Source organism: Paenibacillus foliorum (genome assembly GCF_013141765.1).
Classification (GTDB): domain Bacteria; phylum Bacillota; class Bacilli; order Paenibacillales; family NBRC-103111; genus Paenibacillus_S; species Paenibacillus_S foliorum.
Genome location: NZ_WHOD01000017.1, coordinates 1 through 90348, shown reverse-complemented (window position 1 = coordinate 90348; position 90348 = coordinate 1). Strand labels below are relative to the sequence as shown.

Below are 90348 nucleotides of genomic sequence, written 5' to 3'. Positions count from 1 at the left end.
CGATATTTTGAATCCATATCTTCTTTGTCATTTGTTGTCGCTTTTTTTAGCGGCGACTTTCTTAATATAACACATTCACCTAGTTGATTGCAAGTGTTATTTTTTTATTTATTTCAAAACCACACTTGTTTGATCTTTCCAAATCAACTTGCCTTTTTAGCGGCGAGGAGTAATATATCATGGCCTTATATATAAAGTCAAGCATAAAAGTAAATTTACTTTTTGAAAGAAGAAAAAAGAGAACCGCCTCTTCAACAAGGCTTCAGCTCTCTCCTCGATCCTCCCCTTATTATGGCAAGTAAACCTCGTCTTTATGCCCCTTTATTCGATCATACCTTCCTCTGGGCTACTTGCAGACGCATAGCGTTTTTTTGCAATACGACCAGCTAAGAAACCTTTACGACCTGCGATAACAGCAAGCTTAAACGCTTCAGCCATTAATATAGGATTCCCCGCTCCTGCAACTGCCGTATTCAACAATACTCCGTCAGCACCAAGCTCCATAGCCAAAGCAGCATCAGCAGGCCCACCAATCCCAGCATCCACAATTACAGGCACTTTGGCCTCTTCAATAATAAAACGCAGCTGATTCGGATTAGCTATACCCTGACCTGAACCAATCGGAGACGCTCCCGGCATTACAGCAGCTGCACCTGCCTCTTGAAGCTTACGGGCAAGAATCGGGTCATCCGATGTGTATGGGAGTACAATAAACCCGAGATCTACCAGGATCTTAGTAGCCTCTAAAGTACCTATCGGGTCAGGTAGCAAGGTTCTTGGATCACCAATAACCTCCACTTTAATCATATCGCATAAGCCGGTAGCTTTCGCGAGCTTGGCTATCCGTACAGCCTCTTCTACGGAATAAGCTCCAGCTGTATTTGGAAGCAAAGTAAACTTTTTCAAGTCCAAGGTCTCCAAAAAGTTAGGTGCTTCCGGGTTATCGATAGGCAAACGACGAATCGCGAAGGTCAGTACATCAGCCTCCGAAGCCTGTACCGCTTGATTTTGAATATCGAGGGATGTAAATTTTCCAGTTCCTAACAGCAGCCTAGATTTAAATTCATAAGGACCGATCTTTAAAATATCACTCATAGCCTGAAGCCTCCAATAAAATAATATAGAATAATAAATAGGGTTACAGCTCTTTAGCCTCCGCCTACAAAATGAACAATCTCGAGTCGGTCTCCTTCTTTCAGCGCCATTGCGTCATATTGCGTCCGTTCTACGATCTCACGATTAAGCTCAACTACCAGAATTTTTTGCTCCAGCTTAAACAAAACCAACAAATCCGTAATCGTTGAAACCTCCGATATTTCTCGGATCTCACCATTAATGGTCAATTGCACCTCGCACACCCCGCTTTCATAACCTCTTCTACTATTAATTCAACAAAAAAAGCCAACCCTTGTAAGGGTTGACTCTGTAAATCAGACTGGAAATCAGCTTGTTTTACTTTCGTCCACTTCCCTACGCTGGTATCATCCAGAAACATGCAGACCGCATGCCAATCAGGTTCCAAGGGTCCAGGAATAAGCTTCCTTCTCTCAGCCCCGCTTTTGAAAGGGCTCCCCTAGTGGTATTCAATTAACACGATTATATCAGAAAATAGTAGGCATGTCGCTTTATTGTGAAACTTTTATCAAGCTGACCTACATATTCATATAACGAATTTCCAATTCAGAAACATGTTTATCCGAAGTGTAGATAATTTCTTTAGCCAATGACTTTTTCACCAATCTATTGAGCAGTAAAGGAAGCTCCATCCGCACATCGGCCAATTTCTCATGCTGTTGTAGCTCATATAAGCTCCAGGCTTGCTCACGGCTTGAGAGAACATCCAGTAGCATTTTGCAGCAACGTTCCATTTTATTCATGACTGAGAACTCGCAAGCAAGCAGTACCAGTTGTACACGCTGCTTCAATGTTTCTGTACTTAATGTCAGTTCCTCATACAGCTTGTAAACCCCTGGATTGATCGACTTGATCTGACGCCAAACCGTTACTTCAGGATGAATCCCCGCTTCAATGATAACAATCCTAGCCCAATGGTGCAGCGCATCCAAGATGTTATTGTAGGCATCCAGGACGTGATCTTCCACTATGTATTCCTTACTCACCAAATATCTTCTCAAAAACTTAGAAAATTCAATGATCAACTTGTGTTCACGCAATTCTGCCGGAAACTCCAACGTACGGTGCCTCAAGCCTTCTAAATACGTTTCTCGATCCAGAAGAATCTCTCCTTTTAAGATCCAGTAGATGAGGTTTCGATGCTCCCCGTGCAAAATCAATTGCTCAAGATAAGATGGACTTATCCATCTTTCTTGTATACGGCAGTTGTCTTTTATATAATGATACTGTTGATCGGTTTTCAGGTCTTCATTTGAAATGACCAGCATAAGCAGATCAAATCCGTCCGTGATAGCGGAAACCAATGATGGATTATCCACCGCCAATATACTGATAACTGCTTCATCTTCACGGAGCCTGGCAACCAGCTGTTCCTTTATGGCATTCATCGCCTGCAGCCTCCAAAACTCACTTTTCTTGATACATCTTATTTCTACACAGTTGGTCGGTTTCCTGCATTAATTACGTGACAACTATCACAATTTATTTTGGAAGAAAGAAGTGACAGCCATGAAATTCAAATCAAGTAAAGTCAACGAGTTCCGGTTATGGGGCCTTTTGTTAACAATGGGTGGGATGCTGCTCATGATAGTTGGGCTGGCTGGAATTGTGTTTAACTGGGGAGCCGCGGGTAAAATAATGGCCGGTATCTTCATGGTCTTGGGAGCAATAGCTATGCTAGCAAGCATGGCAGTCTACTTCTGGGCCGGCATGATGTCCACAAGCACAACCGTGATCGAATGCCCAGAATGCGGCAAACCAACTAAGCTGCTAGGCAAAACAGACCGCTGTATGTTCTGCAAAACGATTCTATCCCTGGATCCCAAGCATGACCCTAACGCCAACGTTTAAGGGCTGCATCCACGGAAGTCGAGGCCAATAGCGGAAGGACTTGTTCCTTTATCGCCTGGAAAGCGCAAAAAACAGAGAGATAACGGAACTGCTAGTTCCGCTATCTCTCTGTTTTTGTATGTAATACTGCAATTCGCTCAAATTAACGGAACTTCTGCTTCCGCTATCACCTTAAGCAAGTGGCGACAAATGGAGTAGCGGAACTCTTCCTTCCGTTAAGCTCCACCGGGCGCTTGTACTATTCAACAGAAAAGAGCTTCTCTCGCTACTGCACTATGCAGCAGCGAGAGGAGCTCTTTTCCCATATTATTTGAGTGCATCATCTATGAGGCTCCAAACTTGTGGAGTTTCATATCCTCTTCTCCAAGACGCGACTCCCGCTAGTCCATACTTCTTGACTAGATCCATTCTCGCCTTTATTGAGACTTCGTCCTCAATCCAAATCTTGTTGAGCTTGTTACCCTCTTTGTACTCAACATAGTTTTGTCCTACATCCGACTTAAAAACAGGTGTCAACTTCTTCTCCTTGATAACTTTCTGAGGATTTTCCATAAAGACTGCTCTGGAGCTCACCTTGACTTTATCGTCAACGGTTTCTTCCGTCCATATCCTAGTGTAAAAGGGAATGGACAGAATTAGCTTGGACGCGGGTATACGGTCTTCCTTCATCATTCGGGTCAGACTGCTCTCCACCCACGGCAGAGAGGCAACAGAGCCTGCGACCGGGCTGCTCGCCCAATGTTCGTCGTACGCCATAAGCATCATATAATCCACAGATTCAATTAAGGCTTTGCGATCATAGAATAAGGACCAGTTTTCATTGGTTGATTTTGGCGTAACATCTATCGATACAACAAGTCCTTGTTCATGCATAAGTGGAACCATTTCGCGTACGAACTGCACAAGCTCTTCCTTGTCCTTGACATTTACATTCTCAAAATCGATATTGATACCCTGAAGTGAATATAATTGGGCAAAGCTAAGAAGCTGCTTGATCATCTTCATGCGTTTATCGTAGGTAGCCAGTGCTTCTGTCGTTCTTTTGGGTTCAAAGCCATTACTGAATAATCCCCAAACTTGAATATTTTGACTATGAGCCCATTTAACATAAGCGGGATCTGCAATATTTTTCAAATTACCCTGCCCATCTTCAAGATGAAACCAGGTGGGGCTAACTACATTCAACCCAGGCATGGGCACAAATTTTGTAGCATCTGGTGTCTTAGTTACAACTTGCTCCCATGTCAGGTTTATTTTCCCATTAATTGGCTTTACCGGGACAAAAGGAGGAGGAGTTTGCTGCTCAGGAATTATTTCTTTGCGATGTTCCTGCTGTAGATGGTCCTTCTTCATATATCCTTGGTAACCATTCGTTAACTGAACCTTGTACCATTCCTGCTCCTCAGACCAGATCATCACCTCTTCTTCCTGGCTTACATCAACCAAGATTGGAGACTTAATTGTCGGACCGGTACGCATTGGAATAGTCTTTGTCGGTTTATCCGTATACACCGCCGTCTTTGCCCACTCTATCGAATCACCTTCTTTAACCAAAATAACGGCCCCTGTATCCTTCGATTCTCTAAGCTCAAAGGAATACAGCTGCTTAAGCGGCTCCATCGGTAAATATAAAGCGCCTTCCACTTTCTCAAGCGGGAATTTTAGATTAAAAGGCTTCTCATTAAGCATGCCAGTCAATTGACTTGTCCGTAAACGGATGACTTTATCCTGTGTTGTAATAATAGTCGATTCGCTTGCTTCCTCATAAATCATGGTCGGATCGAGCAGTTCCTTAACGGTTGCAAAGGGTAGCTTTAATCCTTCCTCTTTACCTTCAGCAGGCTTATCGAGCATTGCTCCCTTATAAAAGACCGGTTTAACATTGCCATTAAATGTTGGCGCCTCATGATCGTTGGACGGGATAAATTGGCTGAAATAAAGTACAGCTCCAGCCCCGAAAATAATAGCAACTAGCGATAAAAGGTAAAACCACTTTCTCGATTTCTTTCTTACTGGTAATTTCATCGGATATTCCGGCTCCATCTTTTCACTCCCATGATGATGGTTTTTAGATCTTAACATTATACGTTAATTCCTGCGGATAAGTTGCAAGAACTTGCAAGAACTTGCAAGAATCCCCTCGAATGTTGTCGCAAGTCTCTGCTGCGCACTGATTACTTTTGACCTAAAGCACCCGAACTGCCTCTGAACAAAACATGCTTGAGACCTTGTCTACAAGGATCCCAAGCACGTTTGGCAACTTTATTAAACGGTTATTGATCTTACTTTTAACGAGTCAGCCGTACAGATGAGCATTCAGCACAAAGGCCGTACACTTCAACGCGGTGGCTTTTAACTAAAAAACCTGTTTCAATACCAGCTGTTCTTTCTAAATCATCAAGTGGCTTATAAGCAAAATCAACCAGCTTTCCACACTCCTCGCAAAGAGCATGATAATGGTCCGACATGTCGGCATCAAAGCGGCTGGAATGATCGCCATAGGTCATTTCCCTGACAAGATGGACTTCAATAAAAACCTTGAGATTATTATAAACCGTAGCCACACTCATACTAGGAAAGCGGGGTGCCAAGGCCTTATATATCTCATCTGCAGTAGGATGTGTCATCGTCTTTAATAAATAGGCAAGGATCGCATGTCTTTGCGGTGTCATGCGCACGCCTGTCATCTTTAGTTTGGTTAACGCTTGCTCCATCCTGGAATCCATGCTGCCTCACCGCCTAATATTCATAAAAAAGGGTTTGATTAATTGTAAGCGGCATTGTTTCCATTTGTCAATCAAGTTGCAGCCCGTTTCCCAAATCCGCTTGAAAATTAATCTGCGGTTTGGATGGAAAGGGAGCCATTCGTTTCGATACGTATGCCATGTCTTCCGTTTCCTATGGTTCCATCAATCTTATTTTTGCGGATTTGGAAAGGCAAGCTTGAATGGATATCGCCATTCTGCCCTTCGCCCTTTATTTTATAATCACCGTTTGCTGGGAGCTTTAGCGTAACTTTACCGTGACTTGTTTCCACATCCCAGTCACCATTTACAATACGGCTGGTTACTTCAACGGAACCGTTCGTTGTATGAGCTTTCAACCCTTGAGGAGCATCGGTGACGATTATGCCTCCGTTTGTCGTCTCCGCTTCTATGGAACCTGTAACACCCGCAGTCCTCAATCGTCCGTTCGTAGAAATAATCCGTGCATTCCCTTGATGATCCTCTATCTCTATCGAACCATTTGTCGTTTCAAGCTGCGCATTCCCTTTTATTTTCACCGCTTTGATGGGTGCATTCGTTGACTCTAAATCCAAATTTCCATTAATGGAAGCAACCTGAATTTCACCATTGGTTGTGCGAACCTTTAGTTCATTTCGGAATGTGAGCTGCTCTGCTTTAAACTTACCGTTAGACATATCAAAGTCCATGCTGACCTGTACTCTCGACGGCACCGTAATTACCAAATCTATGCCTGGTCTTTGAGTCATCCACGGCAGCCCTTCGCCAAACTCCTTGCCTTCAGCAATAAGCTTAAGTTTATCACCATCTAGGATATGCTCCAGCTTAGTTTGATCAGCTATAGAAGCAGCCTCTTTCTCATCGCCAAGCGTGACATATACCGTCATATCAATCAGCAGTTGGTCCGAGGTACCGGATTTAACTGTTACATTACCATTGCTATGATTGTTGACAGATATACGCTCAAGTCCGGCAGGGATTGGTATTGAGACCGTTTCTTTCTCAAACTTGTGGCCTTCTCCGCTCATGGCCGATCCGATATGATTTGCGAGATTAATATTACCAAACCAACTACGAATCGTCTCGGTAGACTGCGTACTGCCTATAACGACTGCTGAAATAAGTACTGCAAATATTACTCCGCCAACATCCAGCCTCAGCTGCTTATCACTTTCCCCATACTTCATATTGAATGCTATATACTCCAAGCCAAGAGTAATAAACAAGACCGGCCACCAGTCAATAAGCAAACTCGTCCAATGAGTTCCCGAATATTGGTCTGTCATGACTGCAGCACCGACAGCCACCAATAATAACGCTGCTGTATAGCGCCCTGCTTTGCGCATAATCTTTGCGCTCCTTTCTCTTATTGAGTAAGCTTGCTCGCATTTATTATTTTTTGGTCGATTCTCTTAAAAACATAACAACGCCTATAACAATTAAAATAATCGCGCCAATCGAAGATCCAAGCAAATCGAAAATACGGTTGAGCCACGCAGGCTTACTGCTGACAAGAAACAAGACAATTCCACCTATTACGAGTAAATAGCCAAGACCGCTTCCTTTTGAAAGCTTCTTGAAGGAATTGTTGACCGAGGACTCTGCTTCATCCAAAGGATCCGTATATGACCCACTCCACTGTCCATTTACTTTGTCCGTTTGCTGAAGCGCATCGAATATGTTGTAAAAATAAATGACAGGGACAAACAGCGAGAATAAAACAATCAACGGAATACTCGTACTGGCATTGGTTGCAAAAAACACAATAGCAAAAATATTTAAGATCAGCAGCAGCATGATCGTCATCCCCCGCTGCATTAAACCTAAATAAAGCTGACCGGTACCTGGCACTAGGAAAGAAAGAATTCCCGAAACCACTTTACTTTTTCGAGGTCGAGTCCCAAACGGATCAAATGCACCTTGCTGCTTAGAGGAATTGGAATTCCAACGTTCCATTCTTTCCCGTATAAATGCGTCTTCTTGGTCTTCATCCATCTGAGGCGGTTTTTTGTTTTGCTCTTCCATGTAGGATAAACCTCCGATCTTGGGCGTAGTTTATTAAGATAATAATTGTATAGAAATTCGTGTAACGACAGATTCGATAGCAGCAACCCGATTTTGAACGTCTGCTCCCCAACTATCCGCATTAATTGAAATAATTTTCCCAATTATACCCGAATTGATAAATAGATAGGTTGCAGCTACCGCAATAAACCCATTCACAAGCTCGGAGCGATAGCGATTTACAGCGCCTGCCCCCCGTTTCTGAATAACCGATGATATCGCCTGCTTACCTATGTCCGCACCGGCGTCAGCATAAATAGACTTCATAATGCGATCTTCAAGTTTTGGCGGAGCGGCAAGCAGCGGCATTTGATCAAGCAGTAGCTCCATTTCGAGAAGGGAATGCAGGCGAGTACGGCAGCTAGTGCATCCATGAATGTGCTTTCCCATTTTATTAAATTCAAGCTCTGTGCACATTCTATTTAGATACCGCTGCAGCTGACGTTCGTTCAGATGTGTGTTGTTCATTGTTGCGTACCTCCTGCCATTTTTGTTTAAGCAAAGCCTTACCGCGGTATAGACGAGTCTCGATGGTTTTCAAAGGAAGCTGGGTCGCCTCTGCAATCTCTTGGTACGATAGCTGCTTGAAATGGTACAAATACAAAATAAGTCTATATTTATCAGGAAGCTCTGCAAGAAGCCTCTGCACCGTCTGTTGTTCTTCTTTTTGCAGTGCCATAGCTTCAGGCTCCTCTTGCCGCTTGCCCATCCATCCCTTTACTTTATCCAAAATAGCCTCGTACGGCTTGCGCCGCTGTGATCGCCGGTAGTCTGTAACCAGGTTAACGGTTAATCGGTACAACCATGTTGTGAATTTGGCATCTCCCCGAAATTGCCCTAATGACCTGTACAGTTTAATAAAAGTATCCTGAGTCAAATCTTCAGCGGTTTCGCGATGCTCAACCATGCGATAGACGAGCGTATAAATGTACTGGCTATGTCGCTCTATCAAGTAGCGGTAAGCTTCCTCATCGCCTTGACGGATCTGGTCAACCAGTTGTTCATCCGTCAATTGTTCCATCGTTTCACCGCCTTTATTTTTTCATTCTGTTCATTTAGACGATGCCGTTCGAAGAAACCCTTCAAAATAATTTAAGAAAAATATGAAGTTAGAAGTTTATTTTACCACGCTTGCGCGTATCCGTTAAAAGATGTTTTTGATAAAAAGAACGGTTGACTTCCTTTTCAGCTCCGTTACACTAATATAATGAACGCAAGGTTAAATCCTGCAATGTAGAGGTAAGAAGGACAAGATATCAGGAGGAACTGTAATGATTGGTCAAACACATACTGCAACTGAACGAAGAAATGCGATTCGCAAATTGGCCGCCAATAAGGCTATTGAACTTCCTTTACTACCAAGTGGATTCTGGTTTAAGAGCGATATTCGCGATAATTTCTACTACGCCACCCACCTCTTCGCTTCATGCGTTGAACGGAATTCGGAAGATAATAGGACCGAGGAACAGCACAATGCGGCTATGCAATTAGCTGTAGATATGATAGGGAATGTATTGAAGCTTCAGGTTCAAGATTCAGACCATCCAATGTATGGGCATTGGCCATTAGGGCTTGGAGACAATCCAGCGGCTGCAAAGGCACATCCTTTGCCGGTTGAGCTTATGGGCTGCCTCATTATTTTATTCTACAACAAATACCAACACACATTGCCAATTGAACTAAAAAGCGATATGAGCCTTGCCATACTTCATATCTATCAAAGTGATGTGTACCGTCACCCGATCCAGCACGTCCACCATCATGAGGCTAAACATACAGCTTTAAAGCTGCTCCTGGCACATCAATTTGACGATAAGGAGCTGTTGGAGCAGGGACTGGGGTTTCTTAAGCAGCAGCTGCAGCATGTAAGGGAATTTGGGTTTAAAGAATATGGTTGTTTGCCATGGCACTGGCATTGGATTCAAGCCTTTACCTGCGTATGGGAGTTAGTGGACAACCCTGATGTGCAGCAGGTCGTTAGTGAAATGCTGGACTTGTTGTGGCGTTTACGCGCGGATTATTATTTGAAGGGTACTTGGGTAGGAGCACAATCACGCCAATGGCCTCACGATGCTCCGCTAGACAACAACACCCTGCTGGATTACATTGCTTTCGGTGATTTCCCGGAACCGGTCGCTATTACCCGGCTGGAGGGTGCCTCATTTTATACCTATGAGGTTGCTGAGGATATTGTAAAAAAGGCTGTGGACCGTAGCTCGCCGCAAGAGGTTAAGCGTAACATCCGTTTTGCAGGCTTGGATGGTAAGGTGACTGAAGAGGCTCATACGTATGTGTATATCACACCTGACTACGCAGTTGGAGGTGTCTGGGAACGTCGGGATGAGTTTGATAATGAGCAGCAAAGATGGGATATCACGCTTCCCTTAACATCTCAAGCCTTTACAGACGGCAACCATGTCAATCAAGCTTTGTTCTTCCATCCGGGGGCGAAATATAAAAGCGGAGATGATCGTCACGCCAGTCCTTACGGCGAAGTGCTGTTTCATATGGATAGCCTAATTCAACTATGGGCGCTTCCTTCCAGCTTACCTAGCTTAGATGCAAATGAAGCTAATAAGGAGGAGCTTGTGGGCTGCTTACCCAAAGGCGAGTGGCGATTTGAAAAGCAGAGTGGGTATGGGCGTATTGGCGATGTATATATGGCATTTCATTTGATGAATGATTTTACCTACCTAGAAAAAACAGACCGAATTTCCATTTCAAGTACATTTGAAGACGGTTTGAACGGGGTTGTTATGGAGGTTGTAGCTTGTAAAGAGGTGGCTGCTCTTGGTATAGACAGTCTGAATAGTTGGGCTGAAAGCATGAATAACCAGAGAGCAGCTTATACGGTAATTCCTTCGGCGGCAGAGACGGGGGATAAGCTAAGCGTTGTTTACAAGACAAGAAGGAACGACGTGCTTTCCTTAACCTTTGGGACAAATGATTATGAAAGAACGATTAATGGACAGCCAATTACCTTTACAGATTATCAGACTGGGGAGCTACCTTCGTAAATATCGTGAGCGTTATCCCTTTTGCAATATCCATGGTTTGATCGGGCTGATAGCCGTATTTGCGGTACAAGTTAACTGCCGGCTCGTTCTTAGTTCCTGTCGATACTTTAATCAGCATTCCCGGAATGGCTAGAGCTTCAGCAAATTTGAGCAAGCTGCTTGCTACACCGCGGCGAAAGTACGATGAGTGGACCATCATCCGGCAAATGGTCAATTCCTTGGGCGATTGCTTAACGGATACGCTACCAGCCAATCGGTCATCCTCATAATAGCCGAAAAACAATTCCCCAGAATCGCGCAGCGTCTTGGGCGAATCCCATAATGGCGGAATTTCCTTGAAGCCTATTAGCTTAGCCTCAATGCGGTAGGACAGCTGCTGCAGCATAAGCAAGTCCAGCACTTGAGAGTTATCGTTTAAATCAATTTGGCGAATCATAGAGGTCCCCCTCATGCGCATTAGCTAGAAGCCGATTAGCCAAAGTATACAACAGCGTTCTATCACAATCTACTCCCTGTTTCAAATTTATCCCAAAATAGATTCTTCATGAAATATTTCGTTCATTTCTTTTGGGAGAACCGCATAACAAACAGCCTTCCACGTATTCGGTAGAAGGCTGTTTGTTATGCTGCTCTGCTGCTATTGATTCAAGCAGTCCATGATTAACTTGTTAACCAATCCAGGATTGGCTTTACCTTTAGTCTCTTTCATGACTTGGCCTACCAAGAAGCCTACAGCTTTGTCTTTACCAGCTTTGAAGTCAACGACAGACTGCGGGTTATTGGCAACAATCTGCTCAACTACAGCCTTAATCGCTCCCTCATCACTAATTTGTACAAGCCCTTGCTCTTCAACGATCGTTAGCGGTCCCTTACCGGTTTCGAGCATTGCTTTGAACACGGTTTTGGCAATTTTGCTGCTGATAGTACCTTTCTCAATTAAACCGATCATTTCGCCAAGGCCTTTTCCTGTAATCTGAACCTGCTCCAGCTCCTGGTTGTTAGCGTTCAAGAAACCCAGCAAATCGCCCATAATCCAGTTGGATACAGCTTTGGCATCCTTAGTATAGTTCAAGCTCTCCTCGAAGAAGTCAGCCAACTTGATCGAAGACGTAATGACTTCGGCATCATACCCTGGCAGACTGTATTCAGCTACATAACGTTTCTTACGCGCATCCGGAAGCTCAGGGATACTTGCTTTCACACGCACCTTCCACTCGTCGTCAATGTATAGACGCACCAGATCCGGGTCCGGGAAATAACGATAATCATGCGCCTCTTCCTTACTACGCATCATGATCGTCTTTCCTTGGGCTTCATCCCAACGCCGAGTTTCTTGCACGACCTTACCGCCGTTGTCCAGTACATCGGCTTGACGCCATTCCTCATATTCAAGTCCCTTTTGCACACCGCGGAAGGAGTTCATGTTCTTCAGCTCAGCACGGGTACCGAATTCCTTCTGTCCGTATGGGCGGATACTGACGTTGGCGTCGCAGCGCAGCGAGCCTTCCTCCATCTTCACATCGGATACATCACAATACTGCATGATCGCCTTGAGCTTCTCCAAGTATGCGCGTGCTTCCTCTGGGGAGCGCAAATCCGGTTCGGAAACGATCTCAATTAGAGGAGTACCTACACGGTTATAGTCAGCAAGAGTTGCATAGCCTCCATCAACATGAGTCAGCTTACCAGCATCCTCTTCAAGATGCACACGAGTAACACCGATACGTTTGGTTTCGCCGTTCACTTCAATTTCAATCCAGCCATGCTCACCAACCGGCTTGTCATACTGGGAAATTTGATAAGCTTTCGGTGAATCCGGATAAAAATAATTTTTCCGATCAAACTTGCTGTCCGTTGCAATCTTGCAGTTAAGCGCCATTGCCGCTTTCATCGCGTATTCAACCGCCTGCTTGTTAAGCACTGGGAGTACGCCCGGATGGCCGAGGCAAACCGGACATGTATGGGTATTAGGCGGTGCTCCGAACTGTGTGGAGCAGCCGCAAAAAATTTTGGATTGGGTGTGCAGTTCAACGTGAACCTCCAGCCCAATAACCGTTTCGTATTTTGTTTCTGTTACCGACATAGGGGATTTGCTCCTTTCCAGCTCTTCTAATCTAATGCAGGGCGCTGCTTATGGAAATCCGTGTTCTGCTCAAAAGCATGGGCAACACGTAAAATGGTTGATTCATCAAGAGCCTTGCCTATGATTTGTAAACCGACCGGCAAGCCTTCCACAAAACCGCATGGAATACTGATAGCCGGAACACCTGCAAGGTTCACAGGAATGGTCATAATATCGTTTAAATACATCGTTAATGGATTGTCCACTTGAGAGCCTACCTTGAAAGCAGTAGTAGGAGCCGTTGGCCCGATGATGACGTCATACTTTTCAAATACGTTATCAAAGTCCTGCTTGATCAAGGTACGCACCTTTTGTGCTTTCAAATAGTATGCATCGTAATAGCCCGAGCTTAACGCATAAGTTCCAAGCATAATACGGCGCTTCACTTCCGGACCAAAGCCTTCACTGCGTGACTTGTGATACAACTCCAAAAGGTTTCTCGGGTTCTCTGCGCGGACACCATAACGGACGCCGTCAAAGCGAGCCAAATTGGAGGAAGCCTCCGAGGATGCAAGCAAATAATAGGTGGCAACCGCATACTCAGAATGCGGCAGGGACACCTCTTCAACCACTGCTCCCAGACCTTCAAACACTTTGAGTGCAGACTGTACCGCCTCACGGACCTGAGGATCGATACCTTCGCCCATGTATTCCTTAGGCAAAGCGATCCGCAAGCCTTTGACATCGCCGCTTAACGCGCTTAGGTAGTCTGGAATGTCCACTTTAGCCGAGGTGGAATCTTTAGGATCGTAACCAGCTATAGCTTGCAGCAAATAAGCGCTATCCTCGACATTCTTGGTCAATGGACCGATTTGATCCAAGGAGGAAGCAAAAGCAACCAAGCCAAAGCGTGATACAAGGCCGTACGTCGGCTTCAAGCCCACGATGCCGCAATAGGCTGCAGGTTGACGAATGGAACCACCAGTGTCAGAGCCAAGCGAGAAATAGACTTCTCCCGCAGCAACAGCTGCAGCGGAGCCTCCGCTTGAGCCTCCCGGAACATGCTCCAAATTCCACGGATTGTACGTGGTATGAAAGCTGGAGTTCTCATTGGAGCCCCCCATCGCAAACTCGTCCATATTTAATTTGCCAATGGAAACGGCTTGCGCTTCTTTCAGTTTGGTTACGACAGTAGCATCGTATACGGGGTTAAAGTTGCGCAGAAACTGGCTCGCGCATGTTGTTGTAACGCCTTCGGTCACGATGTTGTCCTTGATCCCGATTGGCAAACCGAACAGCAGCCCATTCGAATCACTTAATCCAAGCTTCTCATCCAGCAATTTGGCTGCCGCGCGGGCATTTTCCTCATCAAGCGTCAGGAACGCTTTAACTTTGCCGTCGACCTGACCGATTCGTCCATAGGATTCACTCACCAAGTCGGAGACGGTAATTTCTTTGGCCTTCAGCCGGTTATGTATTTCTTGTAATTTCAGATCAAATAAAGACAAAACAGCGTCCTCCCTTCAAATATCGTACAGTGCTGTGCAGTACCGCTAAGTCCACGTATTTATTCCAGAACAGCCGGCACCTTGATTTGTCCATCCTCTTCGTCCGGTGCGTTCAACATTACTTGTTCAATTGACAAGGATGGTTTGGTTACATCCTCGCGCATTACGTTAACAAGAGGCACCGGGTGACTTGTCGGCTCCACATGGTCTGTGTCCAGCTCGTTCAGTTTCTCCGCATATTTTAAAATAGCATTCATCTGTTCGGTGAACTTATGCTTCTCCTGTTCACTTAGTTCAAGTCTGGCCAAATTGGCTACATGCTCTACGTCCTTAATTGTAATACTCATCGACTGCCCCCCGCCTTCATAACTATCTTTAGCATACTTCGACATCATAGCCGAAAATTCATCTTCTTATTATAGACCAGATAGAATTTGAACTCAATGATTTCAAGGGTGCAACCTGTTTCATCTATTTGGAGAGAGCACCGATAAACGAAATATTTACGAGGAAAAAATTGAAAAATAATTAGAACTACTATCAGTGCCTTGCCTTAAACTTTATTCTTTTAATAAACAAATTTTGGTATAATAGTACAAGCAATAACTAAATATCTGAGGTGAGCGGCTTTGTTAAATAACCATAACATTCTGTCAGATGAAGAACTTAAGATGCTTCTCTCCAATGAGGATACCACGGACAATATGGTCGATTCAAAAAAACCGCTTAACACTGCTTACCCACCTCGTTCAATGCGCCACAGAAAAAAGAAAGGATGGTTTAAAGGCTTATTTAACAAATAAAGGCATCGTACCGTTGTTTCTGGTCAACGCACAAAAAAACAGCGTTTCTGCGGGGTTCAATTACCCACCCGCCTAAAGCTGCTGCAGCATTCGCTTCAATTATATCCACGCTTTAAGATTGACCTGCTTAATAAAATCAGCCTGGGACTGCGTTTCCTTGACGGTTTCTACGCTCTCAGCTTCCGTTTCTTCCCCATTCATAATTCGGCGGAATAACTCCTCGTTACGAGTAGCCAACGCAAAATCTATCAACGACTCGCGCTCCAGTCTGTCTACTTCCTGCTGAACCAGCACTTCCTCTAGTTCAATATCCAATGTAGGTACAAAAAAATGCTTATTTATCTTAGGAACTCTAACAACATAATCAAATACATTATCCGAATTGCGGTCGTAAGCGATTATATAACCATAATCACCGACGGGCAAATTTTGCTCGAAGCTATCTGCTACGATATATACCTTTTGTCCCAAACGCAGCATATACCATTCCTCCTCAATACTAACGCACAGAGTTTGACTCCTGCACGAATTTGATTATTATGAACTTAGCAATGACAATAAGTAACAACATGCAGAGGTGGCTAATGAACAGAGCTATGAGAGTCTGCTCTCAAATAAAATGGGTTATAATTCTACTAATTCTAGCATCTTTTTTAGCCTTAAGCAATGATAGACAAGCCGCTTATGCTCATCCTTTAAATAACGGTTATTCACAGCTGACAGTGATGCCAAATAGCGTTGAATATGAGCTGTTTATCCCTGAGTTCAGCCTACAGAAGTATGATGAAAATCATGATGGTTCCCTTTCTTTAGAAGAAATCGACTTACATAAAGCAGATCTGGAAAATGATATTAGAACTAAAATTCGCCTCCTGCAGGATCTCGAGCCCATGGATTTCAGCTTCCGTTCCTTGAAGAAAACCGATAAGGAGTCCATTAACGGCATTACCTTTCTGCTTAATTATACAAGCAAAAAGTCTATTTCCGGATTTACTATTGAGTATGGAATGCTTTTTGACAATGAGGATCCGAATCATCTCAACTTTGCCCTCATTTTGGACGGCAAGGATGTGGACCAGACGATCTTTGACAGCATGCACCGCTCGTATCACTACGAAGCGCTACAGCCCTCTTCGCAGGCTGCGGTTCTGTGGAAATATTTCCTGCTTGGCGTAGAGCATATCTTACTCGGCTTTGATCATTTATTATTTTTATTATCGCTAATTTTGGTAGCCGCAGGGTATCGGGATATTGTGAAGATCATAACGGCATTTACCGTGGCGCACAGTATCACTCTTCTGCTCGCTTCCCTTGGATATGTAAGCCTAAATCCGGTCTGGATTGAATCTGCTATTGCCTTGTCGATCTGCTATGTGGCTGTGGAAAATATCATATCTGGCAAATACGCTATGCGTTGGGTGCTGACATTTGTTTTTGGGCTTGTCCATGGACTGGGCTTTGCCGGCGCATTGGAGGAAATCGGGCTGCCTAAATCCTATTTCGTCAGTTCGCTGCTGACATTTAATCTTGGAGTTGAGATCGGTCAGTTAGCAGTGGTATTTGCGGTGCTTCCCTTGTTGTTATGGCTGCAAAGAGGAAGGTGGCGCCGAACCATTGTTATAGTAGGCTCCGTGCTCATTTTTATCCGCGCCTTTTGGTGGCTGCTTGAAAGAGTAGGAATCATTCCTGAAGGAGGTTGATGGGGAAAGAAGGCAAGCATTGTGGACGAGGCAAATCATAGTTACAGTTGCACTTCAAATCCCCTAACACGAAGCAAGGCACCGGCTTTTCTGCCGATGCCCGCAAATTCGATTTATTAAATTATTTACCGCCTAATTCAAGCTTAACAATAGAAGCACCAATTCCCGGAGCATTCGGATTATTCGCCCCCCGCTGCACATCAAAGTTGCTGATGTATAGGGTATTTCCTACAAAGTGCAGGCTTGCCGGAAACTCAAGTATTCCTTTATTGTCATTCGCTGCTACCTCAGTTACCTTACCATTTATCGTTACTTTAACAATCGCGTTGCGCTCATTGGCACAAACATAAAGGTCTCCATCCGGACCAAACATAATACCATCCGCTCCATACAACAATGGGTCCTTGGCGACCCTCTCCACCTTACCGAACGAACCGTCAGCATTTACTTTAACCCGGTGGATCTCGCCTGAGCTAGTATTGGCAATGTACAGAAGTCCATCTTTACCAAAGTCTAGTCCATTCACTGTAATTAGCTGCTCCTTACGCTCTGCTGCAATGCCGCTGGCCCATACCTTGCTTTCACCATTAGGCTTCACGACATAAACATTGCCGGTTGCACCACCGCTGACGTACAGATTCCCTGATGCATCAAATACCAGACCATTAGCGCCATTAGTGCCGCTAACGAATGTTTCTACCAAGCTTGAATCAAAAGCTCCACCCTCTAATGCTTTTGCCGGCACACGCAATACGACACCATCTACACCTTGACCACCACCGCTTGCCATATATAAATTACCTTTACTATCGAAAACCATACCTGTGGCCGATCGAGGTAAAACCGTCAACACTTCCGCTTTTCCTGTTTCAGGAGCGATGCGAAATAATTGTTTGGAATCCATGTCTATGGTGTACAATCTGCCTTGCTTGTCCCCCGTCACCCCTTCGATCCGCATCCCTGTCCCTTTCTCAGGGTCTAGGTCCGTCAGAATAGACGCACCTACCGATCGGAACTTGATAGCTTGCTTCACTTCAGGCTGAATCGCCTTGTGATCATTTCCTACCAATTGGACATTCAGGGTGTGCTCTCCTGGCTTCAGGTTTTTAAATATAACAGGCTCGCCCTTAGTTATTTGTAACGCCGACTCTCCAAGAGGATCTGCATCCAGTGCTGCATGAATATGACCTTCACCTTTCTTGGGTTCTTTATTCTGCGTATAATCCTTTAAGCTTTGATTCAATGTAACGACAGAAGCTCGAAGCTCGCTGCCGGTCACATATTGCTGCTCCCCAACGCCAAAAACTTTAAAACCGGGCTGTGCGTAGGTAGCTAGGCTTACTGTTCTTATTTGGGAATCATAGCTTATCTGATTGCCGAAAGTTTCATATACAAGGCGGACTGGGACATAGGCGTTGCCATTAATGACCTGGAGTGGTGTTCCTGTGACCACAGCTAGCCCATTGACTTTCTGCTCAGCAGTATCAGCCGTAAGCTGAATAGTATTACCATCCTTGCTCAAGGTAAGTGTCTTGGTCATCGCATCCCATTTGGCTTCAGCTCCCACAGCTTTTGCAATTAGTTCATATGGGGCATACAAGCTGTTGTCTACCAAGTATGCATGATCCGAGAAATCTGCCGCTTTACCACTCAGCAATACTTTTAAGTCCGATTTAACTGCATCAGCCGCCATTGCGGATGAGGTTAACGAACCTAGATAAGCCAATGCCACCGCTAATGAAACCACTACTTTTTTCCGCATACCATGCCATCCCCCTCGTAAATGTTATTCATGAAATCAATTCGATAAAACGCTTACAAATACCTTCAAGTTTTTGGGAAATGAAATAATTATTTAACCGTGAAACTAAGATTGTAATATAAATGAAATGTTGTACACATCTTATCTTAATGAAAGACGGTTATACTAATTATGACCCCTTTTTTGATATATATATATTGAAGACCCACTCAGCCCGTTGCTGGTGGGTCTCTTTTTGTCTTTTTCTACGCAGACTATTTGTAATTTTTCCAGTCCATCCCACTTTTTTCAAGCAGATGCCCGAAATCATTATCCAGACGCTTCTGTTCCGCCTTGCGAAGTTCAGCAGCTTGATTACGTATTTCCTCCTTGCGTTTTTCCTCAGCTGCCTTCATCTCATCAGCCTGCATCTTTAGCTTGCTCAGGATTTCAGGATTTAACAGATCCTTCAAAGTGGTTGGTTTGTCCTCAGCTGCAGGTTTGGAACTCGGTTGCACTCTTTTCTTAGCCATTGCTTTTCACCTCTGATCCTTTTAGATGTTGTGCAAAACTCTCGCTATTAGTTGAATTATAACCTTTTTTTACTGACGCTATCACTCATAAAAGCAGCCTTTTATAGACGAATCAGACCTTCACGAGTCACAGTAAGCTTTTCAAAACCATTCTCTGTTATCACGTAGCTGTTTTCGATCCCTACAACGCCGCGACCTGGAAATGTGAACTTAGGCTCTATCGCGATAACCATACCCGGTTGAAGCGGGTAGCTAAAGCCTTTGGCAAGCACAGGCAGTTCATCAATTTCTAGACCTATGCCGTGCCCAAGAAATTTAACTTGATCATCGCCGTAACCCATGAAATGCTCGCTTAGTTCTGCTTCATGAGCCATTTGGAGCGAATGCATGTACAGCTGCTCGCAGACAACGCCTGGCTGCAGCCGTCCTTCTATGCTGCGGATGATCTGCTCCGACGTATCGTAAGCTCGGACAAGGTCATCTGGCAAATTGCCGATGACAGCCGTTCGCGTCTGATCGATAACGTAGCCTTCTATACAGCAGCCGATATCGATTAGAATCGGCTCATTGGGTTGGATCGGCCTACGGCCGGCGCTTTGCGGGCTTGCAGCGCTAAGCCCTTGGCCTCCAGCCGGACCATCGAAGTAAGTCGGTATCGCAGCGGCTTCGCCCGCTCCCACCATGCCGGTAATGACCTCCTGATTATATCCGCGCATGCGCATAATCCCAAGATGCCCTTGCCGCCTGATGAACAGCTCAATGCGGCTCATCAGTTCAAGCTCTGTAGTGCCCGGGCGAAGAGTCTGCACCGCATCCTCGAAGGCCAGATCGATTACGCGAGCAGCTTCTCGAATGCACGCAAGCTCTGCTGCGGACTTAATCATCCGCAGCTCGCGTATGATCATGGAGCCGTCCACCCATTCGGCTCCAGGCAGAACCGCCTCCAGCCGCTGAAGCTGCTGCACCGGCAGCACGTCAAACTCAGCGGCGAGCCGAAGCCTGCGCGATGATGAGGCCGCATCCTCGAATAGAGCGCGGTAAACCTCCGCCAGCCGATCACCGAAGCTGCGGAACGAGCCTAACGGCTCTACCCTCACCGCAGCCTCTCCTTGCGCCCTCACGACACTGCGACGCACAAAAAACAACGCTTCCCCCGCAGACGGAACAAATAAGTATCCTGTCTGCATGGAGCCTGTAAAATAATAAATATCAACATTTTGCGTAATCATACAGCCATCGATCCGCTTCTCCTGCAGCCGATCTTGCAGCCGCTGAATACGCTTAGCAAATTCGTTCATCATGCAAAGTCCCTCCTGATGCCTGTCTATTAACGAATCGGCAGCCAATTCAGTACAGATTGAATTTTCCGGTCCCAATAGCCCCATTCATGAGTGCCTGGCTCCTCCTCGTAGGTCAATTCCAAGTTCTTAGCGCGGCAATGTTCTCGAAACCGCACATTGTCCTCATACAGAAAGTCCTCTGTGCCGCAGCACTGGTACAGCTTAGGACGGGGTCCTTCCAACCGCACCAGCTCTTCGGCCAAATGGAACAAGTCATTCCGACTGCCTTTGATTTGGTCCAGGTCCCCAAACATATTGCCAAACTCAACTGCATCCCGCTTATAAACTAAGCTTACCACATCTACTGCACCGGATAGGCTAGCGCCTGCTGCAAACTGGTCCGGACAAGATAAAGCCAGCTTGATAGCTCCATATCCGCCCATAGACAGACCTGCAGCGAACGTATCCTCCCGCTCTTCCGACAATGGAAAGAAGGATCTGGCCAAAGCAGGCAGCTCTTCGCTTATAAAAGTCCAGTATTTGTATCCATGAGCCATGTCGGTATAAAAGCTCCTATTCACCGCAGGCATAACTACCGCCAATCCATATTCCGAAGCATACCGTTCAATCGAGGTTCTACGCATCCAGATCGTATGGTCGTCTGATAAACCATGCAACAAATATAAGGTAGGGTGCTTCTCCTTGACAGCCCGGGACTCCATGCCGATCTGCCCGGTCGTTGGTTGTGGCAGAATTACATGCATGGATGCTGAGACACCAAGGGACTCTGAGAAAAAGTGGCAATCGAAAAAAGCCATGCGCTAGCCTCCTCTTATTCAATTTATTTAAAATAAGAGTAACCCATCTAATACACGCTTTCAACATTACCTTAATTTAATAATGACTAGACTCCCTGAGTCCAAGCAAATTCTGCAGTCTCTGAAGCATAATAACGGCCTCAGCCCGTGTTGCTGTTGATTCCAGTGAATCTGAAGCCTGTCCTTCTTGATCGTTTTCAAGCAGCCCTGCGGCTTGAGCTTTTTTCTTAATCTCCTCCGGTTGCCCAGGAGCCGCTTCCGGCTCCAAAGCACTTACGCCTAGCTTCATCATTTCCGAACGCAGCAACCCTTGATCTATCCCTTCTGCAGGTAAATCGCCTTCCTGTATTATGCCTGCATCCTTAAGAGACTGCGGATAAGGATCATCATCTGCCACCTTTTCCATATTTGATGCAATAACAAGTGGAATCTGCAGGCTGGACGCAAGCATAGCAGTAAATTCCCGACGGCTCACTGCCCGATCCGGCTTAAAAGTCCCATCCTCGTACCCCGATGCAATACCGCTAAATACCGCTTCTACAATGGACTCCTCAGCCCAGTGCCCCTCTACATCGCTAAAATGTATTTCATCGTGCTTAGCAGCAGCCCATACTGGACTTCCTGCGGGCAACAAAACAACCGGTAGAGAAAGCATAGTTGTTAAAAAGATAATTCTACGCATTAAAACAATGGAAGAAGCAGCAAACAGCAGCTTCAGCCGATTTCTCTGCATTCGAATTTTGGATTTACTCATATTCATCGTCCGTCCCTTTGATTATATTTTTACTCAGCTTCGTATAGCTTCATTGTTCGACTGCTCTCACGTTTTCCACTTGAGGTGAGACTGACATAAATTGCGCCTCCCTTAGGCTCAAGCTTCAATCGGTTTATCGTTACTGACGACTCCCCATATCCAACCGTACCCTCAGCTATGCCTGTGTCATCCATCTGAATAGGCAAGGTTGCTGCCGCATCGGCGTACAATCGCACCCTATCTCCCTCTTTAAGCCCCAAGACGCTTACTTCATCACCAGCAGAACCCAGCATGTTGTTAATGACGCGGATTTGGTTGGGGGAGACAGGAATCGTGACGGGTTCAGCGGGGTAAATCTTAGATATCCGAACGCTTTCTTCCTCGTATGAATGGGTTACTGTAATATACAATACGCCATAACCTGTAAGAGGAAGAGTTGTTTGTAAAACGACTGAAGATTCGCCAGCCGTTACTGTCGCACTGCTTATGGGGACCCTAGATGCCTCTTCTGAATACAGCTTTACTACATCTCCTGACTGAAGTCCATTTATCGTGACTACATCGTTAGGACCAACAGCATTTTGAATTTTTATATCCGATCTATCCAGTGCTTTGCTGGCATCTTCCGCGGCAAATGTTTTGACTACACGTGGGCTCTCTCCTTTTGAAGTCGAAGTCACTGTAAGATAAACAGTACCCCCTTGCCTGCCTAACTGGGGTATTGCTACAACAGCTCTCACCGAATTCGATACAGCTGCTGATGTGCCCAGAACAGTAGTTGTAGTCGCGTCTGGATACACTTTAACTATGTCGCCAGCTGACAAGCCGTATACTTCTACCCTATCATCTGTATTTTCTTTCTCATTAGTAACAACTATCATGCCTGGTGCAGGAGCAGCTGTGATAGGTTCTTGATGATACCGCTTGGATACACGTGGACTTTCCTGTAGGGGGGCTCGAGTCACCGAAATATAAACAGCACCCTCTCCTGCTCCTAGTTGTGGCAAAAAAACATTCACTCTGTCTGCTCCTGAAGCCACAGTTGCTTGAGCTATTGGAGTAGCAGCCCTATCAGATGCATATACCTTTACCACATCTCCGGCGTTTATTCGAATAACCTCAACACGATCTCCCGCACCACCATACTCATTGATAACACGGATATCTCCCAAAGCCGGTTTAGCTGTCAGCAGTTCTCCTGAATAACCTTTCTCTACGACCCTGCTCTCTCCTTGAGAGGGCATCGTAACGGTAACAAAAATAACTCCCTCATTAGCCCCAAGCTGCCCTACCAAAACAGTAGTTTCATCCGTAGTTCCTGCTGCTGAAGTGACACTTCCGAGCAGTTGGGTTCTCTGCGCATCGCGATAAACTTTAACGATATCACCAACATGCAGTCCCCTCACTATGACCTGATCCGATGTTCCGCTCGCATTGATTACGCGGATCGAAGATGCTGACGGTGCAACCGATAATGGCTCGGCAGCATATAATTTAACGATACGTCTACTCTCCGAATAAGGAGGCTGCGTTACTGTGACATAAATATGTCCGGCTGTTACTCCCAGCTGGCCAACAGTCACACTTGCTCCTGTTGAACCATTGCTCACAGCTGCACTGCCAAGTGGAGAAGACGCGCCTGCATCGGCATACACTTTAACTATGTCCCCGACAGATAGGCCGGTAACAGTGACGACATCCTGTGTCCCCGTCAATCGGTTTTCTACCCGTATCATTCCGGGTGAGGGTGGGGCCGAAGCAGCTGCCAAAGCCGCCGTTTCAGGGAATGCCAACCAGACGAGGCAAAAAACACTCAATATTCTCAAGCCATAATAGCTACTGCAATAGTTATAGAATTTGGAGAACGAGCTTAATCCCAACTGAGCACCTCCTTTTAAGTTTCCATACCTGTATCTTAAGCGCGAGTGATCAAAAGCGAACCTTTTGATCACCCTCCATTAATCGAATCGGTATTCATAGATAACTGTCTTGTACACGTCACCTTCGTAAGAAAGTGCATGATGGCGCGGGAGCTTTACTTTCACCTTATAAATGACGGCCGGCCCTTTTAACACCTTTAGGATCTGCTCGCTTTCATGGACATAACTAAACGGAAAGCTTACACCAGGAGTGCTGTCATCAATGTAATCCTCAAATACGACGACAGGAGCACCGCTCAGCAAGCTTCCTGCTAACGGGGTTCCGTCCGACCCAAGCTGCAAATTATTTTGTAACGCCATCTCAAAAGCCCGCCTGGCAGACACCTTTGTAAAGACGATCTCCCCTTCCGCAAGCAGCTCTTTATTAATTTGCAGCGAAGCGTCATGCCCTCCACGATTTAATGCAAACTTGAGTCGATTGTGCGTAGTGACGGTTATATACCGGTCAGCTTCAAATCCTGTCGTATACAAAAATAGAAGCACAACAAACATCAACAGCAGTGTACGATTCACAATTCATTCACCGCACCATCGCCTCGCTCATCTGCTTGGCATAACGAATAATTTCAGGTGGTTCCCTGTCAGCACTGCCAAACATAGTACGCAGCAGCCATCTTGGAGTGCTTTTGACAGACAAGGTTCCTTCAATATATTCGCCCCTTGGCGTTAGCACTGTAGTTCCAGTGAAGTGGATATCCGTGCCGTCCAATAAAAAAGTATGCTCCAGCGTACTGCGCATTTCATCAATAATTTCTGGTGTGAAATGACCGTTGTCGGCATTGGCCGCTTTCTGGATTGCACTGTCCAGTACCATTTCCACCGCACTCGCTCTTGTCGAATAAATATCATGCAGGACCGGTTGAAAGAGCAGCAGCAGTAAAATGTAAACGGTCAGCATCTCCACCAAAGCGGTTTTCATACAACTAAACTGTGAGCAGGCTGTCTGGAAGAATTAATTTCTTCAGCCCCCTGGCTTGGAGAATATATAGATAACGATAGCGCGACTTGAGGATCAAATGTCTCCAAAGGCTCATAATAAAAACTTGAAGGAACATTTGTATTATTAAAAAGATCATCCATTTGCGTCTTCTTTTCCTTAATAGAGCTCCACATCGCAATAAAAACAAACAGACCAATAGCAGCCAAAGTAGCTGCAATTAACAGAAATTTTTCCAATGCCGGTTTCATGATTCATTCGCTCCTTCTATTTATCATCCAAAATGATTCGTGCTTTTAGCCAAATCCGTAACATATTGCTGAGCAATATTAAGTGCATTCCACAAATAGATTAGCAGCGGACTGAAGGCAACGGCGTAAGCAATATTCCCGAAAAATTTGCGCCTGCGGCGGCGATTCTCCCTCAGCATCTGTGTATAGCTCTCCTCCCTTGCCTCTACCAATGCGGAAATCTCCTCAGGAGGAGTAAGCTCCAAATCGGCCAGCAGCTTGCACAGCTCCTTGGCTTCCCTCGTACCTATATCCTCTGCTATCACATGCAAAGCAACCTGCGCCCCCTCATCAAACAAACGCAATCCTTTGTTCAGCGATGGCTTAATTCGTAGCGTATAATCACGCAGCTTGGTCAGCAAAGTATGCAAGTTAAGTCTGCGCCTTCCAATCCCTTTGAGCTCGTCGGCAATCATACTGTAGATCATGAAGAGCTCGCGGTTTTTTTCGCCGTCATCGACCTCCTTCCATTTGCTCAAAAAATAAGTGAGTAAGGAAGCCTTCGTATTGGTGAGCAAAAGTAATACAATCGGCCCCCATACTTGCATTAGAATCGTTGGCACAGATTGTGTCTCCCAGCGGACTGACATATCATACAAGCTGTTTAGCAGCCATAGTAGGGCCATACCATAACGAATCGCCTGGATTTTCAATGCGTTGAGCTTTAAGGGATATCCTATATGCTCCAATCGGCGCTCCAGCTCGGAGTGATGCAGCCAGTTTTTAAGGCGCATATATTGGAGACGCGACATATATTTGATTGATACCGGTGTTCGAAGCCTGCGATGTACCAAATAAGCAGCCCCTACATACAGCAAACAGATGATTACGTTTAATCCCACGTTGGAGATCATGTACAGATTCAGCCGCAATTCCATAAGAGTTGGTTCACCTCCACTTTCTGTAGGAAAGTAAAGCCTCCTTCGTTAGCGTTACGATATGTTCATTGATAAAGCCTTCCTAGTCATCATCGATTCAATAAAATTCAATAATCATTAGGCGGCCGACGGAACCATACTGCAAGCAGCAGCGACCCCACTATAAAACAAACGGTCACTGTCAGCCAAAACCTCCCTTGCTCCGTTCCCAGTTGATAATAAACCGTACTGTTATAACCCATAAACACAACCATCATTAGCAAAAGCAGCGGAAACAAAAGAACATGGAGCCAGCTTAGCTGTATCACTTCAGAGCTGGAATCGCCTTCGTCGCACAGCATATCGATCTGCTTATGAATGTTTTTATCAATCGCCATAAGGGTGCTTTCTACATTCTCACTGCGCAGCAGCCCCTTCAGCACTGTTAAGCCCAGTTGTTTGGCAAAGGATGTCTGAATGCTGTAAATAAATTCTTCAACCGCCTTCTCCATTTCACTCGATTCCACATAATTTAATTCCTCCCTTAGTAAATTCATAAAATGACGACGGATGGGTCCTGACTCGATTTCGAGACATGAAAGCTGAAGAGCTGTGCGCATATTACCTCGCGTAACCTTATATTTACTTGTTAAAATACCGACAACCTCAGCGAGATCATAACCGCTTTGAATCTGCATGCTGCGAAGCTTTAAGCGATAGTACACCACAGGCAGGGCAATTGTTATCACCATTGTAAATAGGCTAAACCTGATATCATAAGCTGTGAAATAGCTGATGAGCCCTGCAGATAATGCACAGGAAATGGTGCGTAATAAAAAACCTTGAACAGACGAATCGTTAAACCGTTCTTTTTGCGTGACTTTTAAGAGCAGCTCCAGCTCTCGAATTAGCCTTCTGTAAAACACGATAAGCCCAACCAGCTTCACTTGACGATGACGTTGTTCATGCAGCAGCTTCATTCTTGAGCTATGTCTGCGCTCCGTGCGAAGCAGCGCGCTCATGTAACGGAGCAGAGGATACAGCAGCAGGTAGAGCCCCCACGTAAAAAGAAGGGCTGCTGCTCCAAGTAAAGTGATATAGATTACGGAATACGCTGGTGGCAATAAGCCTGCCTCCCTTACTGTTCGTTGTAGCATCAGAACAATCGATGTATAACAGTTAACCGATCACAGGCTTCTGAAAGGTAGCCAAGGTAGTGGCTCATTCTTCCACAACGGATACCCTCTGCCCCATGAAGGAGGCGGCAGCCATCCGTTGCAATGAACTGTCTATTCGGGAAAGTGGATTGGCCGCTGAAGGGTTATAGATAACGATGCCCTCCTCTGCCGGGATCGGCGAAGCTATGGACAATCGGTGAAGCAGTTCGACCGTTAGGTCGGCCCACTCGGGATGGACTTCGCGCATCTCCTTAATCAGCCGTTCACTAATATCATCACAATAGCTCCACGTGTCATTAGATTCATCCCAACGCATCCATTCATGTGTACTGATTTCACCATTGTAACGATCGTATCGAAGCTCCATGATGCTCTTGATTCTTTTGCGTGTACGGCTTGCGTCCTGAGTCTGAACAATTAATAGGTCAATATTTTCAGCTACACGCTTTTCCTCCTCCACAAACCTCACGCCTGGATTTAAGCTGCACAGCAGCCTTGCAAACTGTGAGGGCACCGTCTCCGGCTTCCAGGTATGATAGGTGCTGCCAAAGCCCTTGAGCAATCTTTCGCAGGCGAGCATCGCTCCCTCCGCCTCCACACGCCGAACCTCACCGATGATTGCATAATCGACGTCAAAGCGGAGCACTTGATCCATCGCATGATGAAAAGTACCTTCATGTGTTATGCGTTCGATCAGCTTTTTTTCCGGAAAATCACGTCCCGCTGCTAGCTCATAATGCTTTTCAATGATTGCACCTGTGTAATGATCGGCCCTTTCTGCCAGCAGCGCCTTCAGTGTTGTAGACTTGCCAGTGCCTGGCGGTCCTACGACTATGAAATTGCAATGCGTCTTGGAAATTCCCTTCAGCAGCATAGCCGCTTCCGGAGGAATCGTTCTGCGGTGTTCATCCGCTAAATCATCGACGGTCACACGTCCGATCAGAAAACGACGAAAGGTGATGATATCGTGTCGAACATCCGGCTTGACCGTGAGTGTGACACGTTCACCCGTATACAAATCGATCTCCAGCGTCGTATTGTACAAATTAACGATAGCATCCTCTTTTTGGCGTGTTAGGGCTCGGACAATCTTCTCCACCTCTTGGGTAGAAGCAAATTGAAACGGCATCCTCTCATGCCGACCATTATGATGAATCCAAATTGCAGTTCCAATCACTTGTGCCGCATAGCTGTCCGGGTACTTTTGCCAGCAAGCCAGAGCCTTGAATCCGTAAATCTCATGAAACATCGCATGTGTGATTTCGGAGTAGCATTGCTGTTCCGCGCGAGCGAACGCTCTAAGGCCACGGTAATAGTCAGGCAGTTCCATTGGATGCAAGCCATGCTGATCGACATAAGACTGAATCTGTTCCATAATCGTGGTTACCGTTTCGGGAACTCCGATAATAGCTTTATTTTCCAACTCAACAAAGGCTTCCGCTTCATCAACCGATCTACGGTCTGATTGCATTCTAGCCGCATCTCCCCGCTTAACCGCACTGCTAAAACGGACTCCGGCCATTTCTTTAAACGCCAGACAAGCCAGCTCAAAGGCCGCTTTCCTGGACGCGGCAGCGCCAATCTCCGGCGGTTGCTGAACTGCAGAGGGCGCAGATGCAAATTCGGATGTAGGATCACTTGCCATATCCGGGCGTTACTGACCAATTTGAAAACGTGTTGAGGATACCCTTTTGGGTAAAGGCTCGCCGTCCATCTAATTATGCCTCCCTTGCCGACTTCATCCAGCTAAACCATGATGCTTTTCGGTCTCTGACCTGCATACCCTGCAACTTTTGCGAATAGCCACAGTTCACTTCCTTTTCACTAGCTGCTAGCGGTAGACCGTAATAATGCATAATCGCCCGGGCTACCTTCTGCAGCTCCTTATCATAATCCGGCCAGTGCAGGTTTAGCAGACTGCTCTCCAGCTCACTCCGATGAAACGATGCTACATAAGGAAGACTCCCTATATAAGGCATATCCATCTGACGTGAAAGCTGCTTTTCATTCTCGAAATTAGGGGAGTGATGCATTTTGTTAAAAAGCAGCATCTTCTGCCTCTCATTCCACCGAAACACAGGCTGCAAAATATGCTCATGCATTCGGCACCATTGCGCCTTCGCTTGCTGGCCTTGATGCATCTGGACCAACAGCAGATCGGAGACATGGATGCTTTGCGCTGCCAGAGCATGATCCACATAGCTGCCTGCGTCAATCAGGACAACATCGAAGCATTCCCGTGCCTTCTCGATGAGCCAGGACACTCCGTCAGTCTGGTAGTAGTAAAGCTTCTTTAAATCCCTATTGCCTGCAAGGTAATGAACTTTCGGTGCTAACTGCTGCATCTTGCCGCGAAGCTCTTCAGCTTGAAGCTGCTTTCCCTGCAAGCTCCCCCACAGCTCATCTAAATATTTGGCCGTGTAGCGTAAGCCGCTATCTCCAGGATTCCAGCCATTCATCCCCAATATGCCGATACGTACTTCGCTCATGCGCGAGAGCATAACGCCCAAGCCAATCAGGCTTGACGTTAATCCTATCTGAGGTAGCGCTCCGATGACCGTTATCACTTTGCTAACTGTTCTTTCCTTACCCGAGCATATCTCGGCAGTTTCATCTGCCACCTGCTCAGGTGTCCGATACGGAAGCACATACTTCATGCCGTGTGCAGCACAAAGGGTTTGCACAGCTTTTAGCGCGGGTGGATCATCGCCATTGCTCAGCATGTAGATGAACTTATTGTCAGGGTACCGTCTGCGCAAGGCTACGGCCTCGTGGATATCCAACCGGGTATCACTTACTAGCCATACATCTCCATGTACGATAATAGTTTCACTGCTTAGCTCTCCCACACCCCATCCTTGTTGGTAATCTGCATTTGCATCCATCAGCAGGACGGTCACCATTTCTTTAGTAACAGAGGTCACAGCCTCATATTCCCTAGACAAACGCAGTGCTTCAAGGAGCCTTCGATCTGCTGACACAACATATATTTTCAAATATTACTTGCCTCCTTTATGCTATCAACGATAAACAACCAGAAATCGATATCCCTTGGTACCGTATTTACGAATCAGCTCCTTTTGTTCGTCATTCACTATCAGCTCTATAGTACTTACAGCTCCAGTAGGCTTTTTACGGTCATCCGAAGCAGCAATTTCCTGATTATTCGTTCCTTTGGCAAAGCTCACAACAATTTCCTGCAGCTTCCTCTCCTCCTAGAACGGCACATCTAATTGCAGAAGCTTCTCTCTGGAGAGCGACTGCTCTGCCGTTTGATCTCCCGCACGCTTGGCGTCCTCCTTCTGTACAGGCAAGAGGGAAATTCGATCGCCCCGCAGCAGACTCCCGGGAGGCTTACCAAACACCCACTCCGTAGGAAGCGGCATATTCCACTCATTCGGTGCAGGGAGCAAATGACCCGTATTGAGCATCGCATCGGTTATTTGCTCATTAGGCCGAATCGCACGTGCCGTCTCTTGTTTAAGTGCGGAAGGCAGCCTAACGACTGCACCTTCGACAAGCTGATCTTTTTTTACTTTCACCATCTTCAAATCTGCTTCCGATAAACGAACCCCGCGCTCGACTGAACGTGCCGCCTTTATAACATCAACAGTTCCCCAATTCGGCTCTATCACCCATTTCCAACCAATTAATAAAGCAGGACCTGATAAGCACAACCCAATAACTAAAATGTAATAAAGGAATCTATACCCAATGCTCATTGCGCCCTTCCTCCTGCTCTATCCATTGTTCAGAAATTTATTTAGCATCCGTTTAGTGATGGGCCTAGCCTGCCCTCCGATCTGCGGCAGCCAGCTCCGCAGCCACGGGTGCAGAGCCCTGTTTAGCGGCTGTTTGACGCCGGGCCGCTCCTGCACCAAGACACCCAGCCAGCTTGCTTCGGCAAGCTTGGCCTGATTAATGGCAGGCATCAAGCACACTGGCTGCTCCGGCAGAACGCGCAGCCAGTGTGCGGTATGGCTCGATGCAACGGCTTTGTTGGCGATGCCGTAAACAGGCTTACCCGATTGCCGCAGCTCACCCAGCAGCCGCAGATTACGCCGTGCAGATGCCAACTCCAGCTTATGCAGCAGCGGATCGGCTACATAAACCAAGTCAGTAGCTATCCCTAACAGTTCTCTCGCAGCAGGCTCATGCCAGTCGGAGCCAATATCGATCAGAATGATAGGGCGTTCCAAGTCCTCAAACATGGCCATCCAGTAATCACGGGCTCCGCGAAGACCGCTTCCTGAACTGGCATTGTCATGGTTATGCAAGCCAGGACCTACGCTAGGAGCATAAAGACCATCACCCATGATGGGCCCTCCATAGGTTTGCAAATAGTAAGCAGGCGAGGCCGGGGCGTCCGCAACCCTTCCTGCTCTATGGGCAAGCGATGCACCTACTCCCGTGAGGTCAGTGCCACGACCTCCAGGCTCGGTGTTCGGAGGATCGGCTGAGTCGGCGCGCTGCTGTGCGTACGGAAGCGCTTTGGCTGGCAGCCAAAGCGTGCAGCCGTGCTCCCACGCCGAGGCTGCCGACAGCGGCTCTTCGCGGCCCGCTTCGTTGTAGCAGCGATAACCCGCGGGCGCGTGCCTCTCGCCGTACAGCAGCGCGTACAGCTCCGGCTGCCGCCCCGGCGGCTCGAGCAGCGCGTGCGGCACGCCGAGCTCGTGCAGCGCGCGGGCTATCGCCAGCGCCGCGAACGTCGCGCCCGCGCCGGCGTACAGCGCGCCTACCGCGACTATGCGTGGCGGCTGCGCCATGCCCGCTGCGCCAGCGGCAGCCGCTGCTTCCGCCCGCGCGTATCCGCGGGCTGTTGCTCCGCTTCCCGGCGCCTGGCGCTCCGCGCCTGCGGCTGTGCCGTCGTGCGCACGCTGCTCGGCCAGCGCGCGCTGAAGCTCGCTGCGTACCTCCGCCGCGCTCTGGCATCGCTCGCCGGGTTCCGCTCGCAGCAGCTTCTCTACGAGCGCTGTGAGGCTCGCGGAGAGTCCAGCATCATGCTCGCGGAGCCGCTTATAAGCGGCGCAGTAATATTGACCGCCGCTCAGCAAAAAGTACAACAGCGCACCAAGCCCGTATAAATCGGTGCGCGAATCCGTCTGCCGCCCCTCGAACTGCTCTGGGGCGGCAAAGCCTATTGTACCGATGCTCACCGTATCGCCGGCCTGCCCCGCTTTGAAGCTGCGAGCTATGCCGAAGTCAATGAGTCTTACCCGTTCCTCCACATCGATCATCAAGTTAGCCGGCTTCAAGTCGCGATAAATAATCGGATCCGGCCTACGTGTATGCAGATAGTGAAACAAATCGCACAGTTGCAAAGCATATCCGATAACTTGACCTTCCGTCATCCGTCTCGCCTGCCGCTCAAACCGTTGAAGCAACGTCTCCCCTTCAATGTAATCCATTACCAGATAGCTAAAACCCTGGCTATCAGCTGGGTAAAAGTCGACAATTTTCGGTAAATTCGGATGATTCAGCCGAATCAGCATATCCGCCTCAGCCAAACAAGTATGAGCCTCCTCTTTCGTCGGCCTTGTTTCCTTCACCGCCCAACGCTTTCCAGCGAGGCGTAAGTCCTCAGCCAAATAAACCGTACTCATCCCACCACTTCCCAATATGGACACAATCCTGTAGCGATCCCCCAATACATCGCCGGTACCCTTACCAAGCAGCTGATTAGTCATGTTCATCCCCCCATTCTATTTAGTTGAACCTTTGGTGAATATGCAAAAAAAACCGCCCCTCACCATGCCGTTAAGCATGGGAGAGACGGTTCTTCCGCTCTATTTACCAATATTCACTATAAATTACCACATATTTCATGTTATTGCAACACGATTCGAGTAATATTTATTGGCTAAAGGAGAATAATGCAGAAAAAAAAGTGAACAGTATCATTAAGATAACACAGCACAAACCAGACTCAGATGTAATACGAAAATAAAAACACATCAAAATTGGATTTCCCTCCAAAAAATCATGTATAATTTTAGCTATAAAGCAGCTTACTATTATAGAGTTATTTACTTAATGTTTAAAAGTATCCCTAATTGTACAAATAGGATGGAGGCAGAGAAGCTATGAAATTATTTTCACCAATTACGATAAATGGGATGACCCTCAAAAACCGCATTGTTATGTCGCCTATGTGCATGTATTCGTGCGTGGACCAATCCGGCAAGGTACAGGATTGGCACAAAATCCACTATCCAGCAAGAGCAGTTGGTCAAGTTGGACTTATTATCGTAGAAGCATCAGCAGTAACAGCGCAGGGTCGTATCTCGCCTCAAGATCTTGGTATTTGGAGTGATGAACATATAACAGGCTTGAAGGAGCTGGTTGGACTGGTGCATGGCCAAGGCTCCAAAATCGCCATCCAATTGGCTCATGCAGGCCGTAAAGCAGTCCTTGAAGGCCCAATCATCGCACCTTCAGCGATCCCCTTCAATGACAGCTCGAAAACACCCGAAGCCATGAGTCTGGAGCAGGTGAGAGCCACCCAACAGGCTTTCGTCCAAGCAGCACAAAGAGCAAAAGCGGCCGGATTTGATGCCTTGGAACTCCATGGGGCGCATGGCTATTTAATTAACGAGTTTCTATCTCCGTTAACCAATCACCGTACAGATGTATATGGCGGAGATCGGGATAACCGATACCGCTTCCTTAGAGAAATAATTGATGGAATCCGTGCCTCTTGGACAGGTCCTTTGTTTGTCCGCATCTCAGCCAATGAATATCATCCTGAAGGTAATCAGATCGAGGATTTCATTTATTTTGCTGAACAAATGAAATCGCAAGGAATCGATCTGATCGATTGCAGTTCAGGTAGCGTTGTACCCGCCAGCATCCATGCTTATCCTGGTTACCAAGTCCCTCTCGCTCACACTATTAAAGCATCTGCTGGCATCGCCACAGGGGCTGTCGGGATGATCACAACGCCAGAGCAAGCGGAGGAAATAATATCCAATGATCGTGCCGATCTTGTACTGTTAGGTAGAGAACTGCTGCGCGATCCTTATTGGCCGCGAACCGCAGCTAAACAATTAAACGCAGAGCTTGCTGCACCCAAACAATATCAAAGAGGCTGGTAAGCAAACCAATCCCCCTTGCCTCTTACTATAATTAAAGAACGCTCCTTTTCGGGAAAATGGATTCTAAACCACCAATTTCCCTAATAAAAGGAGCGTTTTTTATGTCGCAAAAAATCTTATCGTTCTGTTGTGCAAGACTTTCTTGTTCCCCTCACATGAGAGCTCCTCTATTTCTTCATCTTTGCTTGGTTAATAAGGTAGAAAGCGGGAAAACTATAATGCACTCACTTTCGAGGAGCTAATTCCAGCATACGCCGTTTTGCCAAGGGCTTGATCTGGGAAGGAGAATCCAACATAATGTGGAAATTTTTTGCAAAAATATTACTGCTGATGTGCTGTCTATTAATTGGTTTAAGCGGTAATTTGAGCGCTGCACAAACACCTAAGAAAAATCGCTTCTACTACGAGAAGCGGGGCGAAGTGGTATGGGAGGTGCCGACCGAAGAGAAAGTAATAGCATTGACCTTCGATGACGGTCCCGATCCGGAGGATACGCCGCAAATCTTAGAGCTTTTGAAGCAGTATGAGGCCAAAGCGACCTTTTTCATTGTAGGAAATAAAGCGGAGCTACACCCTGAGCTTGTTAGCCGCGAGGTTGCCGAAGGTCATGAGCTAGCCAATCATACATACCATCATACCTACTTCAATCGGTCCTTTCCCGAGAATAAAATTTCCGAGGAAATAAGTCGTGCGGAGAAGATCATTTACAGAACATCCGGTCAAAAGCCCCATTTATTCCGGCCGCCGGGCGGATATTATAATGAAGCCCTTGTCCTTGCAGCAAGAAAAGCCGGTTACACGGTAGTAATGTGGTCCTGGCATATTAACACAAGAGACTGGGCTACGCCAGGTGTTGCCAAGATTACGAGCACCGTATTGAATAATGCGAAAAACGGCGATATCGTGCTACTTCATGATTGGGTTGAAGGCAAGACACAAACGATTGATGCTCTAAAGCAAATTTTGCCTGAGCTCAAAAACCGCGGCTACCGTTTTGTAACCATTTCGGAGCTGCTGACCTATCGTAAGCTAAGCCCAGTGAAGCAAATGGATTAAGAGTACTACTCTATCGCGATTTCTACAATTGAGTAGATGAACAAAAGGAAACAACGGCCATCCCTGAAGGATGACCGTTGTTTTTTTTATGCAGTATGTTTAGCGAATTCCATCTTCATGGAGCATACCTTTAACCCGGTCAGCGAGTACCTGCATCATACTGCGGAGCAAGTCAATATTTTGGAAGCAGAAGGAGAATACCTGATCTTTTTGAAGCTGAAGCAGTACAGTCTGACCTATCGCTGTGCAATCAGCAGAACGAGGGCCGCTATCAATGATGGCCATCTCGCCAAAATATTCTCCTTCGCCTAAAAAGGCGAAGGTTTCACTCCCCCTATGCACACGAACGTTTCCTTCAATAATTCCAAACATGGAGTCGCCGAAATCACCTACACCGCATATAGCTTCTCCTGCTTCGTATTCAACTTCATCCACCATTTGGGCCAAACGAATGAAATCATCTTGAGTCAAATGGGAAAACAGGTCAATCTTTTGTAGAATCAGTACTCTACGTAGAATCTTGTTGTTATGCGTCGAATCAGCTAGTGAGTCAGCCTGTCTCAACTCAGCCAAAGAAGCAGTGGCCACTTCCGCCAATGAAGAGAAAGCTTCCTGTTTAGAAGTCAGATCTTGTTGAACCGACTCCTCCCTAGGTTGCGCACTGCGATCAAGCATAGTCCGCAAGCGGCGTGATAGCAATTTCATCATTTCCAATGCAATCCCCGTGCGGTCAAACATCAACTCATATAACGCAGTGGAATCAAGCCTCCACAATTGAATATCCTCTTCGACTCGGACTGTCGCCGTTCTTAATTTTTTGGTTAAAATGGCTGTTTGGCCAAAGCAATCTCCAACTCTCAATTCACTTATCTTCTCTTGATTACGGTATACGCCAGCTCTACCGCTTTGTATTAAATACAAGGAATCCCCTGGATCACGCTCTTTAAATACAGTAGCCCCACTTGTTTCACTTACCCTTTTCAATTGTGCCGCAATAAAAAACAAATCCCTGCTCGTCAATCCCTGAAACAAAGACACCTTCTTCAGCAAAAGAACCCGCTTCATCTGATCGGCCAGCCAATCTAATGAAATGTTCTTGGATGCATCCAATCGGAGTTTAAGCGCTGCGTGCTCCACTAGCCTGTTCTCCTGCATAACGTCCAACTGTATCATTTGCCGCAGCCACTCATCCCCATGCTCATAGAGCCAAATCAGCTTTTCGTCCTCCAAAGCTTCCTTCTTCAGGGCACCTGTTACTTTTTGTGGAGACGACATGATCTTAATTATTTCCATTCGAAGATTCCCGAGCAGCATTTGATCCATAACCTCTGCCGCATTCGCTTGCTGCCTTGCTTCTCCCTCAGACCAGTTAGCGTAAACCGCTTGAACGGTTTTGGATTCATAAACAAGCCCCAAGAGTCCAAAAATACGACCGGTCATCGAGGATCGGATCTGATCTACCGCTTCCGAAATGGCCGAATAGGCTTTATTTCCAGCAACTCCTGCGCTCTGCTCGGCAAATTGCCAATATAGCTGTATTTCTTGGAGGATCAATTCCTCCACAAGCTTTTCGTCCACCTGCCGGATCCCATGACGCAAGCTTCTCAGCGCTTCCAAAAGCTTATCCCGCATTTCATAATTCGAGGGGCCATAATGGATCAATAAAGTATCAAAAGCCCCTTGCGTTCCAATTCGTTCGAAAACTTTGGGCAAATGGAGCAATGATGTACCTTCCTCAATAAAGTAGGGCTCCAGCAGTCCGATGATAACTTTCTCGTCATAAGCCGCCAGCGCTTCAATAGCATGCCGCCGCGTCCGACTATCCTGAAGCATTAGCACAATATGAGGTACTAAAGCAGGTACACGAAGCAATGCTGCAGATTCCAATGCACATATTCGCACCTTTGATGAGGTATCATTCAGCATCGGAACCAACGGCTTGAAGAAGCTTTGGATTCCAATCCGACCAAATAAGACAGCCATGGCCGTCCGTTCCTCTTCATCCGTACTTTCAATCAATTGCTTGAGCGTTCCGACTGCGCGAAACATCCCCTCAATTCCATAAAATTTTATTAATCCGGCTATCGCTCCGGCTTTAATCTCTACTTCATCTGCCTCAAGGTGCAGCGTAATTTGATCCAAATACTCTTCTTTGGAATAAGCCGCTAATGCTAACAAGGCTTGGGCTTTGACCTGAGGATTGGGTGAGCTTAGTAGCTCCTGCAATTCTTGCTCCAATCCTGCCGGAGTCATTTGTTCGATATAGATGATAGCTTCTACACAAACCTCCGGATAAGGATTGCGAAGCAGCGCCGGGATATGTGGAGATAGGTCAAAGCCGTCCAGCCCGCGTAAAATCTTAAGGGCATACATAACCTGATGCCTATCAGAGCTCTCTAGTGCAGAGATCAGAATTTGTCGACTGGCAGGGTCCATTAAATCGAGTTCCGTTTCTTGAAGATCCGTCCCCCTCGTTTCCAAAGTAGACAGCAAGGTTTGCAAATAAGCTTTTTTCACCTTTATAGCGGCTACTACACAGCAGGCGAGCAAAGCGAGAATAACATAACTAAACTGCCCTGCACTAAGCAGCGGGGATAAAATAATTAGACTGATCCCCGCTATCCCCTTGGCTCCATTTCGCACGACACCGTCCAAAAAGCCTTTGGCCCTATTCCGCCATTCTGGAGAAATCGGAAACATGATCAGTTGGCTTACAGAGGAATAAATCGTATCCCCAACTACCTTATCACTTCCTTTTACGATAACGGCCAGCGCAAGAACAGGCATCAATAATACCCCTAGACTACCTGTAAACAAGGCAATAGGGAATACGAGAATCGCTGTCATAACTCCAAACCGAGTTAATAATTTACCAGCAACGAATAACTGAACGAACAAAGCAAGCAGCCCGGAAAAACCGTAGAAGCTCCCCATAAATCCGGCAAGAGCATCATTTTGCAGCGTGTTTCTAAGAATGACTTTAAATTGATAATCGACAAAAGTGAGCGAAAGCACCAAAGTGGCCGACATAATGGCGACGTATTTCAGATGGGGAACATTTTGAAACAATCCCGCCTTCTGTTCCCCCTGCCGCTTACGTTCATTGGTTGGTTTCTTCGTTCGCGCTTTCGACGTTGAGAACAATTCCTCTGGATCTCTACTCATCCCAATAACACGATATACAGCTATCAAAGCCAGCAATTGGAGTGCAGCATAGAAATAGATTAGATTGGCCGTACCCGTCAGTGGGACTAGCAGCTTTAAACCAAAGCCGCTAATAATCCCTCCAATGATCCCCCCGCTCCCAACTAAGCCTATCATCCGTTTCACCTTTCGCTGGTCCATCACAGAGGTGGCAAATTGCCAGAAGATTACGATCATTAGAAAATTAAACACATCGTAAACCACATAGATCACAGGGTAAACCCATGTGTAATTTTGCCCCACCCCAATTCTGGAGACGAGTACTAGCAACGAAACAATTGGAATCAACACTTTGATCAATCGATCCAAACGAAAACGACTGCTAAATTTCTGGAACAAAATACCGATCAAAATAAGGGATGCTGACTGCGGCAAATACATGATGGATAATTGCGATGCATCAAACCGCGAAAGAAATAGCGCGTCTGCCGAAGTCCGCCCAAGCGTGGATGCCGATACTACGCAAAATAGATAGCCAAAAAGCCATAGTACCTTCGTATATTCTTCCTTATCTTCTGTAAACCTCTGGGCTGCCTTTACCATCGTCTTACCTGTAAAAAGCTTGAGCATGAGGCTGTACTCTCCATTCTATTATTTAAATAAACGTGGCTTTCTTTTATAAATTGTACACCAAACCTAGTTCCAAGGTACTACTAATTTTTCATAATAATAGTTTTATAGACTTGTCCCCCATTCGTTTATTCCTTTTCCTTGACAGACTGTTAAGGCATCTTGTATATTTACACATATAATTTCATTGGATCGCTTACAACGGAAGCATCGGTAAGAGGAGGCTAATTGCCTTTCTTATTGGTGCTTTTTTTGTTGCAATCCTGCAGCTTACATTCTATGTGTTAAAAAGGAGGAGTACTATGAACAAAAGGACAATTTTCATAGCTTTGCTTACCGCCTCTATACTGGCTTCCGGCATTCCCACAACAGCAGCGGCTGCCCCGATTAATTTCACAACTTCCATCAAGTCCTCGCTCGATAAAACGATTGCAGCTGCTGAAAGTTCACAGGCGGATAAAATCAACTCTCTGTATGACGAACTTCTCATGCTCCAGAAACAATCACAAGACTTGGATGTAGAGATCAAAGCACTTCATACTCGTAACCAAGAGACTTCGGCCTCCCTCAGCAAAGAAATCCAACAAATAGACGCTGACAACTTGGACAAGCTTGAATCTGAAGTCACACAAACTCGTGAGCAATACAAGGCGTTATTCTCTCATTACAGCTCTTTGAATAAACAGATTGAAGCCGCCAGAATGTTGAAAAACAAAGACTTAAACAGCATGCTCCGCTTCCAAGTTAATATCTTAAAAATCCCTGTTCAATTAGCGCGTATAAACATCAGTACAAAAGAAAATGAATGGCGGGCAGCAAAAGACCTGGCAGCGAAAAAGAAGAAAGAAATTCGAGGCAGCTTGGAAGACATCGCCCCTGTTAATTTAGAAATTAAAAGTAAGCGAAGCTCGATCAAGACTATCGAAACCGATGTAACTCCAGTGTGGAATACGTTCAAACAAGCAGCTAAAAAAAGCGAACCCCTTAGCGTTCTGGACACGCTAGCCTCCCTAATATCTTTGACACATCAAATCAATGAAGAGAAGCAAGCCATCCTTAATCTTGAAAACAAGATCGGCGATATTCTTTCTATTGCGAAGGCACAAATGCCGTAAGCCAAGTAATCAACCTGCTAGATTTATTATAAAAAACACAAATGAAAGAATTATAAAAGAAATCAGCACGAAAAGCCCAAGCCCGCGCAGGACAAGCCTTCGCGATCTTGGGTGGACTGCTGATTTTTTTTAAAAAGAGATATTTATCTGCTCAATACTACCTCGGAAACCATCAGCCTCCCACTGCTTTCCCCAGGTAATCGAATGTCCAGGACACCATCCTCAGCGGATAGGACATCCACAGGGTTCCCGTTCCAGGTGACCCGGTAGTTACGCCCTGCTTGCATGCAAGCCAGAAGAGAGTGAGTGCGATCTGCCGCACCAAAATAGCGAAGTTCGGCGATAAGCTCCGAATTATCCATGCTGAACTCCTTCTGCTCCAACCAAACATCGTAACCGCAGGTAAGCGTCCCTGGTCGGTGATAGGCGGCAAACCAGCTCAGCACTGGAGCGGACAGCCCACCGAAGTGATGCCACCCTGCCCCTCTTCCGGATTGGACAATGAAATGCTCATAACAGTTGTAGGTCTCGCCTGTCTCCGTCTTCCATAGCTCCAGCGCCGTGCGGGCGATTCGGTGTGCCTGTTCGCTGTAGCCAAGACTAAGGAGCATTTTCCAATAAAACCATTGATGAGGCATCCAGACTGCGCCATTCCAATAGCCATCTTTTTTATAATAAGCAGCGCTCTGATCAACGGCTGTTAAACCGATAGGGCTCCATAAACGACTACTGTCGGATATATATTCAAGCAAACGATGCTCTTGTTCAGGATTGCAAATACCGGCTACAAGCGGATAAGCTCCATCCAGCCCCATATTATAGTTTTGCCCGCTTTCATGGCGTAGCAATCCATTAGGTTGACCCTTAGTATCGTGCAGAACATAACCGAAGTATCCGCTCCCTTCATCCCATGCATAATCCTGAATCGCTTTGCCAAAAAGAGCAATGTCCCCCTCGTATTCCTCAATGTCTCCATCAAGACCGCCTATTGCGGTTGCCGCCATTTTTAAAATTTTGGCTATACGGATGGCATGGCTCGTGTTGGACACTGGAGCTGCTTCAGCCGTCAACCGGCTGCGATGAACTTCAACCTGTGGAGCATAATCATCCCAGCCTCCGGAATTATAGAAATAATCCCATGTCTTCAGCAAGCCAGAGGATAATGCTCTTGTTGTCGAGCTCCCAAGCTTACCTGCATAGAACTGATAATATTGCCTAAGTTTGGGGTAGAAATAGTTCAGCAGTTCCTTAGATTGTGTCTTATTCCAAATTTCCAGAAACAAATAATGCTGTACAGGAACCATACTTCCGTGGTGAATGAACGCGGCATGCGGATCTCCCGGTTCAGTAACGTAAGCATTTAAGCATTCCACCGCCCGTTCCATATCAAGCTCCGCCAAGCCAATCCCGATAAAACCGGAATCCCAGGTGTACAGGCTATCCCACCAACGACCTGGAGTACTGTGACGAATATAAGAACGCTTCGTATAAACCGGATAAACGACATTAGTAGCCAGCGTGGCCTCCATCAGTTGTTGGCTAAATCGGTAAGGTTCACCGGACGGATTGTAAGTCTTCGTCCTGCCCTGCGATGACTTCTCCTTCATCGAAGTGTAGGTCGCCTCGCATTGCTCCTCATTCATCAGAAAGGAAGAAAGCTCACGCTCCACATCGTCCTTGCTTCCGCTGCATACCATTCCATATATAAGCTTGCTGGAACGCGGAGCCAAAGGAATGGGCCTCAAATACACATTGGTAAAATGGCCCCTCCCCTCTCCCTTAAAAATAGAGCTAGTATGATGATGCACATTGTGACGCATAAAACGATCGAGCTCATCACAATGGAACTCCCGCACCTCGTAGTCATCATAAACCCACAGCAACCCATAATAGTGTTCGATTCCTTCATATTTCAGCAGCAAGCTGTTCGGAACAGGTCCCGAGACCATGTGTGGATGCGCCTCGTCCGATTCAGGCATAAACCGTACTTGATCAAGCACATTCTGATCCGTAATGACAAACCCGTCAAACTCCACAGAGACGGCGAAAGCACTGCGGTTGCGGTTGTCGTTGCTGCTACCGTTATTGCTGACGTTACCACCTTCTCCTGTTGCAGCAGCTTCGCCAGCAGTAAAAATAAGCTCATGCTGCCCTGCCCCGAGCGCTCCTAAGCTAACACTCGCTTCAGCCAGCTCACCTGTCCCAGTAAGCTCAATGGGAGCATCCATCGCACCGCCAAGCCTAATACTTATACGGTGCCCTTCGTTCATTCTGAAACGCAGCAGCAGCACGGCTCGCTCCATCGGCTTGGCAATCACAACCGTGTAGGAAGCACGATCCCCCGCTTCCCTACCGAAAAGAAGCGCAGAGCCTCCCACTAATCCTTGTCCGCGTACTTCACCCCGAAAAAAGCCGTCGTATACCAGGTTGTCGCTTGGCCGGGGCGTTGCGTAGGACAACTCCGCATAGTCCAGTGCATCCGTCCACAATGCCCCCTCCGGAAGCTCCGGGCGAACTGTTCGCAGCAGCTCCCCATGACCACGCACCTGCGGAAAATGCATCGAAGCCATGTAGTGGAGCACAACATTCTGCTCAGCTTCGGTACGGTTAACGAGTTCACACCGGACAAGTCTCGCGTTCCCAGACATCTCAGCATAGGAGATATCCGTATAAACTTGATCCTTCCATTCCAGCTCATGCCTATGCGTGTACCAGCTTAGATCGGGTGACGCTTCCCACGGATGGTAGCCCGACTCCCACATCGCATTCGGTACGTCTACCTTTCTGCGATAAAACCCGGGGAATACGCTCAAATCAAATCGCAAACCTCTTTGGGCGTCTGCAATATGTGAAATGCCAATGTATTTCTTCGTATATGGCCCCCATAAGGGGAGCTGCTTTAAGTCATGCGTTCCAACCAGGTGCTCCATGTCCACCACTCCTTAACGAATTAAGGCATTGCATAAAGCAATGCCTTTACTCTAACTATTTATGTGTGCTCTTATACCAATCAGTCGCTTCTTTGATAATTTGATCTCCACCGCGTTTTTTCCAATCCTCGACAAACTTATCAAATGCATCTGGCGATTCCTTACCCGTTACGATTTTCGCAGCCATCTCCAACCAGAGGCCATCTCTCCCGAGCTCTGGGCGAGCTTGTGAAGTTGGCAGAGCAGGCATACCTAAACCATCATTTTTCCGACCTTCCTTGGCAGCCACATCCATCGCCTTCATTACAAGGTCACCGGAAGGACGGTTTTTCATAAATTCTGCATCACTCAAGTGGGAAGGTCCGACCATACGTAGCCATGTCAGATGCATTTCTTCACGATATATGTCTTCCTGCTTCTCCGGATATTTGTACTTGATCTTTCCGCCCTCTAACGTATAGTCATCTCCTTCTATCCCGTAGGTAAGGAACTTCTGGGCTTCGTCTGAGTAAAACCAATCCAAAAACTTAATGGCATTTTCCGGATTTTTCGTCGTTTTTGGGATAACCCATACGCTGCCCCCGACGGCAGAGCTGATGCCTAAGCCGCCTTTGCCGTCAGGTCCTACTGGCGCCGGAATGATTTCCAATTGAGCAGTTGGTGTTCCTGTCCTTACCTCAGCCGCCCATTTATCGGCCAATCTTGGACCGTGGATCCATAAGCCTACAATGCCCTGACCCTTAATTTTCGCATCCCAATCCTTAGGCTTTTGTACGAATACTTCATTATCCAACAGCTTTTGTTCATAGAGCTGACGGTAAACCGCTAATGCATCTTTCATCTTCGGACGGATCAGGTTAGGAATCAGCTGTCCGTTTTCAAATTTCCAGTCCGCCGGCATGACATCGTAAGCCCCGAAGAATGCCTCGGTAAAAGCAAGCTTCTCCCGTCCGGAGAATGGAATCTCATCTTGCTTTCCGTTACCGTTCGGGTCCTTTTCTTTAAACGCCTTCAGCATTTCGATATATTCCTCTACCGTTTTCGGCGGCTTTAGCCCCAGCTTATCAAGCCAATCCTTGCGGACCATCATAACGTTGCCATTAGGCGTAGCATTTACCGTTGGAACACCGTATATTTTGCCGTCTTTGCTCACGGAGGCGAAATCCCATGATTCCTTCGGGATGTTCTTTTTCAAATTAGGACCGTACTTGTCAATCAGCTCGTTCAGCGGAATTAATACGCCCGTATCGATAGCCGGAGCCACCTCAGGCTTATTAATACCATGTGTTTGCAGCAAGTCCGGCAGCTCGCCACCGGCAAACAACAGCGTCAGCTTTTGATCAAATTCACGATGCGGAATTAAATCCAGCGTCACATCCGTTTTAGAAATTTCACGCAGCTTTTTCGTATACTTGTCTTCATTAATATTCGCGGAGCCCTCAATGTATTGCAGCCCTTCGGTGCCAATTCCTACCTTCAGCTTAACCGGCTTGCTGTCTGTTTTGGTCGGTGAATTAGGTTGACCCTTAGTATCGCCACCTGATGAGCAACCAGCCAATGTTCCGGCAGCCAAAGCCGTTGATAATGCGAGCATCGTCATTTTTTTTCTCATGTGACCCTTCTCCTTTATAATTATAATGAAGTGCTATATCAACCTTTCACTGATCCCAGCATAGCGCCTTTTATAAAATGCTTCTGAATCAGCGGGTAAACCAACAAAATCGGGAGGGTAGCGACCATAATCGTTGCCATTTTTATGCCTTCCATCGATTGCAGCGTCACATTCACGCTTTGCATGAGCGCTTCGGTATCACTGTCAACGAGCAGCTGGCGCAGCTTTACTTGGAGAGGAAACAAGCTGGGATCCCGGATGTACATAATCGCACTGAAGTAGCCATTCCAATGACCAACCGCGTAAAACAGTCCAACAGTGCTTAAGGATGGAAGCGACAGCGGGAGCACAATGCTCCACCAGGTCCGATACTCATCACAGCCGTCAATACGAGCAGCCTCTACAAGTCCTTCAGGAATTTCACGGAAAAAGGAAATCATAATGATCAAATTGAAAGCGCTTATAGTTCCGGGAATAATAAGTGCCCACAGCGAATTGAGCATCCCTAAGGACTTGATGAGCAAATAACCAGGAATCAATGGCACTTGAAAAATCATCGTGAAAACAATCAGCATTAAAATGAGTGAGCGGCCCTTCAGCTCATTTTTGGACAAGCCATAAGCCATCAGTGAGGTAAAAAACAGATTGAAGACCGTCCCCCCCACTGTCAGCAGCATCGTCACACCAAAGGATTTCCATATGGCCGCGTTCTGGAGAACGGCTTCGTAATTAATCAAAGTCCACTCAACCGGAAAAATACTAACCCGACCTTGGGAAATGGCATTGCCACTGCTAAAAGAGCCTGCAAATATATGCAAAAAAGGAAGCAGCATAGCTAAACCGGTAATAGTGAGAAACAAATAGTTGCCATAGTTAAACGCACGGCGTGAAGCATTTTCCCTGATCAAAGTACCGCTCTCCTTTCTATAATCAATAAATCGAATTTCCGGTTGTTTTCTTGCTCAATTGGTTGGCTCCGACAACCAGAATGACACCAACAAGTGATTTGAATAATCCGATAGCTGTCGTATAGCTGTACTGACCACCCAAAAGACCAATCCGATAAATGTAAGTATCAATGATCTCGCCCGTCTCCGTCACCAGAGGATTCAGCAGCATATAAATCTGCTCAAAGCCGAGGTCAAGCACGTTTCCCACTCTTAGCAGCAGCAGCACCATGATGGTTGGCAGGAGCGAGGGCAGTGTAATGCTAAAAGCTTGCTTCAGCTTACCCGCTCCATCGACTTCAGCAGCTTCATACAGCTCTGGATTGATGCCCGCTAGTGCCGCAAGGTAAATGATCGTACCCCAGCCAACTTCCTTCCATATGGCGGAGATGACGACAATCGAACGGAAATAGCCGGGCTCCTGCATAAAAAATACCGGTTCCTTCCCCATCCACCTCAGTATGTCATTAACCATACCCGAGCTTGGTGACAAGAAGTTAATGACAAGCCCTCCTACAATGACCCATGACAGAAAATGCGGGAGGTAAAGAATGGTCTGCACCGTTCGTTTGAAAAACATCCGCCGCACTTCATTCATCAGCATAGCTAAAGCGATAGGGGCCGGAAACCCTAATACGATTTGGTAGATACTAATCAGCAGCGTGTTCTTCAACACTCTCAGAAATTCGGGATACGTAAACAGGTTGTAAAAATGCTTAAGCCCAACCAGCTTGCTGCCAAAAATTCCATTAAACACGTTGTAATCCTGAAATGCGATAATCACGCCTGTTAGCGGAATATATTTGAATAAAATAAAATAAATCAGCCCAGGAAGCACCATCGAATAAATTTGCCAATGTTTGTACCAATATGGCTTTCGCTTCGAGACTTCAGCCGGAATGGAGATTGCTGGTTCCGGTGCTGTGCCATTATTTCTTAACTCCATTGTATCTCTCCTTCCCCTTCTCACTGCTCAATTGTAACCGCTATCATTTCTGGCGACCATGTGTTTAAAGGTTACAAGTTGTGCTTTTTTGACATATTTACTCCCTCCATGTTCTAAAGAAATACAAAACAAAAAGACGCGCAATGCTGCCACGTCTTATTTATTTATGTATTGCTAAATCTTTTCTTGTAGTCATTGGGCGATAACCCGCAGTATTTTTTAAAGGATTTAGAAAAATGCGGGTAGTCCGTATATCCAACAGCATAGGCAACTTCGTACGTCTTACTCTCTGCAGCTTCCAACAGCTCCTTTGCTTTCTCCATTCGAAGCTTGATGACGTAATCTATGAAGCTCAGTCCGAGCTCCTCTTTGAAGCACCTGCTGAAATAAGAGTCAGACATACCCGCCTCATTAGCAGCATGGGAAAGTGACAAGTGCTCACTTATATAATGAGCTGCGATATATTCAACCGCCTTCTGAATACTCTGGTTCTGTCCCCAATTACGCATAATACGTATCTGCTCTGCATATGCGGCAATGCTCGTTCCCGCACGATGCAGCAGCTCATCTGGAGATAGCGCTGCAGGGGAGAGCAGAGGCTTCGAAAGCTCCTGCAATTTACCGCCGCTTTGGGCTACAAGCTCCGCTTCTGCCAAGATGAGCGCATCCTCCAGCTGCTCCGAGCATTGCGCGATAGTCAATCCGCGATTCAACAGCTGCTGCTGAAAATCTGCTAGGTGCCGCAGAGCTTCGAGCTCTCGAACCATCCACAGGTCATCCGCAATCGAGCCCGCAATCCCCTTGCATTCCCACAGCCTCTGTCCCCGCTCCTTCAAGCTTCTGCCTTTCTGCTCCAATCGCGCTGCCGCTTTGCCCAACAGATCCTCCAGCTGCTCCTGTCGGACCGGCTTGAGCAAATAATCCATGATTCCATAGCGCATTGCCTGCTGCGCATACTTGAAATCATCATAGCCCGATAAGATGACAATTTCTGTTGCCTGTTCCCGGCTGCGGATTTCTTCAATGAGTTCCAAGCCGTCCATAACCGGCATGCTTATATCGGTGATGATCAAATCTGGCTTCAGCCGCTCCCATAGAGCGAGCGCCTCGCTCCCATCTTCCGCCTCCCCCAAGACGCGAAATCCATGCGAGCTCCCATTAATTAGCTTGGTTAGACTACGCTTGATCATCACTTCATCATCAACAATTAATACGTTATACATCCTCTTCACCCTCTCTCCAGTTGATGATTTTCAGCCGCATCTCAATAAGAGTACCTGTCTCATCGGACTTGACGATATATAGCCCATAGGACGGTCCAAAGCTAATTCGGATGCGTTGATGCACATTCCATAAACCGATGGTATCAAAGGCTCCGCTAACATCCCCGTTCTGCGGCAGCCCCTTGCTGTCATCCGTCATAAAGGCTGCATTGTACCGTTCCATAAGCTGACTGTCCATTCCTTGTCCCCGGTCCTCAATGCACAGAACATATTGCCCCTCCTGGAGCTTGCCGGTAATACCTATGTAGCTTGGCTTTTGCTTGTTAGCTTGATAGCCATGCTTAAACGCATTCTCCACAAGCGGTTGAATCATAAGCCTCACTCCGTGTATTTGAGAAAGTAATTCATCCTCAACACAAATCTCGACTTGCAGAGTATTAAAGCGCTCCTGTTGAATTTCTAAATAGGTGCGGATATAACGGATTTCATCCATTAATGTGACCGCTTGCCCCGGATTACCAACACTGTACCGAAAAATATCAGCCAATGAAGTAGCCATCCTGCTAATCGGCTGAACATCCTCAATAATCGCATAGGAGTTAATGATCTCCAATGTATTATAAAGAAAATGAGGATTGATTTGGGATTGCATGACCTGCAGCGCTGATTCTCGCTGACGGATTTCCATCTCACGCTCCTTCCTATGGGAAGTCTGCACTTCCTCAATAAGGCGGCCAATCTGACTGACCATTCGGTTAAATCCCCGATTCAAGCCTCCTAATTCATCGTTTCTCCTCTCAGGAGCCTTGACGCTAAGATCCCCTTCTTCCGCACGCCGCATAAGCCGCTGCAGATGGGACAACGAGCGTGTTAAATAGAAAGAGAAGCCTCCCGTTATCATTAACGCCAGCCCTACCAGCAGGAGACCGACCCACAGGGTAACATTCCTAAGACCAATCATTTTCCCATTCAGTTCCTTTAAGGATACTTCAGAAACAAGCGTCCATCCCGTCATCTGAGAGCGTTCATATATAATAAGCCGATTGTCGCTCTGAGCCTTCTCCACATAGTACCCTCTCTGACTTGCCAGCAGATTTGCACTAAGCTTAGGTGTTTGAGCAGGCTCTCCCCACTTCTCCCTCTGAGGATGGTATACGATGCGCCCATCAGCATCCATAATCCATACAAAACCGCTTTCCCCCAGCTTGATCTTCTCGCAAATTTTAATGATTTCATTAAGCCTTGCATAAACGATAAGCATCCCGTTGGATTGATACGAAACCGTATCCAAAAAATTACGGGCAATCGTTAGCACAGGGGTTGATTCCATGTATTCAATGCCAACAATCCGGTAGTTCCGATCACCAAGAAGCGCATCCTTATACTGTTCATAGCTTTCTTTGGCTGCAGTAGCGCTGTAGCTTGCGGTGGCAATGCCGTTCTTGGAAACAATAGAAAGCCCATAAATATCAGGACGTCCGAAAGTAATGTTTGGAAACAGCTCATCGGATATTTTTTTGCTGACGAGAAATCTGTCATACTGATCCTCGGGTTCGAGCTTCATGAAGGATTGTATCTGTGGATGCAGCAGCAAAGGGTAGGTTATTCTCTCCAGATCAGAGAAATATCCATCCAGCTGGGAATTGATTTGACCCATAAGCTGCTCACTGTATTCAATTGCGTTATGCTCAATGCTCTCAGAAGCTCTTACATACCAAAGCGTGCCAAAGACTAGAAACGGTACACATAAAAAGAATAGGATGAGAAGTACAAGCTTCGTTTTTATTGACAGCGCTTTCTTAATTAACAAGCCTCTCCACCCCGCTGCTTCAGTTTAGTAAGATGTACTATCTAAAGTAGCATGAAATCCTGCTCGATGGAAGGTTGTTGAATTGAAACAGTATAGATAAGTTCTTTAAGCCTTCGTTGTCGGAGTTCCTCCTGTAGCAACTCCCTGCTTCCGGTTTAATGCAGGCCATTGTCCATAGGTACCGGCTCTCCAAAGCCATTCTAACGGTCCCATTCGATAATGATGAAGCCACAGCTTGCTCCAAAAGATAATAATCACAACCACTGCAACCGAATAGACCATCCCTACCCACAGCGGCAAGCGGTTAACATAGTTCCAGAAAACCTGCAGCAGCAGCATGGTAAGAATAGATTGCACTAAGTAGTTGGTTAAGGTCATTCGCCCGACCGCTGCCAGGCTGCTAAAGCGCTGAATACCATATCGATGAATCATCAGCAGCAAGGTACATATGTAAAAGATCGCCATTGTTTTACCGGTAAAATGGGTGTATGGGTAAAGCTCCATCGGCATGTAGACGGGATGAGAGCTATAATAATGGACCATCGGAATAAAGAGCAGGATGGATAGAATGAAAGCCGACATGTGCACACGGTGGACAACAGTCACATTAAGCTCCTTATGCTCGAACCAGCTCTTCTTTCCTGCATACAGCCCAAGTAGAAACAATCCCAAGATTTCAAAGCTTAATGAAGCAGCATTCCCCAAACCACTACCCAGTAAAAAATCGATCCGCTCTCCCCAATCCGGGATATGTGTAAACAACGGTTTACTTAGCTCTTTCGAAAGACCGAGGGCAAATGTAGCTAATATTATAAAAAGCCCAAACAATCCGGATAAAATAAGACTCCATACTAAAATCGTCTTGGGTGATCGCTTGTAAAATATAAGGAGTAAGAAGCCTAGGATAGCATACGTGTACAAAATATCACCGAACCATAGCAGCACAGCATGCCCAATACCCAGAACCATCAAAAGCAGAAGTCTTCTCATAAACAAAATTCGAGGGCGCTTCCCTTGACGTTCAGCGTTTTCAAAAAATAAGTAAAAGCCTACGCCAAACAAGAACGCGAAGATGGAGTAAAACTTCGTTTGGAACAGCATGTCGTAGATCAGACGAATAAAAGCGTCCAACCCTCTATAACTAGGCTCAAATGCGTTGCCAATACCGATCATTTCGGGAACATTTACGAAAAAAATTCCCAGCACCGCAAAGCCGCGGATCACATCGAGCCCTATCATCCGCTCTTTTGAAACCAACAGCTCAGAAGTCATTGACTCACCCTTTCTCTCTAGCATATTAGCACAGCTATTGTACCATATAGTTACAAATCGTTATGAACCCTTTTACAAGTTATTGCACATAAAATGGTTGGGAACCCCTTGTATAGACAGACACCCATTTGGGCTATTCCGCATATCTTATCCAATAATGAAAATATCGTGATTTTCAAATTTATTCATTACGAGGAGGGGGAACCATGCAAATTCACGTCGTGCAACAAGGCCAATCACTCTACCAGATTTCAAATGCGTATGGGGTGACGGTTAAAGAAATAGCCGATGCAAATGAAATTTCTGTAGAAAAATCGCTAGTCGTAGGACAGGCATTAGTTATTCCTATAGTCGGAAAATATTATTATGTGCTGTCTAGTGACAGTCTATATAGTATCGCTCATAAATTCGGCGTCTCAGCTCAAACGTTAGCATCAGTTAACCACTTAAGGGAGAATCAGCCTCTAACCGTGGGGATGCGGCTCTACATTCCACCGGCACCACGCCGTAAAGCAGAAATTAATGCCTATCTCGAGCCTAGAGGAAATGCAATATCTTCCGAGCTGCTGCAATCGGCAAGGGATACCGCACATTATTTGACCTACCTGGCACCCTTCAGCTTTCGAATCAACCGCGACGGATCTTTGCAAGCGCCGCCTTTGAATGGGCTTGAGGCGATTGCTCAGCAGCATAATGTCACCTTAATGATGGTTGTAACCAATTTAGAGAAGGACCAGTTCAGCCCTGAGCTGGGCTCCGTCATTTTGAATGATCAAGAGGTACAGAATCATTTATTCGATACTATAATACGAACAGCAAAGGAACTAAATTTTCAAGATATCCACTTTGATATCGAGCATCTGCGTCCGGAAGATAAAGATGCCTATAACCGTTTCCTTCGTAAGGCCTCCGGCTTGCTGCACCGCGAAGGCTTTCTGATGTCAACGGCTCTAGCTCCAAAAACAAGCTCGACTCAAACAGGAGCATGGTATACGGCTCATGATTATAAAGTGCATGGAGAAGTTGCTGACTTTGTTGTCATTATGACCTATGAGTGGGGATATAGCGGAGGACCCGCCATGGCTGTTTCGCCTATAGGTCCGGTGCGTAAGGTTTTGGAATATGCGATCAGTGAAATGCCTGCTTCCAAAATCATGATGGGGCAAAATTTATACGGGTATGATTGGACACTGCCGTTTGTACAAGGCGGTCCATTTGCCAAAGCTTTAAGTCCGCAAGCTGCCATCGATTTGGCAAGAAAACAGAATGCGCAAATTCAGTACGATTATGTAGCACAAGCTCCGCATTTTACTTATTGGGATAGCTCAGGCAAGCAGCACATCGTTTGGTTTGAGGATGCGCGTTCCATTCAAGCCAAGTTTAATTTAGTGAAGGAATTAGGTCTACGTGGGATCAGCTATTGGAAGCTTGGACTGAGCTTTCCGCAAAATTGGCTGCTTATCGAGGACAATTTCAATGTGGTTAAAAGATAGCTTTGGGCTCAAGACGCAGCAGCTTCGCTGCTTTCCGAATCGATCATCAGCGGTATCGATAGTCAAAGAATTGCACCTAAGGAACAAGCAACACGAGCACAAGCGCAGTGCTGCTAAGCAGAATGATGAAGCTTTCTGCATTAATGGACTAACTTTAACAAATCATTATGCACTAATAATCATCCGAGAGCTGCCCCAAAGTCGTAACGACGGGGCAGCCTATTTTTTTAGGAGAAATAACAAATGCAGAAAGGAGCCTGCCCCCATATGGGCCATGCTCCTTTTGTGTAGCTTAGTTAATTATTTACAGTTAATGGAATTATCCTGACTGCTCTTAATTAAGCTTCTTAACTTCGTTCGATGCCGCTTGCTCCGGCTGATCTGTATCCTCTACCATACCACGAGTGGAATTGCGGAACTCGCGGAGCGTATCGCCGAATGCTCTTCCAAGCTGAGGCAGCTTGGAAGGCCCAAATAAAATTAACGCGATGGCCAATATAAGCACCAGCCCTGAAACACCGATATTGTTAAACATAGTTTTATCCTCCTATGGGTTTCGCTTTAGCGAAACCTGCATCGTAAGCCTAACCTTCTCTTGTACGGATCAACCGTTGGCCGGGCTTTCCTGTGTCATACGCCACTGTCTGCCCGAAACGAAGACGCTAATCTCAAACAGCATAAATAAGGGAATCGTAACCGACAGATGAGAAAGCATGTCCGGCGGTGATATACATGAGCCAAGGATAGCCAGCCCTACGTAGGCGTATTTGCGCCCCGTCTTTAATCGTTCAGGCGTGAGCAAGCCGATTCGTGTCAAAAACAACATGACGACAGGAAGCTCGAATGCCGCTGACATGGGGAGCACAACATCGAACAAAAACGAAAAATATTTGTCAATGCCGTACGTTTCCACAGCTCCAATGGTACTGTTCATATTTTTCATAAAACGGAGCATCATCGGAAATACGACCAAATAGCTGAACGCAAGCCCGACTAAAAACAGCATAAATGACGCTGGAACATAAGATAGTGCGCCCTTCGCTTCCTTATCCGTTAAGCCTGGACGAACGAATGCCCATAGCTGGTAAAGTAGGACTGGCAGCGTGAACAGAAGCGCAAACAGCAAAGCACACTTCATGTATATCAGCAGCCCATCCGTGAAAGAAAACACGTTCCATTCGATGCCATCTGCTCCAGGCTGTGATTTGATAAACCGCAATATGCTAGGCGAGACGTACAAGCCTACGCACAAAGTCGCTACAAACCACCCAAATACGAGCAGCAGCCGTTTACGCACTTCCGTAAGGTGAAAAATCCAATCTTCCTGCTCCATGCTCTACCTCACACCCATTCGAAGGAATGCTCACCGTTATACAACGATTCCGCCCTGCTTCATGTATTTGGAAACCCCTTCAGCTGCCCTATATGCAAGAGCTCCTACCGTTCCCGTCGGATTATAGCCGCTGTTGTGAGGAAATGCGGAAGCCCCAACGACAAACACATTTTCAACATCCCACATTTGCAAGTAGTTGTTTACTGCTGATGTCGAAGGATCGGAGCCCATGATAGCGCCACCCGTATTATGCGTAGATTGGTAAGGGACAATGTTGTAAGGCCCTAACGTACTGTTCGATCCTATCGTTGTTGGATTCATTTCCTTCATGATCCCTGCTGCCTTCTCTGCTACAAACTTGATCATTTGTCGGTCCTGCTCTTCAAAGTCAAAAGTAATTCGCATAAGCGGCAGCCCATAAGCGTCTTTGTATGTAGGATCCAAATCCAGATAGTGATGCTTCCACGGCAGACTGCTGCCCTGTACACCCACATTCAAGACGCTGTTCGCGTACTTGATTGATTTCTGTTTAAACTCTTTTCCCCAAGTAGGAGTTCCCGCCGGTACCGAATTATTGGCAATCGGCCGCAGTCCCGGCTGCGCGAAGCGAATACCGGCTCCATGGATAAAGTTGAGATTGCTATGATCGAAGTTATCCCCGTTGAAATCGGGAATTTCCATCCCTAAAGACCCAGCTCCCGCGTAGGTGTTAAATTCCTTGTCATCAAAAAAGCCTGTCGCACTACCTCCATTCGTTTGGTAGGCATAGTTTTTACCGATAACTCCTTTCCCCGTAGCAGGATCATAGGGCTGACCCAATTTGGAAGTTAACAGCAGCCTGATGTTATTAAATACATAGCCCGTTAGAATAACAATATCGGCTGGCTGTTCGTACTCCTCACCCGTTATTGTGTTTACATAAACAACACCGCTCGCTTTTTTACCGTCATTTAAGACCTTGATAACATTCGAGTAGGTCCTCAATTCGAAATTTCCGGTTTTATGAGCTACCGGCAATACCGTTACTACAGAGTCAGCCTTCGCTCCATATTCACAGCCAAACCGCTCGCAAAACCCGCAATATTGACAGGCTGCACGAGTAATGCCGTCAGGATTTGTATACTGCTCAGATAGATTAGCCGAAGGCCACATATAAGGATGGTAACCAAGCTTCTTGGTCGCCTCCTCGAACATTTTAATAGTCGGTGTTCGAATCATCGCCTTAGTTGGAAAAGGGTTTGCTCGCTTACCAACCATCTCATTTTGTTCGGGATCACCGGAAATTCCGGCCATTTTCTCAAACTTTTCAAAATAGGGCTCCATTTCATCGTAGGTAATGCCCCAATCCTGAATTAACATCCCGTCTGGTATTTTACTTTTCCCATAACGCTCAACCGTCTTACTGTAAATTTGGAAATCATAGGGGAGAAATCGGAAGGTTTGTCCGTTCCAATGCACACTCGCTCCGCCAAGCCCCTCTCCAAGCAGGAAGGAGCCGTGCTCCCGCATCGGCACTGCCGCTACCTTCTCTGTATTACGGAAGGTTATCGTTTCCTTGGCCAGATCCTGCATCAGATCCAGCCTTTGCGCATAGCGAAGCTCATCATGCACCATGTAATAATCTTCCGTACTGCGCGGCTTTCCTCTTTCCAATCCCACAACCTTGACGCCCTGTTTGGTTAACTCAGCGGCAAGTATACCTCCTAGAAATCCCATCCCAACTATAACGACAGGAACCTTTGGCATTTTAGTAGCCATGATGCATGCCTCTCTTCTGTTTTGTTTGTCTGTAATGTTTATTCAGCAAAATTAATGAGTTGCAAAATGATCGTGGAGACTGCGAGGCTCCATGAGAACAAACTCGCTTTTTTCCATAATCTCTGTGTAAACCATCTGATTACCAGGATATTTACGCATCTTCCAGCCCATCATATTCTTGTTTCCGCCGTACACGGGATCAGAATAGACCCCTTCAAGGGTCACTCTGCGCAATAAATTAAAGAAGGTTTTACCTGTGACCTCGTTAATGACCAGAATCTCGCCTTTATCCATAGAGGTTAGGATAGCATCCTTCTCTTCGTCGGTTAGGTCGATAAACGATTTCGTATACTTCTTCTTACTCGCCTCTTCCATAGCTTGAAGCCCCATAGTAAACAACTCATTGCGCTGAATGATTTGATAATCTCCTTGGGTGACTTCCCCTTTAATAAAAGGGCCAATCCGATATTCACGGGCATTTATACCCCAAGGGCTAGCCATTTGATGGTCAATGAAAAATGCAACTCCCAGCTCTGCTGCCCCTGGTCCGATGTCATCCTTAGGATAAATTCTCTCAGCCGCCGCTTCTGTTATTTGCATCTGAAACTGATTAAAGTACATGGGTGCTTGATTGAAATCTGCCGTCTGCGTTGCCGCACCAGGAGTTGTTGGCGCTGGTGCTGGCGCAGCCGGATTTTTACGAAATCCACCGGCGATTGCCCCCCCGATTACTCCACCCACAACAGCTCCACCGATAGCAGTCCCCGAATATTTAAGAAACTTCCGACGAGAATCACTAGGCGGCTGTTCATTACGCCGTTCCGCCATATAAATACCTCCTTTAATTGTTTAGTCCAATTATTTTTTTGTAAAATTGGTATTTGTAGGGTTATTTTGAACAAAGGCTGAACATTTTATGCAACCTATTTATATAAATCGCCAAACATATTTTTCGATAGACCAAATAAAAGAAGCCCACTATTTTTACAATAGTAGACTCCTTATTTGGTATGATGAATTTAGAGATTTACCTGGCAAGGATAGAAATTCTCCAACAAAATTTACCTTGACTTTCTCTAAAACTTAAATTAAGATTTCTTGTCATATGAACTATCATCGATAATACCCAAACTGCCGTCTCCTCTTAGCGTATAAGAATGACACAAGTTTAATCTCCTACACATGAGGTGAAGTAAGCATGGCAACCGTGAAGTTTATGAATGTGAACAAAACATTTGTTTCCAAGGAAAGTACTGTCCAAGCACTCCGTGAGGTCAATCTAGAACTCAAGCCGGATGAATTTGTTGCGATCATTGGTCCAAGCGGCTGCGGAAAAAGTACGCTGTTGAAAATAGCTGCAGGGCTAGACACCAGCTTTCAAGGTTCTGTCCTTATAGACGAGCAGTCGGTTACCAAGCCAAGTATTGAAAAAGGTTTCATATTCCAAGAGCACCGGTTGTTTCCGTGGTTAACCGTTGAGAAAAATATCGCAGCTGATTTGTCTTTAAAGGATCCTGCCGTCCGCCAAAAGGTGAACGAAGTTATTGAATTGGTTAAGCTAACCGGTTTTGAGAAAGCTTTTCCTAAACAACTTTCAGGCGGGATGTCCCAACGAGTGGCAATCGCTCGCGCGCTTATGCGTCAGCCTCAGTTACTTCTTCTCGATGAACCCTTTGGAGCACTCGATGCCTTTACAAGAAACCATATGCAAGAAGCGCTGCTGGACATTTGGCGTGAAAACCGTATGACGATGCTGCTTGTAACTCATGATATTGACGAAGCTATCTTCTTAGCCGATCGAATTGTGGTTATGGAATCCAAGCCTGGAACGGTTAAGGAGATTATTTCCATCGATTTGCCTCATCCACGTGCTCGCGTCTCCACATCATTTATGGAATATCGCAAACGCGTTTTATGGGCTCTAAGTGGATATGAAGATCTAGAACCCACTTACTCTATTTAAAATAATACTAAGCTAGCTGCAATTATAAGCGCCACTTCCATCCGATTTGCCCCTGCGGCAGGTCGGATTTTTTGTTTACTTTTCCAACAGGTGAATTTCCCTCATTAAATACTTCAAAAATACTTGGTGCGTTCTAGGAAAATGCTGCTTTTTAGAGCGCGCACACCCGAAGGTTACGCTGTTGCTGTCATCATTCACGAGCGGAATCGCCACAATTTCCCCACTGGAAATAAGCGGATCCTTCTTAATGCTAAATTCTATAAATATACCTATCGCAGCGCCCTCTGCTATGGTCCTTTTAAGTACCTCTTGATTGTTGGAAGTAAAAATGATGTTGACGGGACCATACTTTTCCTTGAATTGCTTCATATAGCGATTTGAAAAGCTGCCATTAATACTAACAAAGGGTTGATTCACTAAATCCTTGCGAGTAACGCTAGCTTTGGAGGCAAGCCATGAATGTCTGCTTACGCAAACAACCACACGTGATTCAATCATCTTCGTTAACCACAGTTCATCCGTCACGCCAGGTTCATGATTTAAATAAATCAAGCCCATATCCGTCTTATTTTGTTTAATATCCTCGATAATATCGGTCGAATCCTTCTCCGTTATTTCTAAACGAACATAAGGATAGTGATTTTTAAACGAGACAATAGATTTGGGGAGTATCGCCATGAAATTGGGGCTTACCGAGAGGCGAACTTCACCTTCAATGTGGTCATTCTGCATAAGCACTGCATCTCTTACATCTTGAATTTTGATGAGCGCCTCATTCGCTTTATCAATAATAATTCTCCCGCGATCTGTTGGGACAGTTCCTGATCGGGTCCGTTCAAACAATTCAAAACCTATTTCACTTTCCAGCCTCGCTAGAGCTTTGCTTATTCCAGCCTGAGAGACATGCATGATCTCAGCCGTTGTAGAAATCGATCCGGTTCTGGCAATATTAACAATATATTCTAGCTGCTCAATATTCATATCACAACCCCTTTTAACCATAACCTTTAGTTATATAACCATAACACATAGTTACTATACTTGTTTACTCGGATATAGTAAAGTTTAGATACTTTAAGATTCGAAAAGGAGATTTATTATGAGAAAATCACAAGTATCCACTCTAGTTTTATTCCTAAGTCTTATACTTATTCTAGCAGCATGCGGCAGTAAAACAAGCGATACTAAATCCACTAGCTCTACCCCGAGTTCACCTCAAGCGCAAAAAGAAGTTGTCGTGAACATTGGCGTTCAACATGCAGTGGCTCCTCTTGTATTGGCACAGCAAAAGAAATGGTTCGAAGAAGAATTTGCTAAACATAACGCGAAGGTCAATTGGCTTGAAGTGCAAGGCGGCCCACCACAATTTGACGCCATTCTCACCAATCGCCTCGACCTAGCTGTAACGGGTAATACTCCTGTAATTACTGCTCAAATGGCGGACATACCGTTCAAAGAAATTGCTGTTGGCAGCACAGGCTCGAAGAATAATGCCCTGCTAGTACCAAAAGGCAGCTCGATTAAGGGTGTTGAACAGTTAAAAGGCAAAAAAATCGCCGTTGCAAAAGCTACTAGCGGCTACGATATGTTGTTCCGTTTGATTGATAAAGCAGGTTTAAAAGCTACTGATGTTCAGATTATTCAGCTTTCAGCAGATGAAGCGAAAGCCGCTTTCATCGGAGGTTCGGTTGACGCTTGGAGCATAGGAGAGCCTTACTTATCCACTACTGTGGTTAATGACGGAGCTACTGTATTGGCAGACGGATCGAATATTAATTATATCAGCCCGGCCTTCCATGTTGCCCGCACTAAATTCGCTGAAGAACACCCTGAGCTTGTAACCGCCTATTTGAAAGTTCTGGAAAAAACCTTGATTTGGCAAAATCAAAACCTGGATGAAGCTGTTAAGATTTATTCCGAAGGAACCAAGCTGAATGCAGATGTGGTTAAATCCGTAATCAAAAATGTCAGCTTCGCAACGCTGCCAGTATCCGATCAATTTGTGAAAGGGCAGCAAGAGCTAGCACAATTTCTACTCAATGAGAAAGCCATTAATAAGTTAGTTGATCCATCCAAGGTTGTTGACAATACATTCATTAATAAAGCATTAGAAGATATTAAAAACAATAAATAACACCTCGAGGTGAATCTATTATGAGTAATGTAACTCTTCCTATTCAAGAGCTAAGAGAACTAGGCAGACAAGTTCTGCTTAAGCATGGAGCAACCAAGCGTGAAGCCGAAATCGTAACGGAAGATTATTTGGACGCTGATTTAAGAGGCCGCTTCTCTCACGGCTTCACCTACTTTAGAAATGCGGTAGAAGCTTTCACAGACAAAGGAGTTTACCAGGTAGGCCCTTTTGATGGCTCCTATATGCATATTACCGGCAACAGCGACTTAGGGCATATCGTAGCTCGCGAAGCCATTGATCTTGCAATACCATTCTTACCTGATCGCAAGATGATATCCATTGGCCTAACTGACATTACAAGGTTCAACTGTTCAGGAATTATTGCCAGATACGGCGCTGAGCAAGGTGCTGTAACGCTAGTATTCGCTTATGGCGGGACAAGCGTTATGACTCCTCCCGGAGGCATGGCAGCAGCGGTCAACAATACACCGCTAGGGATTGCCATTCCCCATACAGATCCCTTGTTTGTTCTAGACATGGCGACCTCCGAACGTGCTTGGGGTCATGTGACTCTGGCCAAGTATAACCAGGAAACCATTCCGAACACTTGGGGCGTTGATCAACAAGGACAGCCTACAACGAACCCAGCGGAAGTGAAATATTTATCACCTGTCGGAGGTTATAAGGGCTTCGGATTAGCTCTGGCATTCGAAATGCTTGGAGGCGCTTTGGTCAATGTTCCTATCGGCTCCAAAGGGCCAGGAAAAAGCAGAGGTGCTCTCATTCAATTAATCGATCCTACCATATTTGGTCATACGGTAGAATCCTTCCGCGAGCAAGTAACCGGATTTCTTGGAGAGATCAACGCTGTACCAACTGTAGATCCAGACCAATCCATTACTTATCCAGGTCAAGCATCCGAGCAGCGATATCGTGACCAGCTAAACTCAGGCGTCATTACCGTACATGAATCTGTTATTCAATATCTTCAAAATCAACTTAAAAATGATTAAAATTAGACTACCATTGAAGAGGGCTTTCTATGAAGACTCGCGAGCATTATAAGAAATATATGTACGGAATCATATTGCCTGCCATTATCTTAACCATTTGGCAATTGGTTGGATCGCTTCATCTGGTTCCTCCTCAATTGCTTCCTACACCTGTTGAAATTGTCAAAGCTTTCATAACCTTATCCGGTGATGGTGTACTATTTGACAACCTTTCCGTTAGTATTTATCGTGCTATTGTCGGTTTTGTAATCGGAGGCGGTCTTGGCTTAATATCAGGATTACTGGTTGGTTTTTTCAGGAAGACCGAATATACTTTGGATCCTACCTTACAAATGATTAGAACCGTACCCCATTTGGCCATCATGCCACTATTCATTCTATGGTTCGGATTTGGTGAGTTTTCTAAAGTATTGCTGATTGCAAAAGGGGCTTTTTTCCCACTCTACCTTAATACTTTTCTCGGTATCCGCGGGATTGACTCCAAGCTATTCGAGGTCACACGGGTTCTTGAATTCAGCCGGTTCAAGCAAATAACCAAGCTTATACTGCCTTCAGCGATGCCAAACATCCTGCTTGGTCTTCGACTCTCCCTTGGTATGGCCTGGTTAAGCCTCATTGTTGCTGAATTGATGGGGGCCAACTCTGGAGTAGGCTATATGATCTCCGACGCGAGACAATTTGCCCAAACCGATGTTGTTTTTGTCGGCATTGTAATTTTTGCACTTGTTGGAAAACTGACGGATTCCCTTGTTCGTAAGCTCGAGGATCGATTGCTGCGTTGGAGAGACAGTTATGATGGAGCCGATAAATAATCCATAGTCCACACTTTGAACATCTTCAGATGACAAAAAGAGCTTCAACCGAATATCTCGGTTGGAGCTCTTTTAAATATTTTACTATAATTTAAATTTTTGGATCAGCAGCTCCAGCCTCTCTGACATTTCTTCCAGCTTTTCAGAGGATACGGATATTTGCTGCATAGCTTCCATTTGCCCTTCGGCCGCTCTCGCTATTCCTTGAAAATGCTCCGAGGTATTTCTTGAGAGTCGGTCCATCTCATCAGCGGATGCCATGACTTGCTCGGCCCCAGCAGCGATCTCCTCAGAGACAGCTGAAACCTCTTGAACCTGCTGCGCAACCCTCTCCACCTCAGACTGAATACGTCCAAATGCATTTCCGGCATTCCTCACGATAACAAGTCCCGACTCCACTTCATTCGTGTCCATGTTAACCCCTTTTACAACCTTGGCCGTATCCTCCAAAATGTAGCCAATCAGTTCGCCGATCCTGGCTGCCGATTCCTCGGACTGAACCGACAGCTTGCGGACTTGATCCGCTACGACGGCGAAGCCTTTTCCATGCTCACCTGCTCTTGCTGCTTCAATTGCTGCATTCAGCGCCAACAGGTTTGTTTGGGCAGATATGTCTTTTATTACATCGACAATTTGACCGACATGATCCGAACGCTCGGCCAACTGCTCGATATCCTTAGCCATTAGATGGGACGAAGCTTGTATCGATTCCATCTGTTTCAACGCCTGGTGCACAAAATCGTTGCCGATTCTGGCAGCATTCGTAGCTTCCTTGGAAGCCTCGGCAACTACGGATAACGAGTCAGCAATACGTTGAACGCCAGCACCGACTTCATCCACGGCCCGTGCAGTTTCGCCACTTCGCTGCTCCTGTGTCCTTGCAACATCTACAGCATCCGATAAATAACCCGTTATTTGCTCACTGGAGGCACTTGTTTCTCCCGAACTCTCCGCAAGCACTTGACTGGACTGCTTCATATTATGAGCACTGTTTTGGATTTCCTGAATCATATCTCTTAGAACAAAAATCATTTTTTGAAAGGCGTCAGAAAGTCGGCCAATTTCATCCTTGCCCTTCACTTCCGTCTTCGCTGTCAAATCCCCACCTTGTACCTTCTGTATTTCACGGGTTAACCGAAGTATAGGAGAAACGATCATTCGAGAAAATATGTAAATAATAACAATCGAAACTAGTAAAATAGCCCCTGTAATGATCATCGTATTTCTTTTATTATCGCGAAGCAGCTGATAAACGGTTGATGCGTCAAAATCAGCGCCGAGAACCCCCAGCAGCTCGCCCGAAGATGACTTAATAGGAACATAAGCAGAAACCAGAGCTCCGTAAGGCTCAATCTCCGTCAACTCTCCAACCTTAATTTCACGATCCGTGAACGCCTTTATCTGGACTTCACCCATGCTGGTCTCAACCTTACCCAACGGGGAAAAATCTTCTCCTTTGGCATCAAGAGGCATCCCGTCAACGATATAATAATATTCCGCAGCATCCCCTTTTTTCCGCTCAGCCATGGTATATAAATACTTCAAGTTATTGGCTTCTCGTATATCATTCAGCTTTAATCGGAGTTCTTTGTAGTATGCATTTTCACCCTTCTCCGGTTTGATATCGCGGTATTTCTCTATATCGATCTGCTTGGAGGCGTACTGCGCAATGCTTCTTGCCTGCTCTCCTAGCGATCGTGTGATTAGACTGACCGAGGATGTGTAGATCACGTAGCTTAATAATGAACCTGACAATAAAATAATAATGGAAAAAACCAGCATAATTCGTAGGTGAAGGCTTTTCAATGAATGTCTCCCCTTAACTTTATAATTTTCCTGTTTATTTTACTATAATTAGACCATTTGTACTATATAGTTCTTGTTCAATTAAGTAGCTTAAGAGAACAAAGGCATGTTCCGTCCGAGTGAATCGATTACGAGAGAGGAGCTGGCTGTGATGTTGAACCGGGCGATTTCGTATACAGGTGCTGCATTACAACCTGTCACTGCAAAGCCATGCTAGTCTTGAAGCAGAAATTCTCGTTGGCGATGAGCATGGCAATATCAGGCCTGAATCCAAGGCTACTCGTGCTACAACCGTTGAAATGCTTCAGAGATTGTTAAAAGCACTTGCTTTCATTTCATAGGAAAAAGGCCTAACCTTCGCCGGTTAGGCCTTTTTTTCTGCTAATCCATTAATCTCTGCCAAACCCCTGCTTCTCCAGAAAGCTTTTCATATGGAGCCGAGCAGGGGTTTTCAGCTTATTTGCCATGTCCTCAGTCCAAGTCGAGGTTCTCTTCCCCCCTGTACGAAGGGTCATATACTCCTTCATCGTACGGTCGTAGTCCTCGACAGGCTGCATCATGCGGTCAGGGTCGTATGTATTCTCATGCAGCACCGCATCTATCGGCAAACGAGGACGCGGGGCCGACTGCTGATCGGGGTACCCGATACACATGCCGAATACCGGGTATACATATTGCGGCAGCTTGAGCAGCTTGGATACTTCCGCGATATGATTGCGAATGCCCCCGATGTAAACAATGCCCAGGCCCATCGACTCCGCTGCAACCGCGGCATTCTGCGCGGCCAATGATGCATCTACCGTGGCAACGATCAAATTCTCCGTTGTGCCTATATAAACAGGCTCATCCTGTTCATGTTTGCCGTATGCCTCGCGGAGCCGATACATATCAGCGCACCATACGAGAAACAACGGACACTCCACGATATAAGAGTAATTAGCGGATAGGACGGACAATTGCTGCTTCATCCCTTGATCCGTTACTCGTATGATGCTGTACGCCTGCACATTGCTGGAAGTCGAGGCACTCTGTGCCGAGGATACAATGGCATGAAGCTGCTCGTCGCTGACAGGCTGCTCTGTGAATTTGCGAATGGATGTGTGTTTCTTTAAAAGTCCGATAACCTCGTTCATACTCTTCATCCCGCCCTACTTCGTAAGATGTTATCCTTTGTTAACCATTATTTAGGATTCCACCGTTGAAAGCAAGTTAGTACTTGGTTCAATTTATTCTTTTATTTTTTCAAATTTTGCGTCATACAGCCTGAACATCGTCTTATAACCGGACTCATCGACTTTTATCCCGACATCCAGTCTGCCTGTAATCTTTAAAGGACCTGTAGTGAAGCGGAGCTTATCCCCTTTGGGTAAGTACACGATCATGATTTGGTTCCAATACGTTTCATCCCCGTTGTCAAAAGGGCACTCTGCTCCTGGCTGAGGTATTAGCAGAAACCAGTTTTTCTCCATCGACAGCACTTCACCCATATAGCCTTTGATTTCCACTTGTTTGCCGCTTAAATCCCAAAACTTATTGGAGGGAGTCGTCTGCTTGTCGTTATCAAAAAATTCCGCCCACTTAATCTCGGATTGATTAGCGCTTGCAGCCTGCTTCTTCGCAGGTGCTGCTTCTTGCTTCTCTTTCTCGGTGACTTTCTTTTCCTCAGGTGCAGCTTCGTTCAGAGGTTCGCTGCTTTTTACAACTGCCGAAGTCTCTATAGCCTGCTTAACTGCCAGTTCAGCTTGTTTCACAGGCGGATCCGATTGCTTTGCTTGCTCCGGTTCTTTGGTTCGTTCCTGCTCTTTAGTTTGCTGCTGCTCTTCGGCCTTCTTCGGTTCTTTAGGTGGAACAGTCGAGGCTAATGCAACATTGTTGTTCATCGCTGGAGCATCGGCCGAAGCAGCTGGTTCAGCTTTCTTCAGTTCCGGTTTCTCGACAGCAGGCTTCTTATCTTCGGAAATAGTTGGGCTGGCAGAAGCCGTTTTTTGCGGCTGAACTAACGGCAGTGCTTCGGAGAAACTATGTGCTTCCTGCTCAGAAGCTTTATTTCCACAAGCAGACATAAGAACAGCAAGCCCTACAATCACACTTATCCACTTCATGATGTTCGCCTCCTGGTTAGCTTCTAAATAATTGAAGAGTTTCGACCTTGTACACACGATAAGCCGGACCTACGGATGCTAGAATGCCTAGCACAATTGTTCCTACTACTAAATAAAGCTCGGTGGTTTCGATAGCAAACGCATTAATATGAATACCGGAGAACTCAAACATCATATTACTGCCCAGGTAGCATCCCAAGTGTCCAATAAGAACACCTAATACCAGACCGATGCTTGTGATAAGCAGTCCTTCGCCAATTAACGTAATCCATATAAAAGCTGCCGATTTGCCGATCAATCTTAATAAGCCAACATCCTTCTGTTTCTCATGAATAGCCGCAACCAAGGACAGCGCAATAGAAATGGTCGCGAGCAAAATACATAACACGGTCACGACTGTAATTAATTCAGTCCCTCTGTCAACCATATTTACAACATCCGCAACTACTTTACTTGTATAAACCGCTTGGGTATTATTCAGCTTGTCATATTCCAGCTTAATAGCTTGAGTACCACCCAAAGACTTCGGCTTGACTAAAATGGCTGTTATTTCCTTCTGCTCTGCTTTCTCATTGTGATGAACATTCCAAGCATAGTCGAGGGTTGTAAACAGCGCCCGATCATCCGCACTATTCAGAGTGGGGAGGATACCCACTACCGTATATATAAATTGACTGTGCGCTTCTTCTTCCTCTGCCTCATGATCCGTATGCTCCATTTCTTCAGCTTCATGATGTTCAACGAGTCCGTGTCCGCCTTTGAAGGTATCTCCTATTTTCAAGCCTGCCATCTTCGCAACATGCGAGCCTATAACAACCTCTCCGAGCTGATTGTACAGCCTTCCTTTGGCCAGACTTCGTTCACCGTATCTTACTGGAAAATAGGCGGGCTCGATGCCGACAATGGGGTAGCCGTTATAATTATCTCCGGTAGTCATAGCAAAAGCTTTGTCCACCTCTTTATTACTCTGCAGCTTTTCTAGAACAGGATGAGGGATATTTCCTGTTGGTGTGCCCACATGATACAGCGAGTTTAAGACCAGCTGAGATTCACTCCCGGCCGCTCCGACAATCAATTCAAAAGGACCATATCCCTTCGTGGCACCCTCTTCAATTCCCGCTTTGGCAAGCATAAGAACAACTACGAGCGCAACCGTCAGCGACACCGAAATGATGGTCAAAAGAGACAACGTCTTGCGATATAAAATGTTTCTCCATATAAGATTCAACATGGCTAGCCTGCCTTTATTTCATTGGTTATGTTCTTCGATATATCACGCTTTACAAGCGAATTGATTTCATTAATGTGAATAGTCTTTTGAAAAAGCTCAGATAAATGCAAATCATGAGTGACAGCGACCAAAGTGCTTCCTTCTGCATCACATAAATCTATTAGTAGAGACATAATCTGGCTAGCTGTTTCAAAATCGAGGCTTCCCGTAGGCTCATCGGCTAGAATGAGAGACGGCTTGTTGATCAACGCCCTTACGATAGCTATACGCTGCTGTTGGCCTCGGGATAATTGGGCCGGTCGATGATCCTTTCTATCCAGCATGGCTACTTTCTCTAACCATTCATGAACCCTTCTTTTTCGGTCTGCTTTAGGGATATGCGTTGGAAGTACAAGCTCAATATTTTGCTCAGCGCTTAAAGAAGGGATCAGATGAAAGTCCTGAAAGATGTACCCAATTTTCTCAGCTCTGTATTGATCGCGAGCCGCTTCAGACAATTCATGCAAAAGCTTATGATCAACGCTTATGCTGCCACTATCCGGTTTAAGAATGCCGCTTAACAAATGCAGCAGCGTGCTTTTGCCACTTCCGCTTGGTCCAATAATGGCAACTCTTTGCCCCTGCTCTATTTCCCAATGCGGCACATCAAGTATCGGCAAGCTCTTGCCATTCAACAAAAAGGTTTTGATAACACGGTCCATTATGATCATTCAGCTCACCTCAAGAGTAAAACAGGAGAACTCTATTAGTTCTCCTGTTTCGGGTTTAATTAGCCGCTATCGACTTATTTTAAAATCAAACGTTCGGATAAAGCATCCCATTTCATGCTCGTGCCTGTCAGTTGGTTGAATGCATCGAGCGACAAGTAAAGCGTTCCATTATCCAAGTTAGCTGCAAGTGAGGATTCTTTGCCGTTAAGCGTCACACTGTTGTTCTCTACGTTAACGATCAAGGTTTGTGCGTCCTTAGTAACTTTTACACTGCGGGAAGCTTCGTCCCAAGCTACTGTTGCTCCCAATTTGGCAGCCAAAGCTTTTACCGGATAAAGAACAGCGCCTTCGCGAGTAATTTTAAACTTAGGATACAAGTATTTGGCTTGCATTTCAGCGGATGCGCCTGCCAGATCAAGACCAACAACTTTAGCCCCTGCGAATGCGATTTGTGTGTTATCGATGTTGCCTTTTACCATATCAGCAATCGGACCGTAAGCCCATACGCCAACATCAACCGCGGAGTGACCATGACCAGCCCAACCAACTAACAATCGTTTGGACACTACTGCATTGTATGCTCCCTCTTGCTTATAAGAGGAACCATCACCTTTAATAATAAACTCAGCTTCTTCATCGCTTAAATCAGTGATCCAAGTATTTTCAGAAACGATAGCGCGAACTTCTTCAACGGTTTTGGCTTTAGCTAGAGCCGCGTTGATAAACTCGGAGGATTTCTTTTGCTTACCCCACAAATCAATGTTCAGCTCGTAGATGTTATCACGGGACAAGGATAACCCGCCTGTTTCATGGTCAGCTGTTATAACAACGGATGTGTTGCCATCCTTCTTAGCAAAATCCATAGCAACCTTCACGGCTGCATCAAAATCCAAAGCTTCTTGTACTGCAGTAGGGAAGTCATTTGCATGGGAAGCATGGTCAATACGTCCGCCCTCGATCATCATTACAAAACCATTTTTTTGAGCAGATAGAATTTCAATAGCCTTCTCCGTCATGGCACCCAGACTTGGGATCGTATTGTCACGGTCAGGCGTATAAGCTACATGGGATCTACCGAACAATCCAAGAGCTTTTTCATTCTTAGCAGTCAAAGATTTTAAGCTGTCTGTATTTTCAACGACTTTATAGCCTTTTGCTTCAAAATCGCCAATAATTCCTTTATCTGCACGTTTACCCTTCTCTTCTTTACCTACAAAGAAATCTTTACCGCCACCAAAAAGTACGTCAACGCCACTGTCCAAATATTGAGATGCGATGGCATTTTCGTTATCACGGGAGCGTACATGGGAAGCATATACAGCCGGAGTAGCATGCGTAATTCTAGCTGTAGTTACAAGACCTGTTGCTTTGCCTTTCACTTCAGCTGCTTCAATAATTGATGCAAACGGCTTGGACACATCTTCATTCGAAATACTGATACCTGCATTGTATGTTTTGTTACCTGTTGCAAAAGCAGTTCCTGCAGAAGCCGAATCCGTTACCGCACCGGAAACGAATACTCCGCCATCTTCGCCTGGGTCTGCATATGTAGTGGCTTGGCCGACATAATAGCCATCCAAATTTAACTTATCTTTACCAAGTGCAGCTTTGGAATAGTAGCGAGCCGCCGTAACCTGTGCAGGACCCATGCCGTCTCCGATTAATACAATCAGGTTTTTGGATGCTGTTGCTGGTGCTGCTGGTGTTGCAGTTGTCGCTGGTTTTGCTGAGTCTGTATTCTTAACTTCTTCCGCAGCACTGGATAATTGAATAGGCATTATAGATAGAAGCAAGCTGGTAGCAAGTAATCCTTTAGTAAGTTTGTTCAAAACAAAATCCCCCCAGATAAATTAATGTATGTTCAACTAATATCCTAATATAAATTGGCTGCCTGATTGTCAACCGATTGTAAACTCCAGTTTAAGATTATATTAAGTTGCTAAGATAACGCCCCTGCTGAACACATAAAAATAACCGATCGCATGTAGCAATCGGCTATCTCCTTTTTAATTTCCATCCAATCCGGCTGACCATCTGAAGCTCCTAGAGCTTTCTTAAACCAAGATTCTTGTTAATAAAAGCGATCATTCTTTCGAATACCTTCACTTTAAAATGGACTCACTATACCATAACGATTCCCCACAGCCTTAAGCTCTTCCAATACCCTAACACTTAGAGGAATTCCGTTTTGTTCCCTCTCCGCCATCTTTTCATATTCAATTTCTCCGGGCAAATAAATTCTATCAAAACCGTCGGCCAAAGGAATTTGACGTATTTCCCTAATCATTTGATCGATGCGTGTTGTAAATTCAACCAACGGTTCGAACAAGTCGGCGCGCATAGCCAAAAAGAATTGGCCTACATTTTGATTTCGATCCAAATCTTTATATAAACTGCCGATATAAGGACCAAATGCCGCTCCAGTAAGAAGCCCTGATAAAATATCAACCAAAAATGCAAGACCGTATCCCTTGGGTCCCCCTACAGGAAGCACTAACCCGCCATCCAATGCCTCACCCGGATCCGTTGTAGGCTTTCCCTCTTTGGATATGGCCCAACCAAGTGGGATTTGTTGATTATTTTTGTGTGCCAACGTAATTTTCCCTCTTGCAACAACACTGGTCGCCATATCAAAAATAATATCCTGCTCTTCTCCCGCAGGTACGCCGTAAGAGAACGGGTTAGTACCAAAGAATCCCTTCTTGCCACCCCAAGGAGCCATATTAGAAGGTGCGTTCGTGGTAGCGATGGTAATACAATTATTCTGGGCCGCATATTGTGTGTAGTCTGCCAGCATACCGCAATGACCGGAGTTTTTGATTCCTACAACGGCTAGCCCTGTTTCTTGGGCCTTCTGAACCGCTATCTCGATACCTTTCGATGCCAATACAATACCTAACCCGTTTCCACCGTCAATTAACATACTTGAGGGAGATTCTTTTTCTACCTTCACTTCTGTCTTCTTTCCGTCAATGCCGCTATCTAATCTGCTGGTATAAATATCGACCCTGCTCACCCCATGGGAATCCACTCCACGCAGGTTCGCAAGCACAAGGTGCCTAGCAATCGTTGCCGATTGTTCCTTATCTAATCCGGCTTCTTGAAAAATATTATGCACATATAGTTCAAGAACTGTTTTTACAACTCTATGGCTGTTCTCTGCCATTGTTCCATTCTCCTATTCCCCATTATGCGCTTTAACGAATTATTTACATCTCAACATCTTCGGTAATGACACGTTTATTTTTTATCGAAGCCACAATGCTAAAGAGCATGGAAATGATGGCGATTGATAATATTGTGCCGGAAATCGGTCTCGTGAAGAACCCGAAAAAATCGCCTTTAAAAATAGTTAAAGACTGTAGTAAAGTTTTCTCTAAAAGAACACCCAATACATAAGTCAAAATAATTGGAGCTAATGGAATCTCCGCTTTTTTAAATAAATAGCCTATGACTCCAAACACCAGCATTGCTCCTACATCAAACATGCTATTATTCAGACTGTAAGTTCCCACAATCGTGATGATGATAATAATCGGGAAGAGAAGCTTAAAGGGAACCATCGTAATTTTTGCCCACAAATTGGCCATAGGCAGGTTCATAATTAACAGAATTGCGTTGCCGATAAACATGCTGGCGATAATCCCCCACACTAAGTCTGGGTTTTTCTGAAATAACGTAGGTCCCGGAGTCAAGCCATGCATGATAAAAGCCCCTAATAACACCGCAACGGTAGGAGAACTTGGAATCCCCAACGTAAACAATGGAATTAATGCGCCACCACAATAGGAATTGTTGGCTGTCTCAGGACCGGCAACCCCTTCTAAGGCACCTTTTCCAAACCGTGACGGATTTTTGGATAACTTCTTCTCCATGGAATAGCTAAGAATCGTAGGAATGACTGAGTTGGTTCCCGGAATTAATCCGATAATGAAGCCCAAAATGCTTCCCCTGCCAATAGCCTTCATGGAAGGGCCCCACTCCTCCTTTCTAGGAAAAAGTCCTTTCACCTTAGGAGGCGCTGCGGCTTTCCCTTTTAAGCTTTCCTCGGCATTCAGAAATAGTTCAGAAAGCCCAAACATTCCCATTGCAATCGATATAAAATCAATACCCTTCATCAATTCCGTTTGTCCGAAAGCAAATCGAATGATGCCAGAGCTTTGATCCAGGCCAATAAACGCTAAAGATAATCCGAAAAGGGCTCCAATGACGCCCTTCAGTAAAGATTTCCCCATTAATCCAATAAGCAAGGAGAGTCCCAAAATCACCAAAGCAAAAAACTCAGGAGGCCCAAATTTAAGAGCCTGCTTCGCTAGAAATGGTCCGATTAATACTAAACCTACGATGGAAACAATCCCGCCGATGAAAGAACCGATGCCCGCGATACCGAGAGCTGCCCCCGCTCGACCCTGCTTGGCTAAGGGGTGACCATCAAGACAGGTAATTAACGAGGCGGCCTCCCCTGGGGTGTTGATCAATACCGATGTGATCGTCCCGCCATACATGGATCCATAATAAATTCCAGACAACATGATAATCGCGGAAACGGGCTCAAGAGCAAATGTCAATGGTAAAAGTAGTGCCGTTCCAGCTGTAGGACCCAATCCTGGAAGGACGCCAATGAACATGCCGAATGAGACCCCCACAAGACAATACAGCAAGTTTTGCCAAGTAAGCGCTGTCTCGAACCCCTGCATTAAGTAACCTAATGATTCCATTATATTCTCCTCCTTACCAGCCTAAGTCATTTACAGGTAACGGTACCTGTAAAATAATACCGAAAACCCAAAATACGATGGAAGCTATCGATGCGGAGAGTCCTAAACTCCAATACCATTTATAACCTCGCATAAACAGGAGAAATAAGGTTATCGTACTACCAATTAAAAATCCTGCAAAAGGCACTATTATCATGAAAAGAATTAACGATCCTACACATACCAAAACATTAATGAGTCCCTCGCCTTTAGGTAGAATCTGAGAAAAAAGAATAATGTCTTTTTTGATTGCAATCACAAGATAAATGAGGGACAAAACGAAAATGAGTCCGCTCACCCACAACGGCAGTAGCCCGGGACCCGGGCCGTACTCGCTGTAATAATCCATCGATAAAGATTCATAAAACATTATTCCGCTAAAAAGTAGAAAGAAAACAGCCATGCAAACGCCTAAATTTTTCAAATGATGCACTTCCTTTGATGAGTTATAATTACGCTCCGAAGTTTACCAACCCAACAAACTCTTCAGTTCATTTACTCCTGTTTCTTCCTTCTGCAGCATTTTCTTAAAGTCAGCACCTTTGGTTGTATCAATATTAAGTCCCATATCACTCATTTTCTTAACGTGATCAGGGTTCTTCATGGCCTTTTCAAATGCCTCTTGAAGTTTTGCGACAATTTGCGGATCCATGCCTTTCGGTCCTGCTATACCCCGAATCGAATAATTTTCAATGTTCACACCGACAGCCTCATTTAATGTAGGCACATCAGGCAGTTGAGGAACACGATTCGGCATCATCACAGCCAGAACCTTTAGCTGTCCTTCTTTCATAGGTTCTACTACTTCTCCAACCTTAGCCATTAATATATCGACATGGCCTCCAAGCACACTTGTCAGCGCTTCCGATGTTCCACCAAATTGCACGGCTCTTAGTTTGGTTCCCAATTGTTTGTTCATTTGCAGTGAGGCAAAATGGTTACCGGAACCTACGCCGTTGCTGCTTGCGGAAAGCTCATTTTTCTTTGCATATTCAACCAATTCTTTCACATTCGAGAAGCGTTTATCATCGGCTTTAACTGCAATTACTCCTGCATCTAGTACATGGTTGACTATAAAATCAAAGCTGTCCAGATTCTCTTTTCTCTTGGCAGTCGGATTTACATAACCGGTAATTAGACCCGGCGTATTCACATAAGCAAGTGTGTAGCCGTCCGGTTTGGCACTTAGCAATTCTGAGTAACCAATCCATCCTCCACCACCCGGTTTATTCTCAACAACAACGGGGACTCCCAGTTCTTTCTCTAAAATTGGAGTCAAGAGACGTGCTCCCAAATCAGTTCCACCGCCTGCGGCAAAGGAAACAATCAGTGTGATTGGTTTTTTAGGATAATCTGCCTTTGTAGCGCTAGCCTGAGAACCTACTGGTTCATTACTTTTGGGTGCAATCGGAGATTTCGAGGTACATCCGATCAATGTACCCACAGCTAATACGCAAACCGCGGAAAATGCAAATAGTTTTTTCATTGTAATCCCCTTTTCTTGGAATATTTCCAATTAATGTTGTAATGCGTTAATGACATCCGACCAGTGGCTCGGCGTTTTCCCTTGAAACTTTTCTTTTAGATTGAACTTGGACAATCGTTGTAGTTTTTCTTTTGCCGCTTGTGACATGGTTGAATCGATACTTGAGGATTCCAGCATATCAATCGAGCCCTCCAGCTCAACAGCTCTTCTTACGGCATGGATGGAAGTTCCAGTTACCAATCTGTTCATCGTTTCCTCAAAGCTTTTGCCGTTCATCGTTTCGCTTAAGGAACTAATTACGAGTTCATCAACATTAAAATGGTTAGCAGCTTCCAGCATTTCAACTAATAGAGCAGCAATTCCTTTCATGTATATACTTCGAATTAATTTAACCGCAGAAGCATCTCCAGGAGTATCGCTTACTTTACTAATGTCCATTCCATATGGAGACAGAAGATCAATAAATGCGTCAGTACCATCCCCGCTTGCAAGTATAGGAACCTTATGTTTGTAAACTGGCAAAGGTCCCATCATGGCCGCGTCAACAAATGTTACCCCTTTTCCCTTAAGGTTGTCATGAATACTTCGCTTAACTTCCGGGTTGGAAGCAGATACATCCACATAGATACAGCTTTCTTCCAAATGTGGTTTTAGTGTATGGCTAACGTCATAAGCTTTGTCCGCAGGTACGGCAACAATCAAAATGTTTACCCGACTCAACACAGCCTCCGGTTCTTTCAACAAGCTTACCTGAGCTTTTTCGGCTCTTTCTTGAACTAAGGATCCGTAGGCAGGGTGGTTCCACATTGGATCATAAGCAACTATTTCCCCAAAACCTTGCTGTTTCAGCCCTATCGACAATTCAAATGCTGCCTCTCCAAATCCGATAAATCCTAGTTGCATCTCTATCTGTCCTTTCTACATGCTTGATTAAAAATGGTCACGCAAAACACCTGACATTTTTCCTACAATCCGTAAGGCTCCATTGCTGCTTTTAGCCAGATGGGCTCGATTTCTCCCCTTCTAATGGCCTGCTTGCGTTTTTCCTCTTCTTCACCTTTTTTTTCGGCCAGAGCAAGTACTTCTTCTACAATATTTCTTGGGACGATAACGACACCATCATCATCACCCACCACCAAATCTCCAGGCTGTACAGAAACGCCTCCGCAAGCTATTGATGTATTCAGCCTACCTGGACCATCTTTGTGGGGACCATTAGGATTAAAGCCTTTGCAAAAAATCGGTAAGTTTAATTCACATAGAGTTTCCTTATCACGTGCAGCTCCATCAACGACGATACCTTCAAGTCCTAATGTTTGGGCAGCTTCTGCCATTAACTCGCCAAGGTAAGCGTTTGCAGTATGCCCCTTGCCATCTGCAACCAAAACATAACCCTTTTGACCGATATTAATCGCTTTGTGTAGAAAAAGGTTATCCCCCGGTCTCAAATCTACTGTCATAGCCGTTCCGAAAACCTTCATCCCGGATGCAACAGGCTTTATAGAATGGTCCATTGCACCGGTGCGACCCATTACATCACAAAAAAGAGAGGCGCTCAGACGTCTTGCTCTACTGATGATATCTTCCGACAATAATTGCGGTTGATCTCCCGAATGGAATTTTTTCATATTATTATGACACCTCTTTTATAATATAAGTAGTAAATATAACAACAATTATAGTTTTATGTAATATTTATTACTTTCAAAATTTATAGTAACATTGATCTTTTTTTATGTAAACCCTTTTTTAAAAACTAGAATAAGTCTGTTATTAACAAGCCCTCAGTCGATCTTAACGACAAAAAAGGTATCAAGAAAAGATTCGAATTAATTGCAATTCGACTCACTTTCCTAACACCTTTTTCCGAACTAATTAAGATAAATGATAATTCGATTCCTTGAGAATGGAGTCAAGCTTATCAAGACGGTGCTTTGTTTTCTCAGAGTAGTTAATTGCTACAGCACTGATGATATAATCAGCCACAAACATGGGTGCAGTAATTGAATTATGAAATGCCACACTACTGACGTTACATGGCAAAATGACATCCGAATATTTCGCTAAAGGAGAAGAATAACTATCGGTAATAGATATAATTTGTGCGTTATTTTCTCTGGCAGCTTTAACAAAGTCAAACACTTTTCTGGCATACCTAGGGAAACTCGTCGCAATAATCAAATCGGATGAATTGAAGCTGGAGACTCTCTCTGTCCATTCAAAATGATCTGCATGCACTAAATCACAGTTGCCGAGCAGACGGTTAAGACCATAAGTCAAACATTGTGCTACAGGGAGCCCGCTTCTTACACCAGTGCAATAAATTCGATTTGCTGAAACAATCATTTCCAACGTTTTCTGTAGAGATTCCGCAGAAACCATGTCCACAGCTGCCTGAATGTTATTAATATGATTTTCGGCACATCGAATCCATAGATCACTTCTGTTAGTATCCCTTAAATTTGCGGCTAATCTGGTATTCGGATCCGCTCTATTCCGTAAAATTTCCTGAAGACCTTTTTGAAATTCTGTATACCCGGAATAACCCAAACTGAATGTTAACCTCATTATAGTAGTGGTGCTTGTTCTAACTAACCCTGCTAACTGGTCAACCGTTAAAAAAGCCACATCTACAGGGTTCTTTATTATGTAATCTGCAACCTTACGTTGGGTATTAGTTAATTCTGATATTTTATTTTTAAGTTGTATTATTGGATTATCCATTATTCGGCTCCAGTTAATATTTTTCTTTTAAGTAATTTTTATTACATTTCACTATTTGCATTGTAACATTTTTATTTTTGAAATAAAAGAAAATATTTAGATATTGCCCCCACTTAGTCCTTCACGCTTCATTTAGCACGTATTTAAGGTAACCTCCATAAAATAGTAAACAGACTTAATTTATTTGAGATGAGGAAAATCCTATGATCATTATTGCGGGCAAACCCGAATTCGTCTTTGACGATAGTACGCTGTCCGAGCTGGAACGAAGCATTTACCAGAAAAAGAAAAGCAGCACTTTCGAATATCGGTATGATTCCGTAGAGGTTCTCTTATTTGAACTGCGAGTGCGAACCCAAATTGTAGAATCCGCAAGACTCCTTAGTAAAAGCGGTGTTCGGTTTGCCGACTTTAAACATTCCAAGTGCAATGAGGCATTTTGGGATCGTAATGACAAAGGGGGATTTGAACTGAAGAAGGGGGTTGCCCCTCATGATGGGATTAAGGATATTTTCAACAATGGACGCTTGTACGCATTTGAATGCGCAACGGCTGTGGTACTAGTACTATATAAAGCCATATTGGAATCCATCGGTCCCAAGCAATTCGACGTCTTGTTTTCAGATCTTTTGTTATACGATTGGCATTATAGCAGCAACTTACATCTGAAAGAAAGGACTCATCCAGAGGATGCTGTTGCCGGGGATCTGCTCTATTTTAATAATCCCGACTTTGATCCTGCAACTCCCTGGTGGAGGGGGGAAAATGTCGTTAAGCTGGAGAAAGATCTCTATTATGGACATGGTATTGGAATCAAAACGGCCGAAGAATTCATTGCTAAGCTGAACAGCTTCCGGAAACCCAAAAGTACTCAATCGGCATCCCTTTCAGACAGGTTCGATCAACTTGACTTCTCTTCCTTATGGCAGCTGACCTCCAGCAATCAGGGTAGGTTTATTATAGCCAAAGTAGGGACTATAACTTATGTAAATCACTATCAGCCCAATTAATTGTCGATAGTCAAAGTCCCCCTATTTAATCACCCGCAACAAAAAGAGCCGTACTTTGACGACTCCGTTTGCGACCTTTGAACTGATTCTTGGATGTAATACTTTCTAACCTAATTCGTCAATAATAGAATGGTCTTCCAAGTAACCCAACCTATGTAGTTCCTTAAGTTCTATTAGAATATTATCTGTATCATCCTTAGAGACTTCCAATAAATCGCTCAATGTATTACCTTCGTGTTGTTTTAAATAGAGCAATAACCCTTTCGCAGCCCACGACAATCTGCTATCACCGTAATTTCCTACCATCTCTCGGAACACTCTAAGCGGTATGATTTTCTTCTCAACGAGATTCTGCATCGCTTGGGTAGCCTCTTTAGAACTCATTCTGCCTTTACTGGCTACTTCAGCTACTGTCGGCAGGGAGTTTCCATCATTTATTAAGTTGTTTAAAACAAAACAAACCATTTGCTCATAGACATCTAAACCGGGAACTTTCAAAATTTCTGAGATAGTAAAGGGTTGGGATTGATTTGTGCTTGTAAAGTTCACCTTGAGTCCTCCTTACAAAACGTATTACTTGTATATTCGAGTACAAATTATCTTAAGTGTCCGTCGGTTCTGAAAAAATCAAATTGGCGGTTCGAGCTTACAAAGTAAAAAGCCTGAACGATCCATATTTTTGGTATCGTACAGGCTCTCTAACTTAAAGCATTTTATTGATTCCCTCGCAGCGGACCGTCCATGTCCTATCCTGTGGAAACCCGGGAGCAGCCGTCTCGGGACCTCCAGCCAGCCACCGGCCATCATGGCAACGGCAGTCAATAGGCCGCCGTTGCCGGGCAAATAGATCGGCAGCCTGCTGGTCTGGAAATTATGGCCGTTCGGCAAATAGGTATTCTTCGTCCGATCAGTCAGGAGAAGGTCGACGGCAAGATTTCCTTCCCCAAGTCTTGCAGCTGTCATCGCCATCATCGGATAGTCCCAGCCCCATGTATCCTCCCAATGCCAGACACGTATGATACCAGTATAGTTTATCAATCACGAAATGATGAACCATTGAACTAATCTGCCCGTTAACGCAGTAAATCTGCCGATTCATGCCGGCAGCTTCGTTCTTCTGATTGCTTCTTGAACTATCGTTTTCTGTCCCTCAACCAAATTCCAGTAACGTCTATCAACGTTTTTGTTATCTTCTATATACTCTGATTCAAATCGACCATTTTTTACCATTGTCCTTTCTGATGCAATATTCCCTTTATCACAGACTCATTCTCCAGGAACTTTCTGGCCTCCTCATCATTGCTGGCCTGCACTGCCTTCTCGGCATAATTCTGCAGCTATTTGATCTCTGCTCTGCATTCATCTAATGCTTTTTTTGCCCTGCTCTCCAACACTATTATTGAAGCCGGTTCTGCTTTATGTACTCAAAAAGGAGTCTGACACTGTACATCAGTGTGCAAAGCTCCTTTTCGTTTTTGTGGATTTGCAGTATAGAGATAATGCGCCCTACTACGCTTTAAACCCTCTGACCTTGTAACAAATTTCATAGACTAAGCCACATTTGTAAATATATAATAGCTATAAATTGATTCATATGAGGGAGTTCGAGATGAAAAAAGAAATCATTGTCCATTTTAAGGTTATTAGTAAGCAAGGAACAAGGTTATCCAAGGGACTTATTTATTTAGAGGAAAATCAAAAGCCCACCTTGCAAGATTTTGAGCAATGCCTCAAAGATTGCGGTCACGATGTGCGAATTGAAAATAAAGAACAGTTCATTTTTAGAGCATACAAGCCTGAAGGAGAGTATCTCATCGATGTTCTGGAAGATTATGAGGGACATACCAGAGACCCTCATGCCGAAAGCTTGGCGAAGAGCTTCATGAGAAATTACACCAGCTTATAGTTAGCAGATGAGACACCTGGTATGTAATGCAAAAAGGAGCCTGCCACCATCTTCAGTGGCAAAGCTCCTTTTTGTTTTTGTGGATTTGCAATATGGAGACGAGCCGCGGTGTGGTAAATCCACAATTCGCCGCCGCGTAATGCTCAGGTTGTTCGGGGAAGTAGCATAGGTCTTCAACTAGCCTGGCTGCTCTCTCATCGAAACAATGACCCATCCTGCTAGCCATGAGGCTAACTCCTATTCAACTCGTGACCGGTTGGCTTTCGTGTCAATCATTAGTCTGCGCTCCCATGTTTCCATATATATTCACGTCTATGCCATATCTTCCGCCCCACGTTCGGCACTTAAGCCATTTTCCTGAACCCATGCCCACATAGCCGCAAAAATAGGCTGCAGATTCCACCCGCGCTCAGTTAGCTCATATTCGACATGCAGCGGCACACCGGGGTACTGTGTGCGCGTAATAATCCCCTTCTCCTCAAGCACCCGCAGTCGATCTGTTAACGTCTTCGGGCTAATAGGGTATAGCCTTCGCCGCAGCTCTCCAAATCGCTTGGTTCCGACAAACAACTCTAACAGAAGAGGAAGGGTCCACTTACCGTCTAAGACTTCCAGCAAAGGATCAATGGCTTCGATACAAGAGCGATCCAACATTGACGTTTCCTCCATAGTTCATTTTATGAAACTATTGCACTATATTGTAACTACTTTTCAAATATATCACAGTGTTGTAGTCTAATTGAAGAGCCGGAACACAAAATTCCACTTCATATCGATATCAATCCCTGAGTGGTGCGCGCAGCCGGGGGGCCAATCAAATTAACAGGGCATTGAACCACTGAAATAGTCTGTATATTCAGATAACTATTTCATGCGACTTAAACGCTTGCTTGAAGCAATAGGCAGATTGGAGGCACAAATGCAAAGACCGTTTGATGTAGATGCATCGGAGTATCCGTTCAAGGACCACTGGATGCCTTATGGCGATGGTATGATTCATTACGTTGACGAGGGGCAGGGGCCTGTCATTCTTCTCCTACACGGAAACCCCACCTGGTCTTATCTTTACCGGAACGTCATCAAGGATTTGAGCGGTGAATGCCGTCTGATTGCATTGGATTACCCGGGACTCGGAATGTCACAGGCTCCTTCCGATTATGGCTATTCACCTAAGGAGCATTCAGATGCTGTCACCGAATTTATCCGGAGACTGGATCTCAAAGACTTCGTACTAGTAGTCCAAGATTGGGGAGGCCCGATCGGATTCAACTACGCTGTAAGACACCATGAGAACCTGCGCGGAATTGTCGTGATGAATACCTGGGCATGGCCGGCCACGCTCCCAGCGATAAAGCTATTCTCGCTTGCCATGGGCGGATGGCCCTTCGGATATTGGCTACAGACAAGACGAAACTTCTTTGCTAAGAAGATTGTCCCCCATGGGATCTATCATACCGAGAAAATCACGGATATCTTGAGAAAGGCCTATACCGATCCATTCCCAACCCCAAAATCTCGGAAGCCGACATGGATATTCCCAAGACAGATCCGGAAGGCGCGTCCGTGGCTCGCGGAGATCGAGGCGAAACTGCCGATTCTATCCCATTTGCCAGCACAAATTCTATGGGGAATGAAGGATAGCGCGGGCTTTCCACCCGGAGAGATGGCTAAATGGCAGGGTTATTTGAAATTAAACGAAACCGAGTCGTTAGACATGCCTCCCACTACGTGCAGGAAGATCGGCCGGACCGGGTAACCGCATCCATCCGCAGAGTCCTCGAACGGACATCGCTGCAATCAAGAAAGCTTGGCTGAACAATCGCAATTCATAAAATTATTAATCCAATTTCCATCCACTATTAGGAGGCTATCCAATGAAAACAATTCTATGGGCAACACTAACAGGTAATGGCAACTACGCACAATCGAGTCCGAATAACCCCCCAAAAAAGGAAGCGCTCGGTGATTTTGCAGCACATGCTCAGGCAGCTGGTAATATGATTGTCGGAAGACGCACGTTTGAAGGGATGCAGGCGGGCAGCGGCGGTGGTACTTTTGCCGGCATGGATATCGTCGTCGTATCGGCGAGCGTGAAAGATATCCCCGGTGTGACAGTTGTCGGCTCGCCGCGCGAAGCCTTGAGCTACCTGCTGGATAAAGGCTATCAAACAGCCCTCATCTCGGGGGGCGCGGACCTTCATAATGCTTTTCTGGGTCAAGGGCTTGTTGACGAACTCATATTCAATGTCGCGCCGGTACTAGAAGGAAAGGGTCTCAATCTACTGATTGACGCGGAGAAGTACCAATACAAGGAAGTAGAATTGTTGAACTTCAAATCACTCGGAAGCGGCGTCGTACAATTGCACTATGCGATTAGTCATTAAAGGTAATGAGAAATCAACCTTATTATCCCACTGAATCTTCTTTGAGTCTCCCGCCAGATCCCCTTCGGATCAGAATGCAGATTTCTGTTGATTTTTAGTTTTCGGTTAACGCAAAATCCACAGCACTTTCAGCGTGCAGTCTTGTGGTATCATAAACCGGGATATTGCAATCATCTTGTTTTATGAGCAGTGTTATTTCAGTACAACCAAAAATAATGGCTTCTGCCCCCTCTTGATGAAGACGATTAATGATCTTTAGATAGGATTTTTTAGATTCTTTGTTGATTATTCCCAGGCAAAGTTCTTGATAGATGATGTCATGTATTACCTTTTGATCGGTTTCATTTGGAACCATAACATTAAGTCCAAACTGTTCATTGAGCCTTCCTTTATAGAAATCTTGCTGCATCGTAAATTCGGTTCCCAATAAAGCGACTTTCTTAATTCTATCCTTGAAAATCTCCTTTGCGGTTGGATCTGCGATATGAAGTAACGGAATTGATACCGATTCTTCTATTTCCTTTGCCATTTTGTGCATTGTATTCGTACATATGACTATAAAATCTGACCCTCCGGATTCCAATTTATGTGCTGCATCCATCATGACTTTAGTGGCTTTATCCCAATCTCCTTGATGCTGATATGTCTTGATTTCTTGGAAATCAACTGAATACATAAGGCACTTGGCTGAATGGTGCTCGCCCAACTTTTCTCTAACTCGTTGATTGATAATTTGGTAATAAAGCAAGGATGATTCCCAACTCATTCCACCGATAAGGCCTATTGTTTTCATATGTTATATCACTCCTTTGTAGGAACCAAAGCCACCTTAAGGTATGACGACAGCTACTACGAGTTTTGTTTTTCACGTGGGGTGAAAGCAATAAAACACCGTTCTCTAATTATAACCAACAGCTGCTTTTTTGCCAGTAACATTACTTGCCCATAACTGCCCGTTTAGCGGAATGAAGGGCTGCCACGCGGCAGCCCTTCAATTGTTCAACTATTGTTTTCCCTTAGTTAATGAAGGTAGTTTAGTTATTGAATAGGTTTAAATGAAACACTGCAAATACCATCATCATCTCTAATCAGTTCCTCTATCGGAATAGGAATTTTGGACCAGCAGTAATAATTTCTTTTTCTATATTGGAAAATTTCTCAAAATTGCGAGTAAACCGTTCAGCCAAATCCAAAGCGGCCTTCTTATACGCATCTTGATCCTGCCATGTATGACGGGGAACAAGAATATTGCTTGGAACACCCTCTACGAAATCGGGACAAAGCACACCAAAGATCGGATCGGCCGTAAATGTCGCTTGCTCGATGCTTCCATTCAAAGCAGCGGTTACCATCGCACGGGTGAAAGTTAAGTTCATCCTCTTTCCCACACCGTAGGGACCGCCGGACCACCCAGTATTAACCAAATACACTTTTACTTGGTGCTTCTCAATTTTATCTCCCAACAGCCTTGCGTACACAGTTGGATGGAGCGGAAGGAAAGGCGCCCCAAAGCAAGTGGAAAATGTCGCCTCCGGTTCCGTTACTCCTCTTTCGGTACCTGCCAACTTCGAAGTATACCCTGACAAAAAGTGATACATCGCCTGTTCCTTCGTCAGCTTCGAAATAGGAGGCAGCACGCCGAAAGCATCAGCTGTTAAGAAAATGATGACGTTCGGATGACCCGCCTTCCCTGGGATGACTGCACCAGGAATTACATCGATTGGATAAGCGGCTCGCGTATTTTCTGTCGTCCGAGTATCGTTATAATCCGCTCTGCCTGTCTCTGGATCCAGAACGACATTTTCTAAAACCGAACCATAACGAATAGCCTGCCAAATTTGAGGTTCCTTTTCTTCGGATAGATTGGCACACTTGGCATAACATCCGCCTTCAAAGTTATAGACCCCTTGATCGGTCCAACCATGTTCATCGTCCCCAATCAAGCGACGGTTTGTATCAGCGGAAAGGGTCGTTTTTCCTGTTCCGGATAATCCGAAGAATAAAGCAACATCGTCTTTCTCGCCCACATTAGCTGAACAATGCATCGGAAAAACGTCCCGGAATGGGAGCAAATAATTCAGAACGCTAAAAATCGATTTTTTCATCTCTCCTGCATACTCGGTCCCTCCGATGAGAACCAATTTCCTTTCAAAGGAAAGGCAGATAAACGTTTCAGACCGTGTACCGTCCACTTCCGGATCAGCTTTTAAGCCCGGCAGCGCGATCACGGTGAACTCCGCACTATGGGTTTGCAATTCTTCCTGTGTCGGACGAACAAAAAGCTGCCGAACAAATAAATTATGCCACGCATATTCATTCACTATGCGAATGGGTAACCGATACTCCGAATCCGCCCCGGCATAGCCGTCGAATACAAACAAATCCTTATCCGACATATAGTCTTGCGCTTTTTGGTAGAGCCGTTCGAACTGAAGCTCTGAGATAGGCTGATTCACAGCCCCCCAATCTATGTGATCCATTACGGGAGGTTCTTGGACAATGAACTTATCTCTTGGGGAACGTCCGGTATATTTCCCTGTGTTTACTTGTAAGGCTCCTGAGGAAGCAAGAACCCCTTCCTTCCGTTCTAATGCAATTTCGACCAGCTGGGATACGGGCAAATTATTACTTACCCTACCTATTTTCAAATGCTGCAACTTGGCTTCCATACTCATCAATTCCCTTCGTTGTGTTATCCAAACATTGCTGCTCTTTGCAATCCGAGTCATAAGTAGTCACGCCTAATCTACGCTAAGAGAGGTACTTGCGTTCAACAATCCGGCCAGAAGGACGACAGCCCCTCCGTGCCGGTCGTCGTAAAACAATGTTCCTCTTTAGTGTTTGCCCAATAGCTCCGCTCCTGCGATACCTGGGTTCGTCATTTCATATGGGTCGAGAATAATTTGGAGTTCCTCTTCCGTTAAAACATTATATAAAAGGCATAGCTCCCGAACTGGACGCCCCGTTAGAATCGCTTCACGCGCAATCCTTGCTACTACTTCATAGCCTAGATGCGGGTTGAGCGCGGTAATGACCCCAACACTTTTCTCCACATACTCTTTGCAGCGCTCTACGTTTGCTTCGATTTCTTCCAAACAATGTACGCGGAAAACTTTGAAGACTTGATTCATCATACTGAGCGATTGAAGCAAATTGAACACGAGCACAGGCTCCATCACATTAAGCTCGAGCTGCCCCGCTTCGGAGGCAAGACAAATCGTATGGTCATTCCCGATGACCTGGAACGCTACCTGATTGACGACCTCAGCCATGACCGGATTGACCTTGCCTGGCATAATAGACGAACCGGGCTGCCGTGCAGGCAGATTCAGCTCCCCGAGCCCAGCACGCGGTCCGGAGGCGAGCAATCGTAAGTCGTTGGCAATCTTAGACATGTTGATCATGCAAACTTTCAATGCGGCTGACACTTCGGTATAGGCATCTGTATTTTGAGTTGCGTCCACCAGGTGATCAGCATTAGTAAGCGGCAGCCCGCTGAGCTCAGCGAGCAATTCCACAACCCGCTTAATGTAGCGGGGATCGGCATTCAGGCCGGTTCCGACAGCTGTTGCACCCATGTTGACCTCGTACAGATGGCCGCGAGTTTGTTTTATCCGCTTGATATCGCGCTCGAGTACTCTGCTGTAGGCCTCAAATTCCTGCCCGAGTCGGATCGGCACGCCATCCTGAAGATGCGTCCGCCCCATTTTGATAACCCCGTCGAATTGCACGGCTTTTTTACGAAATGCTGTGAGCATCTCCTCCATCGTCACTAGCAGCTTCTCAATTAATGATAGTGTTGCAATATGAATCGCCGTTGGAAAAGCATCGTTGGTTGATTGGGCCATATTCACATGCGAATTGGGACTTACCTGAAAATAATCGCCTTTGATTCCCCCGAGAATCTCGATCGCCCGGTTGGCGATGACCTCATTGGTATTCATATTGATGGACGTACCTGCTCCGCCTTGTATCGGATCAACGATAAATTGATCATGCCATTTACCGGCCATAATTTCCTCTGCCGCTTGCACAACTGCCTGCCCAATCTGCGGATTCAACTGCCCAATTTCCATGTTCGCTGCAGCAGCCGCATGTTTAACGGTTGCCATCGCACGTATCAGTTCTTCGTGAATACGGTAGCCGGTAATTGGGAAATTTTCTACTGCACGCAGTGTTTGAATGCCATAATAGGCGTCGGATGGTACTTCCTTTGAGCCAAGAAAATCTTTTTCCACTCTTTGCCCAGCTGTTGTCATGTTTGTTTCCCCCTCGTTATTCTCTTACGCAGCCTGCTTAACGGACTCTAAATATTTCTTTCCTTTGTTCTTATCGTACTGGCCTTCCCATTTTGCCATAACCACCGCGGCCATAGAATTGCCGATGACATTGACTACTGTCCGAGCCATATCCAGAATACGATCAATACCTGCGATAAAAGCTAGACCCTCAAGCGGAATCCCGACAGATCCGAGTGTCGCAAGCAGGACGACAAACGAAGCGCCTGGCACGCCAGCAATTCCCTTTGAAGTAAGCATCAAGACAAGCACTAACATGATTTGAGAGCTAATCGACATATGGATCCCATACATTTGTGCAATAAATAATGCGGCTATCGCTTGATATAACGTGGACCCGTCCAAATTAAACGAATATCCCGTAGGGATGACAAATGACGTGATTGCCTTCGGTACGCCGAAATTCTCCATTTTTTCCATCATCTTTGGAAGTGCCGTTTCGGAGCTTGCTGTAGAGTAAGCCAGAATGAGTTCATCTTTTAATATGCGAACAATTGCCATAAGGCTGGTACCGCAAAACTTGGCAATCAAACCAAGCACGATAACTACAAACAGGAACATGCCTATATACACGGCAAGCACCAACTTCCCCAAAGGAATCAAAGAGCCGACACCGAATTTGGATACGGTTACACCAATCAATCCGAATACACCGATCGGCGCAAATTTCATAATTTGGTTCGTCACCCAGAACATCGATTCGGCAACGCCCTGGAAAAAAGATAAAACCGGCTTTCCTTTATCGCCAATCGCGGCAACGCCCAAACCAAACAATACAGAGAAGAAAATGATGGCCAGCATGTCACCTGCTACTAATGACTCAAAAATGTTCTTCGGAACGATATTGACAAATGTGTCGGCAAAGCTGTGACTGGTCACATTTTTCGTCGCTTCGACATATTTCGTAATATCTGACTTAGCTAGTCCAGCCATATTGATTCCTGCTCCAGGCTGAAAGATATTAGCTATGACCAAGCCGAAAATAATAGCAATCGTCGTCACGATTTCAAAATAAAGAAGAGTTTTCCCTCCGAGTCTTCCAAGCTTTTTAATATCTCCTACTCCCGCTACTCCGACAATAAGAGAGGAAACGACTATGGGAACGACAATCATTTTAATCAAACGAATGAAAATGTCTCCCGCGGGTTTCAAATAGCTTTCGATGGTTGGGTTACCATAAAAAATGGCCCCGACAATAACCCCTAATAGTAGTCCAAACAAGATTTGAAAAGCCAAACCAAATTTTTTCATAATCATTCCCCTTTTTTATGAATATAAAACGCTTTCTTTTATACATAAATTTATAATGTCTTGAATGAGTTTATTGTACGGGGAATCTACAGCAATCTATATGAATCTACATGTTGAGCAAAAATTATTTGGTCCATCCTTTGTCGAATTATTCATCTCGTTTTTGGAATAATGAAGAAGAAGGAGTATCTATGACCATGGAGGAATAGTATAAATGATGTCGAAAGCCTGTTAAGTTGTTAAGAAAGGAGGCTGGAAAACCGCTTTGAAAGAAAAATGGCTTCTTTTAACACTAATGGTCATTTCGGTTCCGATCGCGGGCGAATTTCATTTTTACCCGTTTCAAACTGATTTTCGTGTGAGTTTGGGCACCCCTGCTTTTTTTCTATTCCTACTCTGGCTCCGTTCTCCCTCACCGCTTATCTCCGGATTACTTGTCGGCAGCTCGGTTACGATCTTTCGCATGGGTCTTGACTTGAGACTCGAACCCCATTGGAACTGGGGAGTTGCTTTTCAGCATCATTATCCGGTATTCTTTTACTATTTGACCTATGCGATTGCCTTCGCGTTACTTCGAATGAACCGTCGCCATAACCAACCAATTCTGGTTGGAGCACTTGGTGTGGTGTGTGAAATCGCCGCGACGTTGGTAGAGCTATTGCTGCGTTATTCGATAACAGAGCAAACGACCACTTTCGCAACCTGGAATCAGATTGTTCTCATTGCTTTTTTTCGGAGTTTTTTCGTTCTTGGTTTTTTCAATTTGGTCAAATTGAGGCAGTCGAAAGCGGCAGAAGAGCAGAAGCGTAAAGAAAACGAGAAGATGCTCATGCTTATTTCTGAGCTTTATGAGGAAACCATTCAATTGAAGAAAACGCTGCACAACGCAGAAAATATCGCCCGTGACAGCTACGAGCTGTATCAGTCGTTAAATGATGAACCGTATGTTTTTCATAAAGATCTAGCACAAAAAGCTCTCCGGATCGCCGGTGAGGTTCATGAGATCAAAAAGGACAATCAACGGATATATGCGGGTCTATCCAGCCTAATTTCGCACGAAAGCGATTATATGCCGGTCGAAGAATTGGCCGATATCGTTCTGCGCTCCAATCAGAAATATGCCCAGTCTCTTGGTAAAAAGATCGAATTCACTCTGCAAACCGAAGGGATCTTTCCTTTATGTCATGTGTATACAGCTTTGTCTTTATTCAATAACTTAGTTGCCAATGCCGTAGAATCGTTTGAGGAACAGGGTATTATCCGAATAAGGGTTAAACGGGAAAAAGATGTTATAGTATTCAGTGTCGCCGATAATGGCCCAGGTATTGCACCTAAGTATCGAGAGAAAATCTTCATACCCGGCTATACGACCAAATTCGATAAAGCTGGCAATCCGTCAACGGGAATCGGTTTGGTTTATGTGAATCAGGAAACAGAGCGTTTGCTCGGAAACGTCCAAGTTCAAGACAACCCCGAAGGCGCAGGTACTGTTTTCACCATCACATTGCCGATTGGCCAAATAGGAAAGGAAGAGTAGCGCGATGCGTTTTTTTATTATCGATGACGATCCGGCTATCCGTTCCATGCTGGAACAAATTATCGAGGATGAGGATTTAGGAAGTGTGGTAGGCGAAGCTCCTGACGGGGCGCATGTTGATATCACTTTGCTCGAACTCAAGCAAGTAGACATCATGCTTATCGATTTGCTAATGCCCGTTCGTGACGGCATAGAGACCGTTCGTAAACTATCCGGGAGCTTTGAAGGGAAAATCATTATGATTTCTCAAGTGGAGTCGAAGGAAATGATAGTCAAGGCGTATGCCTGCGGAATTGAATATTACATCACCAAACCCATAAACCGTTTGGAAGTTATTTCCGTTATTAGAAAGGTTTCTGAATTGCTGCTCATCCACCAATCCTTTCGAAATATTCAAAAATCTCTCCGTGCTGTCGGCTTCAGCGGCGAATTAACGGAGAAGGAGCCTTCTACAATTGAAAAAAATATCATTACATGCGGAAACTATATGTTATCAGATCTCGGACTGATTGGGGAAGCCGGCAGCAAAGACTTATTGGAGATGCTCGATTATTTATACCGTTATGAGGCCGATCACTCACAGGAGCAGGGCTTTCCGCAGCTTCATGAAATATACCATCAAATTGCCTTGAAAAAATTAGGCCCCTCCGCTTCGACTATCAACTTGAAAAAAGAGATCAAAGCGGCCGAACAACGGGTGCGGCGAGCAGTGAATCAAGCGCTAACCCACTTGTCATCCCTTGGATTGATCGATTATTCGAATCCGAAGTTCGAGCAGTACTCTACAAAGTTTTTTGACCTGAGTGATATCCGCAAAAAAATGAAAGCACTAGAAAGTGATGAAACTTCTGCTCTCAGCTTAATCCGGCAAAATACAAAAAAGTTTATTCAGGTCCTTTATTTAGAATCAAGAAAGTTAATGAACTGATGAAATTGGACGCCATAGGGTCTCTTTGCAAGATGTAGGGAGCATAAATGTAGCTGAATGAACGTAGCGACGCGCGCTTTCTTACCATGGCAAATTCCCTCCCCTGGGTTCTACAAACTGACCCCTATTATGAAGATCGGCTGACAAAAAAGAAAATATAAATGAAATAGCCTCGAAAACGCTCGACCAGTTGATCCAAGTGCTACAACAGATGAAGCAAGACAATGGAGAGAAGCGATAAAGAAAATTAGAAAAAAATTCCAGAAACGCTGCTCGTGGCAGCACTTCTGGAATTTAACTATAGTATCCCGTTAGAGTTTAACAAACCCTTAACTATGTGACTTTTCCCTTCTGTTAAACGTTGCAGCTGGATAATAAAATCATCAACTTGGTTCAACTCTATGAGGCGCCATGGGATCCGTTACGGTACTACGGCCCTAGTCTCATCTAAGGCCTGACTGCCGCGATTCATTTACAATAGGAAGGTTTCCTTCCCTACGATCTTCAAGATGCCATTATTGCTGTGGGATCAAGCTAAAACCAGCTACTATGCCAGGCGTTGAGCGACCACTATTGCCGCCGTCGCCAAGCATGCCGTTGTTGCCATCGCCCCATGTCCATACCGTACCATCCGCCTTTAGGGCGATCGTCGTGTTTCCTCCACCTCCGGTAATCGCTAAAACATCAGTGAGTCCGTTGATGACCGCAGGAGCATTTGTATT

General features: G+C 45.4%; 81 protein-coding genes, 4 pseudogenes and 1 riboswitch. Of the genes and pseudogenes, 19 read left to right on the top strand and 66 right to left on the bottom strand.

Going from position 1 to position 90348, the window contains the following annotated elements; translation table 11 throughout:
- Positions 1-321 precede the first annotated feature (321 nt).
- The 3 genes from GC093_RS05430 to GC093_RS05420 all read right to left on the bottom strand — a co-directional run bounded on the left by GC093_RS05430 (position 322) and on the right by GC093_RS05420 (position 2522).
- Entirely contained in the window at positions 322-1095 is a 774-nt protein-coding gene (locus tag GC093_RS05430) for a thiazole synthase (protein WP_216624514.1), read from the bottom strand.
- A gap of 53 nt (positions 1096-1148) precedes the next feature.
- Entirely contained in the window at positions 1149-1349 is a 201-nt protein-coding gene (thiS, locus tag GC093_RS05425) for a sulfur carrier protein ThiS (protein WP_171650845.1), read from the bottom strand.
- Positions 1350-1450: 101 nt separating this feature from the next.
- A riboswitch (TPP riboswitch) is annotated at positions 1451-1585 on the bottom strand.
- Between the two features lie 67 nt (positions 1586-1652).
- Positions 1653-2522 carry a nucleotidyltransferase-like protein gene (locus GC093_RS05420; RefSeq protein ID WP_171650844.1) on the bottom strand — a complete coding sequence of 290 codons (870 nt, stop codon included), beginning with the start codon at positions 2520-2522 and terminating at the stop codon, positions 1653-1655.
- Between the two features lie 121 nt (positions 2523-2643).
- Between GC093_RS05420 and GC093_RS05415 the strand changes: the two genes are divergently transcribed.
- Positions 2644-2985 carry a DUF2614 family zinc ribbon-containing protein gene (locus GC093_RS05415; protein WP_171650843.1) on the top strand — a complete coding sequence of 114 codons (342 nt, stop codon included), beginning with the start codon at positions 2644-2646 and terminating at the stop codon, positions 2983-2985.
- Positions 2986-3291: 306 nt separating this feature from the next.
- Here GC093_RS05415 and GC093_RS05410 read toward each other — a convergent pair whose 3' ends face one another.
- From GC093_RS05410 to GC093_RS05385, 6 genes are all read right to left on the bottom strand, one after another.
- Complete coding sequence (locus tag GC093_RS05410) at positions 3292-5067, bottom strand: glycosyl hydrolase family 18 protein (protein WP_312886461.1); 1776 nt, start codon at positions 5065-5067, stop codon at positions 3292-3294.
- 206 nt (positions 5068-5273) lie between these two features.
- A complete protein-coding gene (perR, locus tag GC093_RS05405) occupies positions 5274-5711 on the bottom strand; it encodes a peroxide-responsive transcriptional repressor PerR (protein ID WP_171650842.1) in 438 nt (145 codons plus the stop codon).
- A gap of 107 nt (positions 5712-5818) precedes the next feature.
- Positions 5819-7075, bottom strand: coding sequence for a DUF4097 family beta strand repeat-containing protein (locus tag GC093_RS05400; RefSeq protein WP_171650841.1), 1257 nt, complete (start codon positions 7073-7075; stop codon positions 5819-5821).
- Positions 7076-7121: 46 nt separating this feature from the next.
- Positions 7122-7754, bottom strand: a complete 633-nt coding sequence (locus GC093_RS05395; protein WP_171650840.1) for a hypothetical protein — start codon at positions 7752-7754, stop codon at positions 7122-7124.
- Positions 7755-7787: 33 nt separating this feature from the next.
- Positions 7788-8261: an anti-sigma factor gene (locus GC093_RS05390; protein WP_171650839.1), complete on the bottom strand. Its 474-nt coding sequence runs from the start codon at positions 8259-8261 to the stop codon at positions 7788-7790.
- Complete coding sequence (locus GC093_RS05385; RefSeq protein ID WP_171650838.1) at positions 8212-8814, bottom strand: RNA polymerase sigma factor; 603 nt, start codon at positions 8812-8814, stop codon at positions 8212-8214. Before GC093_RS05385 ends, GC093_RS05390 begins: the two co-directional genes overlap by 50 nt.
- Positions 8815-9064: 250 nt before the next feature.
- Between GC093_RS05385 and GC093_RS05380 the strand changes: the two genes are divergently transcribed.
- Positions 9065-10810, top strand: coding sequence for a hypothetical protein (locus GC093_RS05380; protein WP_171650837.1), 1746 nt, complete (start codon positions 9065-9067; stop codon positions 10808-10810).
- Here GC093_RS05380 and GC093_RS05375 read toward each other — a convergent pair.
- The 5 genes from GC093_RS05375 to GC093_RS05355 all read right to left on the bottom strand — a co-directional run bounded on the left by GC093_RS05375 (position 10776) and on the right by GC093_RS05355 (position 15663).
- Positions 10776-11246 (bottom strand): GNAT family N-acetyltransferase, encoded by a 471-nt coding sequence (locus GC093_RS05375; protein WP_171650836.1) that lies wholly within the window; start codon positions 11244-11246, stop codon positions 10776-10778. The two genes, GC093_RS05380 and GC093_RS05375, sit on opposite strands and share 35 nt — an antisense overlap.
- Positions 11247-11447: 201 nt before the next feature.
- Positions 11448-12893: an Asp-tRNA(Asn)/Glu-tRNA(Gln) amidotransferase subunit GatB gene (gene gatB / locus GC093_RS05370; protein WP_171650835.1), complete on the bottom strand. Its 1446-nt coding sequence runs from the start codon at positions 12891-12893 to the stop codon at positions 11448-11450.
- A 26-nt stretch (positions 12894-12919) separates the two neighbouring features.
- Positions 12920-14380 (bottom strand): Asp-tRNA(Asn)/Glu-tRNA(Gln) amidotransferase subunit GatA, encoded by a 1461-nt coding sequence (gene gatA / locus GC093_RS05365; protein WP_171650834.1) that lies wholly within the window; start codon positions 14378-14380, stop codon positions 12920-12922.
- Between the two features lie 59 nt (positions 14381-14439).
- Complete coding sequence (gatC, locus tag GC093_RS05360) at positions 14440-14727, bottom strand: Asp-tRNA(Asn)/Glu-tRNA(Gln) amidotransferase subunit GatC (RefSeq protein WP_171650833.1); 288 nt, start codon at positions 14725-14727, stop codon at positions 14440-14442.
- Between the two features lie 555 nt (positions 14728-15282).
- Positions 15283-15663, bottom strand: a complete 381-nt coding sequence (locus GC093_RS05355) for an ATPase (protein WP_171650832.1) — start codon at positions 15661-15663, stop codon at positions 15283-15285.
- A 104-nt stretch (positions 15664-15767) separates the two neighbouring features.
- Between GC093_RS05355 and GC093_RS05350 the strand changes: the two genes are divergently transcribed.
- The gene (locus tag GC093_RS05350) at positions 15768-16883 is read left to right on the top strand and encodes a HupE/UreJ family protein (protein ID WP_216624513.1); all 1116 of its coding nucleotides are present in this window, start codon (positions 15768-15770) and stop codon (positions 16881-16883) included.
- A gap of 121 nt (positions 16884-17004) precedes the next feature.
- Here the strand turns inward: GC093_RS05350 and GC093_RS05345 are convergent, their stop codons facing one another.
- The 16 genes from GC093_RS05345 to GC093_RS35445 form a co-directional block, all read right to left on the bottom strand.
- Positions 17005-18645 (bottom strand): stalk domain-containing protein, encoded by a 1641-nt coding sequence (locus tag GC093_RS05345; RefSeq protein ID WP_171650830.1) that lies wholly within the window; start codon positions 18643-18645, stop codon positions 17005-17007.
- Between the two features lie 254 nt (positions 18646-18899).
- Positions 18900-19157 (bottom strand): YqkE family protein, encoded by a 258-nt coding sequence (locus GC093_RS05340; protein WP_171650829.1) that lies wholly within the window; start codon positions 19155-19157, stop codon positions 18900-18902.
- Positions 19158-19258: 101 nt separating this feature from the next.
- Complete coding sequence (locus tag GC093_RS05335; RefSeq protein ID WP_171650854.1) at positions 19259-20455, bottom strand: M24 family metallopeptidase; 1197 nt, start codon at positions 20453-20455, stop codon at positions 19259-19261.
- A gap of 29 nt (positions 20456-20484) precedes the next feature.
- The gene (locus tag GC093_RS05330; RefSeq protein WP_171650828.1) at positions 20485-21255 is read right to left on the bottom strand and encodes an alpha/beta hydrolase; all 771 of its coding nucleotides are present in this window, start codon (positions 21253-21255) and stop codon (positions 20485-20487) included.
- Positions 21256-21331: 76 nt separating this feature from the next.
- Positions 21332-22009, bottom strand: coding sequence for an S-layer homology domain-containing protein (locus tag GC093_RS05325; RefSeq protein ID WP_171650827.1), 678 nt, complete (start codon positions 22007-22009; stop codon positions 21332-21334).
- 29 nt (positions 22010-22038) lie between these two features.
- Positions 22039-23745 carry a hypothetical protein gene (locus tag GC093_RS05320; RefSeq protein WP_216624512.1) on the bottom strand — a complete coding sequence of 569 codons (1707 nt, stop codon included), beginning with the start codon at positions 23743-23745 and terminating at the stop codon, positions 22039-22041.
- A gap of 222 nt (positions 23746-23967) precedes the next feature.
- Entirely contained in the window at positions 23968-24462 is a 495-nt protein-coding gene (locus GC093_RS05315) for a hypothetical protein (protein WP_171650825.1), read from the bottom strand.
- 7 nt (positions 24463-24469) lie between these two features.
- On the bottom strand, positions 24470-24868 hold the full coding sequence (locus tag GC093_RS05310) for a hypothetical protein (RefSeq protein ID WP_171650824.1): 399 nt from the start codon (positions 24866-24868) through the stop codon (positions 24470-24472).
- Entirely contained in the window at positions 24865-25137 is a 273-nt protein-coding gene (locus GC093_RS05305; RefSeq protein ID WP_171650823.1) for a hypothetical protein, read from the bottom strand. Before GC093_RS05305 ends, GC093_RS05310 begins: the two co-directional genes overlap by 4 nt.
- Positions 25138-25160: 23 nt before the next feature.
- Positions 25161-26054: a hypothetical protein gene (locus GC093_RS05300; RefSeq protein WP_171650822.1), complete on the bottom strand. Its 894-nt coding sequence runs from the start codon at positions 26052-26054 to the stop codon at positions 25161-25163.
- Between the two features lie 107 nt (positions 26055-26161).
- Positions 26162-27157, bottom strand: coding sequence for a hypothetical protein (locus tag GC093_RS05295; RefSeq protein ID WP_171650821.1), 996 nt, complete (start codon positions 27155-27157; stop codon positions 26162-26164).
- Between the two features lie 97 nt (positions 27158-27254).
- Positions 27255-28856, bottom strand: coding sequence for an ATPase, T2SS/T4P/T4SS family (locus GC093_RS05290; protein WP_171650820.1), 1602 nt, complete (start codon positions 28854-28856; stop codon positions 27255-27257).
- Positions 28857-28929: 73 nt separating this feature from the next.
- On the bottom strand, positions 28930-30207 hold the full coding sequence (locus GC093_RS05285; protein WP_171650819.1) for a P-loop NTPase family protein: 1278 nt from the start codon (positions 30205-30207) through the stop codon (positions 28930-28932).
- A 24-nt stretch (positions 30208-30231) separates the two neighbouring features.
- Positions 30232-30399: a hypothetical protein gene (locus GC093_RS05280; RefSeq protein WP_171650818.1), complete on the bottom strand. Its 168-nt coding sequence runs from the start codon at positions 30397-30399 to the stop codon at positions 30232-30234.
- A gap of 27 nt (positions 30400-30426) precedes the next feature.
- Entirely contained in the window at positions 30427-30933 is a 507-nt protein-coding gene (locus GC093_RS05275) for an SAF domain-containing protein (RefSeq protein WP_171650817.1), read from the bottom strand.
- 18 nt (positions 30934-30951) lie between these two features.
- Positions 30952-32898, bottom strand: a complete 1947-nt coding sequence (locus GC093_RS35445; RefSeq protein ID WP_216624511.1) for a serine/threonine protein kinase — start codon at positions 32896-32898, stop codon at positions 30952-30954.
- Positions 32899-33294: 396 nt separating this feature from the next.
- Between GC093_RS35445 and namA the strand changes: the two genes are divergently transcribed.
- Both namA and GC093_RS05260 read left to right on the top strand, forming a co-directional pair.
- A complete protein-coding gene (gene namA, locus GC093_RS05265) occupies positions 33295-34305 on the top strand; it encodes an NADPH dehydrogenase NamA (RefSeq protein ID WP_171650816.1) in 1011 nt (336 codons plus the stop codon).
- Between the two features lie 297 nt (positions 34306-34602).
- Complete coding sequence (locus GC093_RS05260) at positions 34603-35361, top strand: polysaccharide deacetylase family protein (RefSeq protein ID WP_171650815.1); 759 nt, start codon at positions 34603-34605, stop codon at positions 35359-35361.
- A 99-nt stretch (positions 35362-35460) separates the two neighbouring features.
- Here GC093_RS05260 and GC093_RS05255 read toward each other — a convergent pair whose 3' ends face one another.
- Complete coding sequence (locus tag GC093_RS05255) at positions 35461-39135, bottom strand: Npt1/Npt2 family nucleotide transporter (RefSeq protein ID WP_171650814.1); 3675 nt, start codon at positions 39133-39135, stop codon at positions 35461-35463.
- A gap of 302 nt (positions 39136-39437) precedes the next feature.
- Here GC093_RS05255 and GC093_RS05250 point away from each other — a divergent pair, with 302 nt between their 5' ends.
- Positions 39438-40250, top strand: coding sequence for a hypothetical protein (locus GC093_RS05250; RefSeq protein ID WP_171650813.1), 813 nt, complete (start codon positions 39438-39440; stop codon positions 40248-40250).
- Between the two features lie 143 nt (positions 40251-40393).
- On the opposite strand, the gene GC093_RS05245 is transcribed toward GC093_RS05250, so the two are convergent.
- The 7 genes from GC093_RS05245 to GC093_RS05215 form a co-directional block, all read right to left on the bottom strand.
- On the bottom strand, positions 40394-43180 hold the full coding sequence (locus GC093_RS05245; protein ID WP_171650812.1) for an MGH1-like glycoside hydrolase domain-containing protein: 2787 nt from the start codon (positions 43178-43180) through the stop codon (positions 40394-40396).
- 55 nt (positions 43181-43235) lie between these two features.
- A complete protein-coding gene (locus tag GC093_RS05240; protein ID WP_171650811.1) occupies positions 43236-44792 on the bottom strand; it encodes an extracellular solute-binding protein in 1557 nt (518 codons plus the stop codon).
- Between the two features lie 38 nt (positions 44793-44830).
- Positions 44831-45700 (bottom strand): carbohydrate ABC transporter permease, encoded by an 870-nt coding sequence (locus GC093_RS05235; RefSeq protein WP_246313577.1) that lies wholly within the window; start codon positions 45698-45700, stop codon positions 44831-44833.
- 22 nt (positions 45701-45722) lie between these two features.
- On the bottom strand, positions 45723-46685 hold the full coding sequence (locus GC093_RS05230; RefSeq protein WP_246313569.1) for an ABC transporter permease: 963 nt from the start codon (positions 46683-46685) through the stop codon (positions 45723-45725).
- A 164-nt stretch (positions 46686-46849) separates the two neighbouring features.
- Positions 46850-47908: a response regulator transcription factor gene (locus GC093_RS05225; protein ID WP_171650810.1), complete on the bottom strand. Its 1059-nt coding sequence runs from the start codon at positions 47906-47908 to the stop codon at positions 46850-46852.
- Positions 47901-49718 (bottom strand): sensor histidine kinase, encoded by a 1818-nt coding sequence (locus tag GC093_RS05220; protein WP_171650809.1) that lies wholly within the window; start codon positions 49716-49718, stop codon positions 47901-47903. The genes GC093_RS05225 and GC093_RS05220 overlap by 8 nt, the downstream gene beginning before the upstream one ends.
- Positions 49719-49823: 105 nt before the next feature.
- The gene (locus tag GC093_RS05215; RefSeq protein WP_171650808.1) at positions 49824-51014 is read right to left on the bottom strand and encodes a DUF418 domain-containing protein; all 1191 of its coding nucleotides are present in this window, start codon (positions 51012-51014) and stop codon (positions 49824-49826) included.
- 182 nt (positions 51015-51196) lie between these two features.
- On the opposite strand from GC093_RS05215, the gene GC093_RS05210 reads away from it, so the two are divergent.
- Complete coding sequence (locus tag GC093_RS05210; protein WP_171650807.1) at positions 51197-52483, top strand: glycoside hydrolase family 18 protein; 1287 nt, start codon at positions 51197-51199, stop codon at positions 52481-52483.
- 15 nt (positions 52484-52498) lie between these two features.
- Positions 52499-52600: pseudogene (locus GC093_RS36825) on the top strand (S-layer homology domain-containing protein); the annotation flags it as partial.
- A gap of 217 nt (positions 52601-52817) precedes the next feature.
- Here GC093_RS36825 and GC093_RS05200 read toward each other — a convergent pair.
- From GC093_RS05200 to GC093_RS05185, 4 genes are all read right to left on the bottom strand, one after another.
- Positions 52818-53018, bottom strand: a complete 201-nt coding sequence (locus tag GC093_RS05200) for a twin-arginine translocase TatA/TatE family subunit (protein WP_171650806.1) — start codon at positions 53016-53018, stop codon at positions 52818-52820.
- 69 nt (positions 53019-53087) lie between these two features.
- Positions 53088-53816: a twin-arginine translocase subunit TatC gene (tatC, locus tag GC093_RS05195; RefSeq protein WP_171650805.1), complete on the bottom strand. Its 729-nt coding sequence runs from the start codon at positions 53814-53816 to the stop codon at positions 53088-53090.
- Positions 53817-53852: 36 nt separating this feature from the next.
- A complete protein-coding gene (locus GC093_RS05190; RefSeq protein WP_171650804.1) occupies positions 53853-55574 on the bottom strand; it encodes a GMC family oxidoreductase in 1722 nt (573 codons plus the stop codon).
- Positions 55575-55625: 51 nt separating this feature from the next.
- On the bottom strand, positions 55626-56402 hold the full coding sequence (locus GC093_RS05185) for a gluconate 2-dehydrogenase subunit 3 family protein (RefSeq protein ID WP_171650803.1): 777 nt from the start codon (positions 56400-56402) through the stop codon (positions 55626-55628).
- A gap of 370 nt (positions 56403-56772) precedes the next feature.
- On the opposite strand from GC093_RS05185, the gene GC093_RS05180 reads away from it, so the two are divergent.
- Positions 56773-57537 carry an ABC transporter ATP-binding protein gene (locus GC093_RS05180; protein WP_171650802.1) on the top strand — a complete coding sequence of 255 codons (765 nt, stop codon included), beginning with the start codon at positions 56773-56775 and terminating at the stop codon, positions 57535-57537.
- Positions 57538-57612: 75 nt separating this feature from the next.
- On the opposite strand, the gene GC093_RS05175 is transcribed toward GC093_RS05180, so the two are convergent.
- The gene (locus tag GC093_RS05175; protein ID WP_171650801.1) at positions 57613-58518 is read right to left on the bottom strand and encodes a LysR family transcriptional regulator; all 906 of its coding nucleotides are present in this window, start codon (positions 58516-58518) and stop codon (positions 57613-57615) included.
- 118 nt (positions 58519-58636) lie between these two features.
- Here GC093_RS05175 and GC093_RS05170 point away from each other — a divergent pair, with 118 nt between their 5' ends.
- From GC093_RS05170 to GC093_RS05160, 3 genes are read left to right on the top strand one after another with little or no spacing between them, the layout of a single operon-like run.
- Positions 58637-59671: an aliphatic sulfonate ABC transporter substrate-binding protein gene (locus tag GC093_RS05170; RefSeq protein WP_171650800.1), complete on the top strand. Its 1035-nt coding sequence runs from the start codon at positions 58637-58639 to the stop codon at positions 59669-59671.
- 20 nt (positions 59672-59691) lie between these two features.
- A complete protein-coding gene (locus GC093_RS05165) occupies positions 59692-60684 on the top strand; it encodes an Ldh family oxidoreductase (RefSeq protein WP_171650799.1) in 993 nt (330 codons plus the stop codon).
- Between the two features lie 29 nt (positions 60685-60713).
- Entirely contained in the window at positions 60714-61496 is a 783-nt protein-coding gene (locus tag GC093_RS05160; RefSeq protein WP_246313561.1) for an ABC transporter permease, read from the top strand.
- Positions 61497-61580: 84 nt separating this feature from the next.
- On the opposite strand, the gene GC093_RS05155 is transcribed toward GC093_RS05160, so the two are convergent.
- Entirely contained in the window at positions 61581-63302 is a 1722-nt protein-coding gene (locus GC093_RS05155; protein ID WP_216624510.1) for a methyl-accepting chemotaxis protein, read from the bottom strand.
- Between the two features lie 179 nt (positions 63303-63481).
- On the opposite strand from GC093_RS05155, the gene GC093_RS05150 reads away from it, so the two are divergent.
- Complete coding sequence (locus tag GC093_RS05150; protein WP_171650797.1) at positions 63482-63643, top strand: hypothetical protein; 162 nt, start codon at positions 63482-63484, stop codon at positions 63641-63643.
- Positions 63644-63691: 48 nt separating this feature from the next.
- On the opposite strand, the gene nfsA is transcribed toward GC093_RS05150, so the two are convergent.
- The 12 genes from nfsA to GC093_RS05090 form a co-directional block, all read right to left on the bottom strand.
- The gene (gene nfsA, locus GC093_RS05145; RefSeq protein WP_171650796.1) at positions 63692-64435 is read right to left on the bottom strand and encodes an oxygen-insensitive NADPH nitroreductase; all 744 of its coding nucleotides are present in this window, start codon (positions 64433-64435) and stop codon (positions 63692-63694) included.
- A gap of 93 nt (positions 64436-64528) precedes the next feature.
- Positions 64529-65404: a hypothetical protein gene (locus GC093_RS05140; RefSeq protein ID WP_216624509.1), complete on the bottom strand. Its 876-nt coding sequence runs from the start codon at positions 65402-65404 to the stop codon at positions 64529-64531.
- Positions 65405-65420: 16 nt separating this feature from the next.
- Positions 65421-66635: an ABC transporter permease gene (locus GC093_RS05135; RefSeq protein ID WP_171650795.1), complete on the bottom strand. Its 1215-nt coding sequence runs from the start codon at positions 66633-66635 to the stop codon at positions 65421-65423.
- Between the two features lie 2 nt (positions 66636-66637).
- Entirely contained in the window at positions 66638-67345 is a 708-nt protein-coding gene (locus tag GC093_RS05130) for an ABC transporter ATP-binding protein (protein ID WP_171650794.1), read from the bottom strand.
- Between the two features lie 74 nt (positions 67346-67419).
- On the bottom strand, positions 67420-69123 hold the full coding sequence (locus GC093_RS05125; RefSeq protein ID WP_171650848.1) for an alkaline phosphatase: 1704 nt from the start codon (positions 69121-69123) through the stop codon (positions 67420-67422).
- Positions 69124-69452: 329 nt separating this feature from the next.
- A complete protein-coding gene (locus tag GC093_RS05120; RefSeq protein ID WP_171650793.1) occupies positions 69453-70511 on the bottom strand; it encodes an Ldh family oxidoreductase in 1059 nt (352 codons plus the stop codon).
- Between the two features lie 43 nt (positions 70512-70554).
- Positions 70555-72063 carry a tripartite tricarboxylate transporter permease gene (locus GC093_RS05115; protein WP_171650792.1) on the bottom strand — a complete coding sequence of 503 codons (1509 nt, stop codon included), beginning with the start codon at positions 72061-72063 and terminating at the stop codon, positions 70555-70557.
- A gap of 13 nt (positions 72064-72076) precedes the next feature.
- Complete coding sequence (locus tag GC093_RS05110) at positions 72077-72526, bottom strand: tripartite tricarboxylate transporter TctB family protein (RefSeq protein ID WP_171650791.1); 450 nt, start codon at positions 72524-72526, stop codon at positions 72077-72079.
- 42 nt (positions 72527-72568) lie between these two features.
- Entirely contained in the window at positions 72569-73588 is a 1020-nt protein-coding gene (locus GC093_RS05105; protein ID WP_171650790.1) for a tripartite tricarboxylate transporter substrate binding protein, read from the bottom strand.
- Between the two features lie 30 nt (positions 73589-73618).
- Complete coding sequence (locus GC093_RS05100) at positions 73619-74491, bottom strand: prephenate dehydrogenase/arogenate dehydrogenase family protein (RefSeq protein ID WP_171650789.1); 873 nt, start codon at positions 74489-74491, stop codon at positions 73619-73621.
- A 62-nt stretch (positions 74492-74553) separates the two neighbouring features.
- Complete coding sequence (locus tag GC093_RS05095) at positions 74554-75216, bottom strand: RraA family protein (protein ID WP_171650788.1); 663 nt, start codon at positions 75214-75216, stop codon at positions 74554-74556.
- 247 nt (positions 75217-75463) lie between these two features.
- The gene (locus tag GC093_RS05090) at positions 75464-76312 is read right to left on the bottom strand and encodes a MurR/RpiR family transcriptional regulator (protein ID WP_171650787.1); all 849 of its coding nucleotides are present in this window, start codon (positions 76310-76312) and stop codon (positions 75464-75466) included.
- A 203-nt stretch (positions 76313-76515) separates the two neighbouring features.
- Between GC093_RS05090 and GC093_RS05085 the strand changes: the two genes are divergently transcribed.
- Entirely contained in the window at positions 76516-77322 is an 807-nt protein-coding gene (locus GC093_RS05085; protein WP_171650786.1) for a protein-glutamine gamma-glutamyltransferase, read from the top strand.
- Between the two features lie 105 nt (positions 77323-77427).
- Here GC093_RS05085 and GC093_RS05080 read toward each other — a convergent pair whose 3' ends face one another.
- The 3 genes and pseudogenes from GC093_RS05080 to GC093_RS36820 all read right to left on the bottom strand — a co-directional run.
- Complete coding sequence (locus GC093_RS05080; RefSeq protein WP_171650785.1) at positions 77428-77871, bottom strand: hypothetical protein; 444 nt, start codon at positions 77869-77871, stop codon at positions 77428-77430.
- Between the two features lie 154 nt (positions 77872-78025).
- Positions 78026-78330, bottom strand: a pseudogene (locus GC093_RS05075) (glycoside hydrolase family 65); the annotation flags it as partial.
- A gap of 257 nt (positions 78331-78587) precedes the next feature.
- Positions 78588-78740: pseudogene (locus GC093_RS36820) on the bottom strand (PspA/IM30 family protein); the annotation flags it as partial.
- Positions 78741-78931: 191 nt separating this feature from the next.
- On the opposite strand from GC093_RS36820, the gene GC093_RS05070 reads away from it, so the two are divergent.
- Positions 78932-79228, top strand: a complete 297-nt coding sequence (locus GC093_RS05070) for a hypothetical protein (RefSeq protein WP_171650784.1) — start codon at positions 78932-78934, stop codon at positions 79226-79228.
- Between the two features lie 52 nt (positions 79229-79280).
- On the opposite strand, the gene GC093_RS05065 is transcribed toward GC093_RS05070, so the two are convergent.
- Together GC093_RS05065 and GC093_RS05060 are read right to left on the bottom strand one after the other, a co-directional pair.
- A complete protein-coding gene (locus tag GC093_RS05065; protein WP_171650783.1) occupies positions 79281-79454 on the bottom strand; it encodes a hypothetical protein in 174 nt (57 codons plus the stop codon).
- A gap of 86 nt (positions 79455-79540) precedes the next feature.
- Positions 79541-79882, bottom strand: a complete 342-nt coding sequence (locus GC093_RS05060; RefSeq protein WP_171650782.1) for a winged helix-turn-helix transcriptional regulator — start codon at positions 79880-79882, stop codon at positions 79541-79543.
- A gap of 217 nt (positions 79883-80099) precedes the next feature.
- On the opposite strand from GC093_RS05060, the gene GC093_RS05055 reads away from it, so the two are divergent.
- Positions 80100-80984 carry an alpha/beta fold hydrolase gene (locus GC093_RS05055; protein ID WP_246313552.1) on the top strand — a complete coding sequence of 295 codons (885 nt, stop codon included), beginning with the start codon at positions 80100-80102 and terminating at the stop codon, positions 80982-80984.
- A 118-nt stretch (positions 80985-81102) separates the two neighbouring features.
- Positions 81103-81612, top strand: coding sequence for a dihydrofolate reductase family protein (locus tag GC093_RS05050; RefSeq protein ID WP_171650781.1), 510 nt, complete (start codon positions 81103-81105; stop codon positions 81610-81612).
- A 94-nt stretch (positions 81613-81706) separates the two neighbouring features.
- Here the strand turns inward: GC093_RS05050 and GC093_RS05045 are convergent, their stop codons facing one another.
- The 4 genes from GC093_RS05045 to GC093_RS05030 all read right to left on the bottom strand — a co-directional run bounded on the left by GC093_RS05045 (position 81707) and on the right by GC093_RS05030 (position 87161).
- Positions 81707-82405, bottom strand: a complete 699-nt coding sequence (locus GC093_RS05045; protein WP_171650780.1) for an aspartate/glutamate racemase family protein — start codon at positions 82403-82405, stop codon at positions 81707-81709.
- Between the two features lie 304 nt (positions 82406-82709).
- Positions 82710-84281 carry a phosphoenolpyruvate carboxykinase (ATP) gene (gene pckA / locus GC093_RS05040; RefSeq protein WP_246313545.1) on the bottom strand — a complete coding sequence of 524 codons (1572 nt, stop codon included), beginning with the start codon at positions 84279-84281 and terminating at the stop codon, positions 82710-82712.
- Between the two features lie 165 nt (positions 84282-84446).
- A complete protein-coding gene (gene aspA, locus GC093_RS05035) occupies positions 84447-85871 on the bottom strand; it encodes an aspartate ammonia-lyase (protein ID WP_171650779.1) in 1425 nt (474 codons plus the stop codon).
- A 24-nt stretch (positions 85872-85895) separates the two neighbouring features.
- Positions 85896-87161, bottom strand: a complete 1266-nt coding sequence (locus GC093_RS05030) for a cation:dicarboxylate symporter family transporter (RefSeq protein ID WP_281365157.1) — start codon at positions 87159-87161, stop codon at positions 85896-85898.
- Positions 87162-87426: 265 nt separating this feature from the next.
- On the opposite strand from GC093_RS05030, the gene GC093_RS05025 reads away from it, so the two are divergent.
- Both GC093_RS05025 and GC093_RS05020 read left to right on the top strand, forming a co-directional pair.
- On the top strand, positions 87427-88698 hold the full coding sequence (locus GC093_RS05025) for a sensor histidine kinase (protein ID WP_246313531.1): 1272 nt from the start codon (positions 87427-87429) through the stop codon (positions 88696-88698).
- A gap of 4 nt (positions 88699-88702) precedes the next feature.
- Positions 88703-89626, top strand: a complete 924-nt coding sequence (locus GC093_RS05020; protein WP_171650777.1) for a response regulator — start codon at positions 88703-88705, stop codon at positions 89624-89626.
- A gap of 515 nt (positions 89627-90141) precedes the next feature.
- On the opposite strand, the pseudogene GC093_RS05015 reads toward GC093_RS05020, so the two are convergent.
- Positions 90142-90348: pseudogene (locus GC093_RS05015) on the bottom strand (hypothetical protein); the annotation flags it as partial.

Excerpts from the sequence above, each read along its gene's own strand:
- GC093_RS05430 (WP_216624514.1), bottom strand. The coding sequence starts at position 1,095 with ATGAGTGATATTTTAAAGATCGGTCCTTATGAATTTAAATCTAGGCTG.
- GC093_RS05420 (WP_171650844.1), bottom strand. The coding sequence starts at position 2,522 with ATGAATGCCATAAAGGAACAGCTGGTTGCCAGGCTCCGTGAAGATGAA.
- GC093_RS05415 (WP_171650843.1), top strand. The coding sequence starts at position 2,644 with ATGAAATTCAAATCAAGTAAAGTCAACGAGTTCCGGTTATGGGGCCTT.
- GC093_RS05410 (WP_312886461.1), bottom strand. The coding sequence starts at position 5,067 with ATGTTAAGATCTAAAAACCATCATCATGGGAGTGAAAAGATGGAGCCG.
- perR (WP_171650842.1), bottom strand. The coding sequence starts at position 5,711 with ATGGATTCCAGGATGGAGCAAGCGTTAACCAAACTAAAGATGACAGGC.
- GC093_RS05400 (WP_171650841.1), bottom strand. The coding sequence starts at position 7,075 with ATGCGCAAAGCAGGGCGCTATACAGCAGCGTTATTATTGGTGGCTGTC.
- GC093_RS05395 (WP_171650840.1), bottom strand. The coding sequence starts at position 7,754 with ATGGAAGAGCAAAACAAAAAACCGCCTCAGATGGATGAAGACCAAGAA.
- GC093_RS05390 (WP_171650839.1), bottom strand. The coding sequence starts at position 8,261 with ATGAACAACACACATCTGAACGAACGTCAGCTGCAGCGGTATCTAAAT.
- GC093_RS05385 (WP_171650838.1), bottom strand. The coding sequence starts at position 8,814 with ATGGAACAATTGACGGATGAACAACTGGTTGACCAGATCCGTCAAGGC.
- GC093_RS05380 (WP_171650837.1), top strand. The coding sequence starts at position 9,065 with ATGATTGGTCAAACACATACTGCAACTGAACGAAGAAATGCGATTCGC.
- GC093_RS05375 (WP_171650836.1), bottom strand. The coding sequence starts at position 11,246 with ATGATTCGCCAAATTGATTTAAACGATAACTCTCAAGTGCTGGACTTG.
- gatB (WP_171650835.1), bottom strand. The coding sequence starts at position 12,893 with ATGTCGGTAACAGAAACAAAATACGAAACGGTTATTGGGCTGGAGGTT.
- gatC (WP_171650833.1), bottom strand. The coding sequence starts at position 14,727 with ATGAGTATTACAATTAAGGACGTAGAGCATGTAGCCAATTTGGCCAGA.
- GC093_RS05355 (WP_171650832.1), bottom strand. The coding sequence starts at position 15,663 with ATGCTGCGTTTGGGACAAAAGGTATATATCGTAGCAGATAGCTTCGAG.
- GC093_RS05350 (WP_216624513.1), top strand. The coding sequence starts at position 15,768 with ATGAACAGAGCTATGAGAGTCTGCTCTCAAATAAAATGGGTTATAATT.
- GC093_RS05345 (WP_171650830.1), bottom strand. The coding sequence starts at position 18,645 with ATGCGGAAAAAAGTAGTGGTTTCATTAGCGGTGGCATTGGCTTATCTA.
- GC093_RS05340 (WP_171650829.1), bottom strand. The coding sequence starts at position 19,157 with ATGGCTAAGAAAAGAGTGCAACCGAGTTCCAAACCTGCAGCTGAGGAC.
- GC093_RS05335 (WP_171650854.1), bottom strand. The coding sequence starts at position 20,455 with ATGAACGAATTTGCTAAGCGTATTCAGCGGCTGCAAGATCGGCTGCAG.
- GC093_RS05330 (WP_171650828.1), bottom strand. The coding sequence starts at position 21,255 with ATGGCTTTTTTCGATTGCCACTTTTTCTCAGAGTCCCTTGGTGTCTCA.
- GC093_RS05325 (WP_171650827.1), bottom strand. The coding sequence starts at position 22,009 with ATGAGTAAATCCAAAATTCGAATGCAGAGAAATCGGCTGAAGCTGCTG.
- GC093_RS05320 (WP_216624512.1), bottom strand. The coding sequence starts at position 23,745 with ATGATACGGGTAGAAAACCGATTGACGGGGACACAGGATGTCGTCACT.
- GC093_RS05310 (WP_171650824.1), bottom strand. The coding sequence starts at position 24,868 with ATGAAAACCGCTTTGGTGGAGATGCTGACCGTTTACATTTTACTGCTG.
- GC093_RS05305 (WP_171650823.1), bottom strand. The coding sequence starts at position 25,137 with ATGAAACCGGCATTGGAAAAATTTCTGTTAATTGCAGCTACTTTGGCT.
- GC093_RS05300 (WP_171650822.1), bottom strand. The coding sequence starts at position 26,054 with ATGGAATTGCGGCTGAATCTGTACATGATCTCCAACGTGGGATTAAAC.
- GC093_RS05290 (WP_171650820.1), bottom strand. The coding sequence starts at position 28,856 with ATGGCAAGTGATCCTACATCCGAATTTGCATCTGCGCCCTCTGCAGTT.
- GC093_RS05275 (WP_171650817.1), bottom strand. The coding sequence starts at position 30,933 with ATGAGCATTGGGTATAGATTCCTTTATTACATTTTAGTTATTGGGTTG.
- GC093_RS35445 (WP_216624511.1), bottom strand. The coding sequence starts at position 32,898 with ATGACTAATCAGCTGCTTGGTAAGGGTACCGGCGATGTATTGGGGGAT.
- namA (WP_171650816.1), top strand. The coding sequence starts at position 33,295 with ATGAAATTATTTTCACCAATTACGATAAATGGGATGACCCTCAAAAAC.
- GC093_RS05260 (WP_171650815.1), top strand. The coding sequence starts at position 34,603 with ATGTGGAAATTTTTTGCAAAAATATTACTGCTGATGTGCTGTCTATTA.
- GC093_RS05255 (WP_171650814.1), bottom strand. The coding sequence starts at position 39,135 with ATGCTCAAGCTTTTTACAGGTAAGACGATGGTAAAGGCAGCCCAGAGG.
- GC093_RS05250 (WP_171650813.1), top strand. The coding sequence starts at position 39,438 with ATGAACAAAAGGACAATTTTCATAGCTTTGCTTACCGCCTCTATACTG.
- GC093_RS05245 (WP_171650812.1), bottom strand. The coding sequence starts at position 43,180 with ATGGAGCACCTGGTTGGAACGCATGACTTAAAGCAGCTCCCCTTATGG.
- GC093_RS05240 (WP_171650811.1), bottom strand. The coding sequence starts at position 44,792 with ATGAGAAAAAAAATGACGATGCTCGCATTATCAACGGCTTTGGCTGCC.
- GC093_RS05230 (WP_246313569.1), bottom strand. The coding sequence starts at position 46,685 with ATGGAGTTAAGAAATAATGGCACAGCACCGGAACCAGCAATCTCCATT.
- GC093_RS05225 (WP_171650810.1), bottom strand. The coding sequence starts at position 47,908 with ATGTATAACGTATTAATTGTTGATGATGAAGTGATGATCAAGCGTAGT.
- GC093_RS05215 (WP_171650808.1), bottom strand. The coding sequence starts at position 51,014 with ATGCTAGAGAGAAAGGGTGAGTCAATGACTTCTGAGCTGTTGGTTTCA.
- GC093_RS05210 (WP_171650807.1), top strand. The coding sequence starts at position 51,197 with ATGCAAATTCACGTCGTGCAACAAGGCCAATCACTCTACCAGATTTCA.
- GC093_RS05200 (WP_171650806.1), bottom strand. The coding sequence starts at position 53,018 with ATGTTTAACAATATCGGTGTTTCAGGGCTGGTGCTTATATTGGCCATC.
- tatC (WP_171650805.1), bottom strand. The coding sequence starts at position 53,816 with ATGGAGCAGGAAGATTGGATTTTTCACCTTACGGAAGTGCGTAAACGG.
- GC093_RS05190 (WP_171650804.1), bottom strand. The coding sequence starts at position 55,574 with ATGGCTACTAAAATGCCAAAGGTTCCTGTCGTTATAGTTGGGATGGGA.
- GC093_RS05185 (WP_171650803.1), bottom strand. The coding sequence starts at position 56,402 with ATGGCGGAACGGCGTAATGAACAGCCGCCTAGTGATTCTCGTCGGAAG.
- GC093_RS05180 (WP_171650802.1), top strand. The coding sequence starts at position 56,773 with ATGGCAACCGTGAAGTTTATGAATGTGAACAAAACATTTGTTTCCAAG.
- GC093_RS05175 (WP_171650801.1), bottom strand. The coding sequence starts at position 58,518 with ATGAATATTGAGCAGCTAGAATATATTGTTAATATTGCCAGAACCGGA.
- GC093_RS05170 (WP_171650800.1), top strand. The coding sequence starts at position 58,637 with ATGAGAAAATCACAAGTATCCACTCTAGTTTTATTCCTAAGTCTTATA.
- GC093_RS05165 (WP_171650799.1), top strand. The coding sequence starts at position 59,692 with ATGAGTAATGTAACTCTTCCTATTCAAGAGCTAAGAGAACTAGGCAGA.
- GC093_RS05160 (WP_246313561.1), top strand. The coding sequence starts at position 60,714 with ATGAAGACTCGCGAGCATTATAAGAAATATATGTACGGAATCATATTG.
- nfsA (WP_171650796.1), bottom strand. The coding sequence starts at position 64,435 with ATGAACGAGGTTATCGGACTTTTAAAGAAACACACATCCATTCGCAAA.
- GC093_RS05140 (WP_216624509.1), bottom strand. The coding sequence starts at position 65,404 with ATGAAGTGGATAAGTGTGATTGTAGGGCTTGCTGTTCTTATGTCTGCT.
- GC093_RS05135 (WP_171650795.1), bottom strand. The coding sequence starts at position 66,635 with ATGTTGAATCTTATATGGAGAAACATTTTATATCGCAAGACGTTGTCT.
- GC093_RS05130 (WP_171650794.1), bottom strand. The coding sequence starts at position 67,345 with ATGATCATAATGGACCGTGTTATCAAAACCTTTTTGTTGAATGGCAAG.
- GC093_RS05125 (WP_171650848.1), bottom strand. The coding sequence starts at position 69,123 with ATGCCTATTCAATTATCCAGTGCTGCGGAAGAAGTTAAGAATACAGAC.
- GC093_RS05120 (WP_171650793.1), bottom strand. The coding sequence starts at position 70,511 with ATGGCAGAGAACAGCCATAGAGTTGTAAAAACAGTTCTTGAACTATAT.
- GC093_RS05115 (WP_171650792.1), bottom strand. The coding sequence starts at position 72,063 with ATGGAATCATTAGGTTACTTAATGCAGGGGTTCGAGACAGCGCTTACT.
- GC093_RS05105 (WP_171650790.1), bottom strand. The coding sequence starts at position 73,588 with ATGAAAAAACTATTTGCATTTTCCGCGGTTTGCGTATTAGCTGTGGGT.
- GC093_RS05100 (WP_171650789.1), bottom strand. The coding sequence starts at position 74,491 with ATGCAACTAGGATTTATCGGATTTGGAGAGGCAGCATTTGAATTGTCG.
- GC093_RS05095 (WP_171650788.1), bottom strand. The coding sequence starts at position 75,216 with ATGAAAAAATTCCATTCGGGAGATCAACCGCAATTATTGTCGGAAGAT.
- GC093_RS05090 (WP_171650787.1), bottom strand. The coding sequence starts at position 76,312 with ATGGATAATCCAATAATACAACTTAAAAATAAAATATCAGAATTAACT.
- GC093_RS05085 (WP_171650786.1), top strand. The coding sequence starts at position 76,516 with ATGATCATTATTGCGGGCAAACCCGAATTCGTCTTTGACGATAGTACG.
- GC093_RS05070 (WP_171650784.1), top strand. The coding sequence starts at position 78,932 with ATGAAAAAAGAAATCATTGTCCATTTTAAGGTTATTAGTAAGCAAGGA.
- GC093_RS05065 (WP_171650783.1), bottom strand. The coding sequence starts at position 79,454 with ATGGCTAGCAGGATGGGTCATTGTTTCGATGAGAGAGCAGCCAGGCTA.
- GC093_RS05060 (WP_171650782.1), bottom strand. The coding sequence starts at position 79,882 with ATGTTGGATCGCTCTTGTATCGAAGCCATTGATCCTTTGCTGGAAGTC.
- GC093_RS05055 (WP_246313552.1), top strand. The coding sequence starts at position 80,100 with ATGCGACTTAAACGCTTGCTTGAAGCAATAGGCAGATTGGAGGCACAA.
- GC093_RS05050 (WP_171650781.1), top strand. The coding sequence starts at position 81,103 with ATGAAAACAATTCTATGGGCAACACTAACAGGTAATGGCAACTACGCA.
- GC093_RS05045 (WP_171650780.1), bottom strand. The coding sequence starts at position 82,405 with ATGAAAACAATAGGCCTTATCGGTGGAATGAGTTGGGAATCATCCTTG.
- pckA (WP_246313545.1), bottom strand. The coding sequence starts at position 84,281 with ATGGAAGCCAAGTTGCAGCATTTGAAAATAGGTAGGGTAAGTAATAAT.
- aspA (WP_171650779.1), bottom strand. The coding sequence starts at position 85,871 with ATGACAACAGCTGGGCAAAGAGTGGAAAAAGATTTTCTTGGCTCAAAG.
- GC093_RS05030 (WP_281365157.1), bottom strand. The coding sequence starts at position 87,161 with ATGAAAAAATTTGGTTTGGCTTTTCAAATCTTGTTTGGACTACTATTA.
- GC093_RS05020 (WP_171650777.1), top strand. The coding sequence starts at position 88,703 with ATGCGTTTTTTTATTATCGATGACGATCCGGCTATCCGTTCCATGCTG.